The organism is Bacillus luti (genome assembly GCF_009739945.1).
Taxonomy (GTDB): Bacteria; Bacillota; Bacilli; order Bacillales; family Bacillaceae_G; genus Bacillus_A; species Bacillus_A luti.
Window position 1 is genome coordinate 1179060 of sequence record NZ_CP040336.1, and the last position, 115343, is coordinate 1294402.

The window sequence follows — 115343 nt, forward strand, 5'->3', positions numbered from 1 at the left end:
ATGGAGAAACAATATTTAACCGTTACAGCATTAACACGCTATATAAAAACAAAAATAGAATACGACCCGCATTTGCAGTCTGTTTGGTTAAAAGGTGAAATTTCCAACTTTAAAAATCATAGTCGTGGTCATATGTATTTTACATTGAAAGATGAAAATGCAAGAATTGCAGCGGTTATGTTTGCGGGTCATAATCGTAATATTAAATTCAGACCAGAGAATGGAATGAAGGTACTCGTGAAAGGGAAAATCTCTGTTTACGAGGCGAGTGGTTCTTATCAAATTTATATTCAAGACATGCAACCTGATGGAATCGGAAACTTGCATTTAGCTTACGAACAGTTAAAAGTTCGTTTAGAGGAAGAAGGTTTGTTTTCTCAAGTTTATAAAAAAACAATTCCTCCGTATGCTAAAACAATAGGTGTGATTACGTCGCCAACAGGAGCAGCGATTCGTGATATTATAACAACGATTAAACGTCGTTATCCAATTGGAAATGTTATTGTATTTCCAGTACTTGTACAGGGGGAGTCAGCAGCTCCCTCAATTGTACAAGCAATTCGTACAGCGAATGAAATGGGAGAGATAGATGTACTAATCGTTGGACGCGGAGGAGGTTCTATTGAGGAATTGTGGGCTTTCAACGAAGAAATGGTTGCAAGAGCAATCTTTAAAAGTGAAATTCCTATTATTTCGGCAGTAGGCCATGAAACGGATTTTACAATCGCAGATTTTGTTGCAGATTTACGCGCGCCAACACCGACTGCAGCAGCTGAGCTGGCAGCACCTAACATTATAGAGTTGCAAGAAAAGGTATTACAAAGAACTCTCAGATTGCAAAGAGCGATGAGAGAGTTAGTACATAAAAAAGAAGAAAAATTACAAGTATTGCAAAAATCTTATGCGTTCCGTTATCCAAGACAAGTATATGAGCAAAAGGAAGAGCAATTAGATCGAGCATTAGAACAGCTTGTGTTAGCGAAAGAGCGCTATATTGATAAAAAAGTAAACCAGTTAAAACAGCTTTCATTTTATTTAGAGAAGCACCACCCATCTCAAAAAATTATGCAAACGAAGGTAGCAGTTGAAACGTTGCAAAAACAATTGCAACGTGAAATGCAAACGTTACTTCAAACGAAAGAATTTGCCTTCGTAAGAGCAGCTCAAAAACTTGAAGCATTAAGTCCTCTTAAAGTAATGATGAGAGGGTATGGGCTTGTATATGGTGAAGAGAAGCAAGTGTTAAAAAGTGTGAAAGATGTGAGCCTTGGAGATGCTGTTTCAGTTCAATTACAAGATGGAATACTAGATTGTAGCGTATCAGGCATAGAGGAGCGTGAATTGAATAATGGAAAATAAATTAAGCTTTGAAGAGGCAATTTCGCAACTTGAGCATCTCGTTTCTAAGCTAGAGCAAGGTGACGTACCTTTAGAAGAAGCAATCTCTTATTTTAAAGAGGGTATGGAGTTATCGAAGCTTTGTGATGAGAAATTGAAGAATGTACAAGAACAAATGGCAGTTATTCTTGGGGAAGATGGAGAGCTTGAACCGTTTACTGCTTTAGGAGATGAAGCATAGTGACTATCGCTTTTGATACTTTTTTGAAAGAAAGTAAAACTTTCGTAGAAGAGAAACTTGTAAGTTATGCAAATGAATTACAATGTCCTAATGTACTTCGTGAAGCGATGGCATATTCTTTGGAAGCGGGTGGAAAACGTCTCCGCCCGTTACTTTTATTTGCAACATTACAAGCGTTTGGGAAAGAAAGAAATCTTGGAGTAGGTGCAGCTTGTGCTCTTGAAATGATTCATACATACTCATTAGTTCATGATGATTTACCTTGTATGGATGATGATGATTTAAGAAGAGGAAAGCCCACAAATCATAAAGTATTTGGTGAAGCGATGGCAGTTTTAGCGGGAGATGGTTTGTTGACGTATGCTTTTCAAGTAATTATGGCATATGAGCAAAAGGAAATCTCTGCTGAAAAAAAAGTAAGACTTGTACTTGAACTTGCAAAGGCAGCAGGACCCGAAGGAATGGTTGGCGGACAAGTGGCAGATATGGAAGCTGAGGGGAAATTGCTTACAATTAATGAATTGGAGTATATCCATAAGCATAAGACAGGGAAACTGCTTGAATTCGCTGTACTTGCAGGAGCGATACTTTCTGATGCCACAGAAGAGCAGGAAAAAAACTTACTTACGTTTGCAAAATATATCGGTCTAGCTTTCCAAATTCGAGATGATATTTTAGATGTAGAAGGAACCGAAGAAGAGATTGGAAAACCGATTGGTAGTGATGTTTCAAATGAAAAGAGCACATATACAACGTTATTTACTGTAGATAGAGCAAAAGATATTTTAGAAGACACAATTGCAAAAGCAAAAGATGCAATCAGCTCCTTGCAATTACAAGATGAATATCTAGTATCTATTTGCGACTTGATTGCAAAACGTAATAACTAATATAACAGCGTTTTCATTTGTTGAGTCATTTATCATTTTATGATATAAATGTAGGAAAAGGTTTTTCTTTTCTTGTTATTGGCAAAAATATATGTAGATTACATTGCCGTTATCACTTCGTGTTAGCGGCTATTTTTTTCATCGCCTAAAGAAATATGGTTTATAATAAGATTAGGGCACAATAGACTGGTTAATAGCAAAACAAGATGAAAAATAAAAAAGAGAATTTCTTGTGTTGTGTAAATGTTTCTTATAGTATTTGACATGTTGACAGATTATGAAATGAAAGTGAGTGATCCATGTGGATCTAACGCAAATTCAAAACCCTAGTTTTTTGAAAGATATGTCTATCAGTGAACTAGAGGGATTGAGTGAGGATATTCGTAAGTTTTTAATTGAAGAGCTCTCTCAAACAGGTGGACATATTGCACCTAATTTAGGTGTAGTAGAACTCACAATTGCTCTGCATAAATTATTTGATAGTCCGAAAGATAAATTTTTATGGGACGTAGGACATCAATCCTATGTACATAAAATTTTAACAGGACGTGCAAAAGAATTCGGCACATTAAGGCAATATCAAGGACTATGTGGTTTCCCAAAACGTTGCGAGAGTGAGCACGATGTATGGGAAACGGGCCATAGCTCGACATCATTATCTGCTGCAATGGGAATGGCTTTAGCACGTGATTTAAAGAAAACGAAAGAATATGTTATACCAATCATTGGAGATGGTGCTTTAACAGGCGGAATGGCTTTAGAGGCATTGAACCATATTGGACATGAAAAAACAGACATGATTGTTATTTTGAATGACAATGAAATGTCAATTGCACCAAACGTTGGTGCGCTTCATAATGTACTTGGACGTCTACGTACCGCGGGAAAATACCATTGGGTAAAAGACGAACTAGAGTATATATTAAAGAAAATCCCAGCAGTCGGTGGGAAAGTTGCTGCGACAGCAGAGAAAATAAAAGATAGTCTTAAATATTTACTCGTATCTGGCGTCTTTTTTGAAGAGTTAGGCTTTACATACTTAGGTCCAGTCGATGGACACGATTATGAAAAGCTATTCGAAACGTTGCAATATGCAAAGAAAACAAAAGGCCCAGTGCTTGTTCATGTTATTACGAAAAAAGGAAAAGGTTATAAACCAGCTGAGAGTGATGTTATAGGAACTTGGCATGGAACAGGACCTTATAAAATTGAATCAGGTGACTTCGTTAAACCGAAAGAAGTTGCACCAGCATGGAGTGCTGTTGTTAGTGAAACAGTACTTAAGCTAGCGAGAACGGACGAGCGTATCGTTGCAATTACACCTGCAATGCCTGTTGGATCGAAACTTGAGAAATTCCAAAAAGAATTCCCGGATCGTATGATTGATGTAGGTATTGCAGAACAGCATGCTACAACAATGGCAGCGGGTATGGCAACGCAAGGTATGAAGCCATTCTTAGCGATTTATTCAACATTTTTACAAAGAGCATATGATCAAGTTGTTCATGATATATGCCGCCAAAATTTAAATGTTTTCATCGGAATCGATCGCTCTGGTTTAGTAGGCGCAGATGGTGAAACGCATCAAGGTGTATTTGACATCTCATTCTTACGTCACTTGCCGAATATAGTAATTATGATGCCAAAAGATGAAAATGAAGGGCAACATTTAGTATATACGGCGATGCAATATGAAGATGGACCAATCGCATTACGTTATGCGCGTGGTAATGGACTTGGTGTTCATATGGATGAAGAATTAAAGGCGATTCCAATCGGTTCATGGGAAACGTTAAAAGAAGGTACACAAGCGGCTATTTTAACGTTTGGTACGACAATACCAATGGCAATGGAAGCAGCTGAGCGTCTTGAAAAAGCTGGAGTTTCAGTGAAAGTAGTGAACGCTCGCTTTATTAAACCGATGGATGAAGCATATTTACATGATCTCTTAGGAAAAAATATACCGATTTTAACGATTGAAGAAGCTTGTTTAATCGGTGGTTTTGGAACAGGAGTAGTTGAATTTGCATCTGAGAATGGGTACCATAGTACATTAATTGAACGAATGGGTATTCCGGATCGTTTCATAGAGCATGGTAGTGTAACAAAATTATTAGAAGAAATTGGTTTAACGACAGAAGCAGTTGTAGACCGTATTCATACAATGATTCCATCAAAACAAAAAAGGGCGTAACAAATGAGTGCAAAAAAAGAAAGAGTAGACGTACTATTAGTAGAGCGAGGACTTATAGAAACACGTGAGAAAGCAAAACGCGCCATTATGGCAGGTCTTGTATATGCAAATGAGATGAGACTTGATAAGCCAGGAGAGAAAATCCCACAAGATACAGAAATTACGGTGAAGGGACAAGTTATGCCGTACGTAAGCCGTGGTGGTTATAAACTTGAAAAGGCATTAGAGACATTCCATCTTGATTTACAAGATAAAGTTATGATAGATATTGGTTCATCAACTGGTGGCTTTACGGATTGTGCGCTTCAAAATGGAGCGAAATTATCTTATGCATTAGATGTAGGATACAATCAACTTGCGTGGAAATTACGTCAAGATGAGCGTGTTGTCGTAATGGAACGAACAAACTTCCGTTACGTAACACCAGCAGATTTAGAACGTGGTTTACCGCAATTTGCTAGTATCGATGTTTCATTTATATCATTAAAGCTTATATTGCCAGTTTTAAAAACAATGCTAATGCCTAATGGGGACGTAGCAGCGTTAATTAAACCGCAGTTTGAAGCTGGAAGAGAGCAAGTTGGGAAAAAAGGTATCGTTCGCGATAGAAAAGTACATGAAGCTGTCGTAGAAATGATTGTCGATTTTGCTTTAAAAGAAGGATACAATGTAGAAGGTTTAACATTCTCACCAATTACGGGCGGGGATGGTAATATTGAATTTTTAATCCATCTGAAATGGCATGGTGAACGTGAGAATGGCGAAAATCATTCTCCAGTTTCTGTTGAGCAAGTTGTTACAGAAGCGCATGACGTTCTAAAACAAAAAGGAAAAGGGGAATAACATATGTTGTTCCTCTTTTTGTTGTAATTGTATAATGATTGTAAAAACAATTGTGTACAAGTAACGAATTATACGTTAACATAAATAAGTGAAGTATACCAATGTTTAAACTATGGTAAGAGATAGTGTGAGGTGCAAATGTATGAATAAAGGTCAGCGCCATATTAAAATCAGGGAAATTATTGCGAACAAAGAAATTGAAACACAAGATGAATTAGTTGATATTTTACGTAATGAGGGATTTAATGTAACGCAAGCGACAGTATCGCGCGATATTAAAGAGCTGCACTTAGTGAAAGTGCCATTACATGATGGTCGCTATAAATATAGCTTGCCAGCAGATCAACGATTTAACCCGTTGCAAAAATTAAAACGAAATCTAGTGGATTCATTTGTAAAATTAGACACGGCAGGACATATGCTTGTGCTAAAAACATTGCCTGGTAACGCTCATTCACTTGGGGCACTTATTGATCATTTAGAGTGGGATGAGATCATCGGAACCATCTGTGGTGATGATACTTGCTTAATTATTTGCCGTACACCTGAAGACACAGGTGTTGTCTCTGATCGTTTCTTAAATATGCTGTAACAAAAAAATCTTGTTTACTTTCCTCTATAAAGTGGAAAGTAAACAGGATATTTTTATGGATTAAAAATATGTATTTTCAATTGCAATATAATATTTTGTTCGAATAAAGTAAGAAAATAGGTGGATTGACCCGTAAAACAAATGTTTGGTACAATGGAGCGGGTTAGAAAAGTAATATATACATAAAACATATAGTATGACTATTTGAATAAAGAACTGAGAAAAGCCCTAATAGGGGATTAGTTTATAACGAGGTGAATGGGGCATTGTTATCGGAATTATCGATTAGAAACTTTGCTATTATTGAGGCATTAAATATTTCTTTTCAAAAAGGTTTAACGGTTTTAAGTGGTGAAACAGGGGCCGGGAAATCGATTATTATTGATGCGATTAGTTTGCTTGTAGGTGGCCGTGGTTCAGCAGAATTTGTTCGATACGGAACAGAAAAAGCTGAGATAGAAGGGCTATTTTATGTTGAAGATGATAAGCATCCATGTATTGCAAAGGCAGAAGAATTGGATATAGAAATAGAAGATGGCATGATTATTTTGAAGCGAGACATCGCTGCAAACGGAAAGAGTGTATGTCGTGTAAATGGAAAACTGGTTACACTTAGTATATTAAAAGAAATTGGGAAAACGCTTGTTGATATTCATGGACAGCATGAAACACAAGATTTAATGAATGAAGAGCGTCACCTATTTATGCTCGATCATTTTGATGGAGAGCGTATTGTTAAACAATTAGGTATATATCAAAACGTATACGCTGACTACGAGAAATTAAAAAAACAGTTGAAATCGTTAAGTGAAAATGAACAACAAATGGCACATCGCTTAGATTTAATTCAATTCCAACATGAAGAAATTCGTAAGGCGGATTTAAAGATGGATGAAGAAAATGAATTAATTGAGGAACGATTGCAAATTTCTAATTTTGAAAAGATTTATAAAGCGTTAGGTGATGCATATCGTTCGTTAAGTGCTGACGGACAAGGATTAGATAATGTAAGAAGCGCAATGGGACAAATGGAGAGTATCACACATTTAGATGAAGTGTATCAGGAAAATCATGATTCAATTGCAAATAGCTATTATTTATTAGAAGAAGTGGCGTATCAACTTAGAGAAAAGCTCGATATGATGGAATATGATCCGAATCGTCTAGATGAAATTGAGACACGTTTAAATGAAATTCGTATGTTAAAGAGAAAATATGGAAATACTGTAGAAGAGATTTTAGCGTATGCTGATAAAATTGAACAAGAAATTTTTACAATTGAAAATAAAGATGTTCATATTGAAACGACGAAGAAACAGTTAAAGGAATTAGAAAGTGTTATTCTGCAAGAAGCAACGTTATTAAGTACTATGCGTCATGAGCTTGCAGAGCATCTTACAAATGCCATTCATCAGGAATTAAAAGAATTATATATGGAAAAAACGAAATTTGAAGTGAGAATCATGAAGAGAGAAGGAAATGCAGAAGAACCTCTTGTGGAAGGTACACCAGTAAGACTGACGGCGGATGGTTATGATCATGTGGAATTTTATATTTCAACGAACCCAGGTGAACCGCTAAAACCACTTTCAAAGGTCGCTTCCGGCGGGGAGTTATCTCGTATTATTTTAGCTTTAAAAAGTATTTTTTCTAAGCATCAAGGTGTTGCGTCTGTTATTTTTGATGAAGTGGATACAGGTGTGAGTGGTCGAGTTGCACAGGCTATTGCGGAGAAGATTTATCGTGTATCAGTAAACTCGCAAGTACTTTGTATTACGCACTTACCTCAAGTAGCTTCAATGGCGGATTCACATTTATTTATTCGAAAACAGGTAGCGAATGATCGGACAATTACATCAGTTACTGTTTTAACTATGGAGGATAAAGTAACAGAAATAGCTCGAATGATTTCTGGTGTGGAAATTACGGATTTAACGACAGAACATGCGAAAGAGTTACTTACGCAAGCGCATCATTTTAAACAGACAGCAGAGGCTATCCAGTAATGGATAGCTTTTTTTCTCAAATGACGATTTCTTAATTCTTCCGGTTATAAATAAAGCATTGCAAGGAGAGATTAAAAAGTGAAGCCAAGAGGCTGAATGTGGGGTAGGAGCGAGGAGAGTGAACAAATTGAAATTAGAAAGATTTCGCAAAATAATAGGTCTTTGTCTCCTTGTTTCTTTAGTTTTTATTGGATGTTTTAAACCGCTTCGAACGTTTATTTCATCACCGAAACAACTTGTTATTTTTGAAGGGCAACAATCAGAAATAGCTTCATTACCCGTTTTTCAAGCTTCATCTACAGATCGTCATGTATTTACAGTGAGTTCGAACGAACAAAAACAAGGACTTATGGTAAATTCTCATCAAAATGGTGAAGCAGATATGGTGTTTCAGCTTGCTGGTTTTCCAGTGAAAAAAGTAAATGTAAAAGTGCTGAAAGATTTTAAAGTTATTCCAGGTGGACAATCGATTGGTGTGAAATTAAACACAAAAGGTGTACTTGTTGTAGGCCATCATTTAATTCAAACTGAAAAAGGTAAAATATCTCCTGGTGAAACAGCAGGCGTGCAAATTGGAGATATGATTACTGAAATTAATGGTAAAACAATTGAAAGAATGAGTGATGTAGCACCATTTGTTCATAGTAGTGGTGAAACAGGTGAGCCGCTTAATCTTGTTTTGTTACGAGATGGAAAATACATTCGCACTAAGTTAACACCACAAAAAGATAGTGGTGAATCGTCTTATCGTATTGGCTTATATATTCGAGATTCGGCAGCTGGAATCGGAACGATGACATTTGTTCATCCAGATTCTATGAAATACGGGGCGCTTGGTCATGTTATTTCTGATAATGACACAAAAAAACCGATTCAAGTTGAAGATGGGCAAATTATGCGTTCAACAGTTACATCAATTGAAAGAGGAAGTCATGGGAATCCAGGAGAGAAATTAGCGAGGTTCTCACCAGATCGTGAAGTGATTGGTAATATTACAATAAATAGTCCATTTGGAATTTTTGGGAAATTAAATACAAATATGACAAATGGTATAATGGATAAAGCAATGCCTATTGCATTATCAAATCAAGTAAAAGAGGGACCAGCAAAGATTTTAACAGTTATTGATCAAGATAAAGTAGAATCGTTTGATATTGAAGTTGTTAGTACAGTGCCGCAAAAATTTCCAGCTACAAAAGGTATGGTTATCAAAGTAACAGATAAACGTTTATTAGCGAAAACGGGTGGTATTGTACAAGGAATGAGTGGAAGCCCAATCGTACAAAACGGGAAAGTAATTGGTGCTGTTACGCATGTATTTGTAAACGATCCAACGTCAGGATACGGTGTTCATATTGAATGGATGTTACATGAGGCTGGAATTAATATTTATGATCAAGAAAAAAAAGCGAGCTAATTTATTAATTAGCTCGCTTTTTCTGTTTAAAAATTCGTTGAAATTTTGTAAAAGCTCCGCAAGAGGTGTTTTTTGTTGTAAAATAAAAGGAAAGGGTTGAACGTTTCGTTGTATTTCTATGATGGAATGTGTTGTGAAAGGGAAAAAATGAACGATAAACATATTTTTTTGTGATTTTATCGGAAAGTAACAAACTTTAAAAGGGAATTTTCACACAATTGTCGAACAATTCATGTAGCCTAGAAGGATACACATGTCGGAGAATCGATTCGGTAAGGGAGGAAAAGCTGTGGAGAAAATTAAAGTATGTCTTGTGGATGATAATAAAGAATTAGTATCAATGCTAGAGAGTTATGTTGCTGCTCAAGATGATATGGAAGTAATCGGAACTGCTTATAATGGACAAGAGTGTTTAAACTTATTGAAAGACAGGCAGCCAGATGTACTCGTATTAGACATTATTATGCCACATCTAGATGGTTTAGCTGTATTAGAAAAAATGCGCCATATTGAAAGGCTAAGACAGCCTAGCGTAATTATGTTAACAGCATTTGGACAAGAAGATGTGACGAAAAAAGCAGTTGATTTAGGTGCTTCATATTTCATATTAAAACCATTTGATATGGAGAATTTAACAAGTCATATTCGTCAAGTGAGTGGTAAGGTAAACGCTACCATTAAACGTCCATTGCCATCTTTCCGATCAGCGACAACAGTAGATGGAAAACCGAAAAACTTAGATGCGAGTATTACGAGTATCATTCATGAAATTGGTGTACCTGCTCATATTAAAGGGTATATGTATTTACGAGAAGCGATCTCTATGGTATACAATGACATCGAATTATTAGGATCTATTACGAAAGTATTATATCCAGATATCGCAAAAAAGTATAATACAACAGCAAGTCGTGTTGAACGAGCAATCCGTCACGCAATAGAGGTAGCTTGGAGCCGTGGGAATATAGATTCTATTTCGTCCTTATTCGGTTATACAGTATCCATGTCAAAAGCAAAACCTACGAATTCTGAATTCATTGCGATGGTTGCGGATAAGCTGAGACTGGAACATAAGGCTAGCTGAGAGTAGGTATACTAAAGAGTTTACTCTTTAATGAAACCGATGAATTATTGAATTTCATACTGAATATCGATTTTAAAACAAATAAATTGTTTTACCTAAAGACCAATGGATTTTATAATTCATTGGTCTTTTTATTTACTTTGATTTAAGAATAGTGAGGCGATTTAGTGGGATATATGTAGAAAGGGGCAGGGAAAAGAAGTGGGTTGTATAGGGAATACGTGGGTTTGACATCGTAATCTTGATAACGTATCATTGATTGGGAAATGATATAGGTATAGGAGAATATAAGAATGTCTGTAAAAAAAATAGTGGATCGATTGTATCCAATCATTGTTATGACGGTGTTTTTGGCTGTATTTTCAATGATAGTAAGTAAGTTTTTCATTCCGAAAGTAATTTTGATGAGTGGAGAATTTCCGTATCCGACTGAGGAGTATACTGCAAGCAAGATAGGCGTTGTTATAGTAGCGACACTTCTTTTATTTGCACTTTTCTTTATGTATTACAAATGGGTTATTAATAAAATGAAAAGAACGTATACAAATATTATGATTACCTTAGGGATAATAAGTATTTTGGTGGTAGAAATATTTATTACTTCTATAGCGTTTAACCCTGTTGTAGGGGATTATGCCATCCTTAAACAAGGAATTGTCTCGGTGTTTAATGGAGATAATCAATTTTTAGAAATGGGACAGCTTCTATTTTATCCATATAATACACATATTGTATTATTAGGAGGATACTTTTCTAAATTAATAGGAAGCGTAGATTTAGCCATAAAAATATTACCAATAGTATGTATAACAGGTAGTATTATTTTAAATGTATTGATTGTAAGGAAGATTACAAACTTTAAAGTTGCTCACATATCGATTGTGTTATCTGTGCTAAACATTTTTATATATTGGCAGGCACCGGTTTTTTATACACATACATTAGTAATATTTTTTATTTCAGCAACGATGTATACATATTTGTGCTTGAAAACGGCCGAAACAAAAAGAATGCAGATTATTTTGTGGATTTTATTGGGAGTTTTCGCAGCTTGTACATACATTATACGACCGACAGCATTGGCGGTAGCGTTAGCGATTTTAATTGAAAATATTTTAAAGTTTCGTAAGGGGTATTCTGTAAAGGTGTTAAGTAGTGTTGTATTTTGTTTAATCCTTATTGTAAGTTTTAAGGGGATAACGACAAAGCTAAATCTTAGTACCGATAATGAAATTGAAAAAATTCCGTATACTCATTGGGTGAAAATGGGTTTAAACAAAGATACGTATGGTGTTTGGAATCAGGCAGATGCAGATTATATTGATGATGAAAACATAAAGAATACGAAGGACTTGAATGAACACAATAAAGAAGTTATAGTACAACGTTTCAATGAGCTTGGTGTAATGGGTTATGTACAACATTTGAATGAAAAAATAACTAGAGAATGGGTATCGAGTCAGTTTTCCATGTATCGTATTGGGCAATGGTTCGAGCAGAAGAATGACAAGGTAACTAATTTTGTTTCGAACTATAGTACAACGAAGTATGAAATCGTTACTATATATTCTTACGTTATTAAATTATTCGTGTATATAGCTGTTATGGCGGCTGTTATTCTTTATACAAAGAAAGATGAAAAAGAATCGGAAGTTATACGAATTGCGATGATTAGTACATTAGGAGTATTTACTTTCTTGTTACTATGGGAAACAGCCCCGCATTATACGTATGAGGCATTTGCATTTATGAATATTCCAGCTTCTTTAGGATTGTATAAATTGTTTACAATTGTGACAAAAGATAAACACGGACAATTTGAATAATTAAAATATTATAGTACCCCCCTCTTTTCATAAAAGAGGGGGTTTGCTATGTATAATTGAAGAGGGTTTGAAATTGGGGAATAGAATGTGCGTTACATATTTTTAGTGGAGAAGTCATCCGTGATATAATAGTTGATAATAAAAAGCCCTGCAAAACAGGACCATATTATTCTTCATCTTTATTTTGTTTTTCTAATTCAACTAGCTTTTGAATTAAAATGTGCTGTGGCATATGCATGAGCTGTTCAAGTGGGACACCTAACGCTTTTGATAGACGGACTGCAGTGTCTGGAGAAATTTGTAATGGTCTCATAGAAGTACCTCCTTTTTCGTATAGTATAGCATAAGATTGGGGGAGTGAGGATGACTCTTATATTTGCACATCGTGGTGCAGCGGGAACGTACCCAGAAAATACAATGATTTCATTTGAAGCGGCGGAGTCTTTTAGAGCGGATGGAATTGAGCTTGATGTTCAATTAACGAAAGATGGAAAGGTTGTCGTCATTCATGATGAAACGGTGAACCGGACAACAAATGGAAAAGGTGCGGTTCGAAATTATTTATATGAGGATTTATGTAAGTTAGATGCAAGTTATAAATTTGGTGACAAAGTAGGTTTTTGTAAAATACCACTTTTAGAAGAGGTATTAAAATGGCTTGTAAAAACAGATTTGCTACTTAATATTGAACTTAAAAATAATAAAATCCCATATAGAGGTTTAGAAGAAGAGGTTATAACACTTGTGCGTAAATTTAGTCTGGAGGATCGGGTTATATTTTCATCGTTTAATCACTACAGTATGAAACGATGCCATATGATGGCTCCTGATATTCAAACAGCTATTTTATATCGCGAAGGTTTGCATAGTCCGTGGGCATATGCGAAAAAAATGGGTGCAACAGCAGTACATCCGAATTATCGTTACCTTCCAGATGCCATTGCTGAACTAACGATAGAAAGTGGTGTAGAGGTTCGCCCTTATACAATAAATGAAGAAACACTTATGCGTAAATATTTTGATATGAATATATCGGCGATTATTACGGATTATCCTGAAACAGCAAGAACTTTATTGCCTATAAAAAAATGAGACCGAATGCAACGGTCTCATTTTTTATTTGTTAATAGAAGAAAATTTTTTCTATCTTCTAAAGCGGGCTTGAACTTTATTTCGTTTGCGGTCCCGGTGTAAGACGAAGCCACCAAAGATATAAAAGCCGAGTGCGAAGCAGAGAGCTCCGATTAAAAATTGTAACCATAGTATAGAGATTGGTGGAAATAGAATGCCGAATAAAGTATCCCTCATTAACTTAATGCCAAGCACGGCTAATGAAATAGGAATGAGTGCTAATAATAGAGCGAGGTAACGCTGCATACATAACGCTCCTTTTCAGATTATTTAGTATATTTTAATGATGTTATATGAAAAGGGGGTTTGTCAAGAGATTGCTGAACGAGTAAGATAAGGGTGTGAAAAAAATTGCAGAGATACTTCGAGAGGAAGTGTACGATATGAAACAAAAGGTGTTAATTGTTGGTGCTGGTGAAGGTGGCAGTACACTGCTGAATCTGTTACAAAGTTCGAATATATTTCAAATTATAGGGATTATAGATATAAATCCGATGGCGAAAGGATTACAAATTGCTAAGGAATATGGGATTACGATTGGAGAAAGTATAACTCCGTTTCTTTCTATGCACCTCGATGTCATGTTTGATATGACAGGTGACGATAATCTACATAAAGTTTTATTAGAGAAAAAGGATAAAGATACTCTTCTTATACCAGGTGATATTGCAAAAATTGTTACGAGATTAGCGCATGAGAAGGAAGATTTAATTGGAAAGTTAGAAGAACAAACACAACAAGGGGATTTAATTTTAAATTCTACACATGACGGTATGATTGTCATCGATCGAGAGGGGCAAGTCCGCCTTTTTAATAAAAGTGCGGAGCGTATTATCGGATATAAAAAGAAAACGCAATAGGGAAACATATTTTAGATGTGATCCCAACGAGTAAGTTGCTTCGTATCATACGAACGAAACAAATAGAAGTGAATTATGAACTGACGTTAGAGAATGAAAAGAAAATTATTACAACACGTATTCCAATATTGAAAGAGGGAGGAGAGGTACAAGGGGCGTTTGCGATTTTTAAAGATATTACGGAAGTCGTAGATCTCGCGGAAGAAGTTACAGATTTGAAGGAGATTCAAACGTTACTTGAGGCGATTATTAACTCATCTGAGGAAGCGATTTCTGTCGTGGACGAAAAAGGAAGAGGGTTAGTAATTAACCCCGCCTATACGAAATTAACTGGATTAACAGAAGAAGATATACTTGGACAACCAGCTACAACAGATATTGTAGAAGGTGAAAGTATGCATATGAAAGTACTTCGAACACGCCGTGCGGTACGCGGAATACATATGAAAATTGGTCAAAAAAAGCGAGATGTAATCGTAAACGTAGCACCAGTCATTGTTGATGGTATATTGAAAGGAAGCGTCGGTGTAATTCGTGACGTATCAGAAATTCAAAAGTTAACCAATGAATTGAATAGAGCAAGGCAAATCATTCGAACATTAGAAGCGAAATATGCATTTGATGATATTGTCGGAAATTCAGATGAAACAACGGCAGCTATCGAGCAGGCGAAACTTGGGGCGAATACACCAGCAACAGTATTACTACGCGGAGAGTCAGGGACAGGTAAAGAATTGTTTGCACATGCTATCCATAATGGAAGTAATCGAAAATATAATAAGTTCGTTCGTGTAAACTGTGCAGCTATTTCTGAGACGTTGTTAGAAAGTGAATTATTCGGTTATGAGGAGGGTGCATTTTCTGGAGCGAAAAGAGGCGGGAAACGTGGATTCTTTGAGGAAGCGAATAATGGCAGTATTTTTTTAGATGAAATAGGAGAGTTATCTGCTAATACACAGGCGAAACTCCTCCGCGTGCTGCAAGAAAAAGAAATTGTAAAAGTTGGTGGGACGAAAGCGATACCTATTAATGTCCGGGTAATTGCAGCGACACATGTGAATTTGGAAAAGGCTATTTTAGAAGGAGAATTTAGGGAAGACCTTTATTATCGTTTAAATAAAATCCCGATTCAAATTCCATCTCTTCGTCAGCGTAAAGGCGATATACCAGCGATTGCAGAGAGATTAATTCAAAAAATAAATCAAGATTATGGCCGAAATGTAGAGGGGCTCACTGATTCGGCTATTTCATATTTACAGTCATATGAATGGCCTGGAAATGTGAGGGAGCTTGAAAACATTTTAGGGAGAGCTATTATTTTTATGAATTATAACGAGATATATATTGATGTGCAGCATTTACCACCTTTACATAAAGAAGAGCAGCTGGAGTTAAAACAAAATAACTTATTACCTGTATTAGAAGAAAAGCCACTTGAGCATTTAGTGACAGAGTTTGAAGGGAATATCATTCATGAATATTTAGATAAATTTGATGGGAATAAAACAAAAACTGCAAGAGCGCTAGGAATTTCAGTTCGGAATTTATATTATAAGCTAGAAAAGTATGACTGTGCAAAAAATAGCATGCAATAAATTGCGTACCGTGCAATTTATTGCATGGTATACAAAAAGTGACAAAATAAGACAGAATCTTTTGTTATTTTCCAAAGTATTGATTTTACTGCATTTTGAATGCGTTTTCATAATTGGTAAGACCACTTTTAAAAGTTGGCACGGTATTTGCTTTATAAATAGACGAGGGACGACGGAAAGGGTTGATTACAAAATATGAAGTTAGAACACTTAATTGATCAAGCGGCAGGACAGCCTAAAAAAACTGTGGCTGTAGCAGTAGCTGAAGATCATGAAGTAATTGAAGCTGTAGCGAAAGCAATTACATTACAGCTAGCTCAATTTCGTCTATATGGAAATCAAGAAAAAATAATGGGGATGCTACAAGAACATGGTTTACAAACTTCAGAACATATTGAAGTGATTGCAGCAACATCAAATGCTGAGGCTGCAGAACTTTCTGTTAAATCTGTGAGAAACGGTGAAGCAGATGTGCTTATGAAGGGGAACATCCCAACAGCGAATATTTTGAAGGCTGTGTTAAATAAAGAGTGGGGGTTACGTAAAGGTAGCGTACTTTCACATGTAGCAGCGTTTGAAGTTCCGAATTATAATCGTCTTATTTTCGTTACAGATGCAGCGATGAACATCGCACCTGATGTAACACAGAAAGCTGCTATTATACAAAATACTGTAGAAGTTGCCCGGGCAATAGGAATTGAGTTGCCAAAAGTGGCGCCAATCGCAGCAGTAGAAGTTGTGAATCCAGCGATGCAGGCGACAATTGATGCAGCGATGTTAACACAAATGAATCGCCGCGGACAAATCAAAGATTGTATCGTTGATGGACCACTTGCTTTAGATAATGCAGTATCACAAATTGCAGCAGAGCATAAAGGCATAGTAAGTGATGTAGCAGGTAAGGCAGACATTTTACTCGTCCCAACGATTGAAGCTGGAAATGTGCTATATAAATCACTCGTTTACTTTGCGGATGCAAAAGTAGGAGCAATGATTGCAGGCGCAAAAGCACCGATTGTTTTAACATCTCGTGCTGATTCAGCAGAAACAAAAGTATATTCATTAGCATTGGCAGTTGCGACTGCTTCAAAATAAACCAAAAAGGGTAAAACATTAGGGGGAAACGACAATGACATTAGAAATCTTCGAATACTTAGAAAAATATGATTATGAGCAAGTGGTATTTTGTCAAGATAAAGAATCTGGTTTAAAAGCAATTATTGCAATTCATGATACAACTCTTGGACCAGCTCTTGGTGGAACAAGAATGTGGACATATGATTCTGAAGAAGCGGCGATTGAAGATGCATTGCGTCTTGCAAAAGGGATGACATACAAAAACGCAGCAGCTGGTCTAAACTTAGGTGGTGCGAAAACAGTAATTATCGGTGATCCACGTAAAGATAAGAGCGAAGCGATGTTCCGTGCATTAGGACGTTACATTCAAGGACTAAACGGACGTTACATTACAGCTGAAGATGTTGGTACAACTGTAGATGATATGGATATTATCCATGAAGAAACTGACTTTGTAACAGGTATTTCACCATCATTCGGTTCTTCTGGTAACCCATCTCCAGTAACTGCATACGGTGTTTATCGTGGTATGAAAGCAGCTGCGAAAGAAGCTTTCGGTACTGATAATTTAGAAGGAAAAGTAATTGCTGTTCAAGGTGTTGGTAACGTAGCATATCACCTATGCAAACATTTACACGCTGAAGGAGCTAAACTAATCGTTACAGATATTAACAAAGAAGCTGTACAACGTGCAGTAGAAGAATTCGGTGCAACAGCTGTTGAACCAAATGAAATTTACGCTGTTGAATGTGATATTTACGCACCATGTGCATTAGGTGCAACAGTTAACGATGAAACTATTCCACAACTTAAAGCAAAAGTAATCGCAGGTTCTGCAAATAACCAATTAAAAGAAGATCGTCACGGCGACATCATTCATGAAATGGGTATTGTATACGCACCAGATTATGTTATTAACGCAGGTGGCGTAATTAACGTAGCAGATGAATTATATGGATACAATAGAGAACGTGCATTAAAGCGTGTTGAGTCTATTTATGACACAATTGCAAAAGTAATCGAAATTTCAAAACGCGATGGCATTGCAACTTATGTAGCAGCAGATCGTTTAGCTGAAGAGCGCATCGCAAGCTTGAAAAACACTCGTAGCACATACTTACGCAACGGTCACGACATTATTAGCCGTCGCTAATCATTCATATATAACTTTTACAAAAGGTGTGGTTACCTCTTATGAGGTTTCCACTTCCTTTTGAATTTATTAGTGGAGGTAGCAACATTGTCTGTAAATCGAATTCTTGTTATTAACCCAGGTAGTACATCCACAAAAATTGGTGTTTTTGATAATGAAAGACCTGTTCTAGAAGAAACGATTCGTCATGACGTAGAACAGATTGGAAAATATAAGCGAATTATCGACCAATATGAGTTTCGTAAAGAAACGATTTTAGAAGTTCTACATTCTCACGGTATTAACATTTCAAAATTAAATGCTGTTTGTGGACGCGGTGGATTACTTCGTCCAATCGAAGGCGGTACGTATACAGTAAACGATGCGATGTTAGAAGATTTAAAAAATGGGTTTAGTGGTCATCACGCTTCAAACCTCGGAGGCATTTTAGCCTATGAAATTGCTTCTGGATTAAATATTCCTGCATTCATTGTGGATCCTGTCGTTGTAGATGAGATGGAGCCGATTGCTCGTATAAGTGGTATTGCTGGTATGGAACGCAAAAGTATTTTCCATGCATTAAATCAAAAAGCAGTTGCTCGTAAAGTAGCTGATCAATTAAATCACAAATACGAAGATTTAAATTTATTAGTTACACATATGGGCGGTGGTATTACAGTTGGTGCTCATAAAAAAGGAAAAGTTATCGATGTAAATAATGGTTTAAACGGAGAAGGACCATTTAGCCCAGAGCGTGCTGGTACAGTACCAGTAGGACAACTAGTTGAAATGTGTTTCTCTGGTGAGTATTACCGAGACGAAATGGTGAAACAGCTTGTCGGACAAGGTGGACTTGTAAGTCTAATCGGTACAAATGATGCGATTAAAGTAGAACAAATGGTTGAAAAAGGTGATCCTGAAGCAACTCTTATTTATAAAGCAATGGCATATCAAGTTGCAAAAGAAATTGGCGGAGCTAGTGCTGTGCTTCACGGGAAAATCGATGCAATCGTATTAACTGGTGGACTTGCGTACAGTAAAATTCTTGTTGATGAAATAAAAGAACGAGTGGACTGGATTGCAGATGTTATCGTACATCCAGGGGAAGATGAGTTAGAAGCGTTAGCAGAAGGAGCACTTCGTGTATTACGTGAAGAAGAAGCGGCGAAAGAGTATGTTGTAAGAGAAAAACAAACAGTAGCTAGGGGTTGAGATAATGGCAAGAGAATATGATTTAGTCATCGTTGGCGGCGGTACGGGTGGATATGTTGCTGCTATTCGTGCATCACAACTAGGTTTAAAAACTGCACTTGTTGAAAAAGAAAATCTTGGTGGTACTTGTTTACACAAAGGATGTATTCCTAGTAAAGCCCTTTTACGTAGTGCGGAAGTATATGCAACTGCTAAAAAAAGCGAAGAGTTCGGAGTTATTGCAAGTAATGTAGAACTAAACTTTGCGAAAGTACAAGAGCGTAAAGAGAAGATTGTAACGCAGCTTCATAAAGGCGTTCAACATTTAATGAAACAAGGTAAAATTGATGTGTTTGAAGGTATTGGCCGTATTCTTGGCCCATCTATTTTCTCTCCGATGCCAGGGACAATTTCAGTTGAACTTGCAAGTGGAGAAGAGAATGAAATGTTAATTCCAAAAAATGTACTTGTTGCAACAGGTTCTCGTCCAAATTCATTACCAGGTTTAGAGTTAGACGGAGAGTACGTAATGTCTTCAGATCATGCCCTAAAAATGGAAACGCTTCCTAGCTCGATCATTATCGTTGGTGGCGGTGTAATCGGTATTGAGTGGGCATCTATGCTTGCTGACTTCGGTGTAGAAGTTACAGTATTAGAGTATGCGAAAACGATACTACCACTAGAAGATCAAGACGTTTCAAAAGAAATGCAACGTCTATTCAAGAAAAAAGGTATTAAAGTGGTAACTGGTGCAAAAGTATTACCAGAAACATTGGTAAAAGATAATGGAGTAACAATTCAAGCTGAACATAACGGTGAGAATAAAGAATTTAAAGCAGAAAAAATGCTTGTATCTGTAGGTAGACAAGCGAATACGCAAAATATTGGTTTAGAGAATACGGATATCGTTGTGGAAAAAGGATACATTCAAACAAATGAGTTTTATCAAACGAAAGAATCTCATATTTACGCAATTGGAGATGTAATCGGTGGTTTACAGCTTGCTCACGTTGCCTCTCATGAAGGAATCGTTGCAGTAGAACATATTGCAGGGAAAGAAGTTACACCAATTGATTATTCTATGGTATCAAAATGCGTATATAGCAGTCCAGAAGTTGCTTCTGTCGGTTTAACAGAACAAGAAGCGAAAGAAAAAGGCTATAAGTTAAAAGTAGGTAAGTTCTCATTCCGCGCAATCGGAAAAGCACTTGTATACGGAGAATCAGATGGATTTGTAAAACTTGTAGTTGATGAAGAAACAAATGATATTCTTGGTGTTCATATGATTGGACCACATGTAACAGATATGATTTCTGAAGCTGGTCTTGCAAGAGTACTTGATGCAACACCTTGGGAAGTAGCACATACAATTCATCCGCATCCATCATTATCTGAGGCGATTGGTGAAGCAGCATTAGCTGTAGATGGAAAAGCGTTGCACGCATAAAAATGTGGATTTAGGAGGTTATGAAAAATGGCAGAAGTAAAAGAAAAGCGCCATGAAGAGCTTGGCTTAAGTGATGAGCAAGTATTAGAAATGTTCCGTACGATGTTACTTGCACGTAAAATTGACGAACGTATGTGGTTATTAAACCGTGCTGGTAAAATTCCATTCGTAATTTCTTGTCAAGGACAAGAGGCTGCGCAAGTTGGAGCGGCGTTCGCTCTTGATAGAGAAAAAGATTATGCATTACCATACTACCGTGATATGGGTGTTGTATTAGCGTTTGGTATGACAGCTAAAGAGCTTATGTTGTCTGCTTTCGCGAAAGCTGGAGATCCGAACTCTGGTGGTCGTCAAATGCCTGGTCACTTCGGTCAAAAGAAAAATCGTATTGTTACAGGTTCATCTCCAGTAACAACACAAGTACCACATGCAGTTGGTATTGCACTAGCTGGAAAAATGGAGAAGAAAGATTTAGTAACGTTCGTTACATTTGGAGAAGGTTCTTCAAACCAAGGTGATTTCCACGAAGGTGCAAACTTTGCTGGTGTACACAAACTACCTGTTATTTTCATGTGTGAAAATAATAAATACGCAATCTCTATTCCGGTTGAAAAACAATTAGCATGTAAGAACGTATCAGATCGTGCAATTGGTTACGGTATGCCTGGATATACAATAGACGGAAATGATCCGCTTGCAGTATATAAAGCTGTAAAAGAAGCAGCAGACCGCGGCCGTCGTGGTGAAGGTCCAACTTTAATTGAAACAGTATCATATCGTTTAACAGCACACTCTAGTGACGACGATGATCGTGTTTATCGTGATAAAGAAGAAGTTGAAGAAGCAAAGAAAAAAGATTCAATTATAACATTTGCAGCTTATTTAAAAGAAGCTGGCGTGTTAACTGAGGAATCTGAAAAACAAATGTTAGACGAAATTATGCATATCGTAAATGAAGCAACAGAATATGCAGAAAATGCTCCGTATGCAGCACCTGAAGATGCATTGAAGCACGTATACGCAGAATAGGGGGGAACGTTTCATGGCTGTAATGTCTTATATTGATGCTATTACATTAGCAATGCGCGAAGAAATGGAACGCGATGAGAAAGTATTCGTTTTAGGAGAAGATGTTGGTAAAAAAGGTGGCGTATTTAAAGCGACACACGGTTTATATGATCAATTTGGTGAAGATCGTGCGCTTGATGCACCGCTTGCAGAATCTGCAATTGCTGGGGTAGCAATTGGTGCGGCAATGTATGGTATGCATCCAATCGCTGAAATGCAGTTTGCTGATTTCATCATGCCAGCAGTAAACCAAATTGTTTCTGAGGCAGCAAAAATCCGTTATCGTTCTAATAACGATTGGACTTGTCCAGTTACAATTCGTGCGCCATTTGGCGGCGGAGTTCACGGTGCGTTGTATCATTCACAATCTGTGGAAGCGATGTTTGCAAACCAACCAGGTTTAAAAATTGTTATCCCTTCTACACCATATGATGCAAAAGGCTTATTAAAAGCAGCAATTCGTGATGAAGATCCAGTATTATTCTTCGAACATAAACGTGCATATCGCTTAATTAAAGGTGAAGTGCCAGAAGATGACTATGTATTACCAATCGGAAAAGCAGATGTAAAACGTGAAGGTGATGATATTACTGTTATCACGTACGGATTATGTGTTCACTTTGCTCTTCAAGCAGCTGAGAAGTTAGCGCAAGATGGCATCTCTGCACACATTCTTGATTTACGTACTGTATATCCATTAGATAAAGAAGCAATCATTGAAGCTGCTTCAAAAACTGGTAAAGTTCTTCTTGTAACAGAAGATAATAAAGAAGGAAGTATTATGAGTGAAGTGGCAGCTATTATCGCTGAAAATTGCCTGTTTGATTTAGATGCACCAATCGCACGTCTTGCAGGTCCAGACGTTCCAGCAATGCCATATGCACCAACAATGGAAAAATTCTTTATGGTAAATCCAGATAAAGTTGAAAAAGCAATGCGTGAACTTGCGGAATTTTAATCGGGGGGACTATACATGGCTGTAGAAAATATTACAATGCCTCAGCTCGGGGAGAGCGTTACAGAGGGTACAATTAGCAAATGGCTCGTTAATGTTGGCGATCACGTAAATAAATATGATCCGCTTGCAGAAGTAATGACTGATAAAGTAAATGCAGAAGTACCATCTTCTTTCACTGGCATTGTGAAAGAGCTAATCGCTGGTGAAGGTGATACATTAGCTGTAGGTGAGGTTGTTTGTGTCATTCAAGTAGAAGGCGCAGATGAAGTAGCTGCAACAGCTGTAGAGGAAAAAACGAAAGAAGAACCAAAGGCCGAAGTAACTACTGCTGAGAAAGCACCGAAAGCGAAACAACCAACTGATGGAAAACCACGTTTTTCACCAGCTGTGTTAAAACTTGCGGGTGAGCATAATGTTGACTTAGATCTAGTAGAAGGTACAGGATCAAATGGTCGTATTACTCGTAAAGATATTTTAAAACTTGTGGAATCTGGAAATATTCCACAAGCAGGTGCGAAAAAAGAGGAAGCGGTAGCGGCAGTAGTAGAAGCGCGTCCAGAAGCACCAAAAGCAGCGCCGGTAGCACAAAAAGTAGAAGCTGCGAAACCAGTTTCTGTACCGACAATGCCTGGCGATATCGAAATTCCAGTAACAGGTGTGCGTAAGGCAATTGCAGCGAACATGTTACGTAGTAAGCACGAGGCGCCTCACGCTTGGATGATGATTGAAGTAGATGTGACAAACCTTGTGTCATACCGTAATTCAATTAAAGGCGATTTCAAGAAGCGTGAAGGATTTAACTTAACATTCTTTGCTTTCTTCGTAAAAGCAGTAGCACAAGCATTAAAAGAGTATCCTCAAATTAACTCAATGTGGGCTGGCGATAAAATCGTTCAGAAGAAAGATATTAACCTTTCTATCGCTGTTGCAACAGAGGATGAACTATTTGTTCCAGTAATTAAGCAAGCAGACGAGAAAACGATTAAAGGTATCGCTCGTGAAATTACAGAACTTGCAGGAAAAGTACGCACGAAATCGTTAAAAGCGGACGAAATGCAAGGCGGAACATTTACAATTAATAACACAGGATCATTTGGTTCTGTTCAATCTATGGGTATTATTAATTATCCACAAGCGGCTATTTTACAAGTTGAATCAATTGTAAAACGACCAGTAATTATGGATAACGGTATGTTCGGTGCTCGTGACATGGTTAACTTATGTTTATCACTTGATCACCGCGTACTTGATGGCTTAATTTGTGGTAAGTTCTTAGGACGTGTAAAAGAAATTTTAGAAAACACGTCAGAAAATAATACATCTGTATATTAATAAAAAGCTCGCTTATGCGAGCTTTTTATTATCTTATTTTTTCTTCTTTTACTCCTACTATATGTACAACACTTTTCCCAGTAATCTTACAATGGACGATTATGTATTAGGAATTTACGAAAATACATTGCTGATATATGGTATATGGATATAAAATAAAAAAGAATAATTTTTTTGGCAAATCTTACTGACGAAACTGTAGTATAATATATTGTATTGTATGAAAAAGAGAGTTATTCTATATAAGTGTTTTATAGATAATGTGTAATCAGTCGTCAAAACATGAAGAGTATTGACTCCTGGTTTTTTATTTTGCCGTAACAATGTTTCAGGAGGATGTCATGAAAAGAAGTACCGAGTTTCTAAAAAGTTTAGATGTAAAATTAATTTTAATTTTGTTTGCATTTTGTGTTATAAGTATAACTGCTATATATAGCAGTCAGCAAACCGGACAATATGGAGATGCAAACTTTGCTATGAAACAAGGTGTCAACTACATAATCGGGGTTGTATTGTTACTTCTTGTTGCAAGCATTGATTTAGATCAATTGCAAAAATTGTCTTGGCCGCTTTATATTGCTGGATTTGGCTCACTTATTCTTTTGAAAATACTACCGGTTTCCAGTTTTACACCTGAAAAATTAGGTGCAAAAAGATGGTTTGTTTTTCCTGTATTTGGACAAATCCAACCGTCTGAGTTTTTCAAAATTTCGTTGCTTCTCATAGTAGCAAGTATAGCAGTGAAACATAATGCGCAGTATATGGCGAGGACATTCCAGACGGATTTAAAACTAGTAGGTAAAATTATGCTAGTATCTCTACCGCCTATGGCCGTTGTATATAGCCAACCAGATACAGGTATGGTGTTCTTATATGCTGCTGCTATTGCATGTATTTTATTTATGTCAGGTATTCAGAAAAAATTGATAGCATTATGTACAGTTATTCCGGTGACCATATTAACCACCTTAATATTTATTTACGTAAGGTATGAGGATTTCTTCTTTAATAATTTAGTTACGTTATTAAAGCCTCACCAACAATCACGGATTTTAGGTTGGTTAGATCCATTTGAACATACAGACCAAGGTTATCAAACGCAGCAATCGATTTTAGCTGTAGGTAGCGGAGGTATGGAAGGGAAAGGATTTGGCGAAGGGAACGTCTATATCCCAGAGAAGCATACTGACTTTATTTTCGCTACAATTGCCGAAGAAGGCGGATTTATAGTAGCGGCGTTAGTTGTATTCTTGTTCCTATTACTACTATATAGAACAATTATTATCGGTTATTCTGCTGATAATTTATTCGGTACATTATTATGTGCTGGATCAATTGGAATATTAACGGTTCAAATATTCCAAAATATTGGTATGATCGTTGGATTAATGCCTGTAAAAGGTATTGCATTACCTTTCTTATCATATGGGGGAAGTTCCTTATTCTCGAATATGATTATGATGGGGCTCATATTATCGGTACGGAAAACGTATAAAAAATATATGTTTTCGGTTAAGTAAAAAAGCTGGTTCGTGTAAAAACGAACCAGCTTTTTTTACATATATGCTCTTAAACGTTGCAAACTAACACAGACTTGTAGTTTGGAATGTTTAAGGAGTGCAATGTGATGCATATGCATATTTTTGAAGGAGCACGGCACCTTTCTAATAGCGAATGGGTTGTTCGAGCTATTATAGCGTACATATTTTTAATATTAGTTGCGAAAGCGATGGGACAAAGGTCTATCGCACAACTTCGATTTTTAGATGTTGTATTAGTGTTATTGCTTGGTGGGAATATTTCTAACGCGCTATCTGATGAAAAGGTCGGATTACTCGGTTCGATGATTACAACGTTTATACTTGTTGTACTGCACATCATAAGCTCTATTTTAATGTTGAAATGGGATAGATGGAGACGCTTTTTAGAACCTGCACCTATTATTCTTATACATAATGGTTCCATTGATTTTAGTAATTTAAAAAAAGCGAGGATTACGGCAGAATATTTATTTTCAGAACTTCGTGTGCAAAATGTGAGTGATATTTCTACAATTAAATTGGCTCTATGGGAAGCGAGTGGTGTCGTTTCTATATTTCAGTATCCAGAATATGAAGCAGTTTCTCGCCTTGACCTTAAAGTGGCAGGGAAAAAGTCGCCAGTTGCTTTTATTTTAGTGAAGGATGGAAAAATCCAGCAGGACGTTCTTGCTTTATTAGGAAAAACAGAAGAGTGGGCGAAAGAATGTTTAGAGAAGGGCACGGAAATCGAATCCATTATGTTGGCTACAGTAGATGAAGCACATAAAATAAATATTTTGTTAAAAAAATGAAAAAGATACGCATTTTGTCGTTTCATACATATGATACAATAGTGTGGACAACGAAAAAGGAGGGATACGATGGGATATGTAGAAGAATTACGAAAAATAGTTGGTCATCGCCCTTTAATTTTAGTTGGTGCTGTTGTACTCGTTATAAATGAAAATGGAGATGTTTTATTACAGCAAAGAACAGAGCCGTATGGAAAATGGGGACTGCCTGGTGGGTTAATGGAGCTAGGCGAATCACCAGAAGAAACAGCGTACCGTGAAGTATATGAAGAGACAGGAATAGAAGTGAAGAACCTGCGACTAATCAATGTATTTTCTGGAGCGAACTACTTTACAAAATTAGCAAATGGTGATGAATTTCAATCTGTAACGACAGCCTATTATACGGATGAATACGAAGGAGATTTTGTTATGAATAAAGAAGAAGCAGTTCAGCTTAAATTCTTCTCAGTAACAGAACTACCGGACTATATTGTAGGATCGCATAAAAAAATGATTGCTGAATATATAAAGATTATGGAAAAGTGACAAAAAGGTGTTAGAGCCCTGCTCTAACACCTTTTCTATGGTGAAATACAAGTAAACTTACTTGTATTTCATAAACATTAACTGGTAAGATACAAATAGGTAGTTTTAGAGGAGGGAAAAGATTGATTAATTTTAACTTTTTTATGAATGATGTTGTCCGCCAAGCGCGTGAAGAGATTGTCTCTGCTGGATATACAGAATTAACGACGCCAGAAGCAGTAGAAGAAGCGTTCAAAAGAAATGGAACAACACTTGTAATGGTGAACTCTGTATGTGGTTGTGCAGGCGGTATTGCTCGTCCTGCTGCTGCGCATTCCGTACATTATGATAAACGTCCTAACCATCTTGTAACGGTGTTTGCAGGCCAAGATAAAGAAGCAACAGCAAGAGCTCGTGAATATTTCGAAGGGTATCCACCTTCATCTCCATCATTTGCTTTATTAAAAGATGGAAAAATTGTAACGATGGTAGAGCGTCATGAAATTGAAGGTCATGAACCAATGCAAGTTATTGCGAAACTACAATCGTATTTCGAAGAGAATTGCGAAGAACTATAAATAATTGAAAAGGCGCTACGCTCACAATTAAGTGGGTGTAGCGCCTTTTTTATTTAGTATTCGAAATGATAGGATATACATTGATGGGTTTATTTATGCAATATTTTATGCATAGAAAACAGTGTTTTTAATGATTTTTTATTTATTTTTATTTTATATATTGCATAAAAATAAAAGTGCTGATACAATACAAACATCGAATAAATATTCTAATTAACTTTTAAATATACATCATTAGGGGGAAGAAAGATGAAGAAGTTTTTATCAATATCGTTTGCACTTATTTTAATTGTAAGTATGTTCAGTGCTTGTAGTAATGGGGAAGAAAAGGCTACTGAAAAAAATAAAAAAGTACTGGTTATGGGGACTTCAGCGGACTATAAACCATATGAATACGTGGAAGCGTCAAAAAGTGATGAAATTATCGGCTTTGATGTTGATGTTGCTAAATATATCGGAAAAGAACTTGGTTATGAAGTGAAAGTGAAAGATATGGATTTTGGTGGTTTATTAGCATCTCTTAGCTCAGGAAAAGTTGATTTCGTAATGGCAGGTATGACGCCAACTGCAGAGCGTAAAAATAATGTTGATTTCACAGATATTTATTTTGTTGCGAAAAACATGGTCGTTTCTAAAAAGGATTCTAACATTAAATCTGTAGAGGATTTAAAAGGGAAAAAAGTAGGGGTACAAACAGGGTCTATTCAAGAAGAGAAAGCAGCAGAATTTAAAAAACAAGTAGATTTCAAAGTTGAGGGACGTGACCGTATACCAGAAATCGTACAAGAAATTAAAGCTGGTCGTTTTGACGCTGCAATTATAGAAGACACAGTTGCTAAAAATTATTTAGAGAAAATGAAAGACTTACAAGGAATTGAAATTAAAGAAGCACCAGAAGAAGTTGGAGCAGCAATTGCCCTTCCGAAAAACAGTGATAAAACAGCTGAATTTAATAAAGTAATTAAAAAAATGCAAGAAAATGGAGAAATGGATAAATTAGTGAAGAAATGGTTTGGCAGCGAAAAATAAGCTGCCTTTCACTTTTCTGTGAGGGGAATGAACAGAATGAACTTAGATTTTTCGGCGATTACGCCTTCGATACCGTATATATTAAAAGGTCTAGAAGTTACTTTAAAAATTGTAGCAGTATCCGCTTTAGCGGGGTTTATTTTAGGAACGTTATTAGCACTTTGTAAAATTGCTAGAATACGAGCATTAAATATAGCGGCAGATCTGTATACATCAATTTTTCGTGGTACACCACTTGTATTGCAATTAATGATTATTTATTTCGGTGTCCCGCAAATAATTGGTTATGAAATACCAGCATTCTTGGCAGCTGTACTAGCATTTAGTTTGAATTCAGGTGCATACATGTCAGAAGTAATCCGTGCCGGCATTCAAGCGGTTGATAAAGGACAAACAGAAGCAGCGATGGCTTTAGGAATTCCATACGGAAAAATGATGCGAAATATCATTTTTCCTCAAGCTTTAAAAAATATATTACCGGCACTTGTAAACGAGTTTGCGACACTTACGAAAGAATCGGCTGTAGTAACAGTAATAGGCGCGACGGATTTAATGCGCCGTGCTTACATTGTAGGCGGTGAAACGTTTAAATATCTTGAACCATTACTTTTTGTTGGACTGATTTATTATATGTTAGTTATTATTCTTACACTAGTCGGGAAGGCAATTGAAGGGAGAATGAAGAAAAGTGATTAAAATTGAAAACCTTCATAAATCATTTGGGAAAAACGAAGTATTAAAAGGGATTACAACAACAATTGAAAAAGGGGAAGTAGTAGCAATTATCGGACCGTCTGGATCAGGAAAATCAACATTTTTACGTTGTATGAATGTGTTAGAGGCACCGACAAATGGTCACATTTGGATTGGAACGGAAGAAGTAACGAATCCGAAAACAAATATAATGCATGTTCGTGAAAATGTCGGAATGGTATTTCAGCATTTTCACCTATTTCCTCACATGACTGTATTAGAAAATATTACGTATGCGCCTATCAATGTAAAAGGGGTAGCGAAACAAGAAGCTGAAAAAAAAGCCGAAAAACTGTTAGAAAAGGTAGGATTATTAGATAAAAAAGATACGTATCCGAATCGCCTTTCAGGAGGACAAAAGCAACGTGTAGCAATTGCGAGAGCGTTAGCGATGGAACCGGAAGTTATGTTATTTGATGAACCGACATCAGCACTAGATCCAGAGATGGTGAAAGAAGTGTTAGAAGTTATGAAATCATTAGTTACGACAGGAATGACGATGGCGATTGTTACACATGAAATGGGATTCGCAAAAGAAGTAGCAGATCGTGTGCTCTTTTTAGATGGTGGAAAGCTTGTAGAAGATAGTGCGCCAGCAGAATTTTTTGCAGCACCGAAAAGTGAACGTGCGCAACAATTTTTACAAAAAATATTGTAATGTGTAAAGGTTAAGTGAATAATAAGCAGAAAAGGATGACATTGTGTCATCCTTTTTTTATACTAATTGTAAATACATTTATACATATAGGAGCAAACATATGTTTAAAATTGGATACCGTACAGTCAAAACAGCGCTTGGAACAGGCGCAGCGGTTTTTCTTGCCCAGTTATTAGGATTAGAATTTTATAGTTCAGCGGGTATTTTAGTTATATTATGTGTGCAAAATACGAAGCGTAAATCGCTTCAAGTATCGTTACATCGTTTTTTAGCTTGTGTGTTATCAATGGTATTCGCGTTTTGTATTTTTGAAACGATTGGTTATACACCACTTGCAATTAGTGTATTATTACTTACATTTATCCCGACTGCAGTTATGTTTAAAATTCAAGAGGGGATTGTTACGAGCTCAGTTATCGTCATGCATCTATATTCATTGAAACAAATTACATGGCTTATAGTTGGAAATGAAATTGCGATATTGACGATAGGGATTAGCGTGGCCCTATTAGTGAACATGTATATGCCAAGCAGTGAAAATAAGCTAAGGGAGTATCAGGACATAATAGAAAGTAATTTTAAAACGATTTTGTTTGAAATGGTTGTGTATTTACGAAATCGAGAAAGTAGTTGGAGCGGAGCAGAACTCATCGAAACCGAGAACATGTTAAATGAAGCAACCGATTTATCGTTTAAGAAACTTGAGAATGCATTTATGCGAGAAGATGACTATTACTATCGTTATTTTAATATGCGTATGCAACAATTCGAAATTTTAGAGCGAATGATACCATTAGCAGCTTCTTTATCATGGACATATGAACAAGCTGATATGATTGCCGATGTTGTTGAAAACATTGGGAATGCGATTAGCCCTGAAAGTACGGGAGTTATTTCCTTAAGGCAGCTTCAAGAAATGAGAGAGCTATTTAGAGAAATGCCGTTACCAGTCACGCGTGAGGAATTTGAAATACGCGCAAAACTTGTTCAACTTGTATATGAAATGGAGCAATATTTACTCATTAAAAGTCGTTTTAAGGGAAAGGATAATATAAAAGAACTTATATAGAAGGTAGGAATTATTTATGCCGTATCTTCTCTCTTTCATATTATGCCTATCTTTATCGCCGATTTGGCCTCTTGGTGATAATCCACGTGCCGGGGACCCTTTCATTATTGTAAATAAAGCGACGAATAAATTAGCTTATATTGACGACGGTAAGATTCAGAAAGTTTTTCCAGTTGCTACGGGAAAAACGAATGAATTAACACCAGAAGGAACTTTTGATATTGTAATGAAAGCGAAGGATCCATATTACATTGCGAAAGATATTCCAGGTGGCTCGCCAAAAAATCCACTTGGATCAAGGTGGATGGGGTTTAATGCAAGAGGTACTGATGGGAGTAAATATGGAATACATGGAACAAACCAGCCCAGCTCAATTGGAAAGTATATTTCACAAGGATGTATAAGAATGAAGAAAAACGATGTGGAATATTTGTTTGATCGTATTCCAATTGGAGCGAAAGTGTGGATTGTGAAATCGAAAAAATCATTTCAGCAATTGGCTAAAGAAAAAGGAGCCATTGCATATGAAAAAGCTAACGAAAAGGTTGGCTTTTTCTTTTGCATTAAGTTGTCTTGACATGTGTACATAACCATGCGTTAATGAAGATATAGAAAGATAAAAAAGAAAAGGGGTTGCTCATATGTACTTGAATCCAAAAATTTCGTATATGCAGTTTTTTATTGGTTTTCTATTTGTGATTACATTCATATTGGCAACTTTTAATATATGTTCTTACCTTGTAGCGATTATATTGATGGCACTGCTTAACCTTACATTTGTTATTGGGGCGTTTCAGCAGAAACAGTATACAAGCTTTGTAATAGCATTAGTAATGTCATTTTCCTTTAGTATTGTAGCAATTGTGATTTATACAAAATAAACCATCTCGATTTCGAGATGGTTTATTTTGTCATATATGAAAAGTAAAAAAAGGACGAACATATCGTCCTTTTTACCAAAACATACTCGCGCCAGCAAGTAATGTTGTTACCAGCATAGAAATTAGCATTAAATAAATCATAATCTTTTGAGTTTTTTTATGCATCATTATACCTCCTTGCAAATCAGTACAATATCATTGTAACGAGAAATGATATTGTGGACAAGAGGAGAGAAAGGACAAAATTCGGGAAGGGGTTGCAACATATAACAGGAAATTCGCGTATGCACAGAGAATATATTAAAAGAATAGATGGTTAATGTTTTGTTATGCAAGCTGAAGAATGGAGATACGATGATGAAAATATATGATACAGATCGTTTACATTTAAGGGAAATTGATGAGTCGTATGCGGAAAAAGTTCTTCAATATTACGACAGAAATCGTGAATTTTTAAAAGCGTGGGAAGAGTATAGACCAGAGGGTTTTTTTACATTAGATTATCAAAAGAAAAGGTTACAAAAGGATAGAAAAGAGTTTGCAGAAGGAAAGATTATTAGGCTATGGATTTTTAAAAAGGGTGACGATACGAAAATAATTGGTTGTATTTCATTTAATTTAATCGTGCGTGGTATTTATCAATCTTGTGTACTCAGTTACAAATTAGATAAAGCAGAGTTGAATAAAGGCTATACGACAGAAGCGCTTAGAAAAGCCATTCAAGTTGCTTTTGAGGAATCGCAGTTACACCGTATAGAAGCGCCGATTATGCCACGTAATTTAGCATCTATACAAGTAGTTACGAAGATAGGCTTTCAATATGAAGGAGTATCTAGGAAGATGTTAATGGTAAATGGCGTGTGGGAAGATCATATGCGCTGGGTATTGTTAAATGAGTAATAGAAAGCAGATGGGTATCTAGACATATAAACCATCTGTTTTTTGTCTTGTATTTCGAAACTTTTGCGAAATTCTGTTATAATTAATATTGTTACATACATAATGGTAGTGCAGGAGGCGCAGTCTTATGATTAATCAAGAACGTTTAGTAAATGAATTTATGGAATTAGTACAAGTAGATTCTGAAACGAAATTTGAAGCAGAAATCTGCAAAGTATTAACAAAGAAATTTACAGATTTAGGTGTAGAAGTATTTGAAGATGACACAATGTCTGTAACTGGTCATGGTGCAGGTAACTTAATTTGTACTTTACCAGCAACAAAAGATGGTGTTGATACAATTTACTTTACTTCTCATATGGATACAGTAGTTCCTGGTAATGGAATTAAGCCTTCTATTAAAGATGGATATATCGTATCAGATGGTACTACAATTTTAGGTGCGGATGATAAAGCAGGATTAGCATCAATGTTCGAAGCAATTCGTGTTTTAAAAGAGAAAAACATCCCTCATGGCAAAATTGAATTTATTATTACAGTTGGAGAAGAATCAGGTCTTGTTGGTGCAAAAGCGTTAGACCGTGAGCGTATTACAGCGAAATATGGTTACGCATTAGATAGCGATGGAAAAGTTGGTGAAATCGTTGTTGCAGCTCCAACACAAGCGAAAGTGAACGCAATTATTCGTGGGAAAACAGCTCACGCTGGTGTAGCTCCAGAAAAAGGTGTATCTGCAATTACTATCGCTGCGAAAGCAATTGCAAAAATGCCACTTGGTCGTATTGATTCTGAAACAACTGCAAATATTGGCCGTTTTGAAGGTGGTACACAAACGAATATCGTTTGCGATCACGTACAAATCTTTGCAGAAGCTCGTTCTTTAATTAATGAGAAAATGGAAGTACAAGTTGCGAAAATGAAAGAAGCATTTGAAACGACTGCAAAAGAAATGGGTGGTCAAGCAGACGTTGAAGTAAACGTTATGTACCCAGGTTTTAAATTTGCTGATGGCGACCACGTTGTAGAAGTTGCAAAACGTGCAGCTGCAAATATTGGTCGTACACCTTCTCTACACCAAAGTGGCGGCGGAAGTGATGCAAACGTAATTGCTGGACACGGTATCCCAACAGTTAACTTAGCAGTTGGTTACGAAGAAATTCATACAACAAATGAGAAGATTCCTGTTGAAGAATTAGCAAAAACGGCAGAATTAGTTGTTGCAATTATTGAAGAAGTAGCAAAATAATGTATAGAGAAAGCGTGTAAATCAATTGTGATTTACACGCTTTTTATTTTGATTCAATTGCTTTGACAAGACGTATAAGCCAATATAAGAAAATCCATGGCAATATATAAGTTGTTACTATATGAACTAGGCGAGGGAAGAATCCAGCTATGTTAATATCAAAAATAGGAAGTAGTAAATAATTGATTACGATGATTAGTATAATTACGAGAAACGTATAATTGAGTTTATTAGTTGATTTCATAATAATCACTCTCCTTTACAATTAAAACCATTTTATATAAATTATAACAAAAAATATAATGGAAAAGAACAAGTAATTATTATTACTATTGTATAAAATTTGATATAATAAAAAGAACGAACGTTCTGATTAGGGAGTGAGTAGTATGCGAGAAATGTATCCGAAAAATGGTCGTGTAATTTTGCATGTAGATATGAATTGTTTTTTCGCATCTGTTGAAATTGCTCACGACCCATCATTACAAGGGAAACCACTAGCGGTTGCTGGAAATGAGAAAGAGAGAAAAGGAATCATCATAACATGTAGTTATGAAGCGAGAGAATATGGAATACGTACGACGATGCCTCTTTGGGAAGCGAAAAGATTATGCCCGAAATTAGTTGTAAGACGTCCTAATTTCACATTATATCGCGAAGCTTCATTTCAAATGTTTCAAATACTTTCCCGTTTTACAGAAAAAATACAACCAGTCTCTATAGATGAAGGGTATTTAGATATTACAGATTGCTACGCACTTGGTTCACCTCTTGAAATAGCAAAGATGATTCAACAAGCACTATTAACAGAGTTGCAGCTCCCTTGTAGTATCGGAATTGCTCCAAACCTGTTTTTAGCAAAAACAGCTTCTGATATGAAAAAGCCTCTAGGTATTACCGTACTTCGAAAACGTAATATTCCAGAAATGATTTGGCCACTTCCCGTGGAAGCGATGCATGGGATTGGCGAAAAAACAGCTGAAAAATTAAATGAAATTCATATACATACAATTGAACAGTTGGCAAAGGGAGATGAGCATATCATTCGTGCTAAAATCGGCAAGCATGGTGTTGATTTACAAAAGCGTGCGAAAGGTACGGATGATAGAGAAGTTGATCCCAGTCAAATGGGACAGCATAAAAGTGTCGGCAATTCGATGACTTTTTCAAAGGATATGGATGAAGAGAAAGAGTTACTTGATATGTTAGAACGGTTATCAAAATCAGTAAGTAAAAGATTACAAAAGCGAACTCTTGTCAGCTATAATATTCAAATTATGATTAAATACCATGATAGGCGGACAGTAACACGGAGTAAGCAATTGAAAAATGCAATTTGGGAAGAACGAGATATTTTTCAGGCAGCATCTCGTTTATGGAAGCAACATTGGGATGGAGATTCCGTTCGTTTACTAGGTGTTACAGCTACTGAAATAGAGTGGAAGACAGAATCAGTGAAACAATTAGATCTGTTTTCATTTGAAGAAGATGCGAAAGAAGAGCCGCTACTTGCTGTCATCGATCAAATTAATGATAAATATGGAATGCCTCTTTTACAACGAGGTAGTCAACTATTACGTAAGCAAGAGAAGTCGTTTCAGCAAAAGTTAGAAAATAAGTTTATGTAGAAGGTGACACGAATATAAAGCTTTCTTTTACTCATGTCCCCTTTTTTTACGGGTTAACTCGCTTCTAAATCTAATGAGGTCTTCCATCCAGCTGCAGTAACACCAGACTCTAATAGCATTCTACTTACTATCTTTTCAATTAAGACAGCTGCATTTGTCTTGCAATGTAATGTAGCTTGTATATACACTTTTTGATTAGAGTCTACATCTTCACTATACAATTCTTTTAAACCGAGACCTTCTGAACTTACCATATGCATAAGTAAAAAACGAATATGTGCTTCATTTTCTTCTGAACAAGTAAGAGAAAGGAAGTAGTTTGTTTGTTCAGGTGATTCTTCTTTTGATTTCTTATTCATAAAGAGAGCGATTGGGCGAAGGAGTATATTTGCTAATAAAACGCCGGCTGCACCTAATATAGCTGCAACGAGAAAACCAGCACCTGTAAGAGTACCAACAGCGGCTGCACACCATAGGGTAGCCGCAGTATTAAGTCCTCTAATACTAAAGCCATCGCGGATAATAACGCCGCCTCCTAAAAAACCAATCCCACTGACGACTTGAGCGGCAATACGTGAGGGGCTAGCATCGTGATCAAGCATGACGGATAATAAAACAAATATACAGGCACCAAGTGATACGAGAGCATTTGTCCTTAATCCAGCCATCCTGTGTCTCCATTGCCGTTCCATTCCGATGCAAGCACCTACAATAATTGCAATAAATAATCTTAATATAATGTCATACCATACCATCATGGTCACCTCCATACATATAAGTCCAAGTTATGTTTTTGAGAATGAGCGGGTAGTACCCGCTCATTCTCATCTTTATCCCGCATTAACGGGCAGTAAGATCCCTACCTCAAAATTAAGCGAAAATAAAGCAGTTAGGAGGGGAACAACTGCCCATAAAAGCCCGATTGGTGTGGGCTAATAATCAGTGGGGATGAAAAACCCCCCCACTGATTAAAGCTTCACTTTATAACCAGCTATGAAACTTTTTAATATAAACTTTTTTTAGGAGCTGTGTTAAGAAAGCATAGCCTAATAGTATTCCTACTAACCAAGGGAAATAGCTAAGTGGTAATGCTTGTAATCCAACGGCTGCTCCGAGTGGTGAGAATGGAATGTAAATGCCAATTGCCATAATACAAGCGGTTAATAAAAGAACCGGTGCAGATGCAGTACTTTGAATGAATGGAATTTTCTGTGTTCTTATCATATGAACAATTAAAGTTTGTGTTAGTAATCCAACGACAAACCACCCGGATTGGAATAATGATTGTTCGCTAGCTGTATTTGCACCGAAGACGTTCCACATAACTACATATGTGATAATGTCAAATATGGAACTAATGGGACCGATGCAAATAATGAAGTTCCGTAAGTTTGCGGTATCCCATTTTCTTGGTTTTTCTAAAAACTCTTTATCCATTTTGTCCCATGGAATAGACAGTTGTGAAATATCATAAAGCAAGTTTTGAATTAAAAGGTGAATGGCAAGCATCGGCAAGAAGGGAATGAAGGCACTTGCTACTAACACACTAAATACATTTCCGAAGTTAGAGCTTGCTGTCATTTTAATATATTTCAAAATATTCCCGAATGTAGTGCGTCCTTCTAAAATACCCGCTTCTAATATCATTAAACTTTTTTCAAGTAGAATAATATCGGAAGATTCTTTTGCGATATCAGTTGCAGTGTCAACACATATTCCAACATCAGCCTCACGCAAAGCTACGGCATCGTTAATGCCATCTCCCATATAACCTACAGTGTGTCCGTTTCCTTGTAATACTCGTATAATGCGAGATTTTTGCATTGGATTTAGTTTAGCAAATACAGTTGTTTCTTCGGCTAGTTTTGCTAATGCTTTATCAGGTAAAGCATCGATTTCGTAACCAAGAACAGGCTCGCCGATACTTAATCCAACTTCTTTACAAACTTTTTTTGTCACGATTTCGTTATCGCCAGTTAAAATTTTTACTTGTACACCATGTTTTTGTAATGCTTGAATTGCCGCAGATGCAGATGGTTTCGGTGGATCTAAAAAGCCAATATATCCAGCGAGAATCATATCATTTTCATCTTGTACGACGTATTCTTTATTATTTGTTGGTCTATCTTTTTTATAAGCTACAGCAATAACACGCATACCTTCACTATTCAATGTCTCACTTAGTTGTTTTACATTTAAGCACATGTCATCGCTAAGAGAAACAATTTTGCCATCTACTTCAGTGTAGTTGCAAATAGATAAAATTTCTTCTACTGCCCCTTTACAAACCATTGTATGTTCACCTGAATTGTTTTTCACAATGACAGACATACGCCGACGCGCAAAATCAAATGGAATTTCATCTAGTTTTTGAAAAACGGATGGATCAAATTTTTGGTTTTCTTCTGTATGTTTCATAACGGCTTTATCTATTAAATTTTTCAATCCTGTTTGATAGAAGCTATTTAAATAGGCAAAGTACAATACACGATTACATGTATTACCGTTAGGATCTAAGTGCCTGACAAGTACAACTTTATCTTCTGTTAAAGTTCCCGTTTTATCTGTACAAAGAATATTCATAGCCCCTAAATTTTGAATAGAATTTAGCTGTTTGACAATTACTTTTTGCTTAGACATGTTAACCGCACCTTTAGCTAAATTAGCAGTTACAATCATTGGTAACATTTCAGGTGTGAGACCAACAGCAATAGCGATAGCGAAGAAGAAAGCCTCTTGCCAATCCCCTTTTGTGAATCCGTTAATGAGAAGAACGATAGGTGCCATGATAAGCATGAATGTAATTAAGAGCCAGCTTACTTTATTTACACCTTTATCAAAGCTTGTTTCTACGCGCTTACCGATTACTTTATTTGCTAAAGAGCCGAAATACGTATCGGTACTTGTTGAGATGACAACAGCTTTTGCGCTACCACTTACAATATTTGTCCCCATGAAGCAAAGGTTTTCCATTTCGAGTGGATTGTAATTTTTTTTCGTGCTTTTCGGTAATAGATGTTTATTTTCTGTATGGTAGCAGTTTTCGTATTTTTCAACTGGAAGTGCTTCGCCTGTTAAAGAAGATTGATTTACAAATAAGTCTTTAGCCGATACAATACGCACATCAGCCGGAACGATATCACCGGCTGAAAGTGAAATAATATCGCCAGGTACAAGTTCTTCAATTGGAATTTCCGTTGTATCATTTTGCTTTAAATTCATTAGGTGTTTTGTTTCGTGTAAAAATCCATCTATTCTAAAGACGCTCGCCGTTGTTCGAACCATTGCTTTTAACTGATCCGCAGCTTTTTGGGAACGAAATTCTTGTAAAAAGCGAATCGTCGCACTTAGCATTACCATCACAGATACAACAAGGGTTCCTTGTATGTCATCTGTGAAAAAAGAGAGTGCACCTAGAGCTAATAAAACAAAAATAAACGGATTTTTAAATGCTAATAGAAATTGAACGTACCAAGGCGATGTTTTATTATGAGCGATTTCATTCGGTCCATATAAAGAAAGTCTACGAGACGCTTCTAGTTTAGAGAGTCCATCTTCTGTTGTTTCTAAAATTTGTAAAGTGTTGTTTACATCTTGTGTTGCGATTTCCACCAGTAATCCATTATTTGTTTTCATACAATCTTGATCGTATGAATGCTTTGTTTCTTGTTTTTGTAAATTTAACATTGGTAGTTCCTCCTTTTTCATGAAGGAGGAAACAAGCTGTTACTCGACTATTTAAAATTAGGAGGAACAGTTTCTTTCCTACCTACATGGTGAAATATTAACGTAAAACATATGGGTATCTGGGCCGAATCATCAATTGCCAACTGTTCCTCACCTCCGTACAATTTAGTAGTTTCTGAATATGCTATGTTTGTTTCATAGTAAGGTGCATATATACGTAAAAAGACCTTTACTCAAAACGAGTAAAGGTCTAAATTCGCAGTTAAAAGAGTCCACAACAAATACTGTTAGTAAACATAGATAAAAACAGTTTTTGTGTATGACAAAATTCACGCACCTCTCCCTCGTTGAGTTTTAGCACTGTATAGCATAGGTACTGAAACCAGCTACGTTAAAAAAGGCCTTCATTCCGACCTTTCCTGTTGACCCATTGGCGTCTCTCGACATTTTTGGGCAGCAGCGTTTCTCTATACAGGAGCCTCACCTAACAGAGACCGTATTCAATTACATGTTGAATGTTAGCACTGAAATTTTATAGTGTCAATATATTTTTTGAAAAATCAAACAGGTTTATGGTGGCTATATAGTAGGAAATAAGAGGAGTTTTTTGAAATGAAGTTGGAAAATAAATACTGTAATGAGCATAAATAAAAAGCACTGATTACAGTGCTTTTTATTATAGATTATGAGATTGTAGCATTTTCAAAAATAACAATCTCTGAACGATTTGTTGTTGAAACGCGTTGTGCGTAATATGTTAAAGCTGAAGAAATATAAGTTGGCAACGTCTCATTTGTATGGGATGTTGTATATTCATGGATTAATTCTTTTAAAGTCGTCCATTCTAATTGTGCTGGGTGATCAGACACGAAAGAACTTACCCAGCGATCAAATGAAGATGAAAAATCAGTTTGTAAACGAAATACTTCTTTCATAATAAAACGCTCCCTTAAAATGTAGTATATTTATTTTAGCATAAAACACGAACAATTACTAAGTTTTTTGATCATAATGTTCGTGTTATATAGTTGTCTAGATGATTGGTTATGTAAATTCAATTTGCCATTTGAAATAACATTCCGTAAGATGAGAGATAGATTATATAAAGAGCTGGAGGAAAGAAAGTGGAATTTGTATTTTTAGGAACTGGTGCAGGTGTTCCTTCAAAAGGAAGGAATGTTTCAGCAATTGCTTTGCAGTTGTTAGAAGAACGAGGACAGACTTGGTTATTTGACTGTGGCGAGGCGACACAACATCAAATATTACATACATCTGTACGCCCACGCCGCATTGAAAAAATATTTATTACCCATTTACATGGTGATCATATTTTTGGATTGCCTGGTTTATTAGGTAGTCGTTCGTTTCAAGGAGGGACTACACCATTAACGGTATATGGACCAAAAGGAATTAAACAATTTATTGAAGTAGCATTATCGGTAAGTACAACACATGTCAAATATCCACTTGAAGTTGTTGAGATAGAGGAAGAAGGCACCGTGTTTGAAGATAATGAGTTCTATGTAGAAACGAAAAGATTGTCGCATGGCATTGAATGTCTCGGATACCGTATTGTAGAGAAAGATATACAGGGAGCACTTTTAGTCGATAAGCTCTTAGAAATGGGTGTGAAACCAGGTCCAATTTTTAAACGTTTAAAAGATGGGGAAGTAGTTGAATTAGAGAATGGGACAATGCTAAATGGAAAAGATTTTATCGGTCCGTCTCAAAAAGGGAGAATTATTACCATTTTAGGTGATACACGATATTGCGAAGCAAGTAGAGAGCTAGCACAAGACGCCGATGTACTTGTTCATGAGGCAACTTTCGCAGCAGAAGATGAACAACAAGCGTATGATTATTTTCATTCTACATCTAAGCAGGCTGCGAGTATTGCACTTCAAGCAAATGCGAAACGATTAATATTGACTCATATTAGTTCTCGTTATCAAGGCGATACATATAAGAAATTATTGGAAGAAGCAAGGGAAGTATTTTCTAATACGGAAATAGCAGCGGATTTGAAATCATTCCCAGTAGGAAGATAATAATTTCAATAAAAAAAATGGTGACTTATGTTTACCATTTTTTTATTTTCAAAAAAATGAGTAAGAAACTGTTATCATTTTATAGTTATACTTGTATAATACAGAAGTTTATAATGCCTTGAATATATAGGGTAAAAATACGAAATACCGATTGTTTAGAAAAACTGTTACACAAGAAGATGTACGTACAAGTAATACAAATGAGAAAATAAGATTTTTATTCAGAAATTTTAAAATTCAATAAAAGTAAGCGTTTTATAAAAAACAAGCTATAATGAGGGCACATTATAATTTATTTGAAATACCATTTTTAAAAGAGGTTGGACAATCAGTGGGTAGTCTAGAAGGCATAGTTGTATTTAGTGAGAGGTGTATCTCCTGTTTATGCTATGATTGTAGAGGCTTCTGTGTTAAACTTTGGATTGCTACCAGGCTTAATTGCTGGTTATCTTATATCATTTTAAATGAAAGTAATGCTATGGTATCAGGTATTATTTTAGGATATATTGGTTCACCTTTATTCAAAAACTATCCAATTCGTATAGCGGGGCAAATTCGTGATACGGCTGGAAAAGCAATAGATGCGGTAGCTTAATAGAATGGTAAAAAATTTTCATAGAGGTTTAGGGGGAATTCTGATGAAGTATCGCTCGGTATTTGATATTATTGGTCCGGTTATGATTGGTCCATCAAGTTCACATACAGCAGGGGCAGCAAGAATGGGGCAAGTTGCTCGCCAACTGTTTCGTCATGAACCAGAGAGGGTTAGTATTTCATTATACGGATCATTTGCAAAAACGTATCGTGGGCACGGTACGGATGTGGCGTTAATTGGTGGAATACTTGGATTTGAAACAGATGATTTACGTATTCCAGATGCATTAGACATTGCAAAAGAGCGCGAAATTGAAGTGGAGTTTATTGAAGAAGATGCAAATGCACCTCACCCAAATACAGCGAGAATTCGTTTGTATAAAGGAGAGGAAGAAATTGAAGTTGTTGCATGTTCTATTGGTGGTGGTAAAATCGAAGTGGTAGAGTTAAATGGCTTTGATCTACAATTATCAGGAACGAGCCCAGCACTTCTTATTGTAAATAACGATCGCTTTGGTGCTATTGCATCAGTAGCTTCAATCCTTGCGAAACATGAGATTAACATTAGTACAATGAGTGTTTCTCGTAAAGAAAAAGGAAGAAGAGCACTTATGGTCATCGAAACAGATGAACTGTTAGCAGATGAAGTGATTGAAGAAATAAAAGCGGAACAAAATATATGTCAAGTAACTATTATGGATTAATTGCAGGGGGGACACACCATGTTTCGGAACGCAGCGGAACTAGTGGCGCAAGCTAAAGAACAAAATGTGAAAATCGCAGAAATTATGATTCAATGTGAAATGGAAACTAGAAGTATTTCACGTGAAGAAGTAATTGCTGGTATGGAAAAAAACTTAGTCGTGATGGAACAAGCGGTAGAACGAGGTATTCGTGGCGTAAAATCACCAACTGGTTTAACTGGCGGAGACGCTGTAAAAGTTCAAACGTATATGAACAGTGGAAAAGGCTTATCTGGAGATACGATTTTAGATGCAGTGAGTAAAGCTGTTGCAACAAATGAAGTAAACGCAGCGATGGGAATCATTTGTGCAACACCAACAGCAGGATCTGCTGGAACAGTACCAGGTGTACTGTTTGCTCTAAGAGAAAAATTGCAGCCTACACGTGAAGAAATGATTGAATTCTTATTTACAGCAGGAGCTTTCGGGATGGTTGTTGCGAATAATGCTTGTATTTCTGGTGCGGCAGGAGGATGCCAAGCTGAAGTTGGTTCGGCAAGTGGAATGGCGGCTGCAGCAGCAGTTGAGATGGCTGGTGGAACACAAGATCAAGCAGCTACAGCGATGGCAATTTCATTAAAGAATATGCTTGGTTTAGTATGCGATCCTGTTGCAGGACTTGTAGAAGTACCTTGTGTAAAACGTAATGCAGCAGGAGCTGCGAATGCGATGATTTCAGCTGATTTAGCATTAGCTGGTGTAACTAGTACAATTCCATGTGATGAAGTAATTGAGGCAATGTTTAGAATCGGGCAAACGATGCCAGTAGCACTTCGTGAAACAGCTGAAGGTGGACTTGCAGCAACACCGACTGGTCGTCGTCTGCAAGAAGAAATTTTTGGTAAAGTTAATAATTAAGCGTAATAATAAGAAAACGGAGCTCAAGTAAATTTGAGCTCCGTTTTTTATTTTTCTTTCGTAATTTCTTCTAATGTTTTTCCGAGATCATGTGAGCGTTTCGTTGCCTTCGTAATACATGAAACTAAAGTTTGTTGAAAGTTATGTTCTTGTAACACTTCAATGCCTGCTTCGGTAGTTCCGCCAGGAGAAGTAATTTCCTTTCGCAAAATAGAAGGGTGTTTTTCGCTTGCTTTTAGCATTTCAGCAGCACCAATCATCGTTTGAAGAATAAGTGATTTTGCAACATCTTCTTTTAAGCCTATTTTTTTTGCGGCTTCTTCCATCGCTTCTACTACATAATAAATATAAGCTGGTCCACTTCCGGATAATGCAGTGACCGCATGCATATCATCTTCTTTTACAACAGAGACGAGACCGATCGTTTCAAATAAAGCTATGGCAGTCTGAATATGTTCCGTTGTTGCATGTTTTGAAGGCGAGATAGCAGTAGCTGATTTTAAAATAGCCGCAGATGTATTTGGCATTGCACGAATAATCGGAACGTCTTTTTGAAGTAGATCTCTAATTGATTGAGTAGAAACACCTGCTAATAACGAGATAATAAGCAGATTAGGATTTGTATATTCTTTAAGCGGGATAATGGCTTCGGCAACATCTTTTGGTTTCATTGCTAGAAAAAGAATATTTGCATCAGTAAGGAGTTCTTTTTTGTTATGCGTACCTTTAACACCGTATTTTTTATGTAGCTCCTGTAGCCTTGTTTCGTTAGAACGATTACTTACGGTAATTTGTTCTCCTTTAATAACGTTTGCTTGTAATAAGCCACCAATAATGGCTTCGGCAATGGAGCCTGCACCGAGAAAGGAAATATTTTGAATAGACATGATGTTCCTCCTTAAAATTTATATAGAAATTCTTATAAATGTACATACATTCGTTTTTTTATAGAAAACACCTCTTTTTATCTGAAAATAATGACAAATCAATAGGGAAGTTGTAAACTGAAGAGGTATTCATTTTTGAACCGGAAAGAGACAGGGGGGCTAGGCATGACGGCGATTCACCGAATGGAGATTCCTGTGCCATTTGCAGTTGAAACTGTAAATGTGTTTTTAGTTGAGGGGGAGACATTAACATTAATTGATACAGGGACGAATACAGAAGAGGCAAGGAGTGCGTTAGACAGTCAGTTAGGTGTATTAGGATATACGATAGAAGATATTGAAACAGTAGTGATTACGCATCATCATGCGGATCATTGTGGGCTTTTAAATATATTCTCTGAGAAAACGAAAATTATTGGACATCCTTGGAACGAGCCTTGGATCACGCAAAATCCAGAGTTTTTAAAGTGGTATCATGAGTTTTTTAGAGAGACAGCTTTGCAATTTGGTGTTCCAGCAGCATTTTTGAAAGACGAGGCGTTATTGACGACAAGGACATTGAAATATTCTTGTAATAGATCGTTAACGCATACTGTGAGAGAGGGAGATCGTATTGATTCTTTACCTGGGTTTACAGTAATTGAAACACCAGGTCATGCTTCCACTCATATTTCATTATATAGAGAATCTGATGGAATATTAATTGGCGGAGATGCTCTCATTAGTCATATTTCTTCAAATCCAATATTAGAACCACCATATGAAGGGCAAACAGAAAGGGCACGTCCGTTATTACAATATAATCAAACATTACAGCGGTTAAGCGAAATGAATATTTCACGTATTTTATCAGGGCATGGTGAAGATGTTCTCAATGTGAAACAACTTATTGAAACGAGATTACAAAAGCAAGAAACACGTGCATTTAAAGTGCTTGAGTTATTAAAGGAAAAACCAATGACAGCATTTGAAGTATGTGTAAAACTATTCCCGGTATTATATAAGGAACAATTGCCACTTACTATTTCAGAAACGGTTGGACAATTAGACTTTTTAGCATATAATCAACAAGTGATGATTGATGAGTCTTCGCAACAATTGATTTATTATGCAAAGTAGGTGACAGCAATGACGGGACGTTTACAAAATAAAGTAATCGTCATTACAGGTGCTTCTAGTGGAATTGGAGAGCAAGTTGCAATGCAAGTTGCAGAGCAAGGGGCAACTCCAGTATTAATGGCGCGAACAGAAGAGAAGCTACAAGCGTTAGCAGAACAAATTAAAGCAAATTATAATACGCCTTGCTATTATTATGTATTAGATGTAAGTGAAGAGACAAAGGTACAATCTGTCTTTTCAAAGGTATTACAAGAAGTGGGACGTATTGATATATTAGTAAACAATGCGGGATTTGGTATTTTTAAAACGTTTGAAGAAGCGTCAATGGATGAGGTAAAGGATATGTTCCAAGTAAATGTATTCGGTTTAGTGGCTTGTACGAAATCAGTTTTACCGTATATGGTAAAAAGGAATGAAGGACAAATTATTAATATCGCTTCGCTTGCTGGAAAAATTGCAACTCCAAAGTCGAGTGCTTATGCAGCGACGAAACATGCCGTATTAGGATTTACAAATAGTTTACGCATGGAATTATCGAATACAGATATTTGTGTGACAGCAATTAACCCAGGTCCGATAGATACGAACTTTTTTGAAATAGCTGATCAATCAGGTACATATGTGAAAAATATGGGACGTTACATGTTAAAACCAACATATGTAGCAGAACAAATCGTAAAATCGATGCATACGAAAAAACGTGAAGTAAACTTACCGAAGTGGATGGGAATTGGTCCGAAACTTTATGCATTATTCCCAGGTTTATTTGAACGCGTAGCAGGTAAATCATTAAGTAAAAAATAGGAGGTTTCCATCTGGAAACCTCCTATTTTTTTATTTTCCAGTCACATAATCGTAAACGATATCCTCAACTGCTTCGTATACATCAATTTTAGTATTTGAATGAATTATCGTTTGAATATGTTTAATAAGCATTTCCTGATCTTCTTTTGACACAGGATTGCATTGATATTGTTGAAAACTTTTTATAATCATTTTCTCAAGTAATTTTTCATTCATGTTTTTCCCCGCCTGTATGTATACATGTATTATTTTATTGTACTTGAAGTGAAATGAAAATACTATCATACATCATTTTTGTATAAAAATTCGAATTTATATATTGTTTTTCTAGTAAAATTAAGATTTTAAAGTTTTTAAAATTTATAAATATTTAATTGACTCTATAAATATACAATATTATAATCATACTTAATTTAAAGAATTGATTTGAGGAGGAGCATATGAAAGTCGCGATTATTGGAGCAACTGGGTATGGAGGTATTGAGTTAATTCGGTTATTAGAGCAACATCCATATTTTTCGATAGCATCTCTCCATTCTTTTTCGCAAGTTGGCGAATGTATAACAAATGTATATCCGCATTTTCAAAATGTTCTTGTTCATACGTTACAAGAAATTGATGCGGAGGAAATAGGGAAGGGAGCGGAAATTGTATTTTTAGCAACCCCAGCAGGAGTATCAGCAGAGTTAACTCCAAAATTATTAGCAGTAGGTTTAAAAGTAATTGACCTATCTGGAGACTTTCGTATGAAAGATCCTTTGATATATGAACAGTGGTATAAAAGGGCAGCTGCAAAAGAAGAAGTTCTTAGGGAAGCTGTATATGGGTTAAGTGAATGGAGAAGGTCCGAAATTCAAAATGCAAATTTAATTGCAAACCCAGGATGTTTTGCTACAGCAGCATTATTAGCGATATTGCCGTTAATGCGTAGCGGCATGATTGAAGAAGATTCCATTATTATTGATGCGAAATCAGGAGTATCTGGAGCAGGCAAAACGCCAACAACGATGACTCACTTTCCTGAGTTATACGATAACCTGCGTATTTATAAAGTAAATGAGCATCAACACGTTCCTGAGATTGAGCAAATGCTTGCAGAATGGAATAGGGAAACGAAACCAATCACGTTTAGTACACATTTAATACCGATATCACGGGGGATTATGGTTACACTTTATGCGAAAGTAAAACGAGAAATGGAAATAGAACAACTTCAAAATTTATATGAAGAAACGTATGAACAATCGGCTTTTATTCGAATTCGCAAGCATGGAGAATTTCCAAGCCCAAAAGAAGTGAGGGGCTCAAATTATTGTGATATGGGGATAGCTTACGATGAAAGAACTGGAAGCGTGACAGTCGTTTCTGTTATAGACAATATGATGAAAGGTGCAGCTGGGCAAGCGATTCAAAATGCAAATATAGTAGCGGGACTAGAAGAGACAACAGGTTTACAACATATGCCGCTTTATCTATAAGGGGGACATAATGATTAAAGTAGAGTCTATTACAAAATTAGAAAACGGTTCAATTGTAACGCCGAAAGGCTTTTCGGCAATCGGTACTGCAAGTGGATTGAAAAAGGAGAAAAAGGATTTAGGCGCAATCGTTTGTGATGTACCAGCGGCAAGCGCAGCTGTTTATACGACAAATCAAATACAAGCAGCTCCCCTGCAAGTAACGAAAGAGAGTATAGAGGCTGAGGGGAAATTACAAGCTATTCTCGTCAATAGTGGAAATGCAAATGCTTGTACAGGAATGAAAGGATTACAAGATGCATACGAGATGCGTGCATTAGGGGCGGAACATTTTGGGTTGAAAGAAAATTACGTTGCAGTAGCTTCAACGGGTGTAATTGGTGTTCCTTTACCGATGGATATAATTCGGAAGGGAATTGCAACTCTTATCCCGGCGAAGGAAGAAAGTGAAGCTCATTCTTTTTCTGAAGCAATCTTAACGACGGATCTTATAAAGAAAGAAACTTGCTATGAGATGATTATTGATGGGAAGAAAGTGACGATTGCTGGTGTTGCTAAAGGTTCAGGGATGATTCATCCGAATATGGCAACGATGCTAAGTTTTATTACGACAGACGCTTATATAGAGAATGACGTATTGCAAACAGCATTATCACAAATAACGAATCATACATTTAATCAAATTACGGTGGATGGAGATACTTCTACAAATGATATGGTCATCGTTATGGCAAGTGGATTATCAGAAACGAAGCCAATCAATATGGAACATACAGATTGGGAAACTTTCGTATTTGCTTTACAGAAGGTATGTGAAGATTTAGCAAAAAAAATTGCGCAAGATGGAGAAGGGGCTACGAAGTTAATTGAGGTGAATGTGCAAGGTACGAAAACGAGTGAAGAGGCAAAGAGAATTGCAAAGCAAATAGTCGGTTCGAGTCTTGTGAAAACAGCAATACATGGTGAAGACCCAAACTGGGGGCGAATTATTAGTAGTATGGGACAAAGTGAAGTAGTTATTAATCCGAATACAATTGATATTGCTCTTCAATCTATATCGGTTTTAAACAATAGTGAGCCTCAATTATTTTCTGAGGAGGAAATGAAAAAGAGATTACAAGAAAATGAAATAGTCATTGATGTGTATTTACATTTAGGAGACGAAAAGGGATCAGCTTGGGGCTGTGATTTAAGTTATGACTACGTGAAAATAAACGCTTGTTATCGTACGTAAGGAGAGAGAAGATGAGTGATTATATTGTAGTGAAATGCGGCGGTAGCATGTTGGATCGATTAAATGATGTGTTTTTTGATTGTATAAAGAAATTGCAACAAAAGTATAAGGTAGTGATTGTTCATGGTGGCGGCCCAGAAATTGATGCTAAATTAAAAGATTGCAACATCAAAGTAGAAAAAAGAAATGGTTTACGAGTGACACCAAAAGAAGTTATGGATGTTGTTCAAATGGTGCTATGCGGAAGTACAAATAAAAAGTTTGTAATGAATTTACAAAAGCATAATTTACTTGCGGTAGGGCTTTCAGGGTGTGATGGTAATTTACTTCAAGTTCAACCTGTTGGCGCAGAGATAGGGTATGTAGGAGAGGTAAGTTATGTAGAAACAGCCGTATTAAAAGGATTAATAAATATGAATTATATTCCTGTTATTGCTCCGGTCGGGATACATGGTAATGAAATTTATAATATAAATGCAGATAGCGCTGCAGCTGGGATTGCGGTCGCACTATCTGCAAAAGAACTCATTTTTATTACAGATGTAGATGGGATATTACATGAAGGGAATTTGATAAAGAAAGCGGATGAATCTGAAATTGTTACTTTTATAGAAGAAGGGATCATTACAGGCGGGATGATTCCGAAAGTACAGGCAGCACTTACATCATTAAAAATGGGAGTACAGAAGGTTAGTATCGTAAATGGTACAAAGGATTTTACTAAAGTTACAGGAGAGTGTATTGGAACGACGGTAACGAAAGGTGTGAGTATAGTATGACAAGTCATCTTTTTCAAACGTATGGAAGACGGGATGTTGAGTTTGTAAAAGGAAATGGAACGAAGGTCATAGATAAAAATGGTAAGCAATATTTAGATTTTACATCGGGTATTGGAGTGTGTAATTTAGGACATTGTCATCCTACTGTTGTAAAGGCAGTAAAAAAACAACTTGGAGACATATGGCATATATCTAACTTATTTACGAATTCCTTACAAGAAGAGGTTGCATCGTTATTAACAGAAAATACAGCATTAGACTACGTATTCTTTTGTAATAGCGGGGCGGAAGCAAATGAAGCGGCTTTGAAGTTAGCTCGTAAGCATACTGGAAAATCTCTCGTCGTCACATGTGAGCAATCGTTCCACGGCAGAACATTTGGAACGATGAGTGCAACAGGGCAAGATAAAGTGAAAAAAGGATTTGGGCCATTGCTTCCGTCGTTTTTACATATCCCTTTTAACGATATACAGGCGTTAGAGGAAGTAATGAATGAAGAGGTAGCGGCGGTAATGGTAGAAGTTATACAAGGAGAGGGCGGGGTAATACTTGCTGATCCATCCTTTTTGAAAGAGATTGAAAAACTATGTAATAGGTACAATGCTCTCTTTATTATCGATGAAGTACAGACGGGGATAGGAAGAACAGGAACGTTATTTGCTTATGAGCAGCTGGGAATACAGCCTGATATCGTTACTATTGCAAAGGCACTAGGAAATGGTATTCCTGTTGGAGCGATGATTAGCCAGAAAGAACTGGGTACTTCCTTTGTTGCTGGATCACACGGTTCAACTTTCGGTGGGAATTATATTGCAATGGCTGCGGCGAAAGAAGTATTGCAGTTAAGCAAAGAAGTGGCGTTTTTAAAAGATGTACAGGAAAAAGGCGCGTACGTATTAGCGAAATTGAAAGAAGAATTGTGCAATGCTGAATGTATTAAAAATATTCGTGGTAAGGGCCTTATGATTGGAATTGAATGTAAGCAAGAAGTTGCGAGTTTTATAGAACAATTAGAAAAAGAAGGGCTACTCGTATTACAAGCAGGTCCTAATGTTATAAGACTATTACCACCACTTATTGTAACGAATGAAGAGCTAGAACAGGCAGTATATATGATAAAAAAAGTAGTTTGTACAAAAAAAGTATCAATCATATAAGGGGGAAGTTCCATGTCAACTGTACAAGTACCGAAATTAAATACGAAAGATCTTTTAACACTAGAAGAACTGACGCAAGAAGAAATCATTTCAATAATTGAGTTTGCCATATATTTAAAAAAGAATAAGCAGGAGCCTTTATTACAAGGCAAAATATTAGGGCTTATTTTTGATAAGCATTCAACTCGTACTCGCGTTTCTTTTGAAGCAGGAATGGTACAGCTTGGAGGACATGGAATGTTTTTAAGCGGGAAAGAAATGCAAATTGGAAGAGGGGAGACTGTTTCAGACACTGCAAAAGTATTATCACATTATATTGATGGGATTATGATACGTACATTCTCACATGCAGATGTAGAAGAGCTGGCAAAAGAATCAAGCATTCCTGTTATTAACGGATTAACAGATGATCATCATCCTTGTCAGGCATTGGCGGATTTAATGACGATTTATGAAGAAGTGAATACATTTAAAGGAATTAAATTGGCTTACGTAGGTGATGGGAATAATGTATGTCATTCATTGTTATTAGCGAGTGCAAAAGTCGGAATGAATATGACTGTGGCAACGCCTGTAGGGTACGAACCAAATGAGGAAATTGTAAAAAAAGCATTAGCGATTGCAGATGAAACAGGGGCTGAAATTGAAATTTTGCATAATCCTGAATTAGCGGTACATGAAGCAGATTTCATTTATACAGACGTTTGGATGAGTATGGGGCAAGAGGGAGAAGAAGAGAAATATACGTTATTTCAACCGTATCAAATTAATAAAGAACTTGTTATGCATGCGAAACAAACGTATCGTTTCTTACACTGTTTACCTGCTCACCGTGAAGAGGAAGTAACAGGAGAAATTATAGATGGACCGCAGTCTATCGTCTTTGAACAAGCTGGTAATCGATTGCATGCTCAAAAAGCGTTATTAGTGAGTTTATTTAAAAATGTAGAGGAGCCTTCCTAAAAGGGAGGTTTTTTTATGTTGAAATGTCGGATGTATATTTAGTTAATTATTTCTATATCATTTATAATAAAAAGAGAAAACTAATTTTATCCCGCTTTAATGGGCAGTAAGACCCCCGCCTCAAAATTCAGCGAAAGCAAAGAAGTTGGGTGGGGGATCAACTGCCCATAAAAGTCCGATTGGTGAAGGCTAATAATCAGTGGGGGATGAAGAAAACCCCCACTGATTAAAGTTTCACTTTATTTTTCATATGATGTAAGGACATACTAGGTATAAAAATATAGTTAAAGAGATGATGAATTTGAAAACAACTAAGAAAACATATTCGTTTTTTCATCGAATGTGGAGAATATTAAAGTATCAATATTATAAGTTGCTTCGGTCGCCAGAAGGAGCGAAGAAAGTATCATTAGGGTTTGCTATTGGCTTTGGTTTAGAAATGTTAGTAATTTATACGGCATCACTCGTATATTTAATATTTTATCCAATCGTCAGGTTAGCGAAAGGGTCTTTTCCAGCAGCAGTCATTGGTAATATTATTGGGAAGATATCGTTTCTCCCAGTATTTTTATTTCCGCTTGCTTATGCATTAGGGAAAATGATTTATCCGTTTCCGCTGGAGAAACTACATCATAAACCATTTACAATATCAGATTTGTTTTCGAGCCATATTTTTACGATATTAAAGAGTTTATTGCAGAGTGAAGTGTATGTATTAATTGGAATGACGATTTTAGGGGCGGTGTTTGGTACTATTTCATATTTCGTTGTGCATTATTTATATGAGAAGAACCGGAAGTTACGTTTGAAGAAAAGAAAGAAACGAGTGCGAGAACCACTTGTGCAAATATAAAGAGTGTCACATTCATTTTCTCCTTTGAATATGTTTAAGAAAAAGGAGGGAAGCATGAATGTATTATTACGTACCTCAAGTATATCCATATGTAAATTATTATCCTGTATATGATATGAGTAGACAATACGAATGGTATCGACAACAACAATTGCAGCAATTATCACAAATACCACAACAACAGCCTACGCAGGAACAAAAACCATATTTAACAACATGGCCATATTCAAATGTATACTATGGTAATTATTACGAATCATAAAGCTGCTTCTATTTAGAAGCAGCTTTATGCGTTTGTTTTCAAAATTAAATTTTGAATGGTTTGAAGAGAATGAATGAGCTTCTCACGCTCTTCCTCAGATAATGTTTGGAAATTTTCTTTTAGTTTGTCTAAAATGAATTGCTGATACTGATTTACTAACAATTTCCCTTCACCTGTTAGGGAAATTAAAATGACCCGTCGATCTTTTTCGCTATAATGACGCTCTATTAGTTCTTCTTGAATCAGTTTGTTTAATAGAGGTGTCATATTAGGCCGTGAAATCGCTAGCCGCTTGCCGATTTCGGAAACTGCTAATGTTTCATTTTCATGCAAAAGCAGTAATACTTGTGTATGTGATGGCGGCATATGTCTTTGAGAAGAAAATTCTCCAGGAAGCATAAATTTGCGATAAAAAAGAGGCACTAGCGAAAGAAGATGATCAACAATACGTTCCCACTCGCGTGATTCCATATAAAGGCCCCCTTCCACTATCATTGTAACAAAAAAGGCATGTTATAAAAATAGAATTGTTTCATGGAAACTTTAATATTTGTAAGCTAACACTTTTTTTGTAAATGAATTGGCAATAATCGTATAGCCAGTATCATTAGGATGTACTTGGTCAAATAGTAAATCTTTTTTATCATTCGATATTAATTTACGAATTGGTAAAACGATAGATGGTTGATTTGCTTTTGAAATGGAATAAACGGAGTCATTCCAGCCATCTAAAAACATATCTGCATAACTTGCGATAGAATCATCGAGTTGTAACGGGTTATAGAGTTCAGAGAGGATGAGTAAAGCATCCGGATTTTGATCTCGAACTGTTTTTACAATATCTTTTACATCCGCTTCAAAATGAGCTTTTTCTTTATTTAACATTTTAATGCCATCTATAACACCAACATCACGATTTAAACGGAATAAATTATTTCCCCCAATATTAATTGTAATAATATTTGCAGCTTTAATCTTTTGTTTTACATCTTCTGATTGAACTTTTTTAACGAGACGATCTGTTGTAAGACCGTTTATGCCAAGGTTTTCTACTGTAATTGGTTTATGAATTTGTGCTTCTATTTGCCTAGAGGCTAATTCAGCAAACCCACCTTGCGTTGATCCATAACCTTTAGCGAGTGAATCACCTAATACGAGGTGATAAAAGGAATCGTTTGTTTGCTTATCAATCCAACTTGGAGCGGATGTTTTTGTTGTTTTCTCTTCGGTTTCGTTTTGTTTTGTCTCATCGTTCTTCTCAAAATAAGAATAAGAAATGATTAGAAGGAGGAGACAAACAATTGTTAAGATGACTTTTTTCATAAATTCATCCTCCTTGTAATTGGTAATTGTATCATATTCAGCAGTATTAACAATGTAAGGGCATATTATATATCTATGAAAAGTTTACAATAACTTTACAGAAAATTTGTAGAAGTATGTCAAAAAATATTGACGATATGAAAGGACATTATATATGATAATGTCAGATAAGGTAAAACTACGCTTAGTGGGAACTCTATTTCCCGTTAATAGTTAGTCTTCAGTTATCAAGTTTTTGTGGGTACTACCCGTTAAAGCAGAATGAAATAAAAATCGAATCTCTACTAGAAGAAAAAAGATATGAGGTTAGAGATAGAGGTTTATTTCATTATATTGGGTAAGTGTATAAGGGGGATTTTTTGTGAAAAAGTCAAAAAAAATGCTAGCTGGAGCAACTCTTGCTATTGGTGTAATGGCGCCGCAAGTATTGCCAACAACAGCTCATGCGGATGAGAACAACGGGGAGAGCACGGTTAACTTACGAATTCTAGAAACATCAGATATTCATGTTAACTTAATGAATTACGATTATTATCAAACGAAAACAGATAATAAAGTAGGTCTCGTGCAAACTGCAACGCTTGTTAATAAAGCACGTGAAGAAGCGAAGAACTCTGTCCTATTTGATGATGGGGATGCATTACAAGGGACACCGCTTGGAGATTATGTAGCGAATAAAATAAATGATCCGAAGAAGCCTGTGGATCCTAGTTATACACATCCATTATATCGTTTAATGAATTTAATGAAGTATGACGTCATCTCTCTTGGGAATCATGAATTTAACTACGGTTTAGACTATTTAAACAAAGTAATTAGTAAAACAGAGTTCCCAGTTATTAACTCGAACGTCTATAAAGATGATAAAGATAATAATGAAGAGAACGACCAAAATTACTTTAAACCATATCATGTTTTTGAAAAAGAAGTAGAAGATGAATCAGGGCAAAAACAAAAAGTGAAAATTGGCGTAATGGGATTTGTTCCACCTCAAGTTATGAACTGGGATAAAGCAAATTTAGAAGGAAAAGTTAAAGCAAAAGATATAGTTGAAACAGCGAAGAAAATGGTGCCAAAAATGAAAGCAGAAGGTGCAGATGTTATCGTTGCACTAGCGCATTCCGGTGTTGATAAGAGTGGATACAACGTTGGTATGGAAAACGCGTCGTATTATTTAACAGAGGTTCCTGGTGTAGATGCAGTATTAATGGGACATTCACATACAGAAGTGAAAGATGTATTTAATGGTGTTCCAGTTGTAATGCCTGGTGTCTTTGGAAGTAACTTAGGTATTATTGATATGCAATTGAAGAAGGTAGACGGAAAATGGGAAGTACAAAAAGAGCAATCGAAGCCGCAACTTCGTCCGATTGCTGATAGTAAAGGAAACCCATTAGTACAATCTGATCAAAAATTAGTTAATGAAATTAAAGATGATCATCAAGCGACAATTGATTATGTGAATACAGCTGTAGGAAAAACGACAGCACCAATTAATAGTTATTTCTCATTAGTACAAGATGATCCTTCTGTACAACTTGTGACAAATGCACAGAAATGGTATGTAGAAAAGTTATTTGCTGAAAATGGACAATATAGCAAATATAAAGGAATTCCAGTTTTATCTGCAGGCGCACCATTTAAAGCAGGTGGCCGAAACGGTGCTACATATTATACAGATATTCCAGCTGGAACGTTAGCAATTAAAAACGTTGCAGATTTATATGTATATCCAAATACGTTATATGCTGTAAAAGTAAATGGGGCACAAGTGAAAGAATGGCTTGAAATGTCTGCAGGTCAGTTTAATCAAATCGATCCAAAGAAAACAGAAGAACAGCCATTAGTAAATATAGGCTATCCTACATATAACTTCGATATTTTAGATGGCTTAAAATACGAAATTGATGTAACACAACCGGCGAAATACGATAAAGATGGAAAAGTTGTAAATGCAAATACGAATCGTATTATAAATATGACATATGAAGGTAAGCCAGTAGCTGACAATCAAGAGTTCATCGTCGCTACAAATAACTATCGTGGAAGTAGCCAAACGTTCCCAGGTGTAAGTAAAGGGGAAGTTGTATACCAATCACAAGATGAAACACGTCAAATCATTGTGAAGTATATGCAAGAAACACCAGTTATTGATCCGGCAGCAGATAAAAATTGGGCGTTTAAACCGATTGTTGCAGATAAACTAAATACAACATTCGATTCTTCACCAAATGCACAAAAGTATATAAAGAAAGATGGGAAAATATCATATGTTGGACCATCTGAAAATGAATTCGCTAAATATGCAATTGATATAACGAAGAAGAACGATGATAAGGAAACTGGTGGAGAGAATCCAACGACGCCACCAACAGGTGAAGGTAATAACGGAGAGAATCCAACGACGCCACCAACAGGTGAAGGTAATAACGGAGAGAATCCAACGACACCACCAACAGGTGAAGGTAATAACGGAGAGAATCCAACGACACCACCAACAGGTGAAGGTAATAACGGAGAAAATCCAACGACACCACCAACGGATGAAGGTAATAATGGAAATAACGCAGGAAATGGACAAACTACGACGGACAATCAAAATACAAAAGAAACAACTGTAAGTGAAAATAAAGAAGAACGTGATTTACCGAAAACAGGTACAAGTGTTGTTTCTACAATTGGAGCAGGCTTGGCGTTTGTTGGAGCGGGATTCCTTCTGTTATTTAGAAGAAAGAAAGCAAATAGATAGTAGAGGAATATAAAAAAGGATTACCGATTGAGGTAATCCTTTTTGCTATATTATGAAACTGGCACTGCTTTTTCTTTCTTCCATGAAAGGCCAAATCCAGTAAATCCAACGATAATCGTTAAGACTGGGCAAGCTAAACAGAAGATTGCGTATGGAAGGTAATCGAATGTTGGAACGCTAAGGACGTTTGTTAAGAATACGCCACTTACACCCCATGGTACGAGCGGGTTAATAACTGTACCCGCATCTTCTAATACGCGTGATAAATTACGACGTTCTAAACCAACTTCATCGTATTTGTTAGCGAATGCTTGTCCTGTTAAAACGATGGATAAGTACTGTTCACCAAGTAAGAAGTTTACACCAATTGCAGTTGAAGCAGTAGAAATAATTAAGCGTGTACTATTTTTTACGAAGCTAGAGATAATATTCATCAGCTGTGTGATTATACCCATGCCTTGTAATAATCCTCCCATACAAAGAGCTAGGAAAATAAGAGCAATTGACATCATCATACTTTGTAAACCACCGCGAGATAATAAGCTATCAATATCTTTAATACCAGTTTTAGAAACGTAACCGTCTTGCATAATTTTCATTAAATCAGCTAAAGAAGTACTAGGGTTAAAAATAAAGAGAATAATGATTCCTACTACGATTCCAGCAAGTAATGTTGGAACTGCCGGAACCTTTTTAAATGCGAATAGGAATAGTAATAAAATTGGAATGAGTGTAACGATAGAAATCGTTGCGTTTTTCTCTAATGTGCTAATAAAGTTTGTGAAGTCAACGTCTCCACCAGTACCGCTTCCTAAAATGAAAAATGCGATAAAAGCAATAATGAAAGCCGGAACTGTTGTCCAAAGCATGTTACGAATATGCTCAAATAAATCTACACCCGTTACCGCAGGAGCTAAGTTTGTTGTATCAGATAAAGGAGACATTTTATCTCCAAAGAATGCACCAGAAATAATTGCACCAGCAATAAGAGCTGGATCGTATCCAAGGGCAGTACCCATTCCCATAAAGGCAAGTCCTACTGTTGCGGCAGTTGTAAAGGCACTACCGATACTTGTTCCAACAATTGCACAAACAACAAAAACTGTAGGAACGAAAATTTTTGGAGAAACAAGTTGGAAGCCGTATACCATTAAAGTTGGAATTGTTCCAGCTGCGATCCAAACACTAATTAATACACCTACAAGTAAGAAAATAAATATAGATGGAATACCAGCGGAAATACTACTTATCATTCCTTTTTCCATAGTAGACCAAGAGATTTTTTTCATAAATCCAAATGCTAATAAAAGAACGATACCAAATAAAATTGGGATATGTGGTGAAACTTCTAATTGGATAACACTAAAACCAATACAGAAAAAAATAAATAATGTTAAAAGAACAGATTCAATTTTTGAAACCATTGTTTTCCCCTCCTAAATAATCTAAAATAGCTCTTTTTTATATAAAATTCGCCAATATTGTTTATTTCCTTCTAAAATTTAGAATTTTGTGACAAATTACCGGTAATTGTCAATATCTCAATATGATACGGAAATGATTGGATAAAAAAACGTCCCTGCATATAATTATGCAGGGACGAAGAAATCGCGGTACCACCCTAGCTTGTGAAATGAATGTATCACAAAATAAAGGGTCATATGATATGCGCTAATAAAATAAAAACGCCCCTGCAATATATGCAGGGACGAAAAATTCGCGGTACCACCCTAAATTGTGAAACAGTGTCGTTTCACCACTCTTTAGACATAACGGTCTATAACCGTCTTTCACTACTCCTTACGTTTCGTAAAAGAAGCTCCAGGGGGTAATTCATAATTCGCTCTGTACTGGTTCGCACCGACCACCAGCTCTCTGAAATCAGAAATCGAAATACTACTAAATCCTATCAACGCCGATTCATATGATGTTAGTTAAATTTTTATCATATATTCGTCTTACATGTCAATAAAAATGTTCAAATTTTTTTTAGGGAAATAAAGGAGAAAGGTTTTAATACTGTGAAAACGTGCGTTATAATGAATTTGAAAGGGGAGGAAAGAGTGAAGAAAAAAATAATTCTTTTTACCACCTTACTAGTCGTTGGCGGAAGTGCTGGAATTTACACAGCTTTTGCAGCTGAATCAGAGCAGTTGAAACAAAAGCAAATACAGCAGTCAGAAGTGAAGAAAGTGAAAGAAACTGAAGAGAAGAAGTCGATGGAGAAAGCAGCTACGAAACTAGGAGTTTCTACTGAGGGAAAAACAAAAGAAGAGATTACGAAAGAAGTAAATACAGCAAGATTTGAGCAGCGCCATGATTTATTAATTGAGCATGCGAAGCAACTTGGAATTGATACAGAGGGAAAAAAAGATGAAGAGATTATTTTAGAAATTGGAAAGATACAACATGGAAAGTAGAACAACTTATCTTATGATAAGTTGTTCTTTTTTAAGAACTGCTTGATTTAAAAATAATTGACAGCCTTTCGGATTTAATGTTAACTATATTTATAAACTAGTTAACATTAGGGGTGGCAATTGTGACTGTTAATAGTAAAACGACTGAAAAATCATCTTATACATATGAAGAATTATCGGAGAAAAATAAAGCTTACGTATGGCACCCATTTACACAAATGAAAGATTATTTAGCAGAAGATCCTGTCATTATTGAACGTGGAGAGGGAAGAAAGCTATACGATGTAAATGGAAATGAATACTGGGACGGTGTTTCGTCTATTTGGTTAAATGTTCATGGACATCAAATACCAGAATTAGATGAAGCAATTCGTGAGCAATTAAATAAAATTGCTCATTCTACTATGTTAGGGCTTGCTAATGTTCCATCTATTTTATTAGCAGAAAAAATAATTGAAGTTGTACCAGTAGGTTTGAAGAAAGTATTTTATTCGGACTCCGGTTCTAGCGCTGTTGAAATTGCAATTAAGATGGCCTTTCAATATTGGCAGCATAAAGGAAAACCGAAGAAACAAAGATTTGTTACATTAAAAGAAGCGTATCACGGTGATACCATTGGAGCTGTTTCAGTAGGAGCAATAGACTTGTTTCACCAAGTGTATAGTTCACTTTTATTTGAGGCAATTAAGATGCCTTATCCATATACATATCGTTCTCCTTATGGAAATAATAAGGAGGGAATTGTAAAAAAACATTTAGAAGAAATGGAAGAGTTACTAAAAGACAAGCATGAAGAAATTGCAGCAATTATTGTAGAGCCTTTAATGCAAGGTGCTGGCGGCATGATTACAATGCCAAAAGGATATTTAAAAGGGTTACGTAATTTATGTACAAAATACAATGTATTATTTATTACAGATGAGGTAGCGACTGGATTTGGGCGCACCGGGAAAATGTTTGCATGTGAACATGAAAATGTGACACCAGACATTTTAACGGCCGGAAAAGGTTTAACGGGCGGATATTTACCAGTTGCAATCACCGTAACGACAGATGAAATATATAATGCCTTCTTAGGAGGCTATGAAGAGCAAAAAACATTTTTCCATGGTCATAGTTATACAGGGAATCCGTTAGGGTGTGCGGTAGCAATTGCAAACCTAGAACTATACGAGAAAACAAATTTAATAGAAGAAGTGGCACGTAAAACAGAATATGTAGCGACGCAATTAGAAGAACTCTTTGCATATAAACATGTAGGGGATATTCGTCAGTGCGGATTAATGGTTGGAATTGAGCTTGTGAAGAATAAGGAGACGAAAGAAGCGTTTGAATGGACAGAGAGAGTCGGTGTTCAAGTATGTAAACGTTCAAGAGAGTTAGGTATGATTTTACGACCGCTTGGCAATACCATTGTATTTATGCCACCTCTTGCATCTACAATTGCCGAAATTGATGAGATGTTACGAATTTTATATAAAGCAATCTCAGATGTTACGGAGGGAGAATAATGAGTGGTTTCTTTATAACAGCAACGGATACTGAAGTGGGGAAAACTGTAGTTGCTGGTGCATTAGCAGGTGTATTTAGAGAATTAGGATATAACATAGGGGTATATAAACCGTTGCAAAGCGGGCATGCTGCATCAAATCCAGAGGGAGATGCAGCAAGGCTAAAAATATTATCGGGTGTACTGACAAGAGAAGAAGAAATTTGTCCTTATTCCATTGAAGAACCGCTTGCTCCGAGATTGGCTATGAAAAGAGCTGGAAGGACAGTAATGTTAAAAGAAATTACGGATCACTATAATGAACTATTAAAAGAGTTTAATAGCTTATTTGTGGAAGGGGCTGGTGGGCTTGCAGTCCCATTTACAGAAGATGCTTTAGTGATTGATTTTGCAAAAAAATTACAGCTTCCTCTTATTATAGTAGCGCGTCCTACTCTAGGAACAGTTAATCATACTGTTTTAACAATTTCTTATGCAAAAGCACACGGTTTAACAGTAGCAGGTGTAATTTTATCTGGTTGTAAAGAATGTGAAAAAGAAAGAGCGCAAGAAAATAAAATAATGATTGAGGAGTTAAGTGGAGTGCCGGTTTTAGGGTTATTACCATTCCTTGAAGGAGAGTTTACAAGGGAAGAGTTATTAGAATCGGCAAAAGAGCATATTATGATTTCAAAATTAGAGGAGCTCATCCAAAATGAATCAAACGTGGCGCGTGCATCTTCAATCTAAAATAGAACAATTAAAGGAACAAGGGCAGTATCGTAATTTACATGTAACAGAGCGATCCGAAGAGACATGGCTTATTCGAAATAAGAAAAGGATGCTAAATTTAGCATCGAATAATTATTTAGGATTAGCTGGGGATGAAAGGTTGAAAGAAGCTGCTATTGCCTGCACAAGAGAATATGGAACTGGAGCGACAGCATCTCGTCTCGTTGTAGGAAATTATCCACTGTATGAAGAGATTGAGAGAAGTATATGCAATTGGAAAGGCACTGAAAAAGCTTTAATTGTAAATAGTGGATATACCGCGAATGTAGGGGCGATTTCTTCGTTAGTCTGCCGCCACGATATTGTTTTTAGTGACAAATTAAATCATGCAAGTATCGTTGATGGAATTATATTAAGCGGAGCAGAACATAAAAGATATCGTCATAATGATTTGGATCATTTAGAGAAGCTGTTGAAAATAGCGTCACCTGAAAAGCGGAAATTAATCGTAACTGATACTGTTTTTAGTATGGATGGTGATACTGCCTATTTGAAAGATTTAGTGCAGCTAAAAGAGAAATACGGGGCAATAATCCTAGTTGATGAAGCACATGCGAGTGGAATATATGGAATCGGCGGAGCAGGATTAGCTCATATAGAAAAAGAGATTGCTCAAAAAATTGATATACACATGGGGACGTTTAGCAAGGCTCTAGGGTGTTATGGTGCGTATTTGACAGGTGATGCAATTTATATAGAGTATTTACAAAATATGATGAGAAGCTTTATTTTTACTACTGCTTTACCACCAGGAACGTTAGGGGCGATACGAAAAGCAATTGAAATTGTGAAAGAAGATAACGAAAGAAGAGAGCGACTTGCAGAGAATGGTACATATTTCAGGACGCATTTACAAGAAGCTGGTTTTGATATTGGGAATAGCTCAACTCATATTGTACCGATTGTAGTTGGTTCAAATGAAAATACTTTACGGTTTAGTGAACGATTACAAGAGGTAGGTATCGCCGCAATTGCAATTCGTCCACCCACTGTTCCAGTTGGTAGTTCTCGAATTCGTTTTGCAGTTACATCACAACATACAATAGCTGATTTAAGATGGGCTATTCAGCATATTATACGTATCGGTAAAGAAGAGGGGTTTTTAGTATGAAAGAGCTAAAGATTATTTTTATTCCTGGGTGGGGAATGGAAGAAGGTGTTTGGACTTTAGTTCTACCATATTTTAAAGGATATTCTGTTCAATGTGTAGAGTGGCGTAACGTAAAAGAACAAAGTGAATTTGCGGAGCGAATAATAGATGTAGCGCATGATGAAAATGTAATTTTAGTTGGATGGTCACTAGGAGCGTTAGCAGCAGTACAAGCTTATAAAAAGGTTAAGGCGAAAGGCATGGTACTAATTGGTGGTACCGCTAAATTTACCAATACAAGTGACTATACAAGTGGATGGAATTCCTTGCATGTAGAACGTATGAAAAAGAACTTAACGAGAAAGAAAGCAGATACGTTGAAGCGTTTCTATGAAAATATGTTTACAAAAGATGAACTGAAAGAGAATACGAGTTTTGAAGAGATTGCGCTGAATTTTAAAGGAGACTCGATTCAGTCATTACAATTAGGCTTAGATTATTTAATAGAAACAGATATGAGAAACGAATTAACTGATGTCAAAATCCCGCTGTTACTTCTTCATGGAGAACAGGATGTGATATGTCCATTATCTGCAGCTCATAGTATGACAGAGAATACGAATGCTAAGCTAAAAGTAGTAAGTGAGGCTGGGCATGCATTATGTGTAACGAATTTTGAATATTGCGCAAATGAAATCATTCAATTTGTAGAGGGGATACGACATGATCAACAAAACGTTACTGCAAAAACGGTTTAACGGGGCAGCTGTATCCTACGATCAATATGCAAATATACAAAAAAAGATGGCACATTCGTTACTTTCTACATTGAATCGGCGATATAGAGCAAATTCATCGATACGCATTTTAGAACTTGGATGCGGGACAGGATATGTTACAGAGCAATTATCAAAGTTATTTCCGAAAGCGCATATTACAGCTGTTGATTTTGCTGAAAGTATGATTGCGATTGCGAAAGCTAGACCAAATGTGAAAAATGTAACGTTTTACTGTGAGGATATTGAACAATTACGACTAGAAGAAACATATGATGTCATTATTTCAAATGCCACATTTCAATGGCTAAATGATTTAAAACAAGTGATAAGAAATTTATTTGATCATTTGTCTATAGATGGGATATTACTCTTTTCAACATTTGGACATGAAACATTTCAAGAATTGCATGCTTCGTTCCGGCGGGCGAAAGAAGAAAAAAATATACAAAACGAAACATCGATTGGGCAACGTTTTTATTCGAAAAATCAGTTACACCATATATGTGAAATAGAAACAGGGGATGTGCATGTTTCTGAAACATGTTACATAGAGAGTTTTACAGAAGTTAGGGAGTTTCTGCATTCTATTCGAAAAGTAGGAGCGACTAATAGTAATGAAGAATCATATTGCCAAAGTCCCTCACTCTTTCGTGCAATGCTTCGCATATACGAAAGAGACTTCACGGAAAAAGAAGGGATAATGGCAACTTATCATGCTTTATTTGTGCATATAACAAAAGAGGGGAAGAGATGAAATGAAACAAGTACAAACAAAAAGGGATTGGAAAAAACTTGCATATGACGTAGTAGAAGAGAAAATGATTACGAAAGAAGATGCAATAGCGATATTAGAGGCTGATGATACAGAGGTTTTAGAAATTATGAATGCAGCTTACATCATCCGCCATCATCACTTTGGTAAAAAAATAAAGTTGAACATGATTATTAATACGAAATCTGGATTATGTCCTGAAGATTGTGGGTATTGTTCACAGTCTATTATTTCAGAAGCACCGATTGATAAATATGCATGGTTAACGCAGGAAAAGATTGTAGAAGGGGCGCATGAAGCAATTCGCCGTAAAGCGGGTACATATTGTATTGTAGCATCTGGCCGTCGTCCAACGGATAAAGAAGTCAATCACGTAATTGGAGCTGTTAAAGAGATTCGTGACACGACAGATTTGAAGATTTGTTGTTGTTTAGGTTTCTTAAATGAAGATCAAGCAGGGCGTTTAGCGGAAGCAGGTGTACATCGTTATAACCACAACTTAAATACACACGCAAACAATTATGATAGCATTTGCTCAACTCATACGTATGACGATCGTGTTGATACAGTTCAAAAAGCGAAGCAAGCTGGTATTTCGCCATGTTCTGGTGCAATCTTTGGAATGGGAGAGACAATTGAAGAACGTGCTGAAATTGCATTTGAATTACAACGTATAGATGCAGATTCTATTCCGTGTAATTTCCTTGTTGCTGTAAAGGGTACGCCGCTTGAAGGACAAAAAGAGTTAACACCAGTAGAATGTTTAAAAGTGCTGGCGATGATGCGTTTTGTAAATCCAACAAAAGAAATTCGCATTTCAGGTGGTCGAGAAATTAATTTACGTTCTGTACAGCCGCTTGGTTTATTCGCAGCAAATTCTATTTTTGTCGGCGATTATTTAACGACAGCTGGGCAAGAGCCGACTGCGGACTGGGGTATGATTGAAGATTTAGGATTCGAGATTGAAGAATGTGCATTATAAGATAGATGGAAAAGCAAACCTTTAAAAAGGTTTGCTTTTTTTGTAAATAAAATGTAATAAAAAGCCATTATGACTTGATATGAATGGTTTTTCAGCGAGAAAATGAATTTTTGTGGACGAATTTTCCAAGCCCTATTTGTACATAGTAAATATGTAATTTATATTGGGTTGGAGGATTTTACATGCATAAATACATATTAGCGATTATGATTTGTCTAATTTTAATAAAAGCAATAAGTGCTGATCCAGTTAAGGCCGCTGAAAATCCTGAACAAAAAGAAATGCAGCAAAGAATTGAACAACATTTTCGAACGAAAGCTGAACATTTTGGCTTGAAAACGGAAGGGAAAGATTTAAAAGAAGTACGAAAAGAAATTACTATTATAGAAGAAGCGAAGAAAAGAGAGAATGTATGGAGAACAGCGCAAACTCTTCGTATACAAACAGAAGGAAAAACGATGGATGAATTAATAAAAGATGTACGGAAAAAAGTAAAGAAATAAAAAAGAGGCCGTAGCCTCTTTTTTTATGCCCATTGTTTTGATAAATGAGCCATTTCAATCGCAGCAACGGCGGATTCATAGCCTTTATTACCAGCTTTCGTGCCAGCACGTTCAATCGCTTGCTCGATCGTTTCAGTCGTTAATACACCGAAAATAACTGGAATGTCTGTTTGTAGTGATAAAGATGCAACACCTTTTGCTACTTCATTACAAACGTAATCGTAATGTGTTGTAGCACCACGAATTACAGTCCCTAATGTAATAACAGCATCATACTTCCCGCTACTAGCCATCTTTTTAGCGATTAAAGGAATTTCAAATGCGCCAGGAACCCAAGCAACATCGATATCAGTTTCTTCTACACCGTGACGCTTTAATCCATCTAAAGCTCCGCCGAGTAACTTACTTGTAATAAATTCATTAAAACGCCCAACAACAACCCCAACTTTTAGTCCTGTACCAACTAAATGACCTTCGAATACCATAATAAATCTCTCCCTTAATTATAAGTTTAGTAAATGTCCTAATTTGTTTACTTTCGTTTGTAAATACGCTTTATTTTCTTCTTTTGCGGGCATTTGCAATGGTACACGCTCGATTACTTCTAAATCGTAACCTTGTAAGCCAGCAATTTTTCGTGGATTATTCGTTAATAATCGTAAATGTTGTAAACCTAAATCCTTTAAAATTTGAGCCCCAATACCGTAATCACGCAGGTCAGCTGGAAACCCAAGTTTTTCGTTTGCTTCTACAGTATCGAATCCTTCTTCTTGCAATTTATAAGCGCGAAGCTTATTAAGAAGGCCAATACCTCGTCCTTCTTGTCTCATATAGAGAAGAACGCCTTTTCCTTCACGCTCAATTTGAGCAAGTGCAGCATGGAGTTGTGGTCCGCAATCGCAGCGGCACGAGCCAAATACATCTCCTGTTAAGCACTCAGAATGGACGCGTACAAGTACAGGCTCTCCTGTTGAAATATCACCTTTTACGAGTGCGATATGTTCTTTCGTATCTAATGAATTAGAATAGCCAATTGCATGGAAAGTACCGAAATCTGTAGGTAATGTAATTTCCACTTCTCGCGTCACTAATGTTTCATGGTGGCGGCGATAAGCAATTAAATCTTCTATTGTAATCATTTTTATATCAAATTGTTTTGCACACTGTAGTAAATCAGGTACGCGTGCCATCGTACCGTCTTCATTTATAATCTCACAAATGACTCCAGCTGGTTCTGCTCCGCAAAGCTGTGCTAAATCGACAGCAGCTTCTGTATGACCAGCACGGCGCAGGACACCGCCTTCTTTCGCAATTAATGGAAAGATATGTCCAGGACGATTGAAATCAGCACCTTTTGATGCAGGATTTAATAATTCTTGTATCGTAGTTGCACGTTCGTGAGCGCTAATCCCTGTTGTTGTAGAAACATGATCAATACTCACTGTAAATGCAGTATGATGCGAATCTGTATTATGAGCTACCATTGGTTCTAATTGTAGACGTTCTGCGTACCCTTCTGTAATTGGTACACAAACGAGACCACGCCCATGTGTAATCATAAAGTTAATTGTTTCTGGCGTAATATACTCTGCTAAAGCGATAAAATCTCCTTCATTTTCACGGTTTTCATCATCACATACGATAACAACTTTTCCTTGTTTTAAATCTTCTAGAGCTTCTTCAATACGATGAAACATAATGCTTCCCCCTTATAGAAATCCGTTTTCTTGTAAAAAGCTTTCGGTCATTGAGTCTGTTCTTTTTACAGGTTTAGTAATAAAGCGTTCGATATATTTACCAATCATGTCACACTCAATGTTTACGATGTCTCCCGCAATCTTTTCTCCGATAACAGATTCACTTACTGTGTGCGGAATGAGTGAGATTGTGATGGAAGATTCGTCTATATCAAATATTGTTAAACTCGTTCCATCAACAGCAACGGATCCTTTATGCAAACAATAGCGCAGCAATTCATCAGAAATAGCTATTTTGTAATAGACGGCATTATAGTGTTGTTTTTTGTTTAATATCGTTCCGATGCCATCAATATGTCCCGAAACGAAATGTCCACCGAATCGTCCGTTTGCAGCCATTGCTCGTTCTAAATTTACTTTAGAGTGCGGTTTAAGCGTGCGAAGTGATGTTGATTGCATCGTTTCAGGCATTGCATCCACTGTGAATGAAGTTGTTGTGAAACTCGTTACAGTTAAACAAATACCGTTAACCGCGATGCTATCCCCTAAGTGAACATCTGATAAAATCTCATTTGCATGGATTGTTAACTTCATCGCTTCTCCGCTTTGTTGCATGTTTGCGATAGTTCCTAATTCTTCTACAATTCCTGTAAACATTCCGTCACCTCACTTCGGGCATTCGCAACGATTTTTATATCATCGCCAATTTGTTTCATCTCTTGAATTTCTAAGGAAAGTGCATCTTGTAATGTTGCGAAACCATTTCCACCAAATAAAGTAGGGGCATTTTTCCCGCCAATTAATTTTGGGCTTATATAAGTTACAATTTCATTGAAATTATTTGTTTGTAAGAAACTTGCATGAACTGTTTGACCACCCTCAACGAAAAGAGATAGGATTTGTTTTTCGCCGAGTAGGTCTAAAACATCTTGAATTTCAATCTGCTTCGTTTTCATTTGGAATATAGCTATATTTTCAGATTCATAAGAAGCTATTTTTTCTTTATCTACATCCTTCCCGACAATAATCCATGTTGGTGCTAAACCATCTGTTATGACGTGAGAAGATGATGGCGTTCGTAAATGGGTATCTAAAATAACGCGAATAGGATGTTTCCCACCATTTGGAATTCTTGTCGTTAAATGCGGATTATCAGCTATAACCGTATTCAGTCCAACGAGAATTGCATCATGTGTATGGCGGTATTGGTGAACATCAGCTCGTGCTCCTTCACCTGTAATCCACTTACTTTCACCAGTGACAGTTGCTGTTTTTCCATCTAAGCTCATCGCTGTTTTTATTGTTACAAATGGACGTTTCGTTTTCATGTAGTGAAAAAAGAAACGATTTAATAAGGTGGCTTCTGCTTCAAGAATACCGGTAGTTACTTCAATGCCAGCTTCTTCTAATCTCCTTTTTCCATTACCAGAAACGAGAGGATTGCAATCAAGAGTAGCAATTACAACCCGTTTGACTCCTTTTTTGATGAGCAATTCACAGCAAGGTGGTGTTTTTCCAAAATGGCTACACGGTTCAAGTGTTACATAAACGGTAGCTCCTTTTGCTTTTTCACCAGCCATATGAAGAGCATGAACTTCTGCGTGTTCTTCACCGGCACGTAAATGAGCTCCCATACCGACGATGTTTCCGTCTTTTACAACAACAGCACCAACCATAGGATTTGGACTTGTTTGTCCGGATGTTCCTTCTGCTAACTGCAGGGCAATCCTCATATATTCTTGATCTGTCATTCTCTTCACCTCTCCTGAAAAAATCAAAAAACCCCAAGGATTTTATATCCTTGAGGTTTGGGAGACGTGATTTCTAGAAATATAGTTCGAATACGAAAGTATAGGAAAGAAACCTAACGATGATTGATATTTTTGCATAAGGAAAAAACCTAGCAAAATATCGAATTTTTCAAACGCTAGTCGTATCTTTTTATTTCAGTATAGAAACATAAGTATACAAAATAAAACATATATAAAGATTCAAAATGAAACTTTAAAAATATGCATACTGAAATAAAAGTGTATTCGCTATATAAAATTACTAGAAAACATATCCTTCTCCCATCCAGACTATACTGTCGGCCCTAGAGTTTCACTAGATCCACCGTTTTCGAGTTGAAAACGGGTCACGGACTTAGAAGTTTTCACTTCATCACCGCCGGTTGGGAATTTCACCCGACCCCGAAGGATGTTGTTTGCTCAAATTATAGCACAAAAAAAATAAAAGGCTAGTAAAAAATATTCGAATGTGAAGAATTGTGTGAAAATACATGTGAGTTGGAATGAGGTAAAAAGTATGAGAAATGTTGTAAGGAAAAGGGGGGACGAGAGTTAATGAAAAGAAAAAACATGCACAAAAAAATGTGCATGTCACATGTGAAATTATTCTGCCTCTGGTGCTCTAACAACAGACTCGAATTTACCTTTATGCGAAGCATCGCAATAAGGCATATTTTTTGATAAACCACAACGGCATAAAGAAAATGCCGGTTTTGCTGGGAATACATTCCCTTGTGAATCGACTAATTCCACGTCCCCTGTAACGCGAAAAGAGCCATTATCATTTACTTTAATTTGTACTTTTGCCAACGTTATCCCTCCTTCCCAAACGCTTAATTTCATCATATAATCAAGGGAAGTGCTTGGCAATATAAAGTGAAACTTTAATTAGTGGGGGAGGCATCCCCCACTAATTATTAGTTGAACCAATCGGGCTTTTAGGGGCAGTTAATCTCCCACCTAACTTCTTTGTTTCAGCCGGATTTTGAGGTGGGAGTTTTACTGCCCGCAAATAGCGGGGAAAAAAGAGCACTTTATTTGAGAAAGAAGAGAGTGTTATAATAGTCTTCATAATTGACTAGAGTAAGGTGACGAGAGATGGATAAACAATTACATACATTACGAAACATTGCAAATGAGCGCACGTGGGCATCATTTTTGAATGATAATCATCCATATAGTTTGTTACATTGGTCCATTGCAGGTGTAGGGCAAGAGGCGAAGGATGTTTGGTTACTTCAAGATGAAGTAACATTTCAAACGACAGAATTTCCAACGTTAGACGATGCAATGCAATGGATTTCTGAAAATATGGAACAAGTTACAGACGTTTTAGCGCAATAAAAAACAGGCTTATGCAAGCCTGTTTTTTGTTTCTTTTACGTATGTGTTTAAAAATTGATCGAGGGCTGCTTCGTACTCTTCTTTATTTTCGTTATAAGAGCAAGCGTGTGCACCGTGTTCTGCAATATACAGTTGTTTATTATTTTCTTTCGCTTCATATAACGCTTTTGTCATATCAGCTAAAATATAATCGTCATCTTTACTGTGAATAAAGAGCACCGGATTGTTAATGTTCTTTATACAGTCAATTGGTGAAACTTCACGAATTGTATAACCGTCACGAACTTTTAAAAATGCGTTTGCTAAAGGTAATAAAGGCCATTTTGGTAAATGGAATTCAACCTTTAAACGGTGCTGTAATTGTCCGTAAAAATCAGAGAAAGGACAATCTGCAATATAAAAATCAGCACCATCTTCTACAAGCCCTGCGTATTGAAGAAGTGTTGCAGCTCCCATCGATTCACCATGAATGCCAAGGATTATATTTGTGCCAAAACGACTTTTTAGCCAATCAACTACAGATTTTAAATCATGTTTTTCATAGTATCCATAGCTTGTTGTTTTTCCGCCAGTTTTACCATGGCGACGATGATCATAAATAACGACATTATATCCTCTGTTTAAAAATAACTTTGCATATTTTATAGAATTCATTTTATTTACAGTTACGCCGTGACAAAAAACCATAAACTTATTGGAATGACCAGAAGGAATGTAATATCCGTGAAGATCATATCCGAATTGCGAAGGGATATGAATTTCTTCTTTATGAAGAGCATCAAAATCCTCTATACGAAAATGTTTTTTCGTTTCTCTTTCGAGTACTTCTTCCTCTGTTTTTTTCTTTAAGTACATCACTTTATTTGTAAAGAAAATCCCAAGGGCAGTTATCGCACCTAGTATAGTAAACAATGCTGCAAAAAAACGTTTCATACTTTACCTCATCCTCCAAATACCGTTACATGTGATACACTTATATTGTATCACAATGATAGAAAAGGGGAGAAATAGGAAATGCTGCATATACAAAAAATTACGCCAGCGATGAAAGAAACAATCCGAATGTTCATGTGTGAGAACTGGGGAAGTTCATTGATGGTTTCGCGTGGTAAGGGGCATCAGTTAGAAGAGTTGCCAGGATTTGTTGCGCTCTCAGATGACAGAATAATCGGAATTATAACGTATGAAGTGACTAGAAATATGTGCGAAATTGTATCGCTAGATAGCTTTGAAGAAAGAAAAGGAATAGGGACGAAACTTGTGGATTGTGTATTACAAGTTGCAGAAGAAGAAGGGTGCAGGCAGGTTTGGCTCATTACAACGAATGATAATATGAACGCATTACGTTTTTACCAAAAGCGAAATTTCATGATGACAAATTTATATGTGAACGCAGTGGACGAGGCACGAAAAATAAAGAAAGAAATTCCGTATATTGGGTATGATCAAATCCCGATCTTACATGAAATTCAGCTAGAATATCGTATAATAAAATGATGTAACAATTTTCAGAAATATAAGTTATTAACCTTGACGAAAATTGTAATTTAGGTTACCGTAAAATTGTAATCTATTACCATATTAAGGGGTGACGATGTGGCAACTATACGTGATGTTGCAAAATTGGCAGGTGTTTCAGTCGCAACTGTTTCAAGAGTTATTAATGAAAAAGGATACGTTCATGAAGACACAGTAAAACAAGTAAAGGAAGCAATTGAGGAATTACACTATAGACCAAATAGTGCGGCGAAACCATTATTTAAACAAGATTCAACGATAATTGCATTACTTGTAGACAATTTATGTAATCCATCAAACATCACTTTGCTACATTGTATTGAAGAACTAGCATATAAAGAAGGATATCAAATCATTGTTTGTAATATAGAGAATAAAGATAAATATATACATATGTTAAAGCAAAATAACGTTGCAGGTGTTATTTTGACGAAAGCAGTTTTTAAAAAAATAGGGGAAATCTCACTTCCGTGTGTAGTGATTGATGAAAAACAATCTCTTACAGATTATTATGAAGGTGGACAGAGAGCTGTTTCTGTATTGAAAGAGAAAGGGTGCCACTTTCTTGCTTATATCGGTGAGGGAGATGAAAGTGAAGAAAAAGAAGACCATGTGTCAGGATTTTTAGACGCTGTTTGGGAGGAAGGAATCTCTTATCGAGAAGAAAATGTGCAAGGGTATACGCATAAGCAGTTCATTACATTATTACAAAATCATCCGTATATAGATGGAATTGTAATCTCAAGTGATAAGATTGCTATTGAGTTAATCCGAGCAGCGAAATTTTTAAATATCCATATACCAGATAAATTACAAATTGTTGGACCTAACGGGAATATAGAGTGCGGATGGATAGGTCCATCACTACCGATAATTGAAAGTGATGTCGAAGAAAATGGGGAAATAGCTTTTAAAAAATTAATTGGAAAAATAAAAGTAAAAGGTGCGTTGTAAAAAACGCACCTTTTATAATGTAATGGCGGCAATAAAGCCGAATATAAGTAACGGTATATTATAATGTAGAAAAGTGGGTACACATGTATCCCATATATGATGATGTTGACCATCAGCATTTAAGCCGGATGTTGGTCCAAGTGTACTATCTGATGCTGGAGATCCTGCATCACCTAGCGCTCCTGCTGTACCGATAATTGCAATCGTTGCCATTGGGCTAAATCCAAGTTGGATGCAAAGTGGTACAAAAATTGTTGTTAAGATAGGGATAGTTGAAAAGGATGAACCAATTCCCATCGTAACGAGAAGTCCAATCACAAGCATAAGAAATGCAGCGAGTGGTTTGTTATTTCCAATTATATGTGCACTCGTTTGCACAAGAGATTCAACATGTCCTGTTTTTCGAAGAACAGCTCCAAATCCAGCGGCAGCAATCATAACAAAACCAATAAAGGACATCATGCGCATTCCACTTGTTAATATCGCATCTGCTTCTTTAAGCGGTAGACTACCACTTACCGATAAGACGATAATCCCTGCTAAAGCACCGAAAATCATTGATTCGGTTGCTAATTGAACAGTTAATGTGGCTATGATAGATAATAATCCGAAAGTAATGCTACGTTTTGTATAGGGAACGATTTCATTTTCAGTAGTGTGAATTTGTTCTGTTTCATACGTACGAGGTTTTCGGTACGTAAAGAATACCGCTACACATAATCCAATAATCATACCGATTGCTGGAATAGTCATTGCTTTTGGAATAAGTGCAACATCAAATGTAAGACCGCTTTGCGCAGCATTTGTTTGCAATACGTCATGATAAATTTTTCCGAAACCTGCTGGAATCCACATATAAGGAGTAATCAACCCGAATGTAATAATACATGTAACTAGTCTGCGATCCACTTTCAGCTCATTTAATACTTTTAAAAGTGCTGGAATTAAGATGGGGATGAAAGCGATATGAACAGGAATAACATTTTGTGAGAAACAAGCCATCGTTAAAATGATGAATAAAATAAGTATTTTAGAATAAACTTGTTTTTTCGTGTCTTGTTCATTGCCAATCCATTTTAATGCAGTTTGAATCATGGCATCTGGAAGTCCTGTTTTGGAAAGGGAAATAGCGAAACCGCCAAGCATTGCATAACTTAAAGCAATTGGGGCACTGTTTCCAAGACCAGTTGTAAAAGTGTTAATAGTTTCTGAAATACCGAGTCCGCCGATAATTCCGCCTGTTAAAGCTCCAACAATGATGGCGACAATGACCTGGACACGTAACAAACTAAGCAATAGCATAACTGCTACTGCAACGAGTACAGCATTCATAATAAATGTAATCTCCCCAAAATTTTATTGTGTTAAGGCAAGTAAATATGAAGCACCTTGCTATATTTATACATAGTTGCGACATATTATTATAAATTGTTTTCTATGAAATGTAAAAGAGCCTTTTGTTACTAATTCTGAAAAGCTAGCTCTTGTTTAATTGATTGTAAAGAATGAGCGAATAATGCTGGTTCTTCTAAATCGGGAGAATGTGCTGAATTTGGGAACCAAATCATCTTTTTTATGGGCGCTTCTATCACATCACAATATTCCTGAACGAGTGCATAAGGAGTTTGGTAATCATAGCGACCAGAACAAAAATAAACGGGAATAGATAAACTAGAAATAGAAGAAAAGAAATCGATTGCCAGCATTTCTTCCCATAAAACGCCAGATTTTAAATTTCCTGCGAGAAACTTGAACCAATCTAATAGCGTATATTCAGGAGAAAAGAAGCCTTTCCGTATGAAAGAAAAGGAAGATCCGTTTTGGATTGCTCCTCCGAATGTGCCAAGCCACTTTCTTTGAATAATAAGACGTCTCGTATCTAAAAATGGTGGTTTACCTAATTTTAAAAGAGACGCTAATGCTTTTTTATGATCATGTTTTTTGGCAGAACGAATTAAATGCTGGTATAGCAATTCTTCGTTTTGTTTCATATGTACAATCTGTCCAATACCGATGTAAGCCTCGATATACTGTGGATATTGATGTGCTATGTTAAGCCCAATAATGCTTCCCCAAGAATGACCAGCGAGAAATAGTTTCTGTTTATTGAACTTTTTAAGTACATATTGAATCACTTCTTTTGCATCGGCAATGAATTGTTCGATTGTAAAATTGGCTCCGAAATCTTTCATTGAAAAGGATTTACCTGCCCCGCGCTGATCCCAATTAATAACGATGAAGTGCTTCTCCAATTCTTTTTGAAAATGACGAATAAATCCAATTTGTGCCATTCCAGGTCCGCCGTGACAGCATAATAAAATAGGTTGCTCTACGTTTTGCCCGCGCATAAGGAGGGTTAGTTTGCGGTTATTAATTATAACGCTTTCTAGCGTAGCGATACTATTTGGAATGAGTTGTTTATTTTTATCATAGAACCGAGGGGTATTGCTACGAAAAAGCATGTGGAAACCTCCTTTTCTGAAATGATACGAATCGCACAGGCTATTTGTTTTGCATATACTGTTAGAAAATCATTGTAACATACCATACTAGTGTCATTTCAACACGGGAGGAGGGAAATTGTGACGATTGGAGAAATTATAGATTGTTTAAATAGACGTGAATCCATCGCTATTATAGCAAAACGTCTTGAAATAAGCCCGTATACATTATCGAAGAAATTAAGATGGATTGGATACGAATATGATGGAGAACGGAAGAAGCGTATTTTTGTAGGAGATGGAGAAGAACCACGTCACTTACAACTCCAAGAAGCGACCGCCCTTCAATATGCGAAAACAGATTATCAAGTATTAATTTATGAGCAATTACAAAGTATTTATGAGTTATTAAGAAAGAGAGAAGAAGTAATTGCCCCGATTATGAGTATAAGTACAGAAAAAAAGAAACGTACCTTTTCTATTAATGTAGAAATATTAGCGAAATTAGATGTTATATCAGAATCGAAAGGGATTCAAAAATCTAAACTTGTCGAAGAGGCGTTACTACAATTTTTACAACAATATGATGTTAGCAAAACATCACATTTTGATAACTAAAGAAAAGGATACTATGTTCATCTTAAGAACGAGTATCCTTTTTGGGTTCACATATATCACAAGTAAAATAACGGTTGTTTGTTCCTAGCGTACTTAATTTATTTTTTGAATTCTTCCATCAATAATTGGCTGAATTGGTTCTTTTAATTGTTTTACATAATCGACTAGCGCTTCAAAGTCGTTTGGACCAGTTTCTGAATTCTTCCCATTTTTAAATGATACGAATCCGTCACCACCAGAAGCTAAGAAAGCATTCGCAACTACGCTATATGTTTTAGATGGAGATAATTCTTCGCCATTTGTTAAGCGTATATTTGTAACCTTTTCACCGTTTGGTCTATTTGCATCCCAAGTATATTGAATACCTGAAATTTGAAGCATTCTTGTTGTTCCTTTTTGCCATTGTTGATTTAAAATATCACGAATATCTTGACCTGTTAAATCTACTTTAATCAATTGATTTCCAAAAGGCTGAATGCCGTATAATTCGCCCCATGTAATATCACCAGCGTCTAAGTCATTACGAATGCCACCAGGATTCATAAGTGCGATTTGAGCTTGCATCGTTTGGCGCTGTGCATCGGCAATTACATTTCCAAGAGTAGACTCACCAGCATCGTTTTGTTTACGATCGATAGGTGCTGTAGACTTTCCGACTACTTCATTTACAAGTGGTGCAATTTTTTCTTTATATTGATTTAACTTTTGTTGTACTTGTTTATCAGGTTCTACACCTTCATGATATGTTGTAATAACTTCAGCTTTTTTCTTCACAATATCTTTTGTTTTACGATCAATCGTTACATCTACATCAGAGAAAGCCGTTCCGTAAGAGTTCGCTTGGACAATTAGTTTATTATTAACTGTACCATTTACATACGTATGACTATGTCCACCGAAAATAACGTCAACTTCTGGATCTGTTTCATTGGCAATTCGAGTAAGATCTCCATTTGTTACGCCTGACTCCTCGGTCGTTCCGCCAACATGAGCAAGGACGACAATGGATTTAACGCCGAGACGCTTTAGTTGTTGCGTTGATTTATTAATAGCTTCTACTTCGTCAGTTATTTGTACATTTTTAAGCATAGTAGGCATAACGACATTTGGTGTATCAGTTGTAACAACGCCAATGAATCCTACAGGAACACCATCTACCATTTTTACAGTAAATGGTGGTAAAAATAAGCGGCCAGTTGATTTGTTATAGAAGTTAGCAGCGACATAAGGGAAGTTAGCACCTTTGAAATTCCCTGTTTTTTCGTGATATCCACCGTAAATGAGGCGTTTCATTTCATCAATGCCTTCATCAAATTCATGGTTTCCAATTGTACCGACATCAAATTTTAAGTCATTTAAAAATTCAATCGTCGGTTCATCTTGTAATAATGCTGAAACTGGTGGACTAGCTCCGACGATATCACCAGCATGCACGAGAAGTGTATTAGGGTTTTGTTTTTTACGTTCTTTTAAATAAGTAGCTAAGTAATCAGCGCCACCAGCTTCTTTGTTATTAATTTTTTTTACAGTATCTAGTTGTCCATGGAAATCATTAATACCAAGCATTTGTACGTCTATGTAGCGGTTTTGTGCAGCTGGAGTCTGAGATGGGGGAGCAGCGAATACACTTGAAAAAGTAATGGTGCTTAAAACAGCAACGGCAGGAATAATTTTTTTCCACATAGTTCATTTCTCCTTTTTTATAATCTGACATCATACGACATAATTTTAATAGATTCATAGAATTATATCTATAACAAAATTTTGTTTTTTCGAAAAATTAACATATTTACAAAAAAAGAATAATAGAGTAGGGAACCTTTTTTATTGTCGATTCTACCGAGTATCTACTATAATGGAGAAAAAAGTAAAAGGTGAGCAGCATGAAGAAAAAGAAACAAAGACAAGTACAAAGACAATCTCAAGTGAATCAACCAAAGAATGAATCGCTAACGTTAGGGGATCAATTAAACGATTCACTTATGCAACAATTAAAAAATAAGAAAAAAGAGTTGCAAGTGAGAGAAGAGAAAAAAGAGGCAGCAGAACTAGAAAGAAAGCGTCAAGAACAAAAAGAACGTGAAAAAAATAAATCATTTGAAGAACTGTTAAGTGAAAGCAATCTTACTTGGAAAGACTTTAAATAATAACAAAAATGATCAGTGAAATACTACTGATCATTTTTTGACGAGTTTGTAAGAAAAGGGGAGTTAGAATGAGGAAAATTGTCGTCGTTCCGCATGAAAATCATTGGGGTGAAAAATTTCAAATAGAGGCTGAAAGATTAAAGTCAGCGATGCCAGAAACGGTGAAAATCCATCATATTGGCAGTACATCGGTGCCGGGACTGGCAGCTAAACCTATTATTGATATGATCATGGAAGTAGAAAGTATCGACAGAGTAGATAGGTGGAATGAACTATTTATAGAGCTTGGTTACATCGTCAAAGGGGAAAATGGCATTTCAGGACGCCGCTTTTTTATTCATGGAACGGAGGAAAAGCGCTCATATCACTTGCACGTGTTTGAAAAAGGAAATCCTGAGATAGTAAGGCATTTAGCGTTTCGTGACTATATGATGGCTCATTGTGAAGAAGCAGAGGCATATGCAACTTTAAAGAAAGAATTAGCCGAAAAATATACATATGATGGCACGCAATATACGGAAGGGAAAAATGAGTTTGTCCGTAATGTGGATGAAAAAGCGAAAGAATGGAGAGAAGGAGATGCGAATAATTGAGTTCACGTTTTTCGTGTATAAAATTATTATGTAAACTGTACGTATGTTTTGACTTTTGGGATAAATATTGTTGAAATAAAGTTGTGGTTTATAAAAATGTAACAATGAAAGGGAGACGACTGTGCATATTCCAACAATTACACTTCATAATGGCGTAAAAATGCCGATGATTGGCCTAGGTGTTTATAAAGCGAAAGAAGGCGACGAAGTAAAGCAGGCAGTAAAAACAGCGTTAGAGGTTGGATACCGTTCAATTGATACAGCAACTGTATACGAAAATGAAAGCGGTGTCGGAGAAGCGATTCGTGAATCAGGAATTCCGAGAGAAGACATATTTATTACGACAAAAGTTTGGAATGACGATCAAGGATACGAGGAGACACTTGAGGCGTTTGAAAAAAGTTTAAAGAAATTACAAATGGACTATGTAGATTTATATTTAATCCATTGGCCAATTAGAGGAAAGTATGTTGATACGTACCGAGCTTTAGAAAAATTATATGAAGAAGGTAAAGTTCGCGCAATTGGTGTTTCTAATTTTCATCAACATCATTTAGAATTGTTATTACCAAATTGTAAAGTGAAGCCAATGGTAAACCAAGTGGAACTTCATCCGATGTTAGCGCAATTTGAATTGCGTACTTTCTGTCAAGGTGAGCAAATTCAAATGGAAGCGTGGAGTCCATTAATGAGGGGCGGCGAAGTATTCCAGCATCCAATCATTCAAGCTATTGCTAACAAATACGAAAAAACACCTGCGCAAGTTATATTACGATGGGATATTCAAAGTGGAATTGTTACGATTCCTAAATCTGTTACACCATCTCGCATTCAGGAGAATTTTACGATTTTTGATTTCTCACTAACTGAAGAAGAGATGAATCAAATTAATACGTTAAATCTTAATTTACATGTAGGAACGAATCCTGATAAATATGATACGCTATAAAAAAGACGCTACCAGCATGGTAGCGTCTTTTTAACGATGTAAAGCATAGGTATCACATTTGGCAATTTGCTGAAGCTGTATATATTTTTCTTTTGTTAAGTGTGTTTGTTTACTAGCCTGTATATTCTCCTGTAATTGCTCAATAGAACTTGCACCAGGTATAACAGCTGCAACAGTTTCATTATGTAAGCAATATTGAATAGCTGTTCCTGTTAAAGAGCTTTCTCCAACCGTTTCTTTTACACTCGCTAGTGTTGTATGTAATTCATCGTAGGAATAAGAAAGGTAATCTTTTTCTTTTACTCTTTCTACCTTTCTTGCATTGTTGTCGGTTAAAATTCCTTTTGCAAGTGGTCCACGAGCAATGACGCTAATTTGATGTTCAGTAAGAAGTGGGAACCATTCTTCTGAACGACGATTTAAAAGGCTATATTCCATTAGTACGCTAACGATATTTGAGCGTTTTGCATACTCGCGGATGACATTTGGACGTATAGAAGAAATCCCGTAATGGCGAATGATACCTTCTTTTTTCAATTCTTCAAAAGCTTCAATGGTTTCATCTATAGGATCTTCAATCGTCCCGCCATGTAGTTGATAAAGATCAATATAATCTGTTTGAAGTCTACGTAAACTTTCTTTTACTTCAGTCTTTATATAAGCTTTGGAAGGATCCCAAGACCAGCCATTTTTTTCTTCTGTCCATCGATTTCCAACCTTCGTTGTAAGAACCATTTTGTCTCGTTTTCCTTTTAAGGCTTTTCCAACAAATTCTTCATTTAATCCATAATCATATAAATCCGCTGTATCAAAAAAATTGATTCCTAAATCGATTGCTTCATCGATAATATGCATAGCCTCTGTTTCAGATGTACCGAGAGACATACAGCCAAGGCCCATTTCTGTAACAAACAAATCTGAGTTTCCTAATTGACGTTTTTTCATAGGTCAACCTCCTTACCTTTATTGTACGAGAGGGGAAAGAGGTTGACAAACGTTTCCTTTTGATCCCGCATTAACTGCCCGTAAAAGTCCGAGTGGTGTGGGTTAATAATCAGATGAGGATGGCCTCTTAGGACTAATGTTTCACTTTATTTGCTGTAATCCACTCTTGTACAGTTGTATACTCTTTGCCATATTGTTTTAGCTTATGGCGAATTTGCCACGCTTTTCCGACTAAAGTGACGCGATTTGGTAAAATATAAACTTTCATTTCTATCACGCTCCTTTCAATGTGGTAAAATGTATGAAGAAAGCATAGGAAATAGAACAGGGAGATGAAGTAGTATGAGTAATCTTGCAGAGAGAACGGTAAAAACTGAGCCGATTTTTGATGGTAGAGTTATAAAAGTTCGTGTTGATGATGTAGTATTACCAAATGGAGAAATGAGTAAACGTGAAATTGTAAATCATCCTGGTGCAGTTGCTATTATTGCTATTACTGATGAGGGGAAAATTGTGCTTGTTGAGCAGTATCGTAAAGCGCTTGAAAAGGCGATTATAGAAATTCCAGCTGGCAAGTTAGAACCGGGTGAAAAACCTGAAGTGACAGCGGTTCGTGAATTAGAAGAAGAAACAGGATATGTATGTGAAAACATGGAGCTCATTACTTCTTTCTATACATCTCCAGGATTCGCAGATGAAATTTTATATGTATATAAAGCGACAGGTTTGACAAAAAAAGAAAATAAAGAAAATAAAGCAGCTTTAGATGAAGATGAGTTTGTGGAGTTAATGGAAGTATCATTAGAAGAGGCGAGTACTCTTATGAAAGATCTTCGTATTCATGATGCGAAGACGATGTTTGCAGTACAATATTTACAACTACAAAAATAAACACTCGCCAAAGGCGAGTGTTTTTTAATTAATTTTTGCATATACACGTGCATCACGTAAGCTACCATCCGGCGCTAGGAAATCATTTTCCATCGTGCCTTCTAAAATAAATTCTAAACGTTCTGCTAAGTTACATGCGTTTGTATTTGTTGCATCAGTACGAATTTCAATTCTTCTAGCACCTAGTTTATCAAAGGCGAATTGAATGGCACCTTTAATAGCTTCGGTCATATAGCCTTGTTTTGTATAAGCGCTATGTAGCCAGAAGTGAAGTGAAAACTTTGGAATATCCCAGTTTTCAGGTTTGAGCGTAATCGCCCCGATGAATGTACCTGATACTTTATCGTATAAGTGAAAATCAAGTGTTTCACGAAGTAAAAACTGCCCGTGAGCGTTGCGAACAATTTCTTCAGCACTCTCTTCTGTTTCAGCGTTAATTGGTATCCACGGCACTAAGTCTTCTAGGGAAGCTTGGATTGCTTCATACACTTCGGTACCATCACCTGGAAACGGTTTGCGAACTTGTAAGCGTTCAGTTTGAAATAATGTTGGAAAATCTAATAATAATGGTTTCAAGAGAAATCCCTCCTATTCTCTACTTTTTAGTTTAGCAAAGTAGAGCGGAATTTCAATGTTAATTCGTCATACTTTTTTTCTTTCTTTCATACATTTCTAGTAATAGTGTGAACGGAGGGAAGAAAAATGTGGCGAAAAACTTGGCAAGACCGTGTAATGTCTCACATACAGGAAAACTCTTCATTATATATATTTAACGCTGTTTTATTATTGATGGGAGTAATATTTGGAGCCATTCTTGTGAATAGTTTACAAATAAATCAAAAGCAAGATTTATCATTTTATTTACAGCGTTTTTTTGGACAAGTTTCTAAAGGAGAATTCGCTATCGCGGGCGAAATGTTTCGAGAAAGTTACTTTTCGCAGTTAAAATACATCGGCTTTATTTGGATTTTAGGGATTTCAATTATTGGATTGCCACTTATTTTTATTTTATTATTTGTAAAAGGAGTAGTTGTTGGATTTACAGTAGGTTTTTTAGTAAGTCAGCATGGTTGGAATGGATTATTACTTGCATTCGTATCTGTATTGCCACAAAATCTTATCATAATTCCAGTATTTCTCGTTATGACAACAATTGCCGCAAGTTTTTCCTTACGTATGATTAGACATCAATTTATCCGGAAAATAACCGAGCCACTATTACCATTATTAATTCGCTATACATGCTTCTTTCTTGTGATTGGAGCGGTGTTAGCTCTTGCTTCTAGTGTGGAAGCTTATGCATCGCCAGTTTTAATGAAAGAAGTCGTTGAAGCTATTAATAAAAAATAAATACTTTTTGAGAATAATTATCAATTTGTTTTTATTGTTTTTCTTTTGACAGAAGCCCTTCTTCTGATATAATGGTGTAAGAGTGGCGAGGAGGGAGTAGTACCGAATGGAAGAAAGAATTGAACGAATTAAGAAGCAATTACATGCAGCGAGCTACAAATTAACACCGCAACGTGAAGCAACAGTTCGTGTGCTGCTAGAAAATGAAGAAGATCATTTAAGCGCAGAAGATGTTTACCTCCTTGTAAAAGAAAAGTCGCCAGAGATCGGATTAGCAACCGTCTATCGAACTTTAGAGCTATTATCTGAGTTGAAAGTTGTCGATAAGATTAACTTCGGAGACGGTGTTTCACGCTATGACTTACGCCAAGAAGGTGCGCAGCGTTTCCACCATCATTTGATTTGTACACAATGTGGTGCTGTACAAGAAATACAAGAAGATTTACTTGGTGAAGTGGAAAGGAAAGTAGAACGAGACTGGAGCTTTAAGGTGAAAGATCATCGTTTAACATTCCATGGGATTTGTAAAAATTGTCAAGAAATTGAAACGGATGAAAAATAACCTTTTCCTATTTATCTAGGAAGAGGTTTTTTATTTGAATAAGGTATAAATTGGTGAAAGCTTGGCATATGTTGTAATAACTTATATTTTGGAGGAGTTTACAATGCGCCGAGCTTTAAAATTAACTTTTGATGGAATAAAAGTATTTTTATTATTTACAAGTTGTACGATTTTGTTTTATTTCGCTATACTATGGATAAATGAAGAATATGAAAGCTATCATCGTTATGAAAAACCAAAAGAAGAGACTGTAGAAAAAGTATCAGGGAATGAAGAACCGGCAAAGGATGCTTTCGTAAATAGAATGATGTTTTTCTATGAAAATGGGGAGTAGTGTAGATTGGAAGATCAATTAAAAGATTTTATTCATTATATGGTTGTCGAAAAGGGATTAGCGAAAAATACAGTAGTATCTTATGAACGTGATTTGAAAAGTTATGTAAAGTATTTGCAAAATGTAGAACAGACCAAAACTTTTCATGAAGTGACACGCTTGCATATTGTTAACTTTCTGCAACATTTAAAAGAAAACGGAAAATCTTCGAAAACATTAGCACGTCATATTGCATCGATTCGTTCGTTTCACCAATTTTTACTTCGTGAACGGGCGGTAGAACACGACCCATCCGTACATATTGAAACGCCGCAAGGGGAGCGGAAATTACCAAAAGTATTATCAGTTGATGAAGTAGAGGCGTTACTTCAGACACCAAAAATGACGAGTGCTTTTGGAGTTCGTGATAAGGCGATGCTAGAGTTACTGTATGCGACAGGACTTCGCGTTTCAGAATTAATCGCACTAAATTTAGAAGATGTACATTTAACGATGGGGTTTGTTCGTTGCATAGGGAAAGGGAATAAAGAAAGAATTATTCCATTAGGAAGTTTAGCGACGGAAGCAATTCAAAAGTATATTGAAAAAGGAAGACGAGAATTGATGGGGAAAAAAGTAGTAGATGCACTCTTTTTAAACCATCATGGTAATCGATTATCAAGACAAGGTTTTTGGAAAATTTTAAAACGATTAGCGAAAGAAGCAAATATTGAAAAAGAGCTGACACCGCATACGTTGCGTCACTCTTTTGCTACGCATTTATTAGAAAATGGGGCAGATTTACGTGCTGTACAAGAAATGCTTGGACATGCAGATATTTCGACGACGCAAATTTATACGCACGTTTCAAAAACTAGATTAAAAGATGTATATAAACAGTTTCATCCGAGAGCATAGTTACTATGCTCTTTTTTCATAGATTCAGAAGGGAAGGTCGTTTCACAGAAACTTCACAAATATTTCGTACATTGTTTTCAGCAGAAGACTGGAATATTACAATGTGTTTCCTCTATACTAAATAAAGTATGAAGGAGGAAATGATGATGAAAAAACTTATTATGACTTTATTTATCGCGATGCTAGCGTTGGCTGGCTGTAATACAAACAAAGAAGAACCGAAAAAAGAACAGAAACTGGAAGCTGTAAAAGTAGCAGTTCAAACAAATCCGAAAGAAATTAAACCAGGTGAAAAAACAGAAGTACAAGCACTTGTTACACAAGGAAAAGAAAAAGTAACGGATGCTGATGATGTAAAGTTTGAAATTTGGAAAGCTGGCGACGAAAAGCATGAGATGTTAGATGGTAAGCATAAAGGGAAAGGTGTTTATGCAGTAGAGAAAACGTTTGAGACGGATGGAGTATACCATATTATCGCTCACACAAATGCACGTGAGATGCATGTTATGCCAGAAGTAAAAGTTGCTGTAGGAAATGCGAAAGTAGAAGATGCGAAAAAAGAAAGTAACAATCACGATGCAGGGCACGGCGATCACAAAAGTGACACAATGATCCACCTTATGGCTGGTGATATAAAAGTAAATAATGAAGCAACAATGAAAGTTCATTTAAAGCAAAAAGAAGAGGCATTAACGGGTGCTGAAGTCCAACTTGAGATTTGGAAAGATGGTGTTGAAAAACACGAATTTATTCCGGCAAAAGAAGGAAATAAAGGAGAGTATGAAAGTAAACATACTTTTAAAGAGAACGGTACTTACAAAGTGAAAGTGCATGTGAGAAAAGGCGAACTCCATGAACATAAAGAAGAAACAGTAGAAGTTAAATAATGAGCAGCTCTTTAGAGCTGCTTTTTATTTTGTATAAAGAAATAAGTCACAAAATAGTTAGCACTTCTTTGTATAATGGATTACAATAGAAGTGTGAAGAAAATGAGAAATTCTACGAAAATGTATTAAAAAGAAAGCGTAAACATGTTATGATATCAATATCAGATGTCTGACATCTGACTTAGAAAAAACTAGAAATGTTTTTACGTCGTTTCAAGTAAAACAAAATAGGTTAGAGAATGACTTAAAGAAGTACTGTTTGACAATGAGAACGAAAGATAATTCTTATGGAGAACAGTTTCACTTTATAGCGTTTTGAACATACTACAGGAAGTAGAACTGAACTTATAGGAGGTCGCAGTTATGAATAAATATAAACGTATATTCCTAGTCGTAATGGACTCTGTTGGAATCGGTGAAGCACCAGATGCTGAACAATTTGGTGATTTAGGATCTGATACAATTGGTCACATTGCTGAACATATGAATGGGTTACAAATGCCTAACATGGTGAAATTAGGTCTTGGTAACATTCGTGAAATGAAAGGTATCTCTAAAGTAGAAAAACCACTTGGATATTATACAAAAATGCAAGAGAAATCTACTGGTAAAGATACAATGACAGGACACTGGGAAATTATGGGTCTTTACATTGATACACCATTCCAAGTGTTCCCTGAAGGATTCCCGAAAGAATTACTTGATGAATTAGAAGAAAAAACAGGTCGTAAAATCATCGGTAATAAACCAGCTTCTGGAACTGAGATTCTTGATGAGCTTGGTCAAGAACAAATGGAAACAGGTTCTTTAATCGTTTACACTTCTGCTGATAGCGTATTACAAATCGCAGCACACGAAGAAGTAGTGCCGCTTGATGAATTATATAAAATTTGTAAAATTGCACGTGAATTAACGTTAGATGAGAAATACATGGTAGGACGTGTTATCGCTCGTCCGTTCGTTGGAGAACCAGGTAAATTCACACGTACACCAAATCGTCACGACTATGCGTTAAAACCATTCGGTCGCACAGTAATGAATGAATTAAAAGATAGCAACTATGATGTAATTGCTATTGGTAAAATTTCTGATATTTATGATGGCGAAGGGGTAACTGAATCACTTCGTACGAAGTCTAATATGGATGGAATGGATAAGCTTGTAGATACATTAAATATGGACTTTACAGGTCTTAGCTTCTTGAACTTAGTTGACTTTGATGCATTATTTGGTCACCGCCGTGATCCACAAGGATACGGAGAAGCTCTGCAAGAGTATGATGCTCGTCTTCCAGAAGTATTCGAAAAACTAAAAGAAGATGATTTATTATTAATTACAGCAGATCACGGTAATGATCCAGTTCACCACGGTACTGATCATACACGTGAATATGTACCGTTATTAGCATATAGCCCAAGCATGAAAGATGGCGGACAAGAATTAGCACTTCGCCAAACATTTGCTGATATTGGTGCAACGGTAGCAGAAAACTTCGGTGTGAAAATGCCAGAATACGGAACAAGCTTCTTAAACGAGCTAAAGAAATAGGGGGATAAACAAATGAATCGTGAACTTATTACAAAATCAGCTTCATACTTAAAAGAGAAATTTCAAGAAACACCACAAGTAGGACTAATCCTTGGATCTGGACTAGGTGTATTAGCAGAAGAAATCGAGAACGCAGTAACAGTACCTTACAGTGAAATCCCTGAATTCCCAGTATCAACTGTAGAAGGTCATGCAGGTCAACTAGTATTCGGTACACTTCAAGGTGTAACAGTAGTAGCAATGCAAGGGCGTTTCCACTTCTATGAAGGATACGACATGCAAAAAGTAACATTCCCAGTTCGTGTTATGAAAGAACTAGGTGTAGAAACGGTTGTTGTAACAAATGCAGCTGGTGGTGTAAATACATCATTCGAACCAGGCGACCTTATGTTAATTTCAGACCACATTAACTTCATGGGTACAAATCCATTAATCGGACCAAATGATTCTGAAATGGGTGTACGTTTCCCTGATATGTCTACATCATACACAGTAGAGCTTCGCGAAATGGCGAAACAAGTTGCAGCAGACTTAAATATTAAAGTACAAGAAGGTGTATACGTTGGAATGACAGGTCCTGTATATGAAACACCTGCTGAAATTCGTATGCTTCGTACACTAGGCGGAGATGCAGTTGGTATGTCAACAGTACCTGAAGTAATTGTAGCGCGTCATGCTGGTATGAAAGTACTTGGTATTTCTTGTATTTCAAATATGGCAGCTGGTATTTTAGATCAGCCACTTCACCATGATGAAGTAATTGAAACGACAGAACGTGTTAAAGCTAACTTCTTAGCATTAGTAAAAGCAATCGTAAAACAAATGAAGGGGTGACCTCACAATGAGAATGGTGGACCTAATTGCAAAAAAACGTGACGGACATGCATTAACGACAGAAGAAATTAACTTTATTGTTGAAGGATATACGAATGGTGATATTCCTGATTATCAAGTAAGTTCACTTGCAATGGCAATTTTCTTCCAAGATATGAACGATCAAGAACGTGCGGATTTAACGATGGCAATGGTAAACAGCGGTGATACAATCGACTTATCAGCTATTGAAGGAGTAAAAGTAGATAAGCACTCAACAGGTGGCGTTGGTGATACAACAACACTTGTATTAGGTCCATTAGTAGCCGCTTTAGGTGTACCGGTTGCAAAAATGTCTGGACGTGGTCTAGGACATACTGGTGGTACAATCGATAAATTAGAAGCAGTTCCAGGATTCCATGTTGAAATCGAAAATGATGAATTTATGCGTCTTGTGAATGAAAATAAAATTGCTGTTATCGGCCAAAGTGGAAACTTAACACCTGCGGATAAAAAGTTATATGCACTTCGTGATGTAACGGCAACAGTAAACTCAATTCCGCTTATTGCAAGCTCAATTATGAGTAAAAAAATTGCTGCTGGTGCAGATGCAATTGTTCTTGATGTAAAAACTGGAGCAGGTGCATTTATGAAAACAGATGAAGATGCAAAACGTTTAGCAGAAGCAATGGTGCGCATTGGTAATAACGTTGGTCGTAATACAATGGCAGTTATTTCTGATATGAGTCAACCACTAGGTGAAGCTATTGGTAACGCATTAGAAGTACAAGAAGCAATTGATACATTACAAGGTAAAGGACCGAAAGATTTAGAAGAGTTATGTTTAACACTTGGAAGTCAAATGGTATACCTTGCTGGACAAGCTTCATCTTTAGAAGATGCTCGTGAAAAGCTAATTGAAGTAATGAACAACGGAAAAGCATTAGAATCGTTTAAAACGTTTTTATCAGCGCAGGGCGGCGATGCATCTGTTGTTGATGATCCTTCTAAATTGCCACAAGCACAATTTAAAATTGAGGTAGAAGCGAAAGAAGACGGATATGTATCAGAAATCGTTGCAGACGAAATCGGAACAGCAGCAATGCTTCTAGGAGCAGGACGTGCAACGAAAGAGTCTGAAATTGATTTAGCAGTTGGTTTAATGCTTCGCAAAAAAGTAGGGGATAGCGTGAAGAAAGGTGACTCACTAGTTACAATTTACGCAAACCGCGAAAATGTTGAAGATGTAAAAGCGAAAATTTATGAGAACATGAAGATCTCTAAAGAACACGTTGATGCACCAACTTTAGTACATGGTATCGTAACGAAGTAATAAAAAAGCTGAGGAGATTTCTCCTTGGCTTTTTTTACTATTTTTTGTTTATAATAATAATGGGTGAAATTATGATTAGAATTTGTGCAGTAACAAAAACAGATGAAGTATTGTATGATGTTTCGCTAGAAGAAACAACGAAAGACCATATTGTATGGTATTGGCTAGATTTATATAAGCCAACGAAAGAAGAGTATACTTATATTTTGCAAGATCATTTTAAGTTCCATCCCCTTGCAATTGAAGACTGTCTTGAATATGTACAGAGACCAAAAGTTGATTTCTATGATGGATATAACTTTTTAGTTCTTCACGCATTTGGAGAGGATGGGCTAGAACCACATGAAATCGATTTATTTGTTAGTGATCGCTATATTGTTTCTTTCCATTTTTCTCATAACAATGCGATTGAAAGAGTATGGAAAACGCTTGGGGAAAAGAAACGGATTAAGAAGGGCCCTTTACATGTAGCACATACGATTACGGACCAAATTGTAGATGATTATTTTGCGCCTGTGTATTACATCGAGGATCATTTAAATGCAATTGATGATAATTTAACAGGTGAGACTGCGGGAAGTGTATTAGAAGAAGTATTTGATATAAGGGCTGATTTATCTAAACTAAGGCGTACAATCATTCCGATGCGTGATTTATTGTATCGAATTTTAAATTCGACCCGTTTTTACGGTATAAGTGATCATGAGATTTATTTTAAAGATATACATGATCATTTGCTGAAGCTGACTGAAATGATTGAAGCGAGCCGAGAGTTAACGGCAGATATTCGGGATAGCTATTTTTCATTAAACTCGCACCATATGAATAATATTATGAAAACATTAACGGTTTTCTCTACTATTTTTATGCCATTAACATTTATTGCGGGAGTATATGGAATGAACTTCTCACATATGCCGGAGCTAGGCGGACAATATAGTTATTTTATTTGTCTGCTTCTAATGGCACTAATTGGCGGTGGAATGATGGCTTGGTTTTATAAAAAAGGATGGTTTAAGTAAAAAAACACCGAGGGGTTTCCTCGGTGTTTTTTTAACCAATAGCATGTAATACAAACATTGCTAAGAATAAGCATGTAACGATATACATAGACGGTGCGACTTCTTTACGCTTTCCAAGAGCAACTTTTAAAATAGGATAAGCAATAAATCCGAACGCAATGCCATCAGCGATACTATATGTGAGCGGGATCATAACGATAATTAAAAACGCTGGAAAACCTTCTGAAAAATCGTTCAGAGGAATTTGTTGAATGCTTGTAATCATCAGCCCGCCAATAATAATTAAAATTGGTGCAATGGCACTATCAGGAATTAATTTGACAAACGGAAGCGCAAACAGTGATGCGAAAAATAACACCCCAGTAACGATAGACGTCAGACCTGTCTTGCCGCCTGCAGCAATACCTGCGGCACTCTCTACAGTTGAAACCGTAGGGCTTGTGCCAAATAGACCACATGTCATTGCTGAAATTGCATTGGCTTGGTAAGCACGCGGGAATTTACGGTCATCTTCTAATAAACCGTGCAATAGTCCCATGTTCTCAAAAATAAGCACCATGCTTAAGGAGAATGTTGCAATCCAAAATGGTAAGGAAGAAAGTTTTCCAAATGACATAGCTCCAAACACATCGCCATAATTAGCGAAGGAGAATGAACTATTTCCCACTTGACTTGTATCTACTAGACCAAATGCCCAAGCGATACCAGTTCCTATTGCAATCGTCCATAAAAAGTTTCCACGTACGTTACGAATAAATAATACAAGTGCAATGATAAGAGTAAGCACAGTCGCAAGAACGACAGGGTTACTTAATTTCCCCATTGCAACAGCAGTATTTGGATTCGAAACGACTAAACCACCTTTTTGCAATCCGATAAATGCTAAAAACAATCCGATGCCGACAGTAATAGCTTCCTTTAATGACTTTGGAATCGATACCGAGAGCACACGAGCGATTGGTGTAAAAGCAGCAATTGCAAAAATAATACCAGAGATGAAGACAGCTGCTAATGCTTCCTGCCAAGTTAAACCGAGCGTATGCACAGCAGTGTACGTGAAGAATGCATTTACACCCATACCAGGGACAAGAATAGCGGGTGCATTTGCCCAAAATGCCATAAGCAGACATCCGACGAATGAACTGAAAACAGTTGCTAAAATTCCGGCTTCAAGAGGAATGCCAGCATCTGATAAGATTGACGCATTTACAATCATAATATATACGATCGTGAAAAATGACGTAACCCCAGCTAAAACTTCTTGTTTTGGTGATGTTTCATGTAAACCTAATTTAAATGTTCTTTCAAGTATTCCTTTCATGTTAAACCTTCTTTTTCATATCCCTCTCCCACCCGTGATATCTCTTTTGTAAGAGCTCACCGACCTTTATTATATCAGAACATCATGTTTTTACAACAACGAAAATGATAACGTTTACTTATAAAAGAAATTATTTATAAATAAGTAAAAATGGCTCGTATTGTTGAAATGATTTCTAATTCTCCTGATTGAATAGGAGGGGCTGCTTGTGCATGTAAAGTAGCGTAGGACGTGACTTCCCGTGGTAATTGGGCAGACTCTTCAACGAATGAGAGTGGGACAGGATTAATGTTTAAATTATATGTACTCGCAATAGCACGAGCTTTTTCTACTGCTTGTTGCAGAGCTTGCATGAGGGCTTGCTCATAATATTTATTTGGATGAGATATTCGAAAGCGTAATCCTTTTGCTACGTTTGCCCCATTGGAAACGGCTATATCATATACTTCCCCTGCTTTTTGTACATTTAAAACGGTAATTTCATACAAATGCTCTACACGGTATCCTTGTAGCAATGCTTTATCATTTACATATTCGTATTGAGGAGTGATCGTATAAGAAATGGTTTCTATATCTTTATCGGCAATACCAAGCTGTTTCAGTGCATCCAGCAATTGTTTGGATTGCACTGCATTTTCTTCTTGAGCCTGTTTTACATTTTTATCATCTGTTCGAATGCCAAGCGTTAATATAACAACATTCGGTTTTGCTTTGACAACGCCTTCGCCTTGTACAGTAATAGTAGCTTCTTTACCAGTATTAGCTGTGCGTACGTTGTGTAAATAAGGATTCATTCCACCCTGCATTTTCCATCACCATCCTTTTTATATGTATATGTGTGAACAAAAAAGAAATTTATATGAAAAAGTTACATAAATGGGAATGTTAGAGAAAGAAAGCATATACAACGAGGGTATTTATAGATTATAATATGTGTAAATATGATAAAAAAGGGACGAGGCTAGTGAACGAAAAAAGAGAAACACTGATTTTAGAGTTATCCGGATCATTTCGAAAGATGATACGTTTATTACAAAATGATATTAATACACGTTTTGCAGAACATATGCCATATAATGAATTTTCTGTATTACGCGCGTTATTTTTAAAAAGTCCACAAATGGCTTCGCAAATTGCGAGTGAAGTAAACGTAACCTCCAGTCATATTACAGCTGTTACAGATCGTCTCGTACGAAAAGGATTTGTAGAAAGAAAACGTTCAAATTCAGATCGTCGTATCGTGTATTTAGAAATTACAGAACACGGAAGAGAAGTAACTGAGAAACTTGAAGCTGTGCGTAAAGAATATTATAAAGAGAGATTTAAAGGTTGGAGCGACCAAGAAATAGAAATGGTGTTAGAGCTATTTGGCCGCGTATTATAATAAATGAGGATAGGAAGCGAAAGCTTTCCTATCCTTTTTCTTTTGAATAAAAATATTTTGAAACTCCAATACTTTAATTAAAAAGAATCGGAGTGAAAAATTATGAAACGTATTTTTGCGCTTTTCATTATGACTGGAAGCTTTTTCTGCTTTAATCAATTCGTGGATGCCGCAACGCCAATTCAAGTCGTTCAGAAAGAATTAAAACATATTTCAAATAAGCAACCTGTCTTATACTCGAAACTATGGATTCGCTCTATGCAGAATACGATTTTATTTCATCATAGCGATAACGTTCGGCATGAAGATACGATAAGCAATGTGACAAAGTCTTCTCTTGTAAAAGTAAAACAACTTCCACTTCAGAAAGCATCACAGTACATCCCGAGATTATCACAGTATATTTCTAAATTTGAAGCTGAAAATGTGCAGGTGTATTATGTGGCGGCCCGTTATGAAGTGAAAAAAGAGAACCCGTACCAATTAAATGGAATGAATTATTTTATGCAAGTGTTTATTCAACAAGGGGGAGAATGGAGAATTGCTGAAAGTATAGTTGCTCCGACAGATCAAATCGTAGCAAATGGTGACGGGTTTGGAACGAAGCAAGAAAAAGAGTATGGGAAAAAAAGAGAGAATGTGAAATAACCTCCTCATTATGAGGAGGTTATTTTATTTGAAATTCCAAGAGACTTTCCATTTTAATATTTTAGGTAGGAAGAAATACGTAAGTAAACTAGTCCCCAAAAACCCAATGTAAAAATTGAGCAAGGAATGCGCGTCACTGAAAATTAAACCTCCAGTGATTCCAGCAAGTAGAATAGCACAAGTCAAAACTACTTTTTGTAGTTTTGGATATAATAAGTAGTTACCATTTCGTTCATTGATTGAACGAACGTATAAAAATATGCCGAGTGGTAATAAAATAATGATATGTGCGATAGGTCCAATCAATGTTTTTGCTGGTGGAACCTTTGTAAAGTTTGGTTCGTTATGCCGCACTCCATTTGAATCGGTATAAGCCCTTTGTGGATCATAATTAAATATAATCTGAAATTCTTCTGCTGGACTAGAAATACGTATGTTTTCCATCACATCATGTATAAGGCCGTTGTCCTCATGAAATTCAGTGTTTGAGTGAACAGCAATGACTCCTGCAATAAGTGATGGGAGTAACGCAGGGAATATTAATATAGCTGCAGTGAGAAATCCTTGCGATATAATATTTCCTGTAATTGTACCTATACATAAGGCAAGTGTATAGATAGCGATTAATACAATTAACATGTATATAAAATAACTATGAAAGGGGGAGAATACTTGATATTTATTATGAAAAGTTAACTTTTTCATAATAGCAAATAGCCCCCAGTTTAAAACGACAACAGCGGTGATATTACAGATTCCAAACAACCACTTTGTTATATAGAGGTGTGAACGTTTAAAGGGCATAGACCACAACAAATCACTAGAGTTATTTTGTCTCTCCCATCCAACTAACGTACAAGCTAGAACGATAAGTATACTACCTAACAGTATGACAGGGTTTAAAAGTGTTAAATCAAAGTAATAATGATATACATAATTCCACTCTTTATCCTGTTTTAGAAAGTATTGTTGTTGAATAGAAGCCATATAATATTTATACGATAAAGTATAGAAGCTGGTGAGCCAAAATAACCATACAACATATTTACTTTGTTGATACGTTCTTAGCCATAGTGCTTTTTGAAACATAGGATCTCTCCTTTAAAAAACTTTATAATTTGTTAGGCGTGATAATACAACATAAGTAATGATTCCAGCGAGAAACAAACTAATATAGTAGTTAGGTAAGAAATAAAATTGGTTCATTTTATAGCCACCTAGTAATGCAAAGTAAATGGTTGTCACCCATATCCATAATTTTAAATGCTTTTGGAAAATAAATATTTTTTGACTGTTTTCGTTTGGTGATCGCATATATAAATATGTTCCAAGTAGTAAGTAAAAAATTGTATAGAAAATAGGGACTAGCATTGATTTTGCTGAATAATATTTATGAGATACTGGATTTCTTAAAGTAGTTGGATCGTCTTTCTTCTCAAGGTGTTCTGGATGATAGTTATAATCAATAGAAAAGCGATAAATTGGTGCAACTATATTTGTTTTTTGATTGATTTCATAAAGTTGTTGATCTAATTTATTATTTTTAGTATTTGTAGCATCTAAATGATTTATCGTAAAGGTGTACACTAGTGGAATAAATGTAAGCCCCATTAGTAGCCATGGAATACAAAAAGCGACTTGTGACACGATGCTTCCAGTAAAAGTACCGATACATAAAGCTGCTGTATAGACTGCAACATAAGAAACAATCGCATAAAGAAAGTATCGGTGAAATAGACTAAATGATTGATAATCAAAATGAATGGTTGTTCTATAAATAACATACATAAGAATCCAATTTATAAGTAACGAGCTTACAATACAAAAGGATCCGAAAGCCCATTTAGATAAGAAAATATTTTTTCTTTTAAACGGCATCGTCATAAGTAGTGTATTAGATTGATTGCTACGTTCCCATCCTATCAATAAGCAGGCTAAAGCGATGATAAGAACTGTTAACAAAAAACTATTACCTTCTCCTGAAGAAAAGGAATAAAAATAATAATACTGTTTCCCTTTATCTTGTAATTCGTAATATTCAGCGAGTTCCATCTGAGCACTTCTATAGTAGCCAAAAGATAATAAGTAAAGCGAACTAAAGAAGAATAGTAACACAGCATATTTCCCGCGCTTCCAATTCCACATCCATAACGCCTTATGAAACATAGCCATCCCCCTCAAGTGTCGTGACGAAGACATCTTCAAGTGACATCGTCAATTCTTCAATGAGTATTGGTTGCTCTTTATAAAACTTCTCCAGTGTTGTAGATACATTTCCTTCGATTAAAATCGTATATACTTTTCCTGTTTGATTTAATATTTTAATATTGTTTAAGTTTTCTAGTTTTTGAGGTAATGAACGTTCGTAAGCTACTTGTATTTTTGCGAATCGTGATTTTGCATCGTCTAGTGATGTAATAGAAGATATAGTATGGCCTTTTAATATAATGATTGTATCTGCAATTTGTTCCACTTCATCTAAATGGTGAGTGGAGATGAAAATGGTAATCTCTTTTTCTGCAACCTCTCCAACGAGAAACTGTAAAATCTGTCTTTTCACGATAGGGTCAAGTCCGTTTGTCGGTTCATCTAAAATGATATATTCGGCCTTTGTAGAAACGGCTAAAATGATCGCAAGCAGTGCTTTCATTCCTTTTGAGTAACTACGAATTCGTTTGTTTGGTAAGTTAAAGCGTTCTAACAGTTCATAGAAATACTGTTCATCAAATGCTGTATAAACGGCTTTGTAAAACTTTACAATTTCTTTTACTGTATATCCGTTCAGTATGTTAGTAGAATCTGGAACGTATACGATTTTTTGCTTTATTTCAGGACATTGATGAATGTTTCTATCTTCATATGTAACAGTCCCTGCATCAGGGTCTAAAATGCCGACCATCGTTCGTAATAAAGTTGTTTTTCCCGCACCGTTTCTTCCGAGCAATCCGACGATACTTCCTCTTTGTAATGTGAAAGAAACATCGTCTAAAATTGTTTGATTATCAATTGTTTTCTTCAGGCTTGTCACTTTCAGCATCCGAACTTCCTCCAATCTCTTTATAGTATGAATCTATCCAATCATGAATTTTATCTTTCGTAACACCAAGATAAGAGGCTTCTAATAGTAATTGATGAAATTGCTTTTCAACCATAGCGATTTTCCTTTCGTCTAATGTTGGGGTAATCGATTGGGATACAAATGTTCCTTTTCCTCGTAGTGTTTCAATAATCCCTTGTCGCTCTAACTCTTGATACGCTTTACTCACTGTATTTGGATTGATAACGAGTAAAGAAGCGAGCTCGCGTACAGAAGGAAGCTTATCACTTGGAGCTAACATGTTTTTCAATACGAGTTCTTTTATATTATGAACAATTTGTTCCCATATCGGAGTGTTGCTTCTTGGATCAAGTTGAATATGCAAGAGCAATGTCTCCTTTCTGATATGTATTAAGTGTACTACTGCGTGTAATACACTTAATACAATATCGGTAATGAATATATTTGTCAACTGAAAATAATAGAAAATTATGGTATTAAAAATTCGTAAATTGGAAAAAATAGGTTTGATATAGAATGGAGGGTTAGTCATGAAGCGAGTTTTTGGAATACTTGTTTGTTTCATGTTATTGCTTTCTGGTACTTCAGTGAGTTTTGCACAATCTGAGAAAACGAAACAGGAGAAAACAGAAGAAACCGCGCCGAAGTTAGCGGAACAAGCGTCGTCAGCAATCGTAATTGAACAAGATACAGGTAAAGTTTTATTTGATAAAAATCCAAATGAGAAGTTACCACCTGCCAGTATGACGAAGATTATGACAATGCTATTAATTATGGAACAAGTTGAAAAAGGAAAACTAAAACTGACAGATAAAGTTAGAGCAAGTGAGCATGCAGCTTCAATGGGTGGATCGCAAATCTTTTTAGAGCCTGGGGAAGAGATGACTGTAAATGAAATGCTAAAGGGTATTGCCATTGCATCTGGAAATGATGCGTCTGTTGCAGTAGCGGAGCATATCGCTGGTTCAGAAGAAGGTTTTGTAAATATGATGAACAAAAAAGCGAAAGATTTAGGACTGAAAAATACTCATTTTCAGAATCCGACAGGTCTCCCAGCCAAAGATCATTATTCCACAGCAAATGATATGGCAATTATGGCGAGAGAATTGATGAAGTACCCTCTTATTCGTAAATATACAGGTAAATATGAGGACTATTTACGTGAAGATACGGATAAGAAGTTTTGGCTCGTTAATACGAATAAATTAGTACGTTTTTATCCTGGAGTAGATGGAGTGAAAACGGGTTTTACGACGGAAGCGAAATATTGTTTAACTGCATCAGCTGAAAAAAATGGAATGCGTGTTATTTCAGTTGTTATGGGAGCACCTACATCTAAAGAACGGAACAATCAAGTGACGAAGCTTCTTGATTATGCGTTTGGTCAATATATGACAAAGAAAATGTATACGCGCGGTGAAAAAATTAAGACTGTACAAGTAGGAAAAGGTAAAAAGGAAAAAGTAGATTTAGTTGCGTCAGATAATGTGTCTCTTCTAATGAAGAAGGGCGAAAATATGGACAAAGTAAAACAAGAAGTAATCGCTGAAAAGAAAGTTAAGGCACCAATTAAAAAAGGTGATGCGCTTGGTACACTTGTTATTAAAAAAGATAAAGAGGTTTTATTAAAACAAACAATCGTAGCAAAAGAAGATGTTGCAGCAGCAAGCTGGTGGGAGTTATTTAAGAGAAGTTTTGGGATGTTTTCAACATCAAAATAGCGGCGGGAAATTTGCCGCTTTTCTGCTTGTTTGTACAGGAATAATTGCTGAAAAATTTCACATTATGGCGAAATAGTACTTCTTTTGTCAATAGGAAGGATTCTTATTCTCTGTCACGAAAATCTTATGTATGCTAATGAGTAAAGTTTGAGCATAAGGAGGAAATCGTGTGAGTCTTTCCATGCAATTAGAGGTAAAACGTGACGTCTTATGTGTGAGGTTAGCGGGTGAACTAGATCATCATACTGCTGAAGAGTTGCGAACGAAAGTAACAGATATGATTGAGACGCATGGTGTTCATCATATTGTTTTGAGCCTAGAGAATTTATCATTTATGGATAGTTCTGGTTTAGGTGTTATATTAGGCCGATATAAACATGTAAAGGGATTAGGTGGAGAAATGGTTGTTTGTGCAATCTCACCACCTGTTAAACGTTTATTTGAAATGTCAGGCCTATTCAAAATTGTTCGTTTAGAAGAAAGTGAAGCGCATGCGCTCGCGACGTTGGGGGTGGCATAAATGAGAAATGAAATGAACCTTCAATTTTCAGCGTTAAGTCAGAATGAATCATTCGCTCGTGTTACAGTAGCTGCTTTTATTGCACAACTAGACCCAACGATGGAAGAACTAACAGAGATTAAAACAGTTGTGTCAGAAGCAGTTACAAATGCAATTATTCATGGGTACGAAGGAAATGCAGAAGGTGTTGTTTATATTTCAGTGATTTTGGAAGAAGCAATGGTGAAACTCACGATTCGAGATGAAGGAATTGGTATCTTTAACTTAGATGAAGCGAGACAACCCCTGTTTACAACTAAACCTGAATTAGAGCGTTCCGGAATGGGATTTACTATCATGGAAAATTTTATGGATGAAGTAGAAGTTATTTCAAACGAATCTTTCGGGACAACAATCCATTTGACAAAATACTTATCAAATAGTAACGCTCTATGCAATTAAGGAGAATAGCCTATGGACATAGAGGTCAAAAATGAGAAGAAGAAACCTCAGTTAAAGGACCACGAGCTAAAAGCGTTAATTCAAAAAAGTCAAGATGGAGATCAACAAGCAAGAGATACGATTGTTCAAAGTAATATGCGTCTCGTATGGTCGGTTGTGCAGCGGTTTCTGAACCGAGGATACGAACCAGACGACTTATTTCAAATTGGATGTATTGGACTCTTAAAATCGGTAGATAAATTTGATTTATCTTTCGACGTGAAATTTTCAACATATGCAGTTCCCATGATTATTGGAGAAATTCAACGATTTTTACGTGATGATGGATCGGTGAAAGTGAGTAGATCTTTAAAAGAAACAGGAAACAAAATTCGAAAGATGAGAGACGAGCTTTCAAAAGAATTTGGAAGAGCTCCAACAATTAATGAAGTAGCTGAGGCTCTGGAACTAACGCCAGAAGAAGTCGTTTTGGCACAAGAAGCGAGTCGTGCGCCTTCATCGATACATGAAACTGTGTATGAAAACGACGGGGATCCAATTACTATTTTAGATCAAATCGCAGATCAATCTGAGACGAAATGGTTTGATAAAATTGCTTTAAAAGAAGCGATTAGAGAATTGGATGAACGCGAACGTTTAATTGTGTATTTGCGCTATTATAAAGACCAAACACAATCAGAAGTAGCTGAGCGTATTGGTATTTCACAAGTGCAAGTGTCAAGACTTGAAAAGAAAATATTAAAACAGATGAAAGATCGAATAGATGAATAATTATCTATTCGATTTTTTTTATTGTCATGAAAAGGATAAGATTACAACTATTTCTAAAAAATTGACAGAATTTATTGATAATTTAGTAAATTTAAAATATAATCCAAGTATGAACTTGTCACAAAGGGGGAAGGAAACATGGAAACGAGGCAACAATGGGGAACGAGGGCTGGATTTATTTTCGCAGCGGTCGGATCTGCCGTTGGATTAGGGAACATATGGCGTTTTCCTTATACAGCATATGAAAACGGAGGAGGCGCATTCTTTTTACCGTACTTATTCGCATTATTAACGACTGGTATTTCATTGTTAGCATTTGAATTTACTCTCGGGCATCGTCATCGTGGTTCGGCGCCACTTACATTCTTCCGCATTCATCCACGTGCTGAATTTATTGGTTGGTGGCAAATGTGTGTAACGTTTATCGTATCAACATATTATGCTGTAATTATTGCTTGGTCTATTTCCTATACATACTTTGCAATTACTGGCGCATGGGGGAAAGACACGGAAGCATTTTTATTTAAAGAATATTTACATGTTGCGGATAAACCAGGACAATTTGGAGGGCTTGTACCAGAAGTATTAATTCCACTAGCGCTCGTTTGGATTATTGTGCTTGGTGTTGCATTTAAAGGAGTTAAAAAAGGAATCGAAGTCGTTAACCGTATTTTTATTCCCTTACTAGTTGTGATGTTCCTGATTATCGTTGTTCGTGCAGTGACGATGGAAGGTGCGATGCAAGGTTTAGATGCATTCTTTAAACCGGATTGGAGTCGTATTTTTGATGGGAAAGTATGGCTTGCTGCTTACGGTCAAATTTTCTTTAGTTTATCGTTAGCATTTGGAATTATGATTACATATTCTAGTTATTTACCAAAAAACTCAGATACAACAAATAATGCTTTTATTACAGGATTTGCAAATTCAGGATTCGAATTATTAGCAGGTATTGGTGTTTTTGCAGCTCTTGGATTTATGGCGAACAATATGGGGGTACCAGTTGATAAAGTTGCAAGTGCTGGTGTAGGTCTTGCATTTGTCGTATTCCCGCAAATTATAAATGAGTTACCGATGTCGTCGTTATTTGGCGTATTATTTTTCTTATCTTTAACTGTTGCTGGAATTACATCACTCATTTCACTTGCAGAAGTATGCTTTGCTGCTGTATCTGAAAAATTCAGCTTAAGTCGTCAAAAGACGATTGGAATTATGGGAACACTTCTTGTGTTAGTTTCTCTTGTTTTTGCAACACGTGGTGGACTTATGTTCCTAGATGTTGTAGATTATTTCGCTAACAATTTTGGATTGATTTCAATAGCACTTGTGGAAGTAGTGACAATCGGACTGTTTCTACGCCGTTTACCGGTTTATCAAAATCACGCAAACTTCGTATCTGATATAAAGTTAGGGACGTTTTGGAGAGTGAGTTTACTCGTTATTACTCCGCTTATGTTAGGATACATGTTAATTGATGGTATAATCCAAAATATTAAAAAGAACTATGGAGATTATCCAACAGAGTTCGTCGTAACATATGGTTGGTCAATTGCAGCAGCGTTCCTTATCGTTGCGCTAATCATTAGTCTAAAGAAATGGAATGCACAAATACATTCGGATTCTGCTAAGCTTGAAAAAGAATGGAAAGATCGAGGTGTTTCATAATGAGTGGATCAGCGATTATGATGATGGTCATTGGTATTGTAATCATTTGGGGAGGGCTTGCATTAAGTATCGCAAATTTATTCAAGAAAAAGGCATAAGTTAAAAAACATCTGTACCGAAACGGTACAGATGTTTTTTTATGAAAAATTGTATGAGAAAAAAATCCAATAACCATACTACAACTACGAGGAAGAGTGAAGAGGTGAATGTAGATTGGAAAGAACTATATATATTAAAATGCGCAACCGCTTAAAAGTTTCTCCTTCGTATGAAGTGAAGCTAGGTGATGTTGCTCAGCTTGCTGGAGATGCTTTCGTAGTTGAAGCGTTACAAAATGAGATTGTTTACAAAATAACAGCACATGATAAGACGCATGTTGTAATTGATGTTATGAAGATAATTGAGATCATTAGGCGAAAAGCGGCTCACATACAAATTAATTTACTCGGTTCTGGACAAACTCTTGTTGAAATTATTTATGAAAAAAAGAAAGTGCACCCAGTCTTCTTTGGACTTGTATGGTTATTACTTTTTATTGGAGCAGCTCTTGCAATCATTTATTTCCATGAGGATGTAAGTATGCAGCAAGTACATCAACGGTTATATTACATGATTACTGGAGAGTTTAAGGAGCAACCACTATTATTTCAAGTTCCATATTCAGTTGGCCTTGGATTAGGTATGGTTTTATTTTTTAATCATGTATTTCAAAAGCGAATTAATGAAGAGCCGAGTCCGTTAGAAGTCGAGATGTTTCAATATCAACAAGCGCTTGATCAATATGTAATTGTGAACGAAAACAAGGATAACACGAAACAGCTTGCTGATGATTGAATGTGGGTTTGTTATATTAATTGGTTTAGCTGGCGGGATTGCAGTAGGGAGCGGGTATGTTGCCTTTTTGGCTGTACTTGGTATAATCCCTCGTTTAGCTCAACTAACGAGAAGTGGAAAACATATTCAATATTTTGAGTGGGCCGTCATTTCGGGTACTTTAACAGGGGCTTGGTGTAGTTTGAAAAACATTACATTTCAAACATCGCAATATTGGCTTGTAATATTAGGATTATTTTGTGGCACATTCATTGGAATGCTTGCTGCAGCATTAACAGAAGTATTAAATGTTTTACCTATTTTAGCGAAACGAGTTGGGGTAGAGGGGAAAATCGTTATTTTACTCGTTGCTCTTGTACTTGGAAAAGTAATAGGCTCATTGTTTCACTGGATTTATTTCGTAAAGTAGGAGGCATATTAATGACAACGCGAAAATTGAAAGATGATTACATAAATAAAGTGAAAGAGTATCATCCAAAACCAAACTATTTGCTAAATTGTGTGAAGGCATTTCTTGTAGGGGGGCTCATTTGTACAGTCGGAGAAGTATTGATGAAATTTTATATACATTATTTTCACTTTAGTGAACAAGAGGCAGGAAATCCGACAGTTGCAACTCTTGTTTTATTATCAGCGATTTTAACAGGATGTGGTGTATATGATAAAATCGGTCAATTTGCTGGAGCAGGATCGGCAGTTCCAGTTACTGGATTTGCGAATTCTATGGCGAGTGCTGCGCTAGAACATAAGAGTGAGGGCATTGTTCTAGGGATTGCTACAAACATGTTTAAGCTTGCTGGAAGTGTTATCGTGTTTGGCGTCGTTGGAGCATATATTATCGGATTAATAAGGTACACTTTTAACATTTTTATGTCTTAAAGGAGGGGCGAATATGAGGTTGACCGGGAAACAAACGTGGGTATTTCAAAATGATATTTATGTGAATGCAACCGGTACTGCTGTCGGTCCGAAAGAAGCTGAAGGCCCTCTTGGAAAGGATTTTGACATTTCATATGATGATTTACATTGTGGAGAAGAAAACTGGGAACTTGCTGAACGAAGATTAATGTCAGATTCAATTCAACAAGCAGTGCAAAAAGGGAATATAAAAACATCGGAAATTGATTTCTTTTTAGCTGGTGATTTATTAAATCAAACAGTGACAGCAAATTATGTTGCTCGGGAGTTTGGCATCCCTTTTTTAGGAATGTTTAGCGCTTGTGCAACGTCAATGGAAACTTTAGCGGTCGGATCAGCTTTTATAGACGGTGGATTTGCCAATCGTGTCTTAGCTACAGTAAGCAGTCATAATGCAACGGCTGAAAGGCAATTTCGTTATCCAACAGAGTACGGGGGACAAAAGCCGGGAACAGCAAATTCAACTGTTACAGGTGCGGGATCCATATTAATTAGCAAAGAAAAAAGTGCCATTAAAATTACGGCAGCTACGATTGGGAAAGTACAGGATTTAGGAATAGCGAATCCTTTAGATATGGGATCGGCGATGGCGCCAGCTGCTGCTCATACAATTCAACAGCATTTTGAAGATTTGGGGAGGAGTGCAGCTGACTACGATTTGATTGTTACAGGTGATTTATCAGGTGTTGGAACCCCACTCGCGAAGCAACTATTATTGGAAGAAGGTTACGAACTTGGGCATATATACACTGATTGTGGATTAATGATTTATGATTCCGGTCAAGAAGAAGTATTTGCGGGTGGTAGTGGCTGTGCTTGTTCAGCTGTTGTCACATATGGTCATTTATTACGAGAGATGCAAAAAGGGAATTTACAACGAATTTTTGTCGTTGCAACCGGTGCGCTATTAAGTCCGATGATGATGCAGCAGAAAGAAACGATTCCGACAATTGCACATGGTGTCGTATTTGAAAGAGTGAAAGGAGAGTGAAATGTGGATTTTATATATGCATTTCTTGTAGGTGGCGCTATTTGTGTAATTGGACAAATATTGTTAGATTTCGCAAAGTTAACCCCAGCGCATTTAATGGCAACCTTTGTAGTTATCGGAGCGATTTTAGATGGATTTGGATTGTACGATAAGCTTATAAAGTTTGCGGGTGCTGGGGCAACAGTTCCTATTACAAGCTTTGGTCATTCACTATTGCACGGAGCGATGCATGCGGCAGAGAAACACGGTTATTTAGGAATTGGTATTGGCATGTTTAGTTTAACGTCTGCGGGCATTTCCGCAGCGATATTATTTTCATTTTTTGTAGCACTTATATGTAAACCGAAAGGATAAAATCAAATGAGACGAAGGGTTGTTTTGGTTACAGATGGAGATGAATATGCAAAGCGGACAATTGAGCTGTTAACAAAAGAATTTGGGGGAAGGTGTATTTCAGCATCGCAAAGCAATCCAACCAAATTGACAGGGAAGAAAGTTGTTGAGCTTATTATGCAAACGCCATATGACCCTGTATTTGTCATGTTTGATGACAGTGGATTTATTGGAGAAGGTTCTGGTGAAAAAGCTTTAAAATATGTAGCAACACATAAACAAATTGATGTGCTGGGTATATTAGCAGTAGCGTCTAATACACATCATTGGGAATGGGCGCGAGTAGATGTAAGTGTGGATAGAGACGGGAATTTAACGGAATACGGTGTTGATAAATTTGGTTTACCAGATGGTGAGGTTGGCAGGATTAGCGGAGATACGATTTATTGTTTAGATGATTTAAATGTGCCTGTCATTGTTGGTGTTGGGGATATTGGCAAGATGTGTGGTAATGATGAATGGGAAAGAGGATCACCTATTACTAAAAAAGCAATTCAATTAATTTTGGAAAGGAGTGGGTTTTATGACGAAGCCTAAAAAAGTGAATATACCTATCTCAACTTTCATAAGCGATAATGAAAATTATTTAAAGCAGACGGTTGGATTAGGTGTTACATACGATGTTGGTATTCGTAAATTTCAAATTTTAAATAAAGAAATTGGTGTGTTATTTGTAAACGGACTTTGTGATACAAATTATATTATCCCTATTTTAGAAGAAGCAGTGGATACAAATGAAATAAGAGATGTAGAAGAAGATACAGTGAAGCTTTTAGAGAATCGTTTAATTCATCAGCAAGTAAGTAAAGTGAAAACGATGGATGAAGTAATGCTCCAAGTATTATCGGGACTCATTATTATATTTGTGGAAGGTGAAACGGAAGCGTTCGCAATAGATGTTCGTAGTTATCCTGGCCGGACGCCGACAGAACCAGATACAGAAAAGGTAGTACGTGGTGCAAGGGATGGATTTGTTGAAAATATCGTTGTAAATACAGCGTTAATTCGTAGAAGAATACGCGACCCACGTCTCCGAAATGAAATGGTTCGAGTAGGGGATAGATCACAAACGGATATTTGTATTACATATGTACAAGATGTTGCAAATCCAGATTTAGTTAAGATAATAAAACAAGAATTAACTAGTATTGAAATAGATGGGATTACGATGGCGGATAAAACGGTAGAGGAATTTGTCGTTAAACAAGGTTATAATCCATTCCCGCTTATTCGATATACAGAAAGACCAGATGTAGCAGCGAATCATCTACTAGAAGGACATGTATTAGTACTCGTTGACACGTCACCAAGTGCTATGATCACTCCAACAACATATTTCCACCATTTACAGCATGCGGAAGAGTTTAGACAAAATCCAGCTGTAGGTACATTTTTACGTTGGGTACGTTTTTTAGGTGTTATATTTTCGCTGTTCTTACTACCATTTTGGTTAGTTTTTGTTTTTGATCCAACTCTTTTACCGGAAAGTCTTGCTTTCATTGGGCCAAACAAGATGACGCATTTACCAATTTTATTACAAATTTTGATGGCCGAAATCGGACTTGAATTTTTAAGGATGGCTGCCATTCATACACCAACATCATTGTCGTCTGCAGCAGGATTAATTTCTGCCATATTAATTGGTCAAATTGCAATTGATGTAGGTTTGTTTGTACCAGAAGTTATTTTGTACGTAGCAGTTTCTATGATTGGAGCATATGCAACACCAAGTTATGAGCTAGGGCTTGGTAATAAGATTGGAAAACTATTTGTAATTATTTTGACAGGCATATTTCATGAAATGGGATTTGTAGTCGGAATGACTATATTGATTTTATTCTTAACGTCTATAAAAAGTTTACAAACACCGTATTTATGGCCATTTTTACCATTTGATTGGGGCGCATTAACAAAAATTTTACTCCGTCCAACGATGTCTAGTTTAAAAGTACGACCAAGTATTGTAAAACCTCAAAATGTAAAAAGACAAAAATAAACGGGATTATACACCCGTTTATTTTTTTATCGAAAATTTATTGTTTTTTAACAAAAATCAAACATTTTTTGTGTACACTTAGAGTAGACATTGTGTATGGAAGGGGAAGAGGACATGATTAAATTATTTGTAAGTGATTTAGATGATACGCTCGTTTACAAGGTGAATCATATGCAAAAAGAAGATGAACGGGCAATTTGTTGGTTAGCCGAAAAAGGGACAAATATTTGTTTTGCCTCTGGTCGTTTTACGCACAGAATTGAAGAAGTCGTAAAAAGGTTTGCATTCCCATACTACACAACTGGTTTAAATGGGGCAACAATGTTACTGCCAGATGGAACCGTATTTCATGAGTCGAGTTTTGAAGAGCAGGTTGCCCAGGAAATATATCGATATATACATAAAAAGGGGCTAGCGGATATTGTTTGTGCAAATGAGCAGCGATATACAAAAAGAAAGAATGAAAATCATCATTCTTTTGAAGCGTATATGGGTGTGCATATTGCTGAGATAGAACAGTTAGAAGATGAATTTGGGAAAACAGTACATCCAGCGAAATTATTTGTATTTGGGGAAGAAGAAAAAATTATAGCGTTAGATCAAGAGTTACGGGATACTTTTCATGGCGAAGCAGAGGTCTTTATATCAGGTAAACGCTATGTTGATATTATGCCAAGGGGCGTAAGTAAGGGAAGTGCCCTCAAGCGACTAATGGAACATTTACAAATTGAAGCGAATGAAGTTGCATGTATTGGAGATTCTTTTAATGACATTTCTATGTTTGAAGTAACCCCGCACTCTTTTAGCCTTCATCATGCTCACCCGTATGTGAAGGGGAAAGCGAGTCATGTTGTTCGTTCGGTTGAAGAAGCGGTTATGAAATTACCATTACTTGTATAAAAAAAGAAGCTCGTCAGCGGCGAGCTTCTTTTTTTATTTGAATAAAGATTTAACAAAATCAATAATACTAGCGAAGAAATCTTTCACTTTATCTAGGAAGCCTTGACCTTCTTCAGATCCTAAAAAGGCAGAAACGTGTTCTTTTGCTTTATTTAATTGACTGCCAACTTGATTCCAATCGATATTAAGATTTTTCATTTTATCAAATAACGTTACTAAGTTATCTAGTTGTTCATCCGTTAATGTAATGCCAAGTTGATCAGCAATTTTTTTAATTAATGAACGTAAGTCTTCTGTTGTTTTTGGCTGTTCTTTTGCAATTTCTTCTTTAATTTTTGCAACAAGTTGAACTGCTTTTTCTTCGCCGATTTTATCGCCGAGTTGGGCTGTTTGCACCATTTCTTCGTTGGCTACTTTTTTTACTTCCTCAGGAATTTCTTTATTTGATGTCGTCTCATAAGCCTTCATTAACCCTGTTAAAGCAGCAGTTCCCGAAACTTTAAATGGCGCAGTAATTTGAATCTCTGCATCTTTCACACCTGCTGTAATAAGTGCATTTGTGTACATTGCATCTGTTATTGAATTAATGTTTTTCGAACGTACAATAAGGCCAGATCCTGGCTTTGTGTATGTAATCATAGAAGAGGAAATTGCTCGCGTACCAATTTGTGCTTTTGGAACAATTCCATCTAGAAATTTATGTTCTTCCGCATTAGACACAGTAATGATTGTAGCATCTTTTGGTGCTTTCATTTCTTTTAACAGATCTTGTTTTTGTTGTTCAGATAAGTTTTCTCCTAGTGTAACAATTGATTCTCCCTCAATGATGTCTGCAAATGAAGCTGTAGGCATCATAAATACCGTAACAGCTAATAGCAGAGCTAGTAATTTCGTTTTCACGAAAAATCGCTCCCTTTCTCTTTCTGAAATTTTCGGGCAACACAGTTATTATAGTATATATTTCTTATTTGTCACCTAGCTTTTGCCACATTTCAAAAAAGAACGGTGTAGATTGTCGGATTCTTTTTGTTTCTAGTCATGAATGTGGTAATATAATGCTGAGATAGTTGAAAGGAGACATATACGTATGAAAACTTTAGGATACATATTAATGGAAAATGGCGAAAAAATCGATTTAGAATTCTTCCCGGAGGAAGCGCCAAAAACAGTAGAAAACTTTAAAAAATTAGCAGAGCAAGGATTTTATGACGGTGTGACATTCCACCGCGTTATTCCTGGTTTCGTAAGCCAAGGTGGAGACCCAACAGGCACAGGTGCAGGTGGCCCAGGTTACTCTATCCCATGTGAAACTGATGGAAATCCTCATAGACACCTTGTAGGATCACTTTCTATGGCTCATGCTGGCCGTAACACAGGTGGTAGCCAATTCTTTGTTGTTCATGAGCCACAGCCGCATTTAGATGGTGTGCATACTGTATTCGGTAAAGCGACAAGCGGTATTGAAACAGTATTAAACATGCGTCAAGGCGATGTAATGAAAGAAGTTAAAGTTTGGGAAGAATAAGTTATGGGAAAAGAGAGCTTTTGCTCTCTTTTTTATTTTTAAAATAGGAATGGGTATTTCCATTGCGTTACATGATACAAGTAGTACTGTTATTGTTGTTAAAATATATTACTTATGAGAACAAACTTTTAACAAATTACATAGAATACTTTAGATTATATGTTCCAATAAATATTTTTTGTTATATAAATTTTGCTAGAATTACTCTGCTCTAAGGTGAATAGTAATGAAGCGGTAATAAGTAGTGGATGTTTCTTTTAACTTTCATAGAACATTGTCTCTTTTTTTAATTTATTTAGAAAGAAATAGTACTGAAACATATATTTGACTTTCTTCTTTTCACTTTGTATGATTATCAAGTTGTTTTAAGCACTTCTCACTCTGTTGAAAATATTGTAAAATGAATGTGATATGAAAAGAGTGGTTGAGGGGATTAATAGTTTGTAACTTTTGTAAGAAGGGATAAGGGTTATGTTAATTCGTTTTAAAAAAAGTTATGAAAAGATTGCAATGGGGCTTCTCTCATTTATGCCAACAGAAAAAGATGTGAAAACATTACAATTGACTATGAAAGAGTATGAAGCAAAGGATGATTGGCAATTGTATTTGTGGAAACAAAATGAAGATTTTGTTGGGATAATGGGGATTGTAAAAAAAGAGAATCAAGTACTAGAAATTCAGCATTTGAGTGTGAACCCGTCTCACCGTCATATGGGGCTTGGGACGAAGATGGTTCAAGAGTTAAAGAGTAAATTTCTTGAGTTTACAATTTGCGGAAACGAGCAAACAGCAAGTTTTTGCGAAAAGTGTAAAGGGCTTGAACAAAATATACATTCGTGAAAGCAGAGATAAGTATTTTATTATCTCTGCTTTCTTTTTTGTAATTGTTCGTTTCGTTCAGTAATGACTTCTGTTCGATCACGCAATGTATGCTTATGAATGATATATTCACTAGGAGTAGAGTTCACATCTTTCCAAGGAAGGTTTTGTTGCTGACATAATTGCATGCATTCCTTTTCTAATGATGTGTCCGATAAAGGTAAAAATAACGGTGTAAAACTTTCTTTTTTTTGTATAGATTGTACTCTTTCATTGAGTAAGGATAAAAGTTGTGTCTGATTGATTCCTAAACGTTGTAAAGGTGCACTGTTTTTTTCTAAAATTGTGATTGCACTTTTCATCATCTTTGTGGAACCATTCCAGTTAGAGCGTCTTTGATGGTATAAGGAAACTGCAATTTGAATGAGACCAACTAAGTAATGATCACGATTTCCTCTAGGTTTTATTTTCCAATACTCTTCCAGTATTTCATGGCATTCAAAATAATCATAATCTCCGTGAAAATGAATTAAAAATTGTATGTATTCAGTAGGATACATTTTTTTCGCCCCTGTCTAACGGTTATAAATACAAGTGTATCATAGAAATACTAACAATAAACGGCTAGGGGATTTCCCTAGCCGTTATTGTTCATATTAGCAGAAGCAAGCTGCTCCTACAATAATTAGTAAAATAAACAATACAACAAGTAATGCGAACCCACCGCTAAAACCGCAATCAACGTGACCCATAGTTTTTTGACCTCCTACATTGTTCTTACTACACTGTTATCATATGAAGCGATGGGCATGATGACATAGGCATAGGTCTATTTTCAATTAAATTTCTTAAAAAGGTTGGATAGAACATGAGTATGCTCTATACTTATGTTGTTATAGAAAAAATGTGGTGGGATGCTTTGTGCAGTATAATTTTAAAGTAGAGGCTTTTGAAGGGCCTTTAGATTTATTGTTACATTTAATACATCGTTATGAAATTGATATATATAATATTCCTGTAGCGGAAATTACAGAGCAATATTTATCATATGTTCATACGATGAAGGAACTACAATTAGATGTTGCAAGTGAGTATTTAGTAATGGCTGCAACGTTATTACAAATTAAAAGTAAAATGTTGTTGCCGAAACATGAAGAAGATGTACTTGATAACGGTGATGACTTTATAGATGATCCTCGTCAAGAATTGATGGAGAGGTTAATTGAATATAAGAAATATAAGCAAGTTGCTACTGAGTTAAAAGAAAGAGAACAAGAAAGAGCACAGCTATATACACGTCCGCCAATTGATTTTACATCGTTGCAACAAGAAGAGGAGACAAGCTTGCCTCTTGATGTTACGTTATATGATATGCTAGCGGCATTTCAAAAACTAATGCGCCGTAAAAAAGCGAAAAACCCTGTAACGACACGTATAACTCGTCAAGAAATACCAATTGAACAGCGAATGACTGATATTTTAAAGCAGTTAGAAATACAAGGTGGTCGTCAAAGTTTTTATGATTTGTTTGCTGATGATGAACGTGAAATAATGGTTGTAACATTTTTAGCGGTTCTGGAGCTTATGAAAAATCAACAAATCATAATTGAGCAAGAACATAATTTTGATGAAATTTTCGTATCAAGCTCTAATAAATCCGTATAGAGTTGGTATAGAAAAATAAGGTGGAAACATTTTATCTCATGTTACGCTTTAATGTATCGTTTGGAACAAGAAAAGAAATATTGAACCGAACGCATTGACTGTGATTCGGTTTTTTGATGTGTATTTTTATGGAAACCAGGAGAAAGGAGCTTGTAAAATGGATAGAAAAGAACAGAAATCAATTATTGAAGGGCTTTTATTTGTTTCAGGTGATGAAGGGATTTATCCAGAACAAATAGCGAAAGTTCTTGAGATTGAAATGAGAGAAGTAATTGATACTTTAGAAGAGATGCAAAAGGACTGTGAAGAGTCACATCGTGGTTTGCAAATTGTACAGTATGCAAAAGTATATCGTTTTGCAACAAAGAAAGAACATGCTTCGTATTATCAAAAATTAATAGATATTCCAACAGCTGCTTCACTCTCTCAAGCTGCACTTGAAACGTTAGCGATTGTTGCATATCGCCAACCGATTACAAGGACTGAAATGGAAGAGATTAGAGGGGTAAAAACTGATAAGGCGTTACAAACGTTAGTCTCACACTTACTTATAAAAGAAACAGGAAGAGCGGAAGGTCCTGGGCGCCCTATTTTATATGGAACGACGAAAGAATTTTTGGACACATTCGGATTGAAAACATTAGATGATTTACCATCGCTTTCTGAAGAAAACGAGCAAACGAATGAAGCGGATTTATTCTTCGGTTCTTTACAAGAAATATCAAAATAAAAGCTTAGCATTTTGCTAAGCTTTTTTTGTATATCAATTATATCCCGTGCCATACTAAGTGAAAAAAGGAGACGGATTATGAGAGGTATGCGAAGTGTTTTAATATTAGTTGCAGTTTTGTTATGCTTTTCTTTAAATAGTGCATCGGCTAAAAGATATATGATGTCTATTCATGCTGCGTCTCCTTTACATATGCAGCGGCAGCATCTCGGTAAAATGAAAGTGAGTTTTTTAAAAGTTGGGCAAGGGGATGCAACACTTATCACTTTGCCGAATGGACAAACGCTATTAATAGACGGTGGACCTTATGAAGCAGGAGAGGTCATTATTCAAAAATTAATTGAGAAAGGGATTAATCATTTAGATGTTATTGTCAGTACACATCCTGATATGGACCATATAGGTGGCTTGATTCCGATTCTAGAACAAATGCCAGTTGCACTAATATTAGATAGTGGAAAAACATATAGCTCTTTTACTTATCATACGTATCGGAATCATATTAAAAAAAGAGGAATACCATTTGTATCAGTAAAAGAAGGACAATACATACCGCTAGATCCGCATGTTTCCATACAAGTATTAAACAATGGGACATCAAAAGATGAAAATAATGAATCTTCCATCGTGTTAAAGGTACGATATGGAAAAGCAGATTTTTTATTAATGGGTGATGCAGATGTGCGGACGGAACATGAAATATTAAAGCAATTTGATGTACATGCAGATGTGTTAAAGGTGGGACATCATGGCTCATATACTTCAACAAGTGAAATGTTTATAAAAAAAGTAGAACCACAGTTCGCTATTCTTTCATATGGGAGCAGTAATCCGTATGGACATCCACACCAAAGTGTAGTAAGACGATTAAGACAGCATGGTATAATGATATATGGAACAAATAAACGTACAGTAGAAATGGAAACTGACGGTGAACATATTACAATAGGCTCTAGTGGATTAATGCCTTTACTTAAGTAATTAATATTAATGGTGGATATTGCCCCTTTTTGGAAAAAATGAATAACATATATTATAATTGTGAGACACAAAAGAAGTTTCCTTTTTTGGTAAACAAAGAGGAAATTTCTTTAGAATGTATAGACAACTACTCGTGCATATATTAAGATGGAATTAGGCGAATAAGGTAATAATAACAAGTAGGTATTTAATGGGAAAGGATCGATGAAAATGAAAACGCAAGTTGTCATCAATGCCAAGATTTATACAGGTCAAGAAGTAGTGGAAAACGGATTTATTCGTTACGCAGAAACAATTAAAGAAATTGGTTTGATGGCTCAGTACGTACCACAAGAAAATGAAACTGTTTTTGATGCTACAGGGAAGATTGTTATTCCAGGTATGATTGATGTTCATATTCACGGTGGATACGATATTGATGCGATGGATGCAAATAGCGATGGGTTAGTAACTCTAGGTAAAGAAATGTTAAAAGAAGGAGTTACAACTTACTTCCCAACAACAATGACACAAGCTCCAGAGGCGATCGAAGCGGCGTTAAGTGCTGCGAAGGAAGCGAAAGAAAAAGGAGCACATTTCGAATATATTCACTTAGAAGGCCCATATGTTTCAAAAAAACGTGCAGGTGCACAACCACTTGAACATATTGTTCCTGCGGATATTGAACAATTTAAACAATGGCAGGAAGCAAGCGGGAATCTAATTAAATTAGTAACGTACGCACCAGAAGAAGAAGGCGCATTAGAGTTTGAACAGTATCTTGCTGAAACGGGTGTTGTTGGCACAATGGGCCATACAGATGCAATTGATGCGCAACTAAAAAATAGAAACATTACACATGCAACGCATTTATACAATCAAATGCGTGGATTACATCACCGTGAACCAGGAGTTGTTGGTCATGTGTTATTAAATCCAGATGTAATGGTTGAAGTAATTACAGATGGTATTCACATTCACCCTGATATGGTGAAATTAGCATATAAATTAAAAGGACCGAAAAAAGTAAGTGTTATTACTGACGCAATGCGTGCGAAAGGTCTTGAAGATGGATTATATGAGCTTGGCGGACAGCCAGTACATGTAAAAGATGGTAGTGCTCGATTAGAAGATGGAACGTTAGCTGGTAGTATTCTAAAAATGGATCAAGCTTTCCGAAATGTAATTGAATTTACAGGTTGTTCAATCGAAGATGCAGTACTGATGACATCAGTGAACCAAGCAGAAGAGTTTGGATTAAATAATAAAGGTGCATTAGCGG

The 115343-nt window shown here is 36.3% G+C and carries 124 protein-coding genes, 1 pseudogene, 2 riboswitches and 1 other annotated feature (1 of these 128 only partly in view); of the genes and pseudogenes, 92 read left to right on the plus strand and 33 right to left on the minus strand.

Annotation, left to right across the window (positions count from 1 at the left end):
• The 10 genes from xseA (at position 1) to EUC40_RS06205 (ending at position 12431) form a co-directional block, all read left to right on the plus strand.
• On the plus strand, positions 1-1359 hold the full coding sequence (xseA, locus tag EUC40_RS06160) for an exodeoxyribonuclease VII large subunit (protein ID WP_149177247.1): 1359 nt from the start codon (positions 1-3) through the stop codon (positions 1357-1359).
• A complete protein-coding gene (gene xseB / locus EUC40_RS06165; protein WP_000428423.1) occupies positions 1349-1579 on the plus strand; it encodes an exodeoxyribonuclease VII small subunit in 231 nt (76 codons plus the stop codon). Before xseA ends, xseB begins: the two co-directional genes overlap by 11 nt.
• Entirely contained in the window at positions 1579-2469 is an 891-nt protein-coding gene (gene ispA / locus EUC40_RS06170) for a (2E,6E)-farnesyl diphosphate synthase (RefSeq protein ID WP_156574100.1), read from the plus strand. Before xseB ends, ispA begins: the two co-directional genes overlap by 1 nt.
• A gap of 301 nt (positions 2470-2770) precedes the next feature.
• A complete protein-coding gene (gene dxs, locus EUC40_RS06175; RefSeq protein WP_156574103.1) occupies positions 2771-4663 on the plus strand; it encodes a 1-deoxy-D-xylulose-5-phosphate synthase in 1893 nt (630 codons plus the stop codon).
• A 3-nt stretch (positions 4664-4666) separates the two neighbouring features.
• Complete coding sequence (locus EUC40_RS06180) at positions 4667-5506, plus strand: TlyA family RNA methyltransferase (protein ID WP_071713041.1); 840 nt, start codon at positions 4667-4669, stop codon at positions 5504-5506.
• A gap of 142 nt (positions 5507-5648) precedes the next feature.
• Positions 5649-6098, plus strand: a complete 450-nt coding sequence (gene argR / locus EUC40_RS06185; RefSeq protein ID WP_001032581.1) for an arginine repressor ArgR — start codon at positions 5649-5651, stop codon at positions 6096-6098.
• A gap of 266 nt (positions 6099-6364) precedes the next feature.
• Positions 6365-8104, plus strand: coding sequence for a DNA repair protein RecN (recN, locus tag EUC40_RS06190; RefSeq protein WP_071713042.1), 1740 nt, complete (start codon positions 6365-6367; stop codon positions 8102-8104).
• Between the two features lie 118 nt (positions 8105-8222).
• Positions 8223-9521, plus strand: a complete 1299-nt coding sequence (gene spoIVB, locus EUC40_RS06195; protein ID WP_071713043.1) for a SpoIVB peptidase — start codon at positions 8223-8225, stop codon at positions 9519-9521.
• Positions 9522-9810: 289 nt separating this feature from the next.
• Positions 9811-10605 (plus strand): sporulation transcription factor Spo0A, encoded by a 795-nt coding sequence (gene spo0A, locus EUC40_RS06200; protein WP_033665531.1) that lies wholly within the window; start codon positions 9811-9813, stop codon positions 10603-10605.
• Positions 10606-10898: 293 nt separating this feature from the next.
• Complete coding sequence (locus tag EUC40_RS06205; protein WP_156574105.1) at positions 10899-12431, plus strand: glycosyltransferase family protein; 1533 nt, start codon at positions 10899-10901, stop codon at positions 12429-12431.
• A gap of 166 nt (positions 12432-12597) precedes the next feature.
• Here EUC40_RS06205 and EUC40_RS06210 read toward each other — a convergent pair whose 3' ends face one another.
• Positions 12598-12744 carry a YycC family protein gene (locus EUC40_RS06210; protein WP_001247671.1) on the minus strand — a complete coding sequence of 49 codons (147 nt, stop codon included), beginning with the start codon at positions 12742-12744 and terminating at the stop codon, positions 12598-12600.
• A gap of 50 nt (positions 12745-12794) precedes the next feature.
• On the opposite strand from EUC40_RS06210, the gene EUC40_RS06215 reads away from it, so the two are divergent.
• A complete protein-coding gene (locus EUC40_RS06215) occupies positions 12795-13523 on the plus strand; it encodes a glycerophosphodiester phosphodiesterase (protein WP_156574107.1) in 729 nt (242 codons plus the stop codon).
• Positions 13524-13574: 51 nt separating this feature from the next.
• On the opposite strand, the gene EUC40_RS06220 is transcribed toward EUC40_RS06215, so the two are convergent.
• A complete protein-coding gene (locus tag EUC40_RS06220; RefSeq protein ID WP_001190189.1) occupies positions 13575-13808 on the minus strand; it encodes a DUF2627 domain-containing protein in 234 nt (77 codons plus the stop codon).
• 137 nt (positions 13809-13945) lie between these two features.
• On the opposite strand from EUC40_RS06220, the pseudogene EUC40_RS06225 reads away from it, so the two are divergent.
• The 18 genes and pseudogenes from EUC40_RS06225 (at position 13946) to EUC40_RS06310 (ending at position 32029) form a co-directional block, all read left to right on the plus strand.
• Positions 13946-16017 (plus strand): annotated as a pseudogene (locus EUC40_RS06225) (sigma-54 interaction domain-containing protein).
• Between the two features lie 195 nt (positions 16018-16212).
• Positions 16213-17112, plus strand: a complete 900-nt coding sequence (yqiS, locus tag EUC40_RS06230; protein ID WP_156574109.1) for a phosphate butyryltransferase — start codon at positions 16213-16215, stop codon at positions 17110-17112.
• A 34-nt stretch (positions 17113-17146) separates the two neighbouring features.
• On the plus strand, positions 17147-18247 hold the full coding sequence (locus tag EUC40_RS06235) for a leucine dehydrogenase (protein ID WP_000171361.1): 1101 nt from the start codon (positions 17147-17149) through the stop codon (positions 18245-18247).
• An 87-nt stretch (positions 18248-18334) separates the two neighbouring features.
• On the plus strand, positions 18335-19438 hold the full coding sequence (gene buk, locus EUC40_RS06240; protein ID WP_000115778.1) for a butyrate kinase: 1104 nt from the start codon (positions 18335-18337) through the stop codon (positions 19436-19438).
• A gap of 4 nt (positions 19439-19442) precedes the next feature.
• Positions 19443-20864 (plus strand): dihydrolipoyl dehydrogenase, encoded by a 1422-nt coding sequence (gene lpdA, locus EUC40_RS06245; RefSeq protein ID WP_000090438.1) that lies wholly within the window; start codon positions 19443-19445, stop codon positions 20862-20864.
• A gap of 27 nt (positions 20865-20891) precedes the next feature.
• On the plus strand, positions 20892-21893 hold the full coding sequence (gene bfmBAA / locus EUC40_RS06250) for a 3-methyl-2-oxobutanoate dehydrogenase subunit alpha (protein WP_000852551.1): 1002 nt from the start codon (positions 20892-20894) through the stop codon (positions 21891-21893).
• 13 nt (positions 21894-21906) lie between these two features.
• The gene (gene bfmBAB, locus EUC40_RS06255) at positions 21907-22890 is read left to right on the plus strand and encodes a 3-methyl-2-oxobutanoate dehydrogenase subunit beta (RefSeq protein WP_156574111.1); all 984 of its coding nucleotides are present in this window, start codon (positions 21907-21909) and stop codon (positions 22888-22890) included.
• 15 nt (positions 22891-22905) lie between these two features.
• Positions 22906-24222, plus strand: a complete 1317-nt coding sequence (locus tag EUC40_RS06260; RefSeq protein WP_088230999.1) for a dihydrolipoamide acetyltransferase family protein — start codon at positions 22906-22908, stop codon at positions 24220-24222.
• A 341-nt stretch (positions 24223-24563) separates the two neighbouring features.
• A complete protein-coding gene (locus EUC40_RS06265; protein ID WP_071713050.1) occupies positions 24564-25742 on the plus strand; it encodes an FtsW/RodA/SpoVE family cell cycle protein in 1179 nt (392 codons plus the stop codon).
• Positions 25743-25849: 107 nt separating this feature from the next.
• A complete protein-coding gene (locus tag EUC40_RS06270) occupies positions 25850-26554 on the plus strand; it encodes a DUF421 domain-containing protein (RefSeq protein WP_156574113.1) in 705 nt (234 codons plus the stop codon).
• 69 nt (positions 26555-26623) lie between these two features.
• On the plus strand, positions 26624-27082 hold the full coding sequence (locus EUC40_RS06275; protein ID WP_151624620.1) for an NUDIX hydrolase: 459 nt from the start codon (positions 26624-26626) through the stop codon (positions 27080-27082).
• Between the two features lie 143 nt (positions 27083-27225).
• Entirely contained in the window at positions 27226-27639 is a 414-nt protein-coding gene (locus EUC40_RS06280; RefSeq protein ID WP_001979317.1) for a BrxA/BrxB family bacilliredoxin, read from the plus strand.
• Positions 27640-27888: 249 nt separating this feature from the next.
• Positions 27889-28668, plus strand: coding sequence for a transporter substrate-binding domain-containing protein (locus EUC40_RS06285; protein ID WP_071713054.1), 780 nt, complete (start codon positions 27889-27891; stop codon positions 28666-28668).
• Positions 28669-28704: 36 nt separating this feature from the next.
• Positions 28705-29364: an amino acid ABC transporter permease gene (locus EUC40_RS06290; protein WP_001046917.1), complete on the plus strand. Its 660-nt coding sequence runs from the start codon at positions 28705-28707 to the stop codon at positions 29362-29364.
• Complete coding sequence (locus tag EUC40_RS06295) at positions 29357-30079, plus strand: amino acid ABC transporter ATP-binding protein (protein ID WP_000590213.1); 723 nt, start codon at positions 29357-29359, stop codon at positions 30077-30079. Before EUC40_RS06290 ends, EUC40_RS06295 begins: the two co-directional genes overlap by 8 nt.
• Positions 30080-30179: 100 nt before the next feature.
• Positions 30180-31148: an aromatic acid exporter family protein gene (locus tag EUC40_RS06300; RefSeq protein ID WP_071713056.1), complete on the plus strand. Its 969-nt coding sequence runs from the start codon at positions 30180-30182 to the stop codon at positions 31146-31148.
• A 16-nt stretch (positions 31149-31164) separates the two neighbouring features.
• Positions 31165-31725 (plus strand): L,D-transpeptidase, encoded by a 561-nt coding sequence (locus EUC40_RS06305; protein WP_071713057.1) that lies wholly within the window; start codon positions 31165-31167, stop codon positions 31723-31725.
• Positions 31726-31789: 64 nt separating this feature from the next.
• Positions 31790-32029, plus strand: a complete 240-nt coding sequence (locus EUC40_RS06310; RefSeq protein WP_000281157.1) for a DUF3894 domain-containing protein — start codon at positions 31790-31792, stop codon at positions 32027-32029.
• 72 nt (positions 32030-32101) lie between these two features.
• On the opposite strand, the gene prli42 is transcribed toward EUC40_RS06310, so the two are convergent.
• Positions 32102-32194, minus strand: a complete 93-nt coding sequence (prli42, locus tag EUC40_RS06315; RefSeq protein ID WP_000549142.1) for a stressosome-associated protein Prli42 — start codon at positions 32192-32194, stop codon at positions 32102-32104.
• A gap of 189 nt (positions 32195-32383) precedes the next feature.
• On the opposite strand from prli42, the gene EUC40_RS06320 reads away from it, so the two are divergent.
• Together EUC40_RS06320 and EUC40_RS06325 are read left to right on the plus strand one after the other, a co-directional pair.
• Positions 32384-32929: a GNAT family N-acetyltransferase gene (locus tag EUC40_RS06320; protein WP_071713058.1), complete on the plus strand. Its 546-nt coding sequence runs from the start codon at positions 32384-32386 to the stop codon at positions 32927-32929.
• 127 nt (positions 32930-33056) lie between these two features.
• The gene (locus tag EUC40_RS06325) at positions 33057-34175 is read left to right on the plus strand and encodes a tripeptidase T (RefSeq protein WP_000609822.1); all 1119 of its coding nucleotides are present in this window, start codon (positions 33057-33059) and stop codon (positions 34173-34175) included.
• A 43-nt stretch (positions 34176-34218) separates the two neighbouring features.
• Here EUC40_RS06325 and EUC40_RS06330 read toward each other — a convergent pair whose 3' ends face one another.
• Positions 34219-34419: a hypothetical protein gene (locus EUC40_RS06330; RefSeq protein ID WP_071713059.1), complete on the minus strand. Its 201-nt coding sequence runs from the start codon at positions 34417-34419 to the stop codon at positions 34219-34221.
• A 145-nt stretch (positions 34420-34564) separates the two neighbouring features.
• Here EUC40_RS06330 and EUC40_RS06335 point away from each other — a divergent pair, with 145 nt between their 5' ends.
• Entirely contained in the window at positions 34565-35803 is a 1239-nt protein-coding gene (locus EUC40_RS06335; protein WP_071713060.1) for a DNA polymerase IV, read from the plus strand.
• A 53-nt stretch (positions 35804-35856) separates the two neighbouring features.
• On the opposite strand, the gene EUC40_RS06340 is transcribed toward EUC40_RS06335, so the two are convergent.
• The 3 genes from EUC40_RS06340 to EUC40_RS06350 form a co-directional block, all read right to left on the minus strand.
• Positions 35857-36558 carry an MgtC/SapB family protein gene (locus EUC40_RS06340; RefSeq protein ID WP_156576917.1) on the minus strand — a complete coding sequence of 234 codons (702 nt, stop codon included), beginning with the start codon at positions 36556-36558 and terminating at the stop codon, positions 35857-35859.
• 226 nt (positions 36559-36784) lie between these two features.
• Complete coding sequence (gene mgtA / locus EUC40_RS06345) at positions 36785-39490, minus strand: magnesium-translocating P-type ATPase (protein WP_156574115.1); 2706 nt, start codon at positions 39488-39490, stop codon at positions 36785-36787.
• Between the two features lie 331 nt (positions 39491-39821).
• Positions 39822-39989, minus strand: a riboswitch (M-box (ykoK) riboswitch).
• 184 nt (positions 39990-40173) lie between these two features.
• Positions 40174-40425, minus strand: a complete 252-nt coding sequence (locus tag EUC40_RS06350; protein WP_156574117.1) for a DUF3932 family protein — start codon at positions 40423-40425, stop codon at positions 40174-40176.
• 189 nt (positions 40426-40614) lie between these two features.
• Here EUC40_RS06350 and rnz point away from each other — a divergent pair, with 189 nt between their 5' ends.
• From rnz to sdaAA, 3 genes are all read left to right on the plus strand, one after another.
• A complete protein-coding gene (gene rnz, locus EUC40_RS06355; protein ID WP_156574119.1) occupies positions 40615-41538 on the plus strand; it encodes a ribonuclease Z in 924 nt (307 codons plus the stop codon).
• Positions 41539-42176: 638 nt separating this feature from the next.
• Positions 42177-42836, plus strand: coding sequence for an L-serine ammonia-lyase, iron-sulfur-dependent subunit beta (gene sdaAB / locus EUC40_RS06365; RefSeq protein ID WP_156574121.1), 660 nt, complete (start codon positions 42177-42179; stop codon positions 42834-42836).
• 18 nt (positions 42837-42854) lie between these two features.
• Complete coding sequence (gene sdaAA, locus EUC40_RS06370) at positions 42855-43733, plus strand: L-serine ammonia-lyase, iron-sulfur-dependent, subunit alpha (RefSeq protein WP_000489466.1); 879 nt, start codon at positions 42855-42857, stop codon at positions 43731-43733.
• Between the two features lie 47 nt (positions 43734-43780).
• On the opposite strand, the gene proI is transcribed toward sdaAA, so the two are convergent.
• Complete coding sequence (gene proI, locus EUC40_RS06375; protein WP_156574123.1) at positions 43781-44620, minus strand: pyrroline-5-carboxylate reductase ProI; 840 nt, start codon at positions 44618-44620, stop codon at positions 43781-43783.
• A gap of 165 nt (positions 44621-44785) precedes the next feature.
• Here proI and EUC40_RS06380 point away from each other — a divergent pair, with 165 nt between their 5' ends.
• Both EUC40_RS06380 and EUC40_RS06385 read left to right on the plus strand, forming a co-directional pair.
• A complete protein-coding gene (locus EUC40_RS06380) occupies positions 44786-45739 on the plus strand; it encodes an MBL fold metallo-hydrolase (protein ID WP_156574125.1) in 954 nt (317 codons plus the stop codon).
• 9 nt (positions 45740-45748) lie between these two features.
• Positions 45749-46543 carry an SDR family oxidoreductase gene (locus tag EUC40_RS06385; RefSeq protein ID WP_156574127.1) on the plus strand — a complete coding sequence of 265 codons (795 nt, stop codon included), beginning with the start codon at positions 45749-45751 and terminating at the stop codon, positions 46541-46543.
• Positions 46544-46573: 30 nt separating this feature from the next.
• On the opposite strand, the gene EUC40_RS06390 is transcribed toward EUC40_RS06385, so the two are convergent.
• A complete protein-coding gene (locus tag EUC40_RS06390) occupies positions 46574-46759 on the minus strand; it encodes a YqzH family protein (protein ID WP_156574129.1) in 186 nt (61 codons plus the stop codon).
• A 224-nt stretch (positions 46760-46983) separates the two neighbouring features.
• Between EUC40_RS06390 and argC the strand changes: the two genes are divergently transcribed.
• From argC to EUC40_RS06425, 7 genes are all read left to right on the plus strand, one after another.
• Positions 46984-48021 carry an N-acetyl-gamma-glutamyl-phosphate reductase gene (gene argC / locus EUC40_RS06395; protein ID WP_156574131.1) on the plus strand — a complete coding sequence of 346 codons (1038 nt, stop codon included), beginning with the start codon at positions 46984-46986 and terminating at the stop codon, positions 48019-48021.
• Positions 48022-48031: 10 nt separating this feature from the next.
• Complete coding sequence (gene argJ, locus EUC40_RS06400; protein ID WP_156574133.1) at positions 48032-49255, plus strand: bifunctional glutamate N-acetyltransferase/amino-acid acetyltransferase ArgJ; 1224 nt, start codon at positions 48032-48034, stop codon at positions 49253-49255.
• 11 nt (positions 49256-49266) lie between these two features.
• The gene (argB, locus tag EUC40_RS06405; RefSeq protein ID WP_156574135.1) at positions 49267-50034 is read left to right on the plus strand and encodes an acetylglutamate kinase; all 768 of its coding nucleotides are present in this window, start codon (positions 49267-49269) and stop codon (positions 50032-50034) included.
• Positions 50031-51191, plus strand: a complete 1161-nt coding sequence (locus tag EUC40_RS06410) for an acetylornithine transaminase (RefSeq protein WP_156574137.1) — start codon at positions 50031-50033, stop codon at positions 51189-51191. Before argB ends, EUC40_RS06410 begins: the two co-directional genes overlap by 4 nt.
• Before the next feature lie 12 nt (positions 51192-51203).
• Positions 51204-52154, plus strand: a complete 951-nt coding sequence (argF, locus tag EUC40_RS06415; protein WP_156574139.1) for an ornithine carbamoyltransferase — start codon at positions 51204-51206, stop codon at positions 52152-52154.
• 292 nt (positions 52155-52446) lie between these two features.
• Entirely contained in the window at positions 52447-53007 is a 561-nt protein-coding gene (locus EUC40_RS06420) for a DUF2062 domain-containing protein (RefSeq protein WP_156574141.1), read from the plus strand.
• A gap of 58 nt (positions 53008-53065) precedes the next feature.
• Positions 53066-53269: a hypothetical protein gene (locus EUC40_RS06425; protein ID WP_071713074.1), complete on the plus strand. Its 204-nt coding sequence runs from the start codon at positions 53066-53068 to the stop codon at positions 53267-53269.
• Between the two features lie 24 nt (positions 53270-53293).
• Here EUC40_RS06425 and EUC40_RS06430 read toward each other — a convergent pair whose 3' ends face one another.
• Both EUC40_RS06430 and EUC40_RS06435 read right to left on the minus strand, forming a co-directional pair.
• Positions 53294-53740 carry a MarR family winged helix-turn-helix transcriptional regulator gene (locus EUC40_RS06430; RefSeq protein ID WP_000445815.1) on the minus strand — a complete coding sequence of 149 codons (447 nt, stop codon included), beginning with the start codon at positions 53738-53740 and terminating at the stop codon, positions 53294-53296.
• A gap of 72 nt (positions 53741-53812) precedes the next feature.
• Positions 53813-54592 carry a GDSL-type esterase/lipase family protein gene (locus tag EUC40_RS06435; RefSeq protein WP_156574143.1) on the minus strand — a complete coding sequence of 260 codons (780 nt, stop codon included), beginning with the start codon at positions 54590-54592 and terminating at the stop codon, positions 53813-53815.
• Between the two features lie 361 nt (positions 54593-54953).
• Between EUC40_RS06435 and cpdB the strand changes: the two genes are divergently transcribed.
• A complete protein-coding gene (cpdB, locus tag EUC40_RS06440; protein WP_156574146.1) occupies positions 54954-57341 on the plus strand; it encodes a bifunctional 2',3'-cyclic-nucleotide 2'-phosphodiesterase/3'-nucleotidase in 2388 nt (795 codons plus the stop codon).
• A gap of 50 nt (positions 57342-57391) precedes the next feature.
• Here cpdB and nhaC read toward each other — a convergent pair whose 3' ends face one another.
• Entirely contained in the window at positions 57392-58765 is a 1374-nt protein-coding gene (gene nhaC, locus EUC40_RS06445) for a Na+/H+ antiporter NhaC (RefSeq protein ID WP_000253744.1), read from the minus strand.
• 277 nt (positions 58766-59042) lie between these two features.
• Positions 59043-59263: a binding site (T-box leader), on the minus strand.
• A 141-nt stretch (positions 59264-59404) separates the two neighbouring features.
• Here nhaC and EUC40_RS06450 point away from each other — a divergent pair.
• The 8 genes from EUC40_RS06450 to EUC40_RS06485 all read left to right on the plus strand — a co-directional run bounded on the left by EUC40_RS06450 (position 59405) and on the right by EUC40_RS06485 (position 66168).
• Positions 59405-59761: a hypothetical protein gene (locus EUC40_RS06450; protein WP_071713078.1), complete on the plus strand. Its 357-nt coding sequence runs from the start codon at positions 59405-59407 to the stop codon at positions 59759-59761.
• Positions 59762-59979: 218 nt separating this feature from the next.
• Positions 59980-61272 (plus strand): adenosylmethionine--8-amino-7-oxononanoate transaminase, encoded by a 1293-nt coding sequence (bioA, locus tag EUC40_RS06455; RefSeq protein WP_425278205.1) that lies wholly within the window; start codon positions 59980-59982, stop codon positions 61270-61272.
• Complete coding sequence (bioD, locus tag EUC40_RS06460) at positions 61272-62000, plus strand: dethiobiotin synthase (protein ID WP_156574150.1); 729 nt, start codon at positions 61272-61274, stop codon at positions 61998-62000. Before bioA ends, bioD begins: the two co-directional genes overlap by 1 nt.
• Positions 61966-63153 carry an 8-amino-7-oxononanoate synthase gene (gene bioF / locus EUC40_RS06465; RefSeq protein WP_156574152.1) on the plus strand — a complete coding sequence of 396 codons (1188 nt, stop codon included), beginning with the start codon at positions 61966-61968 and terminating at the stop codon, positions 63151-63153. Before bioD ends, bioF begins: the two co-directional genes overlap by 35 nt.
• Positions 63150-63890, plus strand: coding sequence for an alpha/beta fold hydrolase (locus EUC40_RS06470; RefSeq protein ID WP_156574154.1), 741 nt, complete (start codon positions 63150-63152; stop codon positions 63888-63890). Before bioF ends, EUC40_RS06470 begins: the two co-directional genes overlap by 4 nt.
• A complete protein-coding gene (bioC, locus tag EUC40_RS06475; protein ID WP_156574156.1) occupies positions 63856-64665 on the plus strand; it encodes a malonyl-ACP O-methyltransferase BioC in 810 nt (269 codons plus the stop codon). Before EUC40_RS06470 ends, bioC begins: the two co-directional genes overlap by 35 nt.
• A 1-nt stretch (position 64666) precedes the next feature.
• Complete coding sequence (gene bioB, locus EUC40_RS06480; RefSeq protein ID WP_000815850.1) at positions 64667-65665, plus strand: biotin synthase; 999 nt, start codon at positions 64667-64669, stop codon at positions 65663-65665.
• A 182-nt stretch (positions 65666-65847) separates the two neighbouring features.
• Positions 65848-66168 (plus strand): hypothetical protein, encoded by a 321-nt coding sequence (locus EUC40_RS06485; protein ID WP_000549772.1) that lies wholly within the window; start codon positions 65848-65850, stop codon positions 66166-66168.
• A gap of 23 nt (positions 66169-66191) precedes the next feature.
• On the opposite strand, the gene ribH is transcribed toward EUC40_RS06485, so the two are convergent.
• The 5 genes from ribH to EUC40_RS06510 form a co-directional block, all read right to left on the minus strand.
• Positions 66192-66653 (minus strand): 6,7-dimethyl-8-ribityllumazine synthase, encoded by a 462-nt coding sequence (gene ribH, locus EUC40_RS06490; protein WP_000230901.1) that lies wholly within the window; start codon positions 66651-66653, stop codon positions 66192-66194.
• 18 nt (positions 66654-66671) lie between these two features.
• Positions 66672-67865: a bifunctional 3,4-dihydroxy-2-butanone 4-phosphate synthase/GTP cyclohydrolase II gene (ribBA, locus tag EUC40_RS06495; protein ID WP_071713084.1), complete on the minus strand. Its 1194-nt coding sequence runs from the start codon at positions 67863-67865 to the stop codon at positions 66672-66674.
• Between the two features lie 12 nt (positions 67866-67877).
• Positions 67878-68522: a riboflavin synthase subunit alpha gene (ribE, locus tag EUC40_RS06500; RefSeq protein WP_071713085.1), complete on the minus strand. Its 645-nt coding sequence runs from the start codon at positions 68520-68522 to the stop codon at positions 67878-67880.
• On the minus strand, positions 68504-69616 hold the full coding sequence (gene ribD, locus EUC40_RS06505) for a bifunctional diaminohydroxyphosphoribosylaminopyrimidine deaminase/5-amino-6-(5-phosphoribosylamino)uracil reductase RibD (RefSeq protein ID WP_156574158.1): 1113 nt from the start codon (positions 69614-69616) through the stop codon (positions 68504-68506). Before ribD ends, ribE begins: the two co-directional genes overlap by 19 nt.
• A 309-nt stretch (positions 69617-69925) precedes the next feature.
• Positions 69926-70069: riboswitch (FMN riboswitch) on the minus strand.
• A 189-nt stretch (positions 70070-70258) separates the two neighbouring features.
• Positions 70259-70465, minus strand: a complete 207-nt coding sequence (locus EUC40_RS06510; protein ID WP_001151582.1) for a CDGSH iron-sulfur domain-containing protein — start codon at positions 70463-70465, stop codon at positions 70259-70261.
• Between the two features lie 288 nt (positions 70466-70753).
• Here EUC40_RS06510 and EUC40_RS06515 point away from each other — a divergent pair, with 288 nt between their 5' ends.
• Positions 70754-70999 (plus strand): DUF2552 family protein, encoded by a 246-nt coding sequence (locus EUC40_RS06515; protein ID WP_000360793.1) that lies wholly within the window; start codon positions 70754-70756, stop codon positions 70997-70999.
• Positions 71000-71008: 9 nt separating this feature from the next.
• Here the strand turns inward: EUC40_RS06515 and EUC40_RS06520 are convergent, their stop codons facing one another.
• Positions 71009-71932 (minus strand): alpha/beta hydrolase, encoded by a 924-nt coding sequence (locus EUC40_RS06520; RefSeq protein WP_000819237.1) that lies wholly within the window; start codon positions 71930-71932, stop codon positions 71009-71011.
• Between the two features lie 81 nt (positions 71933-72013).
• Here EUC40_RS06520 and EUC40_RS06525 point away from each other — a divergent pair, with 81 nt between their 5' ends.
• Both EUC40_RS06525 and EUC40_RS06530 read left to right on the plus strand, forming a co-directional pair.
• Positions 72014-72496 (plus strand): GNAT family N-acetyltransferase, encoded by a 483-nt coding sequence (locus EUC40_RS06525; protein ID WP_156574160.1) that lies wholly within the window; start codon positions 72014-72016, stop codon positions 72494-72496.
• Positions 72497-72595: 99 nt separating this feature from the next.
• The gene (locus EUC40_RS06530) at positions 72596-73471 is read left to right on the plus strand and encodes a LacI family DNA-binding transcriptional regulator (protein ID WP_156574162.1); all 876 of its coding nucleotides are present in this window, start codon (positions 72596-72598) and stop codon (positions 73469-73471) included.
• Between the two features lie 12 nt (positions 73472-73483).
• On the opposite strand, the gene EUC40_RS06535 is transcribed toward EUC40_RS06530, so the two are convergent.
• Together EUC40_RS06535 and EUC40_RS06540 are read right to left on the minus strand one after the other, a co-directional pair.
• Entirely contained in the window at positions 73484-74803 is a 1320-nt protein-coding gene (locus tag EUC40_RS06535) for a Na+/H+ antiporter family protein (protein ID WP_000994825.1), read from the minus strand.
• A 131-nt stretch (positions 74804-74934) separates the two neighbouring features.
• A complete protein-coding gene (locus tag EUC40_RS06540) occupies positions 74935-75933 on the minus strand; it encodes an alpha/beta fold hydrolase (RefSeq protein WP_156574164.1) in 999 nt (332 codons plus the stop codon).
• 120 nt (positions 75934-76053) lie between these two features.
• On the opposite strand from EUC40_RS06540, the gene EUC40_RS06545 reads away from it, so the two are divergent.
• Positions 76054-76530, plus strand: coding sequence for a ribbon-helix-helix domain-containing protein (locus tag EUC40_RS06545; RefSeq protein ID WP_156574166.1), 477 nt, complete (start codon positions 76054-76056; stop codon positions 76528-76530).
• Between the two features lie 93 nt (positions 76531-76623).
• On the opposite strand, the gene EUC40_RS06550 is transcribed toward EUC40_RS06545, so the two are convergent.
• A complete protein-coding gene (locus tag EUC40_RS06550; protein ID WP_071713093.1) occupies positions 76624-78213 on the minus strand; it encodes a bifunctional metallophosphatase/5'-nucleotidase in 1590 nt (529 codons plus the stop codon).
• Positions 78214-78413: 200 nt separating this feature from the next.
• On the opposite strand from EUC40_RS06550, the gene EUC40_RS06555 reads away from it, so the two are divergent.
• From EUC40_RS06555 to EUC40_RS06565, 3 genes are all read left to right on the plus strand, one after another.
• Entirely contained in the window at positions 78414-78677 is a 264-nt protein-coding gene (locus tag EUC40_RS06555) for a YqkE family protein (RefSeq protein ID WP_000727570.1), read from the plus strand.
• A gap of 68 nt (positions 78678-78745) precedes the next feature.
• Entirely contained in the window at positions 78746-79270 is a 525-nt protein-coding gene (locus EUC40_RS06560; RefSeq protein ID WP_156574168.1) for a GrpB family protein, read from the plus strand.
• Between the two features lie 121 nt (positions 79271-79391).
• Positions 79392-80219 carry an aldo/keto reductase gene (locus tag EUC40_RS06565; protein ID WP_071713094.1) on the plus strand — a complete coding sequence of 276 codons (828 nt, stop codon included), beginning with the start codon at positions 79392-79394 and terminating at the stop codon, positions 80217-80219.
• Between the two features lie 30 nt (positions 80220-80249).
• Here EUC40_RS06565 and EUC40_RS06570 read toward each other — a convergent pair whose 3' ends face one another.
• A complete protein-coding gene (locus EUC40_RS06570) occupies positions 80250-81164 on the minus strand; it encodes an aldo/keto reductase (protein ID WP_156574170.1) in 915 nt (304 codons plus the stop codon).
• A gap of 133 nt (positions 81165-81297) precedes the next feature.
• Entirely contained in the window at positions 81298-81432 is a 135-nt protein-coding gene (gene mciZ / locus EUC40_RS06575) for a Z-ring formation inhibitor MciZ (protein WP_000870296.1), read from the minus strand.
• Positions 81433-81506: 74 nt separating this feature from the next.
• Here mciZ and EUC40_RS06580 point away from each other — a divergent pair, with 74 nt between their 5' ends.
• Positions 81507-82055, plus strand: coding sequence for an NUDIX hydrolase (locus EUC40_RS06580; protein WP_156574172.1), 549 nt, complete (start codon positions 81507-81509; stop codon positions 82053-82055).
• A 24-nt stretch (positions 82056-82079) separates the two neighbouring features.
• Here EUC40_RS06580 and EUC40_RS06585 read toward each other — a convergent pair whose 3' ends face one another.
• Positions 82080-82631, minus strand: a complete 552-nt coding sequence (locus EUC40_RS06585) for a GNAT family N-acetyltransferase (RefSeq protein ID WP_000803502.1) — start codon at positions 82629-82631, stop codon at positions 82080-82082.
• Positions 82632-82757: 126 nt separating this feature from the next.
• Between EUC40_RS06585 and spoIIM the strand changes: the two genes are divergently transcribed.
• From spoIIM to corA, 9 genes are all read left to right on the plus strand, one after another.
• Positions 82758-83405, plus strand: a complete 648-nt coding sequence (gene spoIIM / locus EUC40_RS06590) for a stage II sporulation protein M (RefSeq protein WP_000269099.1) — start codon at positions 82758-82760, stop codon at positions 83403-83405.
• A gap of 106 nt (positions 83406-83511) precedes the next feature.
• The gene (fur, locus tag EUC40_RS06595; RefSeq protein WP_000392656.1) at positions 83512-83967 is read left to right on the plus strand and encodes a ferric iron uptake transcriptional regulator; all 456 of its coding nucleotides are present in this window, start codon (positions 83512-83514) and stop codon (positions 83965-83967) included.
• 103 nt (positions 83968-84070) lie between these two features.
• Positions 84071-84301: a YqzK family protein gene (locus EUC40_RS06600; RefSeq protein ID WP_001250432.1), complete on the plus strand. Its 231-nt coding sequence runs from the start codon at positions 84071-84073 to the stop codon at positions 84299-84301.
• Between the two features lie 6 nt (positions 84302-84307).
• Entirely contained in the window at positions 84308-85198 is an 891-nt protein-coding gene (gene xerD / locus EUC40_RS06605) for a site-specific tyrosine recombinase XerD (RefSeq protein WP_000390086.1), read from the plus strand.
• A 143-nt stretch (positions 85199-85341) separates the two neighbouring features.
• Complete coding sequence (locus EUC40_RS06610; RefSeq protein WP_156574174.1) at positions 85342-86085, plus strand: FixH family protein; 744 nt, start codon at positions 85342-85344, stop codon at positions 86083-86085.
• A 363-nt stretch (positions 86086-86448) separates the two neighbouring features.
• A complete protein-coding gene (gene deoB, locus EUC40_RS06615; protein ID WP_071713098.1) occupies positions 86449-87633 on the plus strand; it encodes a phosphopentomutase in 1185 nt (394 codons plus the stop codon).
• Positions 87634-87645: 12 nt separating this feature from the next.
• Entirely contained in the window at positions 87646-88467 is an 822-nt protein-coding gene (locus EUC40_RS06620) for a purine-nucleoside phosphorylase (RefSeq protein ID WP_016086425.1), read from the plus strand.
• 7 nt (positions 88468-88474) lie between these two features.
• Positions 88475-89779: a pyrimidine-nucleoside phosphorylase gene (locus EUC40_RS06625; RefSeq protein WP_071713099.1), complete on the plus strand. Its 1305-nt coding sequence runs from the start codon at positions 88475-88477 to the stop codon at positions 89777-89779.
• Positions 89780-89838: 59 nt separating this feature from the next.
• Positions 89839-90801, plus strand: coding sequence for a magnesium/cobalt transporter CorA (corA, locus tag EUC40_RS06630; RefSeq protein WP_071713169.1), 963 nt, complete (start codon positions 89839-89841; stop codon positions 90799-90801).
• Positions 90802-90832: 31 nt separating this feature from the next.
• Here corA and EUC40_RS06635 read toward each other — a convergent pair whose 3' ends face one another.
• Both EUC40_RS06635 and EUC40_RS06640 read right to left on the minus strand, forming a co-directional pair.
• Entirely contained in the window at positions 90833-92122 is a 1290-nt protein-coding gene (locus tag EUC40_RS06635) for an NCS2 family permease (RefSeq protein WP_071713100.1), read from the minus strand.
• 134 nt (positions 92123-92256) lie between these two features.
• Positions 92257-92928 (minus strand): SIMPL domain-containing protein, encoded by a 672-nt coding sequence (locus EUC40_RS06640; RefSeq protein WP_156574176.1) that lies wholly within the window; start codon positions 92926-92928, stop codon positions 92257-92259.
• Between the two features lie 158 nt (positions 92929-93086).
• Here EUC40_RS06640 and EUC40_RS06645 point away from each other — a divergent pair, with 158 nt between their 5' ends.
• Positions 93087-93506, plus strand: coding sequence for a MarR family winged helix-turn-helix transcriptional regulator (locus EUC40_RS06645; RefSeq protein WP_001003309.1), 420 nt, complete (start codon positions 93087-93089; stop codon positions 93504-93506).
• A gap of 102 nt (positions 93507-93608) precedes the next feature.
• Positions 93609-94154, plus strand: a complete 546-nt coding sequence (locus EUC40_RS06650; RefSeq protein WP_156574178.1) for a hypothetical protein — start codon at positions 93609-93611, stop codon at positions 94152-94154.
• Positions 94155-94178: 24 nt separating this feature from the next.
• Here EUC40_RS06650 and EUC40_RS06655 read toward each other — a convergent pair whose 3' ends face one another.
• Genes EUC40_RS06655 through EUC40_RS06670 form a run of 4 tightly spaced genes read right to left on the minus strand, consistent with a single transcriptional unit; the run spans position 94179 to position 97576 of the window.
• Positions 94179-95243, minus strand: coding sequence for an ABC-2 transporter permease (locus EUC40_RS06655; protein WP_156574180.1), 1065 nt, complete (start codon positions 95241-95243; stop codon positions 94179-94181).
• Positions 95244-95255: 12 nt separating this feature from the next.
• The gene (locus EUC40_RS06660; RefSeq protein ID WP_071713104.1) at positions 95256-96320 is read right to left on the minus strand and encodes an ABC transporter permease; all 1065 of its coding nucleotides are present in this window, start codon (positions 96318-96320) and stop codon (positions 95256-95258) included.
• Positions 96310-97191, minus strand: coding sequence for an ABC transporter ATP-binding protein (locus EUC40_RS06665; protein WP_071713105.1), 882 nt, complete (start codon positions 97189-97191; stop codon positions 96310-96312). Before EUC40_RS06665 ends, EUC40_RS06660 begins: the two co-directional genes overlap by 11 nt.
• Positions 97157-97576: a GntR family transcriptional regulator gene (locus EUC40_RS06670; RefSeq protein ID WP_071713106.1), complete on the minus strand. Its 420-nt coding sequence runs from the start codon at positions 97574-97576 to the stop codon at positions 97157-97159. The genes EUC40_RS06665 and EUC40_RS06670 overlap by 35 nt, the downstream gene beginning before the upstream one ends.
• Positions 97577-97742: 166 nt before the next feature.
• On the opposite strand from EUC40_RS06670, the gene dacF reads away from it, so the two are divergent.
• The 14 genes from dacF to EUC40_RS06740 all read left to right on the plus strand — a co-directional run bounded on the left by dacF (position 97743) and on the right by EUC40_RS06740 (position 108362).
• Positions 97743-98933: a serine-type D-Ala-D-Ala carboxypeptidase DacF gene (gene dacF / locus EUC40_RS06675; RefSeq protein ID WP_071713107.1), complete on the plus strand. Its 1191-nt coding sequence runs from the start codon at positions 97743-97745 to the stop codon at positions 98931-98933.
• Positions 98934-99102: 169 nt separating this feature from the next.
• On the plus strand, positions 99103-99453 hold the full coding sequence (spoIIAA, locus tag EUC40_RS06680; RefSeq protein WP_000059133.1) for an anti-sigma F factor antagonist: 351 nt from the start codon (positions 99103-99105) through the stop codon (positions 99451-99453).
• Positions 99454-99894, plus strand: coding sequence for an anti-sigma F factor (gene spoIIAB, locus EUC40_RS06685; protein ID WP_001243400.1), 441 nt, complete (start codon positions 99454-99456; stop codon positions 99892-99894). It begins immediately after the preceding gene.
• A gap of 12 nt (positions 99895-99906) precedes the next feature.
• A complete protein-coding gene (sigF, locus tag EUC40_RS06690; RefSeq protein ID WP_000350729.1) occupies positions 99907-100665 on the plus strand; it encodes an RNA polymerase sporulation sigma factor SigF in 759 nt (252 codons plus the stop codon).
• Between the two features lie 138 nt (positions 100666-100803).
• Positions 100804-102330, plus strand: a complete 1527-nt coding sequence (locus tag EUC40_RS06695) for a sodium-dependent transporter (protein WP_156574182.1) — start codon at positions 100804-100806, stop codon at positions 102328-102330.
• Positions 102330-102428 (plus strand): methionine/alanine import family NSS transporter small subunit, encoded by a 99-nt coding sequence (locus EUC40_RS06700; protein WP_071713109.1) that lies wholly within the window; start codon positions 102330-102332, stop codon positions 102426-102428. The genes EUC40_RS06695 and EUC40_RS06700 overlap by 1 nt, the downstream gene beginning before the upstream one ends.
• Positions 102429-102567: 139 nt before the next feature.
• Positions 102568-103164 carry a stage V sporulation protein AA gene (locus EUC40_RS06705; RefSeq protein ID WP_244322198.1) on the plus strand — a complete coding sequence of 199 codons (597 nt, stop codon included), beginning with the start codon at positions 102568-102570 and terminating at the stop codon, positions 103162-103164.
• Positions 103157-103573 (plus strand): stage V sporulation protein SpoVAB, encoded by a 417-nt coding sequence (gene spoVAB / locus EUC40_RS06710; RefSeq protein ID WP_071713111.1) that lies wholly within the window; start codon positions 103157-103159, stop codon positions 103571-103573. The genes EUC40_RS06705 and spoVAB overlap by 8 nt, the downstream gene beginning before the upstream one ends.
• An 11-nt stretch (positions 103574-103584) precedes the next feature.
• Positions 103585-104043, plus strand: coding sequence for a stage V sporulation protein AC (gene spoVAC, locus EUC40_RS06715; RefSeq protein ID WP_071713112.1), 459 nt, complete (start codon positions 103585-103587; stop codon positions 104041-104043).
• Between the two features lie 13 nt (positions 104044-104056).
• Positions 104057-105073, plus strand: coding sequence for a stage V sporulation protein AD (gene spoVAD, locus EUC40_RS06720; RefSeq protein WP_156574186.1), 1017 nt, complete (start codon positions 104057-104059; stop codon positions 105071-105073).
• A gap of 3 nt (positions 105074-105076) precedes the next feature.
• The gene (spoVAE, locus tag EUC40_RS06725; protein ID WP_000345906.1) at positions 105077-105427 is read left to right on the plus strand and encodes a stage V sporulation protein AE; all 351 of its coding nucleotides are present in this window, start codon (positions 105077-105079) and stop codon (positions 105425-105427) included.
• Between the two features lie 6 nt (positions 105428-105433).
• Positions 105434-106003: a stage V sporulation protein SpoVABEA gene (gene spoVAEA, locus EUC40_RS06730; RefSeq protein ID WP_033665248.1), complete on the plus strand. Its 570-nt coding sequence runs from the start codon at positions 105434-105436 to the stop codon at positions 106001-106003.
• Complete coding sequence (spoVAF, locus tag EUC40_RS06735) at positions 105990-107462, plus strand: spore germination protein SpoVAF (RefSeq protein ID WP_000165605.1); 1473 nt, start codon at positions 105990-105992, stop codon at positions 107460-107462. Before spoVAEA ends, spoVAF begins: the two co-directional genes overlap by 14 nt.
• Positions 107463-107558: 96 nt before the next feature.
• On the plus strand, positions 107559-108362 hold the full coding sequence (locus EUC40_RS06740) for an HAD family hydrolase (protein WP_071713115.1): 804 nt from the start codon (positions 107559-107561) through the stop codon (positions 108360-108362).
• A gap of 33 nt (positions 108363-108395) precedes the next feature.
• Here EUC40_RS06740 and EUC40_RS06745 read toward each other — a convergent pair whose 3' ends face one another.
• Positions 108396-109262, minus strand: coding sequence for a DUF1002 domain-containing protein (locus EUC40_RS06745; protein ID WP_071713116.1), 867 nt, complete (start codon positions 109260-109262; stop codon positions 108396-108398).
• Positions 109263-109449: 187 nt separating this feature from the next.
• On the opposite strand from EUC40_RS06745, the gene EUC40_RS06750 reads away from it, so the two are divergent.
• Complete coding sequence (locus EUC40_RS06750) at positions 109450-109887, plus strand: peptidylprolyl isomerase (RefSeq protein ID WP_000853785.1); 438 nt, start codon at positions 109450-109452, stop codon at positions 109885-109887.
• A 471-nt stretch (positions 109888-110358) separates the two neighbouring features.
• A complete protein-coding gene (gene ribT / locus EUC40_RS06755) occupies positions 110359-110727 on the plus strand; it encodes a GNAT family N-acetyltransferase RibT (RefSeq protein WP_000908402.1) in 369 nt (122 codons plus the stop codon).
• A 20-nt stretch (positions 110728-110747) separates the two neighbouring features.
• Here ribT and EUC40_RS06760 read toward each other — a convergent pair whose 3' ends face one another.
• Complete coding sequence (locus tag EUC40_RS06760) at positions 110748-111266, minus strand: DUF309 domain-containing protein (protein ID WP_156574188.1); 519 nt, start codon at positions 111264-111266, stop codon at positions 110748-110750.
• Between the two features lie 96 nt (positions 111267-111362).
• Entirely contained in the window at positions 111363-111458 is a 96-nt protein-coding gene (locus EUC40_RS06765; protein WP_000510194.1) for a YjcZ family sporulation protein, read from the minus strand.
• 169 nt (positions 111459-111627) lie between these two features.
• On the opposite strand from EUC40_RS06765, the gene scpA reads away from it, so the two are divergent.
• The 4 genes from scpA to nagA all read left to right on the plus strand — a co-directional run.
• A complete protein-coding gene (scpA, locus tag EUC40_RS06770) occupies positions 111628-112371 on the plus strand; it encodes a segregation/condensation protein A (RefSeq protein WP_001199763.1) in 744 nt (247 codons plus the stop codon).
• A gap of 157 nt (positions 112372-112528) precedes the next feature.
• The gene (gene scpB / locus EUC40_RS06775) at positions 112529-113101 is read left to right on the plus strand and encodes a segregation/condensation protein ScpB (protein WP_156574190.1); all 573 of its coding nucleotides are present in this window, start codon (positions 112529-112531) and stop codon (positions 113099-113101) included.
• Positions 113102-113179: 78 nt separating this feature from the next.
• On the plus strand, positions 113180-114082 hold the full coding sequence (locus tag EUC40_RS06780) for a ComEC/Rec2 family competence protein (RefSeq protein WP_156574193.1): 903 nt from the start codon (positions 113180-113182) through the stop codon (positions 114080-114082).
• A 210-nt stretch (positions 114083-114292) separates the two neighbouring features.
• Positions 114293-115343, plus strand: the 5' portion of a protein-coding gene (gene nagA, locus EUC40_RS06785; protein ID WP_071713170.1) for an N-acetylglucosamine-6-phosphate deacetylase. 92 nt of this gene lie beyond the right edge of the window; the window shows 1051 of its 1143 coding nt (coding positions 1-1051); it begins with the start codon at positions 114293-114295; the stop codon falls past the right edge of the window.

Coding starts and splice junctions, on each gene's coding strand:
- EUC40_RS06570 (WP_156574170.1), bottom strand. CDS start 81,164: ATGAAAAAACGTCAATTAGGAAACTCAGATTTGTTTGTTACAGAAATG.
- EUC40_RS06485 (WP_000549772.1), top strand. CDS start 65,848: ATGCATAAATACATATTAGCGATTATGATTTGTCTAATTTTAATAAAA.
- proI (WP_156574123.1), bottom strand. CDS start 44,620: ATGTCTATTCAAAATATTTCCTTTCTCGGTGCAGGCTCCATTGCCGAA.
- xseB (WP_000428423.1), top strand. CDS start 1,349: ATGGAAAATAAATTAAGCTTTGAAGAGGCAATTTCGCAACTTGAGCAT.
- bioF (WP_156574152.1), top strand. CDS start 61,966: ATGAATCAAACGTGGCGCGTGCATCTTCAATCTAAAATAGAACAATTA.
- EUC40_RS06335 (WP_071713060.1), top strand. CDS start 34,565: ATGCGAGAAATGTATCCGAAAAATGGTCGTGTAATTTTGCATGTAGAT.
- EUC40_RS06290 (WP_001046917.1), top strand. CDS start 28,705: ATGAACTTAGATTTTTCGGCGATTACGCCTTCGATACCGTATATATTA.
- EUC40_RS06305 (WP_071713057.1), top strand. CDS start 31,165: ATGCCGTATCTTCTCTCTTTCATATTATGCCTATCTTTATCGCCGATT.
- argR (WP_001032581.1), top strand. CDS start 5,649: ATGAATAAAGGTCAGCGCCATATTAAAATCAGGGAAATTATTGCGAAC.
- EUC40_RS06210 (WP_001247671.1), bottom strand. CDS start 12,744: ATGAGACCATTACAAATTTCTCCAGACACTGCAGTCCGTCTATCAAAA.
- EUC40_RS06285 (WP_071713054.1), top strand. CDS start 27,889: ATGAAGAAGTTTTTATCAATATCGTTTGCACTTATTTTAATTGTAAGT.
- EUC40_RS06560 (WP_156574168.1), top strand. CDS start 78,746: ATGAGGAAAATTGTCGTCGTTCCGCATGAAAATCATTGGGGTGAAAAA.
- EUC40_RS06695 (WP_156574182.1), top strand. CDS start 100,804: ATGGAAACGAGGCAACAATGGGGAACGAGGGCTGGATTTATTTTCGCA.
- EUC40_RS06300 (WP_071713056.1), top strand. CDS start 30,180: ATGTTTAAAATTGGATACCGTACAGTCAAAACAGCGCTTGGAACAGGC.
- EUC40_RS06535 (WP_000994825.1), bottom strand. CDS start 74,803: ATGAATGCTGTACTCGTTGCAGTAGCAGTTATGCTATTGCTTAGTTTG.
- EUC40_RS06655 (WP_156574180.1), bottom strand. CDS start 95,243: ATGTTTCAAAAAGCACTATGGCTAAGAACGTATCAACAAAGTAAATAT.
- EUC40_RS06625 (WP_071713099.1), top strand. CDS start 88,475: ATGAGAATGGTGGACCTAATTGCAAAAAAACGTGACGGACATGCATTA.
- argC (WP_156574131.1), top strand. CDS start 46,984: ATGAAAGTCGCGATTATTGGAGCAACTGGGTATGGAGGTATTGAGTTA.
- prli42 (WP_000549142.1), bottom strand. CDS start 32,194: ATGCATAAAAAAACTCAAAAGATTATGATTTATTTAATGCTAATTTCT.
- yqiS (WP_156574109.1), top strand. CDS start 16,213: ATGAAGTTAGAACACTTAATTGATCAAGCGGCAGGACAGCCTAAAAAA.
- EUC40_RS06220 (WP_001190189.1), bottom strand. CDS start 13,808: ATGCAGCGTTACCTCGCTCTATTATTAGCACTCATTCCTATTTCATTA.
- argB (WP_156574135.1), top strand. CDS start 49,267: ATGAGTGATTATATTGTAGTGAAATGCGGCGGTAGCATGTTGGATCGA.
- EUC40_RS06410 (WP_156574137.1), top strand. CDS start 50,031: ATGACAAGTCATCTTTTTCAAACGTATGGAAGACGGGATGTTGAGTTT.
- EUC40_RS06780 (WP_156574193.1), top strand. CDS start 113,180: ATGAGAGGTATGCGAAGTGTTTTAATATTAGTTGCAGTTTTGTTATGC.
- EUC40_RS06425 (WP_071713074.1), top strand. CDS start 53,066: ATGTATTATTACGTACCTCAAGTATATCCATATGTAAATTATTATCCT.
- EUC40_RS06320 (WP_071713058.1), top strand. CDS start 32,384: ATGATGAAAATATATGATACAGATCGTTTACATTTAAGGGAAATTGAT.
- corA (WP_071713169.1), top strand. CDS start 89,839: ATGGGTGAAATTATGATTAGAATTTGTGCAGTAACAAAAACAGATGAA.
- deoB (WP_071713098.1), top strand. CDS start 86,449: ATGAATAAATATAAACGTATATTCCTAGTCGTAATGGACTCTGTTGGA.
- mgtA (WP_156574115.1), bottom strand. CDS start 39,490: ATGTTAAATTTACAAAAACAAGAAACAAAGCATTCATACGATCAAGAT.
- EUC40_RS06515 (WP_000360793.1), top strand. CDS start 70,754: ATGGATAAACAATTACATACATTACGAAACATTGCAAATGAGCGCACG.
- EUC40_RS06700 (WP_071713109.1), top strand. CDS start 102,330: ATGAGTGGATCAGCGATTATGATGATGGTCATTGGTATTGTAATCATT.
- bioA (WP_425278205.1), top strand. CDS start 59,980: ATGAAAGATTATTTAGCAGAAGATCCTGTCATTATTGAACGTGGAGAG.
- spoIIAB (WP_001243400.1), top strand. CDS start 99,454: ATGAGAAATGAAATGAACCTTCAATTTTCAGCGTTAAGTCAGAATGAA.
- ribD (WP_156574158.1), bottom strand. CDS start 69,616: ATGACAGATCAAGAATATATGAGGATTGCCCTGCAGTTAGCAGAAGGA.
- nhaC (WP_000253744.1), bottom strand. CDS start 58,765: ATGGTTTCAAAAATTGAATCTGTTCTTTTAACATTATTTATTTTTTTC.
- EUC40_RS06555 (WP_000727570.1), top strand. CDS start 78,414: ATGAAGAAAAAGAAACAAAGACAAGTACAAAGACAATCTCAAGTGAAT.
- EUC40_RS06580 (WP_156574172.1), top strand. CDS start 81,507: ATGAGTAATCTTGCAGAGAGAACGGTAAAAACTGAGCCGATTTTTGAT.
- EUC40_RS06470 (WP_156574154.1), top strand. CDS start 63,150: ATGAAAGAGCTAAAGATTATTTTTATTCCTGGGTGGGGAATGGAAGAA.
- EUC40_RS06280 (WP_001979317.1), top strand. CDS start 27,226: ATGAATGATGTTGTCCGCCAAGCGCGTGAAGAGATTGTCTCTGCTGGA.
- EUC40_RS06650 (WP_156574178.1), top strand. CDS start 93,609: ATGAAACGTATTTTTGCGCTTTTCATTATGACTGGAAGCTTTTTCTGC.
- bioD (WP_156574150.1), top strand. CDS start 61,272: ATGAGTGGTTTCTTTATAACAGCAACGGATACTGAAGTGGGGAAAACT.
- EUC40_RS06380 (WP_156574125.1), top strand. CDS start 44,786: ATGACGGCGATTCACCGAATGGAGATTCCTGTGCCATTTGCAGTTGAA.
- sigF (WP_000350729.1), top strand. CDS start 99,907: ATGGACATAGAGGTCAAAAATGAGAAGAAGAAACCTCAGTTAAAGGAC.
- bioB (WP_000815850.1), top strand. CDS start 64,667: ATGAAACAAGTACAAACAAAAAGGGATTGGAAAAAACTTGCATATGAC.
- ribT (WP_000908402.1), top strand. CDS start 110,359: ATGTTAATTCGTTTTAAAAAAAGTTATGAAAAGATTGCAATGGGGCTT.
- EUC40_RS06330 (WP_071713059.1), bottom strand. CDS start 34,419: ATGAAATCAACTAATAAACTCAATTATACGTTTCTCGTAATTATACTA.
- xseA (WP_149177247.1), top strand. CDS start 1: ATGGAGAAACAATATTTAACCGTTACAGCATTAACACGCTATATAAAA.
- EUC40_RS06765 (WP_000510194.1), bottom strand. CDS start 111,458: ATGGGTCACGTTGATTGCGGTTTTAGCGGTGGGTTCGCATTACTTGTT.
- sdaAB (WP_156574121.1), top strand. CDS start 42,177: ATGAAGTATCGCTCGGTATTTGATATTATTGGTCCGGTTATGATTGGT.
- EUC40_RS06270 (WP_156574113.1), top strand. CDS start 25,850: ATGCATATGCATATTTTTGAAGGAGCACGGCACCTTTCTAATAGCGAA.
- bfmBAA (WP_000852551.1), top strand. CDS start 20,892: ATGGCAGAAGTAAAAGAAAAGCGCCATGAAGAGCTTGGCTTAAGTGAT.
- EUC40_RS06550 (WP_071713093.1), bottom strand. CDS start 78,213: ATGTGGAAAAAAATTATTCCTGCCGTTGCTGTTTTAAGCACCATTACT.
- spoIIM (WP_000269099.1), top strand. CDS start 82,758: ATGTGGCGAAAAACTTGGCAAGACCGTGTAATGTCTCACATACAGGAA.
- EUC40_RS06385 (WP_156574127.1), top strand. CDS start 45,749: ATGACGGGACGTTTACAAAATAAAGTAATCGTCATTACAGGTGCTTCT.
- bioC (WP_156574156.1), top strand. CDS start 63,856: ATGATCAACAAAACGTTACTGCAAAAACGGTTTAACGGGGCAGCTGTA.
- EUC40_RS06350 (WP_156574117.1), bottom strand. CDS start 40,425: ATGAAAGAAGTATTTCGTTTACAAACTGATTTTTCATCTTCATTTGAT.
- ribH (WP_000230901.1), bottom strand. CDS start 66,653: ATGGTATTCGAAGGTCATTTAGTTGGTACAGGACTAAAAGTTGGGGTT.
- EUC40_RS06635 (WP_071713100.1), bottom strand. CDS start 92,122: ATGAAAGGAATACTTGAAAGAACATTTAAATTAGGTTTACATGAAACA.
- EUC40_RS06525 (WP_156574160.1), top strand. CDS start 72,014: ATGCTGCATATACAAAAAATTACGCCAGCGATGAAAGAAACAATCCGA.
- bfmBAB (WP_156574111.1), top strand. CDS start 21,907: ATGGCTGTAATGTCTTATATTGATGCTATTACATTAGCAATGCGCGAA.
- spoVAC (WP_071713112.1), top strand. CDS start 103,585: ATGACAACGCGAAAATTGAAAGATGATTACATAAATAAAGTGAAAGAG.
- EUC40_RS06420 (WP_156574141.1), top strand. CDS start 52,447: ATGATGAATTTGAAAACAACTAAGAAAACATATTCGTTTTTTCATCGA.
- EUC40_RS06760 (WP_156574188.1), bottom strand. CDS start 111,266: ATGTATCCTACTGAATACATACAATTTTTAATTCATTTTCACGGAGAT.
- EUC40_RS06180 (WP_071713041.1), top strand. CDS start 4,667: ATGAGTGCAAAAAAAGAAAGAGTAGACGTACTATTAGTAGAGCGAGGA.
- EUC40_RS06435 (WP_156574143.1), bottom strand. CDS start 54,592: ATGAAAAAAGTCATCTTAACAATTGTTTGTCTCCTCCTTCTAATCATT.
- spoVAEA (WP_033665248.1), top strand. CDS start 105,434: ATGAGACGAAGGGTTGTTTTGGTTACAGATGGAGATGAATATGCAAAG.
- EUC40_RS06705 (WP_244322198.1), top strand. CDS start 102,568: ATGCGCAACCGCTTAAAAGTTTCTCCTTCGTATGAAGTGAAGCTAGGT.
- EUC40_RS06750 (WP_000853785.1), top strand. CDS start 109,450: ATGAAAACTTTAGGATACATATTAATGGAAAATGGCGAAAAAATCGAT.
- spoVAB (WP_071713111.1), top strand. CDS start 103,157: ATGATTGAATGTGGGTTTGTTATATTAATTGGTTTAGCTGGCGGGATT.
- EUC40_RS06520 (WP_000819237.1), bottom strand. CDS start 71,932: ATGAAACGTTTTTTTGCAGCATTGTTTACTATACTAGGTGCGATAACT.
- EUC40_RS06665 (WP_071713105.1), bottom strand. CDS start 97,191: ATGCTGAAAGTGACAAGCCTGAAGAAAACAATTGATAATCAAACAATT.
- dacF (WP_071713107.1), top strand. CDS start 97,743: ATGAAGCGAGTTTTTGGAATACTTGTTTGTTTCATGTTATTGCTTTCT.
- EUC40_RS06265 (WP_071713050.1), top strand. CDS start 24,564: ATGAAAAGAAGTACCGAGTTTCTAAAAAGTTTAGATGTAAAATTAATT.
- EUC40_RS06640 (WP_156574176.1), bottom strand. CDS start 92,928: ATGCAGGGTGGAATGAATCCTTATTTACACAACGTACGCACAGCTAAT.
- EUC40_RS06325 (WP_000609822.1), top strand. CDS start 33,057: ATGATTAATCAAGAACGTTTAGTAAATGAATTTATGGAATTAGTACAA.
- ribE (WP_071713085.1), bottom strand. CDS start 68,522: ATGTTTACAGGAATTGTAGAAGAATTAGGAACTATCGCAAACATGCAA.
- EUC40_RS06430 (WP_000445815.1), bottom strand. CDS start 53,740: ATGGAATCACGCGAGTGGGAACGTATTGTTGATCATCTTCTTTCGCTA.
- EUC40_RS06600 (WP_001250432.1), top strand. CDS start 84,071: ATGCGCCGAGCTTTAAAATTAACTTTTGATGGAATAAAAGTATTTTTA.
- argJ (WP_156574133.1), top strand. CDS start 48,032: ATGATTAAAGTAGAGTCTATTACAAAATTAGAAAACGGTTCAATTGTA.
- EUC40_RS06310 (WP_000281157.1), top strand. CDS start 31,790: ATGTACTTGAATCCAAAAATTTCGTATATGCAGTTTTTTATTGGTTTT.
- EUC40_RS06390 (WP_156574129.1), bottom strand. CDS start 46,759: ATGAATGAAAAATTACTTGAGAAAATGATTATAAAAAGTTTTCAACAA.
- spoVAF (WP_000165605.1), top strand. CDS start 105,990: ATGACGAAGCCTAAAAAAGTGAATATACCTATCTCAACTTTCATAAGC.
- spoVAD (WP_156574186.1), top strand. CDS start 104,057: ATGAGGTTGACCGGGAAACAAACGTGGGTATTTCAAAATGATATTTAT.
- EUC40_RS06540 (WP_156574164.1), bottom strand. CDS start 75,933: ATGCTTTTTCGTAGCAATACCCCTCGGTTCTATGATAAAAATAAACAA.
- argF (WP_156574139.1), top strand. CDS start 51,204: ATGTCAACTGTACAAGTACCGAAATTAAATACGAAAGATCTTTTAACA.
- fur (WP_000392656.1), top strand. CDS start 83,512: ATGGAAGAAAGAATTGAACGAATTAAGAAGCAATTACATGCAGCGAGC.
- EUC40_RS06205 (WP_156574105.1), top strand. CDS start 10,899: ATGTCTGTAAAAAAAATAGTGGATCGATTGTATCCAATCATTGTTATG.
- EUC40_RS06340 (WP_156576917.1), bottom strand. CDS start 36,558: ATGGTATGGTATGACATTATATTAAGATTATTTATTGCAATTATTGTA.
- ribBA (WP_071713084.1), bottom strand. CDS start 67,865: ATGTTTCATCGTATTGAAGAAGCTCTAGAAGATTTAAAACAAGGAAAA.
- EUC40_RS06740 (WP_071713115.1), top strand. CDS start 107,559: ATGGAAGGGGAAGAGGACATGATTAAATTATTTGTAAGTGATTTAGAT.
- EUC40_RS06215 (WP_156574107.1), top strand. CDS start 12,795: ATGACTCTTATATTTGCACATCGTGGTGCAGCGGGAACGTACCCAGAA.
- mciZ (WP_000870296.1), bottom strand. CDS start 81,432: ATGAAAGTTTATATTTTACCAAATCGCGTCACTTTAGTCGGAAAAGCG.
- EUC40_RS06660 (WP_071713104.1), bottom strand. CDS start 96,320: ATGTTTCATAAGGCGTTATGGATGTGGAATTGGAAGCGCGGGAAATAT.
- scpB (WP_156574190.1), top strand. CDS start 112,529: ATGGATAGAAAAGAACAGAAATCAATTATTGAAGGGCTTTTATTTGTT.
- EUC40_RS06260 (WP_088230999.1), top strand. CDS start 22,906: ATGGCTGTAGAAAATATTACAATGCCTCAGCTCGGGGAGAGCGTTACA.
- EUC40_RS06610 (WP_156574174.1), top strand. CDS start 85,342: ATGATGAAAAAACTTATTATGACTTTATTTATCGCGATGCTAGCGTTG.
- EUC40_RS06235 (WP_000171361.1), top strand. CDS start 17,147: ATGACATTAGAAATCTTCGAATACTTAGAAAAATATGATTATGAGCAA.
- sdaAA (WP_000489466.1), top strand. CDS start 42,855: ATGTTTCGGAACGCAGCGGAACTAGTGGCGCAAGCTAAAGAACAAAAT.
- EUC40_RS06620 (WP_016086425.1), top strand. CDS start 87,646: ATGAATCGTGAACTTATTACAAAATCAGCTTCATACTTAAAAGAGAAA.
- lpdA (WP_000090438.1), top strand. CDS start 19,443: ATGGCAAGAGAATATGATTTAGTCATCGTTGGCGGCGGTACGGGTGGA.
- EUC40_RS06275 (WP_151624620.1), top strand. CDS start 26,624: ATGGGATATGTAGAAGAATTACGAAAAATAGTTGGTCATCGCCCTTTA.